The organism is Streptomyces finlayi, assembly GCF_014216315.1.
Lineage (GTDB): Bacteria > Actinomycetota > Actinomycetes > Streptomycetales > Streptomycetaceae > Streptomyces > Streptomyces finlayi_A.
Map to the genome: position 1 here is coordinate 2,402,056 of NZ_CP045702.1, position 115,343 is coordinate 2,517,398.

At 70.3% G+C, this 115,343-nt stretch carries 101 protein-coding genes, 2 tRNA genes and 1 pseudogene (1 of these 104 running past the window's edge); 43 read left to right on the forward strand and 61 right to left on the reverse strand.

Going from position 1 to position 115,343, the window contains the following annotated elements; translation table 11 throughout:
- Positions 1–71: 71 nt before the first annotated feature.
- Positions 72–485, forward strand: a pseudogene (locus tag F0344_RS10820) (helix-turn-helix domain-containing protein); the annotation flags it as partial.
- A gap of 72 nt (positions 486–557) precedes the next feature.
- Here F0344_RS10820 and F0344_RS10825 read toward each other — a convergent pair.
- From F0344_RS10825 to F0344_RS10865, 9 genes are all read right to left on the reverse strand, one after another.
- Positions 558–1,295, reverse strand: coding sequence for a D-Ala-D-Ala carboxypeptidase family metallohydrolase (locus tag F0344_RS10825; protein ID WP_185298577.1), 738 nt, complete (start codon positions 1,293–1,295; stop codon positions 558–560).
- 170 nt (positions 1,296–1,465) lie between these two features.
- Positions 1,466–2,104, reverse strand: coding sequence for a peptide deformylase (def, locus tag F0344_RS10830; RefSeq protein WP_185298578.1), 639 nt, complete (start codon positions 2,102–2,104; stop codon positions 1,466–1,468).
- Positions 2,105–2,196: 92 nt separating this feature from the next.
- On the reverse strand, positions 2,197–3,189 hold the full coding sequence (locus F0344_RS10835) for a tetratricopeptide repeat protein (protein WP_185298579.1): 993 nt from the start codon (positions 3,187–3,189) through the stop codon (positions 2,197–2,199).
- A 92-nt stretch (positions 3,190–3,281) separates the two neighbouring features.
- Positions 3,282–4,547, reverse strand: a complete 1,266-nt coding sequence (locus F0344_RS10840) for an HD-GYP domain-containing protein (protein WP_185298580.1) — start codon at positions 4,545–4,547, stop codon at positions 3,282–3,284.
- Positions 4,544–6,088 (reverse strand): HD-GYP domain-containing protein, encoded by a 1,545-nt coding sequence (locus F0344_RS10845; protein ID WP_185298581.1) that lies wholly within the window; start codon positions 6,086–6,088, stop codon positions 4,544–4,546. The genes F0344_RS10840 and F0344_RS10845 overlap by 4 nt, the downstream gene beginning before the upstream one ends.
- 176 nt (positions 6,089–6,264) lie before the next feature.
- Positions 6,265–6,585, reverse strand: coding sequence for a mycothiol system anti-sigma-R factor (gene rsrA / locus F0344_RS10850; protein WP_185298582.1), 321 nt, complete (start codon positions 6,583–6,585; stop codon positions 6,265–6,267).
- The gene (locus F0344_RS10855) at positions 6,582–7,238 is read right to left on the reverse strand and encodes a sigma-70 family RNA polymerase sigma factor (RefSeq protein ID WP_195826154.1); all 657 of its coding nucleotides are present in this window, start codon (positions 7,236–7,238) and stop codon (positions 6,582–6,584) included. The genes rsrA and F0344_RS10855 overlap by 4 nt, the downstream gene beginning before the upstream one ends.
- Before the next feature lie 273 nt (positions 7,239–7,511).
- Positions 7,512–8,153 carry an alpha/beta hydrolase family protein gene (locus tag F0344_RS10860; protein WP_185298583.1) on the reverse strand — a complete coding sequence of 214 codons (642 nt, stop codon included), beginning with the start codon at positions 8,151–8,153 and terminating at the stop codon, positions 7,512–7,514.
- A 25-nt stretch (positions 8,154–8,178) separates the two neighbouring features.
- On the reverse strand, positions 8,179–8,994 hold the full coding sequence (locus F0344_RS10865) for an SOS response-associated peptidase (RefSeq protein WP_185298584.1): 816 nt from the start codon (positions 8,992–8,994) through the stop codon (positions 8,179–8,181).
- A 53-nt stretch (positions 8,995–9,047) separates the two neighbouring features.
- Here F0344_RS10865 and F0344_RS10870 point away from each other — a divergent pair, with 53 nt between their 5' ends.
- From F0344_RS10870 to hisN, 5 genes are all read left to right on the forward strand, one after another.
- A complete protein-coding gene (locus F0344_RS10870) occupies positions 9,048–9,761 on the forward strand; it encodes a M50 family metallopeptidase (protein WP_185298585.1) in 714 nt (237 codons plus the stop codon).
- 103 nt (positions 9,762–9,864) lie between these two features.
- Positions 9,865–11,199: a 3-phosphoshikimate 1-carboxyvinyltransferase gene (aroA, locus tag F0344_RS10875; protein ID WP_185298586.1), complete on the forward strand. Its 1,335-nt coding sequence runs from the start codon at positions 9,865–9,867 to the stop codon at positions 11,197–11,199.
- Between the two features lie 4 nt (positions 11,200–11,203).
- Positions 11,204–12,220 carry a ribosome small subunit-dependent GTPase A gene (rsgA, locus tag F0344_RS10880; protein WP_185298587.1) on the forward strand — a complete coding sequence of 339 codons (1,017 nt, stop codon included), beginning with the start codon at positions 11,204–11,206 and terminating at the stop codon, positions 12,218–12,220.
- Between the two features lie 103 nt (positions 12,221–12,323).
- The gene (locus F0344_RS10885) at positions 12,324–12,647 is read left to right on the forward strand and encodes a DMT family transporter (RefSeq protein WP_185298588.1); all 324 of its coding nucleotides are present in this window, start codon (positions 12,324–12,326) and stop codon (positions 12,645–12,647) included.
- 100 nt (positions 12,648–12,747) lie between these two features.
- Entirely contained in the window at positions 12,748–13,548 is an 801-nt protein-coding gene (gene hisN, locus F0344_RS10890) for a histidinol-phosphatase (protein WP_185298589.1), read from the forward strand.
- A gap of 37 nt (positions 13,549–13,585) precedes the next feature.
- Here the strand turns inward: hisN and F0344_RS10895 are convergent, their stop codons facing one another.
- From F0344_RS10895 to F0344_RS10915, 5 genes are read right to left on the reverse strand one after another with little or no spacing between them, the layout of a single operon-like run.
- The gene (locus tag F0344_RS10895; RefSeq protein ID WP_185298590.1) at positions 13,586–14,821 is read right to left on the reverse strand and encodes a tyrosine-type recombinase/integrase; all 1,236 of its coding nucleotides are present in this window, start codon (positions 14,819–14,821) and stop codon (positions 13,586–13,588) included.
- A complete protein-coding gene (locus F0344_RS10900; RefSeq protein ID WP_185298591.1) occupies positions 14,821–15,018 on the reverse strand; it encodes a helix-turn-helix transcriptional regulator in 198 nt (65 codons plus the stop codon). The genes F0344_RS10895 and F0344_RS10900 overlap by 1 nt, the downstream gene beginning before the upstream one ends.
- Positions 15,015–16,454 (reverse strand): replication initiator protein RepSA, encoded by a 1,440-nt coding sequence (repSA, locus tag F0344_RS10905; protein ID WP_374940080.1) that lies wholly within the window; start codon positions 16,452–16,454, stop codon positions 15,015–15,017. The genes F0344_RS10900 and repSA overlap by 4 nt, the downstream gene beginning before the upstream one ends.
- On the reverse strand, positions 16,451–16,678 hold the full coding sequence (locus F0344_RS10910) for a hypothetical protein (protein ID WP_185298592.1): 228 nt from the start codon (positions 16,676–16,678) through the stop codon (positions 16,451–16,453). Before F0344_RS10910 ends, repSA begins: the two co-directional genes overlap by 4 nt.
- Positions 16,675–17,007 (reverse strand): hypothetical protein, encoded by a 333-nt coding sequence (locus F0344_RS10915; protein ID WP_258049845.1) that lies wholly within the window; start codon positions 17,005–17,007, stop codon positions 16,675–16,677. Before F0344_RS10915 ends, F0344_RS10910 begins: the two co-directional genes overlap by 4 nt.
- A gap of 224 nt (positions 17,008–17,231) precedes the next feature.
- Here F0344_RS10915 and F0344_RS10920 point away from each other — a divergent pair, with 224 nt between their 5' ends.
- The 8 genes from F0344_RS10920 (at position 17,232) to F0344_RS10960 (ending at position 31,554) form a co-directional block, all read left to right on the forward strand.
- A complete protein-coding gene (locus F0344_RS10920; protein WP_185302621.1) occupies positions 17,232–17,990 on the forward strand; it encodes a GntR family transcriptional regulator in 759 nt (252 codons plus the stop codon).
- On the forward strand, positions 17,990–18,538 hold the full coding sequence (locus F0344_RS10925; RefSeq protein ID WP_185298593.1) for an AAA family ATPase: 549 nt from the start codon (positions 17,990–17,992) through the stop codon (positions 18,536–18,538). The genes F0344_RS10920 and F0344_RS10925 overlap by 1 nt, the downstream gene beginning before the upstream one ends.
- A 902-nt stretch (positions 18,539–19,440) precedes the next feature.
- The gene (locus tag F0344_RS10930; protein WP_185298594.1) at positions 19,441–19,938 is read left to right on the forward strand and encodes a hypothetical protein; all 498 of its coding nucleotides are present in this window, start codon (positions 19,441–19,443) and stop codon (positions 19,936–19,938) included.
- A gap of 893 nt (positions 19,939–20,831) precedes the next feature.
- The gene (locus F0344_RS10935; protein WP_185298595.1) at positions 20,832–24,053 is read left to right on the forward strand and encodes a Tn3 family transposase; all 3,222 of its coding nucleotides are present in this window, start codon (positions 20,832–20,834) and stop codon (positions 24,051–24,053) included.
- Positions 24,054–24,321: 268 nt separating this feature from the next.
- Complete coding sequence (locus F0344_RS10940) at positions 24,322–28,446, forward strand: AAA family ATPase (protein ID WP_185298596.1); 4,125 nt, start codon at positions 24,322–24,324, stop codon at positions 28,444–28,446.
- A gap of 44 nt (positions 28,447–28,490) precedes the next feature.
- Positions 28,491–29,339: a serine peptidase gene (locus tag F0344_RS10945; RefSeq protein WP_185298597.1), complete on the forward strand. Its 849-nt coding sequence runs from the start codon at positions 28,491–28,493 to the stop codon at positions 29,337–29,339.
- A gap of 199 nt (positions 29,340–29,538) precedes the next feature.
- Complete coding sequence (locus F0344_RS35660; protein WP_258049846.1) at positions 29,539–30,606, forward strand: tyrosine-type recombinase/integrase; 1,068 nt, start codon at positions 29,539–29,541, stop codon at positions 30,604–30,606.
- A gap of 546 nt (positions 30,607–31,152) precedes the next feature.
- Positions 31,153–31,554, forward strand: coding sequence for a CBS domain-containing protein (locus tag F0344_RS10960; protein WP_185302623.1), 402 nt, complete (start codon positions 31,153–31,155; stop codon positions 31,552–31,554).
- A gap of 132 nt (positions 31,555–31,686) precedes the next feature.
- On the opposite strand, the gene F0344_RS10965 is transcribed toward F0344_RS10960, so the two are convergent.
- The gene (locus F0344_RS10965; RefSeq protein ID WP_185298598.1) at positions 31,687–33,177 is read right to left on the reverse strand and encodes a catalase; all 1,491 of its coding nucleotides are present in this window, start codon (positions 33,175–33,177) and stop codon (positions 31,687–31,689) included.
- A 129-nt stretch (positions 33,178–33,306) separates the two neighbouring features.
- Between F0344_RS10965 and F0344_RS10970 the strand changes: the two genes are divergently transcribed.
- Positions 33,307–33,723 carry a Fur family transcriptional regulator gene (locus tag F0344_RS10970; RefSeq protein WP_185298599.1) on the forward strand — a complete coding sequence of 139 codons (417 nt, stop codon included), beginning with the start codon at positions 33,307–33,309 and terminating at the stop codon, positions 33,721–33,723.
- A gap of 141 nt (positions 33,724–33,864) precedes the next feature.
- On the opposite strand, the gene F0344_RS10975 is transcribed toward F0344_RS10970, so the two are convergent.
- The 4 genes from F0344_RS10975 to F0344_RS10990 form a co-directional block, all read right to left on the reverse strand.
- Positions 33,865–33,938: transfer RNA gene (locus tag F0344_RS10975), tRNA-Met, on the reverse strand.
- A 113-nt stretch (positions 33,939–34,051) separates the two neighbouring features.
- Positions 34,052–36,097 carry a tetratricopeptide repeat protein gene (locus F0344_RS10980; RefSeq protein WP_185298600.1) on the reverse strand — a complete coding sequence of 682 codons (2,046 nt, stop codon included), beginning with the start codon at positions 36,095–36,097 and terminating at the stop codon, positions 34,052–34,054.
- Positions 36,098–36,306: 209 nt separating this feature from the next.
- Positions 36,307–36,380: transfer RNA gene (locus F0344_RS10985), tRNA-Met, on the reverse strand.
- A 42-nt stretch (positions 36,381–36,422) separates the two neighbouring features.
- A complete protein-coding gene (locus F0344_RS10990; RefSeq protein WP_185302624.1) occupies positions 36,423–39,401 on the reverse strand; it encodes a UPF0182 family membrane protein in 2,979 nt (992 codons plus the stop codon).
- Between the two features lie 135 nt (positions 39,402–39,536).
- On the opposite strand from F0344_RS10990, the gene F0344_RS10995 reads away from it, so the two are divergent.
- Entirely contained in the window at positions 39,537–40,097 is a 561-nt protein-coding gene (locus tag F0344_RS10995; RefSeq protein WP_258049849.1) for a PPA1309 family protein, read from the forward strand.
- Positions 40,098–40,194: 97 nt separating this feature from the next.
- On the opposite strand, the gene F0344_RS11000 is transcribed toward F0344_RS10995, so the two are convergent.
- From F0344_RS11000 to F0344_RS11010, 3 genes are all read right to left on the reverse strand, one after another.
- Complete coding sequence (locus F0344_RS11000; RefSeq protein ID WP_185298601.1) at positions 40,195–41,283, reverse strand: YlbL family protein; 1,089 nt, start codon at positions 41,281–41,283, stop codon at positions 40,195–40,197.
- A gap of 410 nt (positions 41,284–41,693) precedes the next feature.
- Positions 41,694–42,155, reverse strand: coding sequence for a molybdenum cofactor biosynthesis protein MoaE (locus F0344_RS11005; RefSeq protein WP_185298602.1), 462 nt, complete (start codon positions 42,153–42,155; stop codon positions 41,694–41,696).
- Positions 42,156–42,284: 129 nt separating this feature from the next.
- The gene (locus F0344_RS11010; protein ID WP_185298603.1) at positions 42,285–43,427 is read right to left on the reverse strand and encodes an SDR family oxidoreductase; all 1,143 of its coding nucleotides are present in this window, start codon (positions 43,425–43,427) and stop codon (positions 42,285–42,287) included.
- A 190-nt stretch (positions 43,428–43,617) separates the two neighbouring features.
- Here F0344_RS11010 and F0344_RS11015 point away from each other — a divergent pair, with 190 nt between their 5' ends.
- Positions 43,618–45,093 carry a zinc-dependent metalloprotease gene (locus tag F0344_RS11015; protein ID WP_185298604.1) on the forward strand — a complete coding sequence of 492 codons (1,476 nt, stop codon included), beginning with the start codon at positions 43,618–43,620 and terminating at the stop codon, positions 45,091–45,093.
- Positions 45,090–45,638 (forward strand): NUDIX hydrolase, encoded by a 549-nt coding sequence (locus tag F0344_RS11020; RefSeq protein WP_185298605.1) that lies wholly within the window; start codon positions 45,090–45,092, stop codon positions 45,636–45,638. The genes F0344_RS11015 and F0344_RS11020 overlap by 4 nt, the downstream gene beginning before the upstream one ends.
- A gap of 93 nt (positions 45,639–45,731) precedes the next feature.
- Here the strand turns inward: F0344_RS11020 and F0344_RS11025 are convergent, their stop codons facing one another.
- From F0344_RS11025 to F0344_RS11040, 4 genes are all read right to left on the reverse strand, one after another.
- Entirely contained in the window at positions 45,732–46,487 is a 756-nt protein-coding gene (locus F0344_RS11025; protein ID WP_185298606.1) for an AIM24 family protein, read from the reverse strand.
- A gap of 19 nt (positions 46,488–46,506) precedes the next feature.
- On the reverse strand, positions 46,507–47,187 hold the full coding sequence (locus tag F0344_RS11030) for an AIM24 family protein (RefSeq protein WP_185298607.1): 681 nt from the start codon (positions 47,185–47,187) through the stop codon (positions 46,507–46,509).
- An 11-nt stretch (positions 47,188–47,198) separates the two neighbouring features.
- Positions 47,199–48,785, reverse strand: a complete 1,587-nt coding sequence (locus F0344_RS11035; protein ID WP_185298608.1) for a TerD family protein — start codon at positions 48,783–48,785, stop codon at positions 47,199–47,201.
- A gap of 107 nt (positions 48,786–48,892) precedes the next feature.
- Entirely contained in the window at positions 48,893–49,516 is a 624-nt protein-coding gene (locus F0344_RS11040) for a M48 metallopeptidase family protein (RefSeq protein ID WP_185298609.1), read from the reverse strand.
- A 180-nt stretch (positions 49,517–49,696) separates the two neighbouring features.
- On the opposite strand from F0344_RS11040, the gene F0344_RS11045 reads away from it, so the two are divergent.
- From F0344_RS11045 to F0344_RS11060, 4 genes are all read left to right on the forward strand, one after another.
- Entirely contained in the window at positions 49,697–50,842 is a 1,146-nt protein-coding gene (locus F0344_RS11045) for a TOMM precursor leader peptide-binding protein (RefSeq protein WP_185298610.1), read from the forward strand.
- A gap of 59 nt (positions 50,843–50,901) precedes the next feature.
- Positions 50,902–52,305, forward strand: coding sequence for an ABC1 kinase family protein (locus F0344_RS11050; protein WP_185302626.1), 1,404 nt, complete (start codon positions 50,902–50,904; stop codon positions 52,303–52,305).
- A 394-nt stretch (positions 52,306–52,699) separates the two neighbouring features.
- Entirely contained in the window at positions 52,700–53,287 is a 588-nt protein-coding gene (locus F0344_RS11055) for a TetR/AcrR family transcriptional regulator (protein ID WP_185298611.1), read from the forward strand.
- Positions 53,284–53,664 carry a hypothetical protein gene (locus F0344_RS11060; RefSeq protein ID WP_185298612.1) on the forward strand — a complete coding sequence of 127 codons (381 nt, stop codon included), beginning with the start codon at positions 53,284–53,286 and terminating at the stop codon, positions 53,662–53,664. Before F0344_RS11055 ends, F0344_RS11060 begins: the two co-directional genes overlap by 4 nt.
- 209 nt (positions 53,665–53,873) lie before the next feature.
- On the opposite strand, the gene F0344_RS35665 is transcribed toward F0344_RS11060, so the two are convergent.
- The 5 genes from F0344_RS35665 to F0344_RS11080 all read right to left on the reverse strand — a co-directional run bounded on the left by F0344_RS35665 (position 53,874) and on the right by F0344_RS11080 (position 57,888).
- Positions 53,874–54,074, reverse strand: a complete 201-nt coding sequence (locus F0344_RS35665; protein WP_258049851.1) for a hypothetical protein — start codon at positions 54,072–54,074, stop codon at positions 53,874–53,876.
- 173 nt (positions 54,075–54,247) lie between these two features.
- On the reverse strand, positions 54,248–54,607 hold the full coding sequence (locus tag F0344_RS11065) for a hypothetical protein (protein ID WP_258049852.1): 360 nt from the start codon (positions 54,605–54,607) through the stop codon (positions 54,248–54,250).
- Positions 54,604–54,972 (reverse strand): WhiB family transcriptional regulator, encoded by a 369-nt coding sequence (locus F0344_RS11070; protein WP_185298613.1) that lies wholly within the window; start codon positions 54,970–54,972, stop codon positions 54,604–54,606. The genes F0344_RS11065 and F0344_RS11070 overlap by 4 nt, the downstream gene beginning before the upstream one ends.
- Before the next feature lie 175 nt (positions 54,973–55,147).
- Positions 55,148–55,492, reverse strand: coding sequence for a hypothetical protein (locus F0344_RS11075; protein WP_185298614.1), 345 nt, complete (start codon positions 55,490–55,492; stop codon positions 55,148–55,150).
- A 167-nt stretch (positions 55,493–55,659) separates the two neighbouring features.
- Entirely contained in the window at positions 55,660–57,888 is a 2,229-nt protein-coding gene (locus tag F0344_RS11080; protein WP_185298615.1) for an ATP-dependent DNA helicase UvrD2, read from the reverse strand.
- 257 nt (positions 57,889–58,145) lie between these two features.
- Between F0344_RS11080 and F0344_RS11085 the strand changes: the two genes are divergently transcribed.
- The gene (locus F0344_RS11085; RefSeq protein ID WP_185298616.1) at positions 58,146–58,403 is read left to right on the forward strand and encodes a mycoredoxin; all 258 of its coding nucleotides are present in this window, start codon (positions 58,146–58,148) and stop codon (positions 58,401–58,403) included.
- A 171-nt stretch (positions 58,404–58,574) separates the two neighbouring features.
- Here F0344_RS11085 and F0344_RS11090 read toward each other — a convergent pair whose 3' ends face one another.
- The 6 genes from F0344_RS11090 to F0344_RS11115 all read right to left on the reverse strand — a co-directional run bounded on the left by F0344_RS11090 (position 58,575) and on the right by F0344_RS11115 (position 69,206).
- Positions 58,575–58,910 (reverse strand): hypothetical protein, encoded by a 336-nt coding sequence (locus tag F0344_RS11090; RefSeq protein ID WP_185298617.1) that lies wholly within the window; start codon positions 58,908–58,910, stop codon positions 58,575–58,577.
- 283 nt (positions 58,911–59,193) lie between these two features.
- Positions 59,194–60,141 carry an NAD(+) diphosphatase gene (nudC, locus tag F0344_RS11095; RefSeq protein ID WP_185298618.1) on the reverse strand — a complete coding sequence of 316 codons (948 nt, stop codon included), beginning with the start codon at positions 60,139–60,141 and terminating at the stop codon, positions 59,194–59,196.
- A 44-nt stretch (positions 60,142–60,185) separates the two neighbouring features.
- Positions 60,186–61,580 (reverse strand): dipeptidase, encoded by a 1,395-nt coding sequence (locus tag F0344_RS11100; RefSeq protein WP_185298619.1) that lies wholly within the window; start codon positions 61,578–61,580, stop codon positions 60,186–60,188.
- A 10-nt stretch (positions 61,581–61,590) separates the two neighbouring features.
- Positions 61,591–65,043, reverse strand: coding sequence for an ATP-dependent DNA helicase (locus tag F0344_RS11105; protein WP_185298620.1), 3,453 nt, complete (start codon positions 65,041–65,043; stop codon positions 61,591–61,593).
- A 56-nt stretch (positions 65,044–65,099) separates the two neighbouring features.
- Positions 65,100–68,519, reverse strand: a complete 3,420-nt coding sequence (locus F0344_RS11110) for an ATP-dependent helicase (protein ID WP_185298621.1) — start codon at positions 68,517–68,519, stop codon at positions 65,100–65,102.
- 267 nt (positions 68,520–68,786) lie between these two features.
- Positions 68,787–69,206 (reverse strand): MGMT family protein, encoded by a 420-nt coding sequence (locus F0344_RS11115; RefSeq protein ID WP_185298622.1) that lies wholly within the window; start codon positions 69,204–69,206, stop codon positions 68,787–68,789.
- A 221-nt stretch (positions 69,207–69,427) separates the two neighbouring features.
- Here F0344_RS11115 and F0344_RS11120 point away from each other — a divergent pair, with 221 nt between their 5' ends.
- The 3 genes from F0344_RS11120 to F0344_RS11130 all read left to right on the forward strand — a co-directional run bounded on the left by F0344_RS11120 (position 69,428) and on the right by F0344_RS11130 (position 75,603).
- Positions 69,428–72,205 (forward strand): lysylphosphatidylglycerol synthase transmembrane domain-containing protein, encoded by a 2,778-nt coding sequence (locus tag F0344_RS11120; protein WP_185298623.1) that lies wholly within the window; start codon positions 69,428–69,430, stop codon positions 72,203–72,205.
- Positions 72,206–72,334: 129 nt separating this feature from the next.
- Positions 72,335–73,930, forward strand: a complete 1,596-nt coding sequence (locus F0344_RS11125) for an alpha/beta hydrolase (protein ID WP_185298624.1) — start codon at positions 72,335–72,337, stop codon at positions 73,928–73,930.
- A gap of 101 nt (positions 73,931–74,031) precedes the next feature.
- Complete coding sequence (locus tag F0344_RS11130) at positions 74,032–75,603, forward strand: alpha/beta hydrolase (protein WP_185298625.1); 1,572 nt, start codon at positions 74,032–74,034, stop codon at positions 75,601–75,603.
- 87 nt (positions 75,604–75,690) lie between these two features.
- On the opposite strand, the gene moeZ is transcribed toward F0344_RS11130, so the two are convergent.
- From moeZ to F0344_RS11165, 7 genes are all read right to left on the reverse strand, one after another.
- Positions 75,691–76,869 (reverse strand): adenylyltransferase/sulfurtransferase MoeZ, encoded by a 1,179-nt coding sequence (gene moeZ / locus F0344_RS11135; protein WP_185298626.1) that lies wholly within the window; start codon positions 76,867–76,869, stop codon positions 75,691–75,693.
- An 85-nt stretch (positions 76,870–76,954) separates the two neighbouring features.
- Entirely contained in the window at positions 76,955–77,851 is an 897-nt protein-coding gene (locus tag F0344_RS11140; protein WP_185298627.1) for a spherulation-specific family 4 protein, read from the reverse strand.
- Complete coding sequence (locus F0344_RS11145) at positions 77,839–78,804, reverse strand: NAD-dependent epimerase/dehydratase family protein (protein WP_185298628.1); 966 nt, start codon at positions 78,802–78,804, stop codon at positions 77,839–77,841. Before F0344_RS11145 ends, F0344_RS11140 begins: the two co-directional genes overlap by 13 nt.
- 147 nt (positions 78,805–78,951) lie before the next feature.
- On the reverse strand, positions 78,952–80,271 hold the full coding sequence (locus F0344_RS11150; protein WP_258050257.1) for a hypothetical protein: 1,320 nt from the start codon (positions 80,269–80,271) through the stop codon (positions 78,952–78,954).
- Positions 80,272–80,605: 334 nt separating this feature from the next.
- Positions 80,606–82,378 (reverse strand): DUF3492 domain-containing protein, encoded by a 1,773-nt coding sequence (locus F0344_RS11155; protein ID WP_185302629.1) that lies wholly within the window; start codon positions 82,376–82,378, stop codon positions 80,606–80,608.
- 487 nt (positions 82,379–82,865) lie between these two features.
- A complete protein-coding gene (locus F0344_RS11160; protein WP_185298629.1) occupies positions 82,866–84,347 on the reverse strand; it encodes a DUF3152 domain-containing protein in 1,482 nt (493 codons plus the stop codon).
- 8 nt (positions 84,348–84,355) lie between these two features.
- The gene (locus F0344_RS11165; RefSeq protein ID WP_185298630.1) at positions 84,356–85,321 is read right to left on the reverse strand and encodes an alpha/beta fold hydrolase; all 966 of its coding nucleotides are present in this window, start codon (positions 85,319–85,321) and stop codon (positions 84,356–84,358) included.
- Between the two features lie 110 nt (positions 85,322–85,431).
- On the opposite strand from F0344_RS11165, the gene F0344_RS11170 reads away from it, so the two are divergent.
- The 4 genes from F0344_RS11170 (at position 85,432) to F0344_RS11185 (ending at position 87,405) form a co-directional block, all read left to right on the forward strand.
- The gene (locus tag F0344_RS11170) at positions 85,432–85,647 is read left to right on the forward strand and encodes a hypothetical protein (protein ID WP_185298631.1); all 216 of its coding nucleotides are present in this window, start codon (positions 85,432–85,434) and stop codon (positions 85,645–85,647) included.
- A gap of 168 nt (positions 85,648–85,815) precedes the next feature.
- Positions 85,816–86,457, forward strand: coding sequence for a TetR/AcrR family transcriptional regulator (locus F0344_RS11175; RefSeq protein WP_173315720.1), 642 nt, complete (start codon positions 85,816–85,818; stop codon positions 86,455–86,457).
- Between the two features lie 152 nt (positions 86,458–86,609).
- Positions 86,610–86,837, forward strand: coding sequence for a DUF3107 domain-containing protein (locus F0344_RS11180; RefSeq protein WP_185298632.1), 228 nt, complete (start codon positions 86,610–86,612; stop codon positions 86,835–86,837).
- Positions 86,838–87,132: 295 nt separating this feature from the next.
- Positions 87,133–87,405, forward strand: a complete 273-nt coding sequence (locus F0344_RS11185; RefSeq protein WP_185298633.1) for a hypothetical protein — start codon at positions 87,133–87,135, stop codon at positions 87,403–87,405.
- 22 nt (positions 87,406–87,427) lie between these two features.
- Here F0344_RS11185 and F0344_RS11190 read toward each other — a convergent pair whose 3' ends face one another.
- Positions 87,428–88,162 carry a ferritin-like fold-containing protein gene (locus F0344_RS11190; RefSeq protein WP_185298634.1) on the reverse strand — a complete coding sequence of 245 codons (735 nt, stop codon included), beginning with the start codon at positions 88,160–88,162 and terminating at the stop codon, positions 87,428–87,430.
- 447 nt (positions 88,163–88,609) lie between these two features.
- Here F0344_RS11190 and F0344_RS11195 point away from each other — a divergent pair, with 447 nt between their 5' ends.
- Both F0344_RS11195 and F0344_RS11200 read left to right on the forward strand, forming a co-directional pair.
- Positions 88,610–90,640 carry a DEAD/DEAH box helicase gene (locus F0344_RS11195; protein WP_185298635.1) on the forward strand — a complete coding sequence of 677 codons (2,031 nt, stop codon included), beginning with the start codon at positions 88,610–88,612 and terminating at the stop codon, positions 90,638–90,640.
- A gap of 174 nt (positions 90,641–90,814) precedes the next feature.
- Positions 90,815–91,663: an alpha/beta fold hydrolase gene (locus F0344_RS11200; RefSeq protein WP_185298636.1), complete on the forward strand. Its 849-nt coding sequence runs from the start codon at positions 90,815–90,817 to the stop codon at positions 91,661–91,663.
- A 71-nt stretch (positions 91,664–91,734) separates the two neighbouring features.
- Here F0344_RS11200 and F0344_RS11205 read toward each other — a convergent pair whose 3' ends face one another.
- Positions 91,735–92,646 carry an NYN domain-containing protein gene (locus tag F0344_RS11205; RefSeq protein WP_185298637.1) on the reverse strand — a complete coding sequence of 304 codons (912 nt, stop codon included), beginning with the start codon at positions 92,644–92,646 and terminating at the stop codon, positions 91,735–91,737.
- A gap of 208 nt (positions 92,647–92,854) precedes the next feature.
- Here F0344_RS11205 and F0344_RS11210 point away from each other — a divergent pair, with 208 nt between their 5' ends.
- A complete protein-coding gene (locus F0344_RS11210; RefSeq protein ID WP_185298638.1) occupies positions 92,855–93,007 on the forward strand; it encodes a hypothetical protein in 153 nt (50 codons plus the stop codon).
- 98 nt (positions 93,008–93,105) lie between these two features.
- Here F0344_RS11210 and F0344_RS11215 read toward each other — a convergent pair whose 3' ends face one another.
- From F0344_RS11215 to F0344_RS11230, 4 genes are all read right to left on the reverse strand, one after another.
- Positions 93,106–93,711: a MarC family protein gene (locus F0344_RS11215; RefSeq protein ID WP_185298639.1), complete on the reverse strand. Its 606-nt coding sequence runs from the start codon at positions 93,709–93,711 to the stop codon at positions 93,106–93,108.
- A gap of 161 nt (positions 93,712–93,872) precedes the next feature.
- Positions 93,873–94,739 carry a PHP domain-containing protein gene (locus F0344_RS11220; protein ID WP_185298640.1) on the reverse strand — a complete coding sequence of 289 codons (867 nt, stop codon included), beginning with the start codon at positions 94,737–94,739 and terminating at the stop codon, positions 93,873–93,875.
- Between the two features lie 98 nt (positions 94,740–94,837).
- Positions 94,838–95,482 carry a DUF6758 family protein gene (locus tag F0344_RS11225; protein ID WP_185298641.1) on the reverse strand — a complete coding sequence of 215 codons (645 nt, stop codon included), beginning with the start codon at positions 95,480–95,482 and terminating at the stop codon, positions 94,838–94,840.
- Positions 95,483–95,626: 144 nt separating this feature from the next.
- Positions 95,627–96,211 (reverse strand): suppressor of fused domain protein, encoded by a 585-nt coding sequence (locus tag F0344_RS11230; protein WP_185298642.1) that lies wholly within the window; start codon positions 96,209–96,211, stop codon positions 95,627–95,629.
- Positions 96,212–96,622: 411 nt separating this feature from the next.
- On the opposite strand from F0344_RS11230, the gene F0344_RS11235 reads away from it, so the two are divergent.
- Positions 96,623–97,738, forward strand: coding sequence for a magnesium and cobalt transport protein CorA (locus tag F0344_RS11235; RefSeq protein WP_185298643.1), 1,116 nt, complete (start codon positions 96,623–96,625; stop codon positions 97,736–97,738).
- 13 nt (positions 97,739–97,751) lie between these two features.
- Positions 97,752–98,270, forward strand: coding sequence for a hypothetical protein (locus tag F0344_RS11240; protein WP_185298644.1), 519 nt, complete (start codon positions 97,752–97,754; stop codon positions 98,268–98,270).
- 43 nt (positions 98,271–98,313) lie between these two features.
- On the opposite strand, the gene F0344_RS11245 is transcribed toward F0344_RS11240, so the two are convergent.
- A complete protein-coding gene (locus F0344_RS11245; RefSeq protein ID WP_185298645.1) occupies positions 98,314–99,078 on the reverse strand; it encodes a hypothetical protein in 765 nt (254 codons plus the stop codon).
- Positions 99,079–99,255: 177 nt separating this feature from the next.
- Here F0344_RS11245 and F0344_RS11250 point away from each other — a divergent pair, with 177 nt between their 5' ends.
- Genes F0344_RS11250 through F0344_RS11260 form a run of 3 tightly spaced genes read left to right on the forward strand, consistent with a single transcriptional unit; the run spans position 99,256 to position 102,257 of the window.
- Positions 99,256–100,530: a magnesium transporter MgtE N-terminal domain-containing protein gene (locus F0344_RS11250; RefSeq protein WP_185298646.1), complete on the forward strand. Its 1,275-nt coding sequence runs from the start codon at positions 99,256–99,258 to the stop codon at positions 100,528–100,530.
- A complete protein-coding gene (locus tag F0344_RS11255; RefSeq protein WP_185298647.1) occupies positions 100,520–101,080 on the forward strand; it encodes a DUF1003 domain-containing protein in 561 nt (186 codons plus the stop codon). Before F0344_RS11250 ends, F0344_RS11255 begins: the two co-directional genes overlap by 11 nt.
- A gap of 43 nt (positions 101,081–101,123) precedes the next feature.
- Positions 101,124–102,257, forward strand: a complete 1,134-nt coding sequence (locus tag F0344_RS11260) for an Mrp/NBP35 family ATP-binding protein (RefSeq protein ID WP_185298648.1) — start codon at positions 101,124–101,126, stop codon at positions 102,255–102,257.
- Positions 102,258–102,336: 79 nt separating this feature from the next.
- Here the strand turns inward: F0344_RS11260 and F0344_RS11265 are convergent, their stop codons facing one another.
- The 5 genes from F0344_RS11265 to sigE form a co-directional block, all read right to left on the reverse strand.
- On the reverse strand, positions 102,337–102,996 hold the full coding sequence (locus F0344_RS11265; RefSeq protein ID WP_185298649.1) for a hypothetical protein: 660 nt from the start codon (positions 102,994–102,996) through the stop codon (positions 102,337–102,339).
- A gap of 211 nt (positions 102,997–103,207) precedes the next feature.
- Positions 103,208–103,684: a sec-independent translocase gene (locus tag F0344_RS11270; protein WP_185298650.1), complete on the reverse strand. Its 477-nt coding sequence runs from the start codon at positions 103,682–103,684 to the stop codon at positions 103,208–103,210.
- 110 nt (positions 103,685–103,794) lie between these two features.
- Complete coding sequence (locus tag F0344_RS11275; RefSeq protein ID WP_185298651.1) at positions 103,795–105,543, reverse strand: S1C family serine protease; 1,749 nt, start codon at positions 105,541–105,543, stop codon at positions 103,795–103,797.
- Positions 105,544–105,633: 90 nt separating this feature from the next.
- Positions 105,634–106,644 carry an anti-sigma factor family protein gene (locus tag F0344_RS11280; RefSeq protein ID WP_258049857.1) on the reverse strand — a complete coding sequence of 337 codons (1,011 nt, stop codon included), beginning with the start codon at positions 106,642–106,644 and terminating at the stop codon, positions 105,634–105,636.
- Positions 106,641–107,402, reverse strand: a complete 762-nt coding sequence (sigE, locus tag F0344_RS11285; protein ID WP_185298652.1) for an RNA polymerase sigma factor SigE — start codon at positions 107,400–107,402, stop codon at positions 106,641–106,643. The genes F0344_RS11280 and sigE overlap by 4 nt, the downstream gene beginning before the upstream one ends.
- Before the next feature lie 178 nt (positions 107,403–107,580).
- On the opposite strand from sigE, the gene F0344_RS11290 reads away from it, so the two are divergent.
- Entirely contained in the window at positions 107,581–108,246 is a 666-nt protein-coding gene (locus F0344_RS11290) for an O-methyltransferase (RefSeq protein ID WP_185298653.1), read from the forward strand.
- 139 nt (positions 108,247–108,385) lie between these two features.
- Here F0344_RS11290 and F0344_RS11295 read toward each other — a convergent pair whose 3' ends face one another.
- Entirely contained in the window at positions 108,386–108,553 is a 168-nt protein-coding gene (locus tag F0344_RS11295) for a DUF3117 domain-containing protein (RefSeq protein WP_003966491.1), read from the reverse strand.
- Positions 108,554–108,866: 313 nt separating this feature from the next.
- Here F0344_RS11295 and chcB point away from each other — a divergent pair, with 313 nt between their 5' ends.
- Complete coding sequence (gene chcB / locus F0344_RS11300) at positions 108,867–109,676, forward strand: 2-cyclohexenylcarbonyl CoA isomerase (protein WP_185298654.1); 810 nt, start codon at positions 108,867–108,869, stop codon at positions 109,674–109,676.
- A gap of 180 nt (positions 109,677–109,856) precedes the next feature.
- On the opposite strand, the gene F0344_RS11305 is transcribed toward chcB, so the two are convergent.
- Complete coding sequence (locus tag F0344_RS11305) at positions 109,857–110,444, reverse strand: DNA-3-methyladenine glycosylase I (RefSeq protein WP_185298655.1); 588 nt, start codon at positions 110,442–110,444, stop codon at positions 109,857–109,859.
- Entirely contained in the window at positions 110,441–110,845 is a 405-nt protein-coding gene (locus tag F0344_RS11310; protein WP_185302630.1) for a DivIVA domain-containing protein, read from the reverse strand. Before F0344_RS11310 ends, F0344_RS11305 begins: the two co-directional genes overlap by 4 nt.
- A 158-nt stretch (positions 110,846–111,003) precedes the next feature.
- Here F0344_RS11310 and folP point away from each other — a divergent pair, with 158 nt between their 5' ends.
- Entirely contained in the window at positions 111,004–111,876 is an 873-nt protein-coding gene (folP, locus tag F0344_RS11315) for a dihydropteroate synthase (RefSeq protein WP_185298656.1), read from the forward strand.
- Between the two features lie 102 nt (positions 111,877–111,978).
- Here the strand turns inward: folP and F0344_RS11320 are convergent, their stop codons facing one another.
- Positions 111,979–112,764: an LOG family protein gene (locus F0344_RS11320; protein WP_185298657.1), complete on the reverse strand. Its 786-nt coding sequence runs from the start codon at positions 112,762–112,764 to the stop codon at positions 111,979–111,981.
- An 85-nt stretch (positions 112,765–112,849) separates the two neighbouring features.
- Complete coding sequence (gene dapE, locus F0344_RS11325; RefSeq protein ID WP_185298658.1) at positions 112,850–113,929, reverse strand: succinyl-diaminopimelate desuccinylase; 1,080 nt, start codon at positions 113,927–113,929, stop codon at positions 112,850–112,852.
- A gap of 60 nt (positions 113,930–113,989) precedes the next feature.
- On the opposite strand from dapE, the gene F0344_RS11330 reads away from it, so the two are divergent.
- Entirely contained in the window at positions 113,990–114,925 is a 936-nt protein-coding gene (locus F0344_RS11330; RefSeq protein WP_185298659.1) for a hypothetical protein, read from the forward strand.
- Positions 114,926–115,200: 275 nt separating this feature from the next.
- Positions 115,201–115,343, forward strand: partial view of an ATP-binding protein gene (locus tag F0344_RS11335; protein WP_185298660.1) — the start only. 307 nt of this gene lie beyond the right edge of the window; 143 of the gene's 450 nt are visible here — the first part of the coding sequence; its start codon is at positions 115,201–115,203; its stop codon lies beyond the right edge, outside the window.

Genomic DNA, 115,343 nt, shown 5'->3' on the forward strand with positions numbered 1-115,343 from the left:
TGAACCCTGGCCCACGATCCGTTGGAGGGGCGCCGGGCGGCCGTGACCGGCCGTGTGGCGCCGGGCCGTCGTTGGTCGTGCCGCCGCACCGCGACGGCGGGCAGGCGCAGTACATCGAGCGCCCGCTGCCCCGGGCCGCGTGCGACACCGTCGGTGACACGCTCGCCTGGATGGAGCGCCACATCGGCCAGGAGATGACCGTCGAACAGCTCGCCGGTCTGGCCCACATGTCACCGCGCACCTTCGCGCGCCGCTTCCAGCAGGAGACGGGGACCACTCCGTACCGCTGGCTGCTGCGCCAACGGGTGCTGCTGGCGCAGCACTTGCTGGAAGGCTCCGACGAGACCATGGAGGCCATCGCGGACCGGACCGGCTTCGGCACCGCGGCGGCGCTCCGCCACCAGTTCGTACGCTCGCTGGACATCACTCCGCACGCCTACCGCCGGACCTTCCGCGGCCCGTCGGCGACGACCGGGGTGGCCTGAGCCCAGGACGCGCGCCGCCCCGCCCGGACTTCCCGGACGGGGCGGCGGTGCTGGACAGGTGGTGTACGCGGCTCAGATGCCGCAGCTCGACGCCGACCAGAAGCGGTTGGGCCCCTGGTTGACGTGGACGTGGTCACCGTGGCCGGCGTATCCCGGGCCGAGGATCCCGTTGAAGCCGTGGTAGCGGGCCTGCTTGGCGATGGTGCACAGCGAGTGCGGTCCCGAGCCCAGGTCGACGGCGTCACCGTACAGATGGCGGCTGTTCGAGGCGCCGCCGACCGCCGAGTTGCAGGAGTAGGACCGGAAGCCGCTGGTCACGCGGATGGACGCGTCACCGAGCGCGTGGCGGAGCGCCTCCAGCTTCCACATCGAGCTCAGGGCGTTGGCCTTGGCCGTGCCTGCGGCGACCGCACCGCCCGCCCAGGTGCTGTTGCAGTTGTTGAGCTCGGGGTACGTGAAGTGGACCGGGGTGCAGTCGTCGTCCTGGAGCGCGTACAGCTTGGACTGGGTGGCCGGGCCGGCGACTCCGTCCGCGGTGAGCCCGTAGGCGGCCTGGAAGCGCTTGACCGCCGCGGTGGTGGACGGCCCGTACGAGCCGTCGATGGCGAGCACGGCGTTGTATCCGGGGTATCCGGCCACCCGGATCTGGAGCTGGGTGACATCGTTGCCGGTGGCGCCGGGCGAGAGCGTCCTGGTCCAGGTGTAACAGCCGTCGGCCTGTGCGGGACCGGCGGTCAGTACGACTCCGCCGATCGCGAAAGCCATGGCCATGACAAGGCCGAGCAAGGCATGTGCGGTGCGTCTGAGCATGGGGTACTCCCTACCACGGTGAGGTGTTGGGGCTGAGACTGTCGGACGAGTCGACGCGCGTCAACCAGGCAGGGAAGAACAGCGGTTGACCGCAACCGGAACGGGAACGGGAACGGGGTCCCGCCGCCGGCTGTACCGGCGACCGGACCCCGTCCACGGAGCGCGAGCGGTCAGTCGTTGGGAACGACCTCGTAGCGGGGCGTGCCCTCGTCCATCTGCCGCAGCGCGTCCTTGCGGTCCCGCTTCGAGAGCCGGTCGATGTACAGGTAGCCGTACAGGTGGTCCGTCTCGTGCTGGAGGCAGCGCGCGAAGTAGCCGTTGCCCCGCACCCTCACCGGGTTGCCCTTGGCGTCCTGGCCGCGCACCACCGCGTAGTCGGGGCGGGCCAGCCCGGCGTACGCCGTCGGCACGGAGAGGCAGCCCTCGTTGGCGTCGTCGAGGACGCGCTCCGCCGGCGGCAGCTCCTCCAGCACCGGATTGCAGATCGCACCGACGTGCCGCACACCGTCGTCGTCCATACAGTCGTAGACGAAGACCTTGAGGTCCACGCCGATCTGGTTGGCGGCCAGACCCACACCCTCCGCCGTCCGCTGGCTGGCGAACATGTCGTCGATCAGCCGGGCCAGCTCGCCGTCGAACGCGGTGACGTCCGCGCACTCCTTGTGGAGTACCGGGTTGCCCACGACCGTGATCGGCCGCGAGGTACCGCGCTCGCGGTACGCCGCCTCACGCGCCTCGCAGTCCTCGGTGTCGACGAGGAATCCCTCGTCGTCGACGCTGATCTGCTCGTCCGTCTCCTGCTGCGCCATGTCCGCCGTACGCCTTCCTGCAAACCTGATACCCGTGAACTTCGGGACAACCGGCACCGGGTTTCGGTGCCCGTACAGCCTACGGGCACCGCTCAGCAGACTTCTTCGAGATCCCGCCACTCACGGCTGTCCGGACTGTCCGCGACCCAGCCGTCCAGCAGCCCGCGCACCAGCCCCGGGGGCGCCGCGAGGCCGCATTCACGCTCCGGCACCCAGAGGCCACCAGCCGTGCGGTGGCCCAGCGGACCCGGGTGGCCCGGTTCACTGTGGTCGTGCGGGTCGAGATGCTCGCCGTCGCCCTCGTCGCTCTCCATCCTGCTCTCCGAGCAGGTACGGCAGAGCAGCCGTACGGATGACGACCAGTCCTCGGCGGCGAACCCTGCGTCGGACGCCAGCTGCTCCAGCGCGTCCCGGTCCGCCTCGGTCGCGGCTTCGAGGAGCACCACCCAGGTGGGCACCGGAGAGGGCGCCCACAGCTCGATCTCGTCGAAGACGGGATACGAGGGCCCGGCGGCAGTGACCCGCTCACCGTTGGGCACCCCGTCGTGGAGGACGACCTCGCCCCAGCGCCGCCCGGACGAGGGCAGCGGGATCGACAGCACTTCCATCCGTGCCGGGTCCAGCCTGCGCCCCCAGACGACCTCGGACTCGCCCTCGGGCGACAGCCGTACCGCCGCGCTGCCCAGCTCCATGCCGAGCGGCTCGCTGGTGGCCGCCGCGCCGTACTGCCCGTTGCCCGGGACCTTCAGCCCGTACGCCTGCCAGGCCCGGCGTGCCAGCGGCCAGTCCTGGAGCGCGGTGGCCGCGATCCCGACGTTCCACCAGTCCGGCGCCCCGGACTCCCGGTCCAGGAGCGCGACGGCCCGCAGACCGGCGGCTCTCGCCTGCTCCCAGTCGTGCCTGAACTTGTGCAGCAGCGCCAGATTGAACCAGGACTCGGAGAGCCAGGGTTCCAGGTCCACCGCGCGTGTCAGCAGCGCCCCCGCGTCCTCGTACCGGCCGTCGCCGATCAGCGTGAACGCGCGGTCCGTGGCCTGCCGCCAAGAGGCGGAGGGCCGATGCCGTACCTTCCCGAAGATCCTCACGATTCCCGCCTGTCCCGACTGGACACCCTCGTTTTCCGCTCTACTTTCGCATCCAACCATGCCCGGCCGGACGCCCGCTCATTACCCATGGGTTACTCAGGCCGGACCTGGGTCGGACCGCCTCGTGCCAGGACCCCGGCAAGCGCTTCCACGACCTGGGGCTGGTAGTCGTGACCCGTGGCCAGTCTGAGCTGTTCCAGGGCGCCGAGCGGCCCGATGGCACTTTCCCCGCACAGGTCGTCGTATGCGTTGACCGCCCGGACGATCCTGGCGGCCATGGGCTGCTCCCGGTATGGATCGGCCTGCTGCTCCACCACCACGGCGACCGCGGTGTCCACCCCGGTCTGACGGACCACCGCCCCGCCCAGGAGCGCGATCCGGCGCTGATCGGCGGCGGGCAGGGTGGCGGTGGCCCCCTCGGCCACCGGGTCCACGAGCGAGAGCTGACCGATGTCGTGCATCAGCGCCGCGTACTCCAGGACGGTCAGCTCCCGCCCGGACAGGCCCAGCTCGCGGCCCACGGCCGTGGAGAGCTCGGCGACGCGGCGGGCGTGCCCGTGCGGGGTGTAGCCGGCGATCTCCGTGGACCGGGCCAGGGAGGCGATGGTCTGCCGGTAGGTCGTGCGGACCGCCGCGTACCTCCGGTACGACACCTGGGCCAGCAGCAGGGGTAGGCACAGGACGGGCAGCGCCCAGAGCCCCGCGACGGCGACTCCGATGGCCATGACCGAGCCGGTCGCGCAGACCGCCGAGCCGATGCCGACGAGGGTCCGCAGCTCGTCCCTCAGGAGCGGACCGTAGGGATAGCGGGTGCGGGAGTGCAGCAGAAGGGCGGCGAGCACGGCGTCGCACAGCGCGGTCAGGGCCAGCAGCAGGAGCAGGAAGAGGACGAAGTACGGACCCTCGCCGAACCAGCGGCCCGACTGACCGGAGTTGTACAGCGGCTGGAAGCACACGGCTGCGAAGCCGACGGTCAGGACACGGCGGGCAGCCAGATCGGGGGCGGGTCCACTGCCGCGTGCCACGTGGGGCACAGCGGCGAGGAGCTGCGCGGCGACGACGACGGCGACCACCTGGAGCGCCCCGTGCGTGGTGGGTTCCCCGCCGCTGCGTCCCAGGAGGGCGTACGCGAGGGCCCCGGCGGCCCCGAGAGGCGCGGGCTCCCGCTCACCGGGCAGGGCGCCCCAGCGCGCCAGCTCGCCGGTCACGACGAGGGCGGCGAAGGTGAGGGCGTGCCAGGGCTCGGCGATCCCGTACCAGAGCGTGTGGGCGAAGGCCGCGACGGTGAGCACGAGGGCGGCCCCCCGGACGGCCACCACGGCAGAACGCGCACCGTCCCGCCCGTGACCCCGGCTCACCCGGCCCGCTCCCCGGACCGGGGCCCCCGGCCGCCGCCGCCTCCCCCACCGCCACCACCCGCGCCTTCACCACCCCGCACCTCACCACCAGCCCCCTCCACACCCCCGCCCCGCTCCTCACCACCAACCCCGGCAGAACCGAGCCCGTCCGGCGATCGAGGACAACGCGGCCCCTGGACGCCACCAGCCCTCCCGTCCCCGCCCTCCACCCGAGCACCCGGCACCGGCACCACCGCCTCGTCCGCCGTCACCGCCGTGGCCGCCCCCGACCACCCGTGCCGCGCGAGCCCCCGGGCCAGCGCCCCCACCATCCGTGGATCGAACTGGCTGCCCGCGCACCGTTCCAGCTCCGCGACCGCCGCCGGCACGGGCCGCCCCCGCCGGTAGGACCGGGTGGACGTCATCGCGTCGAAGGCGTCGGCGACGGCGACGACCCGCGCGAACTCGGGAATCTGCAGCCCGCTGAGCCCGTACGGATAGCCGCTGCCGTCGAGCCGCTCGTGGTGGTGCAGGATCGCCGCCCGCGCCTCGTCCAGGAAGCCGATGCCCCGGACGATCTCGTGTCCGTACTCCGGATGCAGTTCGATGACCCGCCGCTCCTCCGGCGTGAGGGGCCCGTCCTTGCGCAGGACCCGGGTGGGAACGCCCAGCTTGCCCACGTCGTGCAGGATCCCGGCGAACCGGAGCGCTTCCAGCCGGCTCTCCTCCATGCCCAGCTCGCGGGCGATCAGCACAGACGCCTTGCCCACCCGCTCGCTGTGCCCGCGCGTGTACTTGTCCTTGATGTCGACGGCCTGCACCAGCGCCCTGATCGTCGCCCGGTGCGCGGCGTGCTCACGGTGGTACTGGGCGAAGACCCAGCAGGAGATGTACATCGGCAGCAGCACGAAGAGCGCCGACAAGGGACCGTACGAGCTGCGCCACAGGACGGCCGTCATCAGCCCGGCGAGCGCGTGCACGAGGTGCGGGCCAACCGAGTGCGGCAGCAGTCCACGCCAGGCGTGCCGGGCGGGCTGCCGCTCGGCCGTGACGAGGATGCAGCCGTCCAGCGCGGTCAGTACGAGGCTGAAGACGAGGGCCGCGGCGCAGGCGGGCAGCAGGGCGTACGGGAAGTCCGGGACGCCCAGGGCTCCGCTCCCGCCGAGCGCCCCGGGCCCGCCGAGCACGGCGTGCGCGGACGCGGCGGCCCACACGGTCACCGACAGCTGTGCGGCCCGCCAGATCCGGCGGGCCGCGAACGGCGGCTGCTCCACCCGGCCGGCGAGCGCACCGGGAACCGCCACCAGCGCGGCGGCGGCCGGCGGCAGCAGGAACGCGGCGGCGAGCAGCAGCGGGAAGAACGAGCCCGCGCTGATCGGCACGGAGCTGCCGAAGAAGGGGCAGCGCCCGGGAAGTTCGCAGACCAGGTACAACCCGGTGAGGAGGGCGAGCGTGCCCCACGGCGTACCGGCGCCCGGTTCCCGTACCGGCCAGGCACACAGCGCGGCACACATCACCGCGCCCAGAATGCACACGCGCGCCGCTCCCGGTGTGCCCCTCACCCGTACCGCCCGTCCCCCGCGTGCTCAATGGAGGCGCCAGGCTAGCGAGTTGGGTGGGCGACGGAGCCCCGACGAGTCCGATTAGCACATTCGGGTGACGGCCGCGGAGACCGGGTGATACGCCCGAGGGCCCGCCGCGTAACGGCGTGCCCTCCGGATACGGCGGTGGTGCGCGGCTACTCCGCGGCGCGTGTCGGCATACCGGCGGTGTCCATCGACACGTCCTGCTCCGGGACCACCTGGCCCGAGCGGATCAGGTCGATCCGGCCCATCACCTTCGAGCGCAGGTCCGTCGGGACGTCGTCCTGACCGCAGCAGCGCTTCACCAGCTTCTTCACGGCCTGCTCCAGGCCGTACTTCTCCAGGCACGGGTTGCACTCCTCGAAGTGCACCTCGAACTTCGTGCAGTCGCCCTCGGGCATCTCATGGTCAAGGAACTCGTAGAGATGGTCGAGAACCTCTGAGCAATCCGTCTCGTGCGGCTCTCCGCAGCTCATGAGGCCGAGCCTTTCCGATCGTCCGACTCACCGGCACCGGCGGGGACGAGCCCGCGCTCACGGGCGTAGTCCTCCAGCATGCCGCGCAGCTGCCGGCGTCCGCGGTGCAGCCGGGACATCACCGTACCGATGGGAGTCCCCATGATGTCCGCGATCTCCTTGTAGGCAAAGCCCTCTACGTCCGCGAGATAGACGGCGATGCGGAACTCCTCGGGGATCGCCTGGAGCGCGGCCTTCACGTCCGAGTCCGGCAGATGATCGAGGGCCTGGGACTCGGCGGAGCGCAGACCTGTCGACATGTGCGACTCGGCGCGCGCCAGCTGCCAGTCCTCGATCTCCTCGGCCGCACTGCGCTGGGGCTCGCGCTGCTTCTTGCGGTACGAGTTGATGAACGTGTTGGTAAGGATGCGGTACATCCACGCCTTGAGGTTCGTGCCCTCGCGGAACTGGTGGAAGGAGCCGTACGCCTTGGCGTACGTCTCCTGGACCAGGTCCTCGGCATCGGCCGGATTGCGCGTCATACGCAGCGCGGCCGAGTACATCTGGTCGAGAAACCCGAGAGCGTCCCGCTCGAAACGCGCGTTGCGCTCGGCGGTGGTCTCCTCCGCGCGGCCGTCGTCGGTCCCTGTGTCGGTCCCAGTGACCGGACCCACCTCCTCCAACGATGTGGCGGAGCCGAAACCGGACCCGCTCGAATCGGAGAATAGTCGACCTTGCTTCGAGGCGGGCTGTCGATCCGATCCGCTCAGTGCCCGCTCGGGAGTGGTCTTGGCCGCATGCAGCACCGTCCACTCCAGGTCAGCAGTGTTCGAGCGGCGCGGGCAGATGGTCGAACCCATGCGACGGACTCCCTCTCCACAAACGACGTTGTTGTACCGACGTCCCGGATAACAGCGGCCCCTCACGCATCATTCCCAGGAGGCGGGTCACACCAGAGAGGCCGTCCACCGGGTTACGGCGCCGGTGATGACCGACATCACCTGATCCTCGCTCAGCCCCGACCGCTTCGGTACGGCGAAGCCGTGGTCCCCGTACTCCACCTCGGCGAGCTCGTACTCCCCCGGCGGGAATTCGGCGGGCCGCCCGAACGGGTCGTTGCCGCCCTGCACGACGAGCACGGGTACGCCCGCGCCGAGAAGCTCGTCCGCCCGGGACTTCTCCGGCCTGCCCGGCGGGTGCAGCGGGAAACTGAGCGCGAGGACGGCACGGGCACCGAGCCCGGACGCCGTGCGGCAGGCGACCCGGGCACCGGCGCTGCGCCCGCCGGCGACGACCGGCAGCCCCGGGGCGGTCAGCGCGGGCCACAGCCCCCGCCATCCGGTGTCCAGCGTCTTCGGAGCGGGAGCGAGCTTCCTGCCCGCCACCCGCCACGGCTGCTCCACCAGGGCGACACCCACCCCCTCGCCCGGCAGTACGGCGGCCAGGGCCTTCAGGTCGCGGGCCTCGATGCCGCCGCCCGCGCCGTGGCCGAGGGCGAGCACGAGGCGGGCTCCGGTCGGGAGCGACCAGGTGATCCGGGCGGGCCCGGCGTCCGTGTCGACCGTTTGCACTTTCTCTGCACGAGTCACAGGGCCATCCAATCAATTCCGGGCCTCAGAACAGCGTCGCCACCTCCGGCGCCGCCAGCTCCTCCAGCAGCTCCGGCCCGTTGTTGCGGACGTTGCTCACCTCCGTGGTCACCGGATAGGCCCGCATCAGCCCGCCGGGGGGCGGGGTGAGCAGCCCCTTCAGCTCCTCGACGTCGGTGCGCGCGGGATCGAGCCAGGCGTCCCAGCGGTCCGGCGTCAGCATGAGGGGCATCCGGGGGTGGATGTCGGCGAGCGCTGAGGGCCCTTCGGCGGGGGCGACCGCGAGCGGGGTCGTCTCCGCCTCGGTCGTGATCACCGAACAGGTCACCCACCATGCCTGGGGGTGGTCGTCGGGAAGGGACCGGTCGCGCCAGAACTCGTAGAGCCCGGCCATCGCGAAGACCGATCCGTCGGCGGGCGTCACGAAGTACGGCTGCTTGCGGGGCCGCTTCTTCCTGCCCTTCTCCTCCAGTTGGCGTTCCTCCACGCCGGTGACCCACTCGTAGTAGCCGTCGGCGGGCAGGATGCAGCGCCGCGAGGCGAAGGGGCGGCGGAAGGACGGCTTCTCGTGCACCGTCTCGGCGCGGGCGTTGATCATGCGGGCGGCGCCCTCCCGCGACTTCGCCCAGGAGGGCACGAGCCCCCACCTCAATGTCCGGAGCTGGCGAACCGGACGCTGGTCATCCGCGTCTTTCACAGGACGTTCCAGTACGGCGTAGACCTCTTTGGTCGGCGCCACGTTCCAGTCGGGCTCCAGGGCCTCGGCCGGCTCCCACTTGTCCACCCCGAAGAGCCCGGTCAGATCCTCGGGCCGCCGACTCGCTGCATACCGTCCGCACATAAGTGCCAGACTGCCACGACCCCCCGTCACGAACGCAAGGAGCCGCCCGGCCTATGGACAGCACTGATCTGGGCCATCTGTGGGATCGCGTCTTCGGTACCCAGCCGCTGCCCGAGCAGTGGCTCGTGGTCGTGACCGCCACGGTCGCGCTCGCCGCCGTCGTACCGAACCTCATATGGCGGCTCTCGCGGAACGCGATCACCATCGCGCACGAGGGCGGCCACGGGCTGATCGCCCTCGTCACCGGGCGGCAGCTCTCCGGCATCCGGCTGCACTCGGACACCAGCGGGCTGACCGTGAGCCGGGGCAAGCCCACCGGCATCGGCATGATCCTCACGGCCGCCTCGGGCTACACGGCGCCGCCGCTCCTCGGACTCGGCGGGGCGTGGCTGCTGGTCAACGGCCGGATCACGCTGCTGCTGTGGCTGGCCACGGCGCTGCTCGCGGTCATGCTGGTGATGATCCGCAATGTGTACGGGGCGCTGACGGTGATCTTCACCGGAGCGACGTTCCTGCTGGTGTCCTGGCTGGCATCCGCCGCCTGGCAGTCATTCTTCGCGTACACCGCTGTCTGGTTCCTGCTGCTGGGCGGCGTCCGTCCCGCGTTCGAGCTGCAGTCCAAACGGCGGCACGGCGGTGCGCCGGATTCCGACGCGGACCAGCTGGCCCGGCTGACGGACGCGCCGGCCGCTCTCTGGCTGTTCCTCTTCCACGCGGTGTCCCTCTGTTCACTGATCGGCGGCGGCCGCTGGATGCTCGGCCTCTGACGGCCGACGGCGCCGTACAGCCCCTACCACCCTCACGTTTCACCCCGGTTTCCTCCTGTTTGATCAAGATCTGGGTTTGCGCGGAGCCATTAAAGTGAGGGCCATGACCGAAAGTGCCGTGCACCCCGCCCTCTGGCCCGCCCCTCACGCGAGCGGAGCCGTCGACGCGACCGTCACCGTGCCCGGATCGAAGTCGGTCACCAACCGGGCACTCGTCCTGGCCGCCCTCTCCTGCGAGCCCGGCTGGCTGCGGCGCCCGCTGCGCTCCCGCGACACGCTGCTGATGGCCCAGGCGCTGCGCACGATGGGCGTCGGCATCGAGGAGGGCATCGGCCCCGACGGCTCCGGCGAGGCATGGCGGGTCATCCCGGCCGGCCTGCACGGCCCGGCCACGGTCGACGTCGGCAACGCCGGGACGGTCATGCGCTTCCTCCCGCCCGTCGCCACCCTCGCCGACGGCCCCATCCGCTTCGACGGCGACGCCCGCTCCTACGAGCGCCCCCTGGACGGCGTGATCGACGCACTGCGCACCCTGGGTGCCAGGATCGACGACGACGCCCGGGGCGCACTGCCGCTGACCGTCCACGGCGCCGGTGCGCTGGACGGCGGCCCGGTGGAGATCGACGCCTCCTCGTCCTCCCAGTTCGTCTCGGCGCTCCTGCTGTCGGCCCCCCGCTTCAATCAGGGCGTCGAGGTACGGCACACGGGCTCGGTGCTCCCTTCCATGCCGCACATCCGGATGACCGTGGACATGCTGCGGTCCGTCGGCGCGCAGGTGGACGAGCCGGAGACCGGGGGCGAGCCCAATGTGTGGCGGGTCGCCCACTCCGCGCTGCTCGGGCGCGATCTGACCGTCGAGCCGGACCTCTCCAACGCCCAGCCGTTCCTCGCGGCCGCGCTGGTCACCGGCGGCCGGGTCACCGTCCCGGACTGGCCGCTGCGCACCACCCAGCCGGGTGACGCGCTGCGCGAGATCTTCACCGAGATGGGCGGCAGCTGCGAGCTGACCGAGCGCGGACTCACCTTCACGGGAACGGGCCGCATCCACGGCATCGACGTGGACCTCGGCGAGGTCGGCGAACTGACGCCCGGCATCGCGGCCGTCGCCGCTCTCGCCGACTCCCCGTCCACCCTGCGGGGGGTGGCCCATCTGCGGCTGCACGAGACGGACCGGCTGGCTGCGCTCACCAAGGAGATCAACGAGCTCGGCGGCGATGTCACCGAGACCGCCGACGGCCTGCACATCCGGCCGCGCCCGCTGCACGGCGGCACCTTCCACACGTACGAGGACCACCGGATGGCGACGGCCGGTTCGGTCATCGGCCTCGCCGTACCGGGTGTGGAGATCGAGAACGTGGGCACGACCGCGAAGACGCTGCCGGACTTCCCCCAGATGTGGACCGCGATGCTCGCCTCCACCGGAACGGCCGGGGCCTGAGGACATGCGGCGCTACGGCAAGAACCCCGACGAGGACGACATCCGCGTCCGCCCGAACCCCAAGGGCAACCGGCCGCGTACGCACACCCGGCCGAAGCACGAGGAAGCCCAGGAGGGCATGGTCCTCACCGTCGACCGGGGCAGGCTCACCTGTCTCGTGGACGGTCGCACGGTGGTGGCGATGAAGGCACGCGAGCTGGGCCGCAAGGCCGCCGTGGTGGGCGACAACGTCTCCATCGTCGGTGACCTCTCCGGCGAGAAGGACACCCTGGCCCGCATCGTCCGCATCGGCGCCCGCCGCTCGGTCCTGCGGCGCACGGCCGACGACGACGATCCGTACGAGCGTGTGGTCGTCGCCAACGCGGACCAGCTGGCGATCGTCACCGCCCTCGCCGACCCGGAACCGCGTCCGCGCATGATCGACCGCTGTCTCGTCGCGGCGTACGACGGCGGACTCACTCCGCTCCTCGTCCTCACGAAGTCGGACCTGGCCTCGCCGGACGCGCTGCTGGCCGCGTACACGCCGCTGGGCGTCCCGTACATCGTCACCAGCCGCGAGGAGCTGGAGAACGGTGGTGCGGCCGAGATCGTGCGCGAGCAGCTGAACGACAAGATCACCGCCTTCGTCGGGCACTCCGGAGTCGGTAAGACGACCCTGGTCAACGCCCTCGTACCGAAGGACATGCGGCGTACGACCGGTGTCGTCAACGCGGTCACGGGCCGCGGCCGGCACACCACCACGTCGGCAATGGCGCTCCCCCTTCCGGACGGGCGCGGCTGGGTGGTCGACACCCCGGGTGTGCGTTCCTTCGGACTGCACCACGTCGATCCGTCCCGGGTCATCCTGGCCTTCCCCGACCTGGAGCCCGGAACCGAGAAGTGCCCGCGCGGCTGCAACCACGACGAGTCGCAGGCGGAATGCGCGCTCGACGCCTGGGTGGCGGAGGGCCATGCCGACCCGGCACGGCTCGACTCACTGCGGCGGCTGCTCGCCACCCGGGAGCGGCGCGAGGGCGACTGACGGATTCGTGCGACTCGCGCACGTTTGCCGACTCCCAAGACTGGTAAGTGCATAATCGCACCCAGCGAGACCAAGCGGTCACTACGTGGGAGGGGAACCGGCGATGGCATGGCTGCTGGTCGTGGTCGCGGGGATCCTGGAGACCGGCTTCGCGGTGTGCCTGAAGCTCTCGCACGGATTCACCCGGCTCTGGCCGACGATCGCTTTCTGCGTGTTCGCGCTCGGCAGCTTCGGACTGCTGACGCTCGCGCTGAAGAAGCTGGACGTGGGCCCGGCGTACGCCGTGTGGACCGGAATCGGCGCTGCCGGTACCGCGATCTACGGGATGGTCTTCCTCGACGACGTGGTGTCCACGCTCAAGCTGGTCTCGATCTCCCTGGTGATCATCGGCGTCATCGGTCTCCAGCTCTCCGGCTCCTCGCACTGACCGGCCCACGGGACGACGGCGTTCGAGCGAAGGCCTGCACGCCGGTCCGGGTCACCAGGGCCCTGTAGCCCTGGTCGGTGGCTGTGGATACTGTGACGACATGCCCGATTACCACGATGATCTGCGTCTCGCCCATGTCCTGGCCGACGCCGCCGACGCGGCGACGATGGCCCGGTTCAAGGCCCTCGACCTGAAGGTCGAGACCAAGCCGGACATGACGCCGGTGAGCGAGGCCGACAAACACGCCGAGGAGCTGATCCGGGGCCATCTGCACCGGGCCCGCCCGCGCGACGCGATCCTCGGCGAGGAGTACGGGATCGAGGGCACGGGCCCCCGGCGCTGGGTCATCGACCCGATCGACGGCACCAAGAACTACGTACGCGGCGTGCCCGTGTGGGCGACGCTGATCTCCCTGATGGAGGCCGGGGAGAACGGCTTCCAGCCCGTCGTCGGCGTGGTGTCGGCGCCGGCGCTGAGCCGCCGCTGGTGGGCGGCGAAGGGCGCCGGCGCGTTCTCCGGCCGCAGCCTGACCTCCGCCACCCGTCTCCACGTGTCGAAGGTGGAGCGTGTCGCGGACTCCTCGTTCGCGTACTCCTCGTTGAGCGGCTGGGAGGAACAGGGGCGGCTCGACGGCTTCATGGACCTCACCCGGGCCTGCTGGCGGACACGGGGATACGGGGACTTCTGGCCGTACATGATGGTCGCCGAGGGTTCGGTGGACATCTGCGCGGAGCCCGAGCTCTCGCTGTGGGACATGGCCGCGAACGCGATCATCGTCCAGGAGGCAGGCGGGCAGTTCACCAGCCTGGACGGCGTCTCGGGCCCCGGCGGCGGTAACGCGGCGGCCTCCAACGGGCTGCTCCACCACGAGCTGCTGGGCTATCTCAACCAGCGCTACTGACGGGACTTCCCACCTGACCTGCACTTTCCTCCCTTCCTCAGTCGGTCTGGGCCGTCGTGGGGCCGTGACCGGGCTTCGGGCCGTCCCCGAATGCCTGGTTCACCGCCTCACGCGTGCGCTTCTCGCTGCCAGGCATGAGGTGGGTGTACGTCCGCAGGGTGAACCCCGGGTCGTGGTGCCCGAGGTACTCGGACAGCGCCTTGATACTTTCCCCCGCGTCCAGCAAGACGGACGCGTAGAAGTGCCGTAGGGCGTGCATCCCGTTCTCTCGACCGCGCGGTACGTCGGAAGCGTCCAGGGCGGGCTGCCATGCCTTGGTGTTGAAGGTGGTGCGGATCACGGCGCGACCTTCAGCGTTGCGGAAGTACAGGTTGGCTGTGGTTGGCGGGCCGTCGACTGACCGCCACGGCAACGTCACGGGCTTGGGCGCGAACTCCGCGAGGTGCGCCTCAAGAGCACGAGCGACAACTTCGGGCAACGGGACCGTGCGCGTCTTGCCTCCCTTGGGGAGCGCGAACACCTGCCGTCCGTTGATGAGCTTGACCTGCCGAACGATGTGAACCACGCCTTCGAGTACGTCCACGTCATCCACGGAGAGGCCGAGCACTTCGCCCTGTCTCATGCCGCACCCGCCGGCCAAGTCCACTACGGCCCGATACCTGGCGGGCAGCTCTGAGCGCACCGCCAATACGCGCTGCCGGGACCACGGCGTGATCCGGCGCGGTTCGGGCTTGGGAGTCTTGACCGAGGACGAGCGGCACGGGTTCTCAGGGATCAGGCGGTCGTCCACGGCCGCCCCCAGCATCGCGTTGAGGTTGGCGAAGATGACCCGCTGGTAAGACAGGGCAACCCCCGCGTCTTCGAGCTTCCTCAGCCACTCCCGGATGTGGATGGGCCGAAGCGAATCGAGCGACCGGCTCCCCAGGTAGGGCAGCACATGCAGGCGGATGCGCTGCTTCGTGCCCACGAACGTACCCGGGTCCTGAGTCAGAGACCCCAACCAACGGTCGGCATGCTGCTGAACCGTAAGACGACCAGCACGCGGGTCGATGTACTGACCTCGGGACATGTCGGCTTCGATGTTGGACAGCCAGGTCTCCGCCTTGCGCTTCTGCCTATCCGGGAAACTCTTGGACTTCTCGGTGCCGTCTGGGCCGACGTAGCGGGCGCGGTAGCGCAGGCCGATGCCGTGACGGTCGGTTTTGACGCGTACTGCCTTGCCGTGTGGTCCGGGCTCGGTCTTGTACCAGCGGTCTTGGATGTGTCCGGCCATCAGGCGGCTTCCTTGTCCATGAGGGAGGCGACCCAGGCGCGGACGTCTTCGGGGTCGTAGCGGAGGTGGCGGCCGACGCGGAAGCCGCGGGGACCGGTGTCCTTGCGGCGCCACTGGTAGACCGTCTCGACGGGGACGCCCAGGAGGTCTGCCAGGTCGAGCGGGGTCAGATAGCGGTCGGGCAGCGCTCGCCTCATGCCCACACCTCCACCGCGTCGAGGTGGTCTAGGTCTTCGAGTTCGGCGCGGGCTTCGCGGGCGGTGGTGCGGCTGGTCTGGATGTCGCGGGCGATGGTCGCGGCGAGCCAGGATTCGCCGGGGCTGTGGCCGTGCCCGGCATACGTCCAGTGGGCGAGGGTCAGTGTGGAGCCCTCCGGGGCATCGTCCGGGTCGGGCAGGCCGCGTTCGCGGCGTTCCTGGCGGGCCCGGTAGTCGGCGCGGACCTGGCGCAGTGCGAGGGTGGTGGAGTAGGCGCGGGACTTGGTGGAGAAGTGACCCCGGAAGCCGAGCATGTGGGCCCAGCGCCACAGCATCCGGTCCGGGAAGGCGTCGTCCAGGACGAAGCAGGCTTCAATGAGACGCCGGGCGTGGTCGGGCAGGCCGGGGAGCTTGTCCAGTTCCCCGAGTTCTCCGATGCGGCGGTCTACGGTGCCGGTGGTCTCGGCGGCTTTGGTGGCGTACTTCGCCACGTAAGCCGCCACTGCTTCCTCCGACAGGTCCTCATTCGCATTTCCGGCACCGATGGGCCGTACGTCCACCTGCGGGCCCCACGCCAGCGTTCGGGCCGGGTGGTCGCCGGAGGCCGGGAGGGGGACAGTGGCGCGGGCGGCTGCCGCCTGGATCGCGTCGGTGAGCAGGGCGACGCTGGCCCAGCCCGGGGGCGGGGTGTCGGGTCCTTCGGGGCCGTCGAGGCGGACGATGGCGTGGAAGTGCACCGCGCCGCGCTTCTGGAACTCCGCGACCTTCCCGAAGGAGACCCGGCACTCCTCGGAGGCGGCTTTCTGGGAAAGGCCGGCGCGGGCGGCGACCTCACGGCGGAGGTAGATGGTGAACCGTCGCCAGAGGTCCCCGGCGTGGTTGTTCCACAGCACCGCCCCCGCGTAGTCGTACGTGCCCGGGTTCAGCGCGGTGCCGAGGAGCGGGGAGTCTTCGGGGTGGTCGGTGCCGCAGCGGCAGACACCTTTGGTGGGCCGGTTGTGGACCGGACCGAAGGAGGGGGCGGTGAGGGTGGCGAAGACCTTGGGGTGCGTGCGCACCGTGACCAGGGTCCCCTTGGCCACGTCGCCGGTGAGTCCGGCGCGGATGAGGTGGAAGGTGTCTCCGGCATAGGTCCAGGCGCAGGAGGGGCACCGGGAGGCCCGCCGGTTCCCGCACGCGACACGGAGGCGTCCGCCGGGTTCGCCCTGGGTGCTGTAGGAGTAGAGCACCTGCCCCGTCTTGGCGTGGCGGGTGGTGGTCATGCCTTCCAGGTGGATCGGGTCCGAACAGCCACCGGTACGGCGTACCTGCTCCTGCCACCGGTCGAAGCCGGGGGCGTTGGCGACGCGTAAGAGGTCAGCCAGGGTCAGCGGGTCGGTGCCCACGATGGCGGCAGTACCGGCCACGGCCGAGGGGTCGACGGGGAAGGAGGTCACTGGTCGTCCTCCTTCGGGTAGCCGTGCCCGATGGGCGGGTAGAGGCCGCGCACCTTGGCGTCTTCCTCGGCGTAGTGCGCGTCATCGACCACGGTGAAGAACCGGGTGTAGGGGCGGACGTCGTGGGCGTCGAGGAACATGCCGATGCGCTCGGCCCGCACTTCGTCGGCCAGCTCGGCCGCGTCGGGGCGTTCACCGAACAGGGCGTCGTCGAAGATGCTCACGCGGCCACCGCCACGGAGTTGGAAACCTCGGCGGTCAGGCGCTCCATGTGGGCGAGGAGGCGGGCGCGGGGCCGGGGGGTGATGGTGGCGTGCACGATGGAGCGGGCGGTGTGCTCCTCCAGCCCGGAACCGTTGCAGACCCAGCAGAACACCGACAGGCAGTCGTCCTCACCGGCCCAGCCGGACCCGGCGCACTCCGAGCAGTCCGCCCAGGGGCGAGAAGTCAGGAAGTACAGGCACTCAGCCGGATCGGCGCACCGCGTCTCCTCGCACGCCGGGCAGGCCCGACCCAGCACCGAACGACGCACAACCACAGCAGAAGCAGGCATGATGGAATCTCCCTGATTGGGACAGGGGGCGGCGCGCTTGCTTGGCGGTAGGAGCGCCGCTCCCTGGCTGTTCCTGGCATGACCAGGACTTTTCGCGGTTCTATGCGCGCTGGATTCGACAGTCTGCGATCGACCGACTCACCGGCGAACACATCCCTAGGGCACCCTAGGGAGTCAAGGGGTACGCTAGGGATGTCGCCAACCGAGACGAAGGAGCTGACGAAATATCCGATCAGGCAGGCAATCGAGCGCCGTATGCGCGGATTGCCGCCCACTACACGGAGCTGATCGCGTCCGGCAAGCTGGAGCCGGGGTCGCTTCTTCCCAGCATCAAAAACCTGGCGCAGGAGTGGAAGGTCAGCACCGCGACCGCCGAAAAAGCCTTGCGCAAGCTTCGTACTGAGGGGCTCGTGAGAGGGATTCACGGGATCGGGACAGAAGTTCTGGACCACCCAGCCCCGATGTCCTCGGGAGCACAGCGGCAGGACCGAGGACGCCACAGCGGGTCGAGTTGGGGATCCGGCGAACGTTCCGACTCTCACCAGGCCACCATGGTGTCGGCTCCCGCAGATGTGGCGCGAGTATTGGACATTGAACCCGGCTCGGATGTGATCAGACGACGCCGCGTGTATCGCGACAGGCACGGGATCGTCGCGCACTCCACATCGTGGATCCCTGCCCGGTACGCGGAGCTGATCCCGGAGTTGGTGGAGAGCGAACGCCTGACCGGGGGAACGTCGCTACAGCTCATCGCTAAGGCCACCGGCCGACCGATCACCCACCGGATCGACACTGCGTCAGCACGTCAACTGACTCCCGGGGATGCGGAACTCTTGGAGCTGGACTCCACCAATCCGCCGGCGGAACCGGTGGTCGTAATGACTGCGAAATTCGTCGACAGCGAGAGCAACGTTGTGGAATACGGTGTTGACCTCGGAGGGCCTGGCCGTACGTGGCGCACGGAGTCGGAAGTCACCCAGTGATGACCGATGTCAGCGCGCCCCGACCGTTCTGCGTCCTCATGGCAGGACTGCCAGGCTCAGGCAAGACCACGCTCTCACGTGCACTTAAAGCCCGCGGCTTCGTCAGGCTTTGCCCGGATGAAGAGATGTTCCGGCGACATGGCGTCTACGGGGTGGACTTCCCCCGAGGGGTCTTTCCTGTCCTCGAACGCCCGATCCTAGAAGAGATCTCCAAGGAGCTGCGAGAGCAACTCAGTTCTGGGCGGGACGTGGTCGTGGACCACGGCTTCTGGACTCCCGAAGACCGTGATCGTTGGCATTCGATCGCTACCAACGCTGGCGCGATCACAGTACTGGTCTACCTCGAAGCGGACCACGAAGAACTCTGGTCCCGCGTGAACAAGCGGAATGCCCAGCATGAGGCCGACCCCAATTCGATCTACTTCGCCGAGAGCGACTTGCTCCGCTACCGAGCCCGCTTCATACCTCCGCAGCCGAACGAGCCGTACATTGTCTATAACGGCGACCTCGGGCCGATCCTCAAGGCACTGGAAGCAGAGCGCGAGTAGCCCATCGGTAGCACCTGGCGTTTGACCAACCCAGTTACAGGTTTCTCTACCTCATCAAGGCACCCGGCTGCGCTCCGCTCCGCCGGGCGCGCTTCCCGGCTCTGGCTGCGCCCGCGCTCCTGCCTCCGGCCCGCTCGGCGCTGCCGCCGCCGACGCGCGCCCGCAGCGGATAGGCCCGTAGGGCATGAGACGAGAACCAAGCCCGCGGCTTCAAGATGATGCCTCCGGCGGGGGCGCTACGGCACCGGGATGGCGATGGCGCCGTTCGCGAGTGCCGGCCGGAGCGGGGCGAGCGTCGTGGGGCTCCCATCCCGACCACCTTCGACCCAGGCAGAGCCGAGCAGTCGCGACCCAGGGCGTCAAGGTCGTTCGTACAGTGGCGCGCTCCACCTTGACGCCCTGAACCACGCCCGCTCCACGGTGTGTGGGTCGAAGGCGGACGGGATGGGAGCCGGGGTGAGTGGTGGGTTTGGGCTAGTGTCCTGCGCCTGAAGTTCCTAGGCAGTTCCGGCTGAGCTGTGAACGGTCACCGTGCCTGGCTGGCGTCCGGAACCCGGTCATCGAGGGCGCGTCGAAGACACCACCGGTCGCTGTTCTGGGCGGCAACCTGAGCCACCTGTCGGGCGACGGCAGCACGATCCGCATCACCGCACTCGCGCAAGCCATCCTCGCCCTCCACCTCAATGCCTCAAGCTGAGGTTGGCAAAGGCTCATTTTCGCCGTTCACCCTTCTGGCTCACCTACGGGTGCCCCGAATCCGATCTCTTCTTATCGTGAGGACAGAGCTGAGGAGGTCTGACGTGGATCGTCGGGGCAGGACGAAGGCAGCAAAAGAAAGGCGCTCAGCGCCATTCATTCCACCGACGTGGTCCAAGCCAACCCCATTGGGATATGGCTCAGCAATGAATTCTGCAACCTACGTTGCCGCGCCGCTGCTCGCCGGCTTCAGCGTAGCCTCTATCGGCTTGATCCTCACATCTCAAGAGAGCTTCCGTTGGCCAGGTGTAACGCTCCTCCTTCTGACCCTATCCGCGATCCTTCTGGTCACCAGCGTTCAGTTCGGGATCACCTATCAGAAGTACTACTACTCGCTGGCCGACGTGCAATCTTGGTGGACGGATGAGGAGATCGAGTCCAACGAGAAAGTGATTGCCAGAGAGCAGGCAGACGACTTCGCCGAGTGGCGGAAGGCGGCATGGGGTGCAATGGCTTGCTACAACATGGGTATCACCTTGCTCGCGGCATCCTTGGCAACCTCCCTCGCACCCCTCCCAGGCGATGACTCCGCACTCGAAAGCCTCAAATGGACCTGCGTGGCAATCTTGGGGCAGGCATCCCTGATTGCGGTAATTTTTGGGGTGAGTACGGCCTACAAAATCCATAGGGTCATCAGGGAGTGAAATCGCAGCGAGTCGCACGTCAAGAAGCGCTAAACCGAAAGGTTCACCATGGGCCCCTGCGTATGCTGCCGCATGATGAGGTACCACCTTGAAAGGTGTCCACTCGAAGAAATGACTATGGGGCAAGCGCGACGCGTAAATCCGCCTCCAAAGCCATGCCGCGACCGCAAGTCAGCCAAGCGGACGCGCCGCCGAGGCGCGAGCGAAGGGTAGGCACGCAGCCCCCTATCGACCTAGTGTCCTGCGCAGTAATCCGTTGGTAGATCCGCGTACCCTCGATGACCGGGTTCCGGACGCCAGCCAGGCACGGTGACCGTTCACAGCTCAGCCGGAACTACCTAGGAACTTCCGGCGCAGGACACTAGTGGGAGTCCCTGTCGAATCGAAGCGCCTTAAGCACGCTGGGGACGTCATCCTGATGACACTTGGACAGGGCCCTCATTCCCAGGATCAGACGGCTCAGTTCACGTCCGAAGGGAGTACACCGACGCGCGAACACGCCGACTGCAAAGATCAGAGCAATCAAGAGCGCCAGGGACACAGTGAGCCTCCGAGCAACCCAATAGGGCTACTTCAATGAGATCACCGGTCAACAGAGGATGCTCTTGTACAGCCGCAGTGGCGTACTCCCGAAGCTGGGCGCACCGGATGAAGGAGCCTTCACAGTAAGGCCATCTGAAACCTGGCCGCAAGCACATACAGCAGCGGAGCCCAGCAAACCCGGCGCCCGTGAAGGGCTATCCCCATTCGTTCGCACCCTGGGGTGTGACCGAGATACGCGCCAAAGGGGCAACGGGATGATCTTGAAGTCCTGAGCACTCTCTGCCCGTCACCCATTCGGCTCAGTGTCGTTGGTGGTGATGTTGAGCGTCGTCTGGGGCCTGGGGTGGGTTGTGACATCGATTGAACGGACCGCGTATCCGCGGTTCAAGCGGCTCATCACCGCGCATGAGCTGCATCTGTTCTTCTCTCCGAGCCGCGATGAGCTGGAGTGGGCGGCCGATGCCACGGACTGCGATGAGCATCTGCTGGCCCTGCTGCTGATGCTGAAGTCGTACCGGCGTATGGGGTGTTTCCCGGCGCTGGAGGACGTCCCGGTGATGGTGGTGGACTTTGTGCGGCGGGCGGTGGAGCTGCCGGAGGGCACGCTGCCGGTGTACCGGGCGGAGCGGACGGCCAAGCATCACCGGGGCCTGGTCCGCAAGCAGGCCGGCGTGACGTATGACCAGACCAAGGCCCGGGGAATCGTCGAGCAGTCGATCCGCAGGGAGGCCGCGGCGAAGAACCGCCCGGCGGATCTGATCAACATCGCGCTGGAGAAGGTGGTGGAGGCCGGGCTGGAGCTGCCGGGGTTCTCGACCTTCGACAAGCTGGCGTCGAAGATCCGCACCGAGGTGAACGCTTCGATCTGCGTGGGTATCCACGACCGCATGAGCGCTGCTCAGCGGGCGGGGCTCATGCGGTTGCTGGAGGAGCGCGACAGCGACGGGACGACGCTGTTCAACCGGCTGAAGAAGCCCGCCAAGGGCCCGACCTGGTCGCACTTCAAGAACCTGACCAAGCGTCTGGAATGGCTGGACGAGCTCGGCGACACCGACGTGTGGATGAACGGAGTCGCCGCAGGGAAGGTCACCGATTTTGCCGGGGAGGCGGACGCGGCGGATGCCTCGGAGCTGCGGGACTTCGTCCCCGTCAAGCGCATCGCGCTGGTCGCGGCCCTGACGCACAAGGCGCGGATGCGGGTGCGGGACGACCTGGCGACGATGTTCTGCAAGCGCGTGGCGACGAAGATCAAGAAGGCCAAGGCGGAGCTGGAGGAGATCCGGCTCGCCGAGCGGGAGATCGTCGAGTCGCTGATCGGGAACTACCGCACGGTGCTCAAGCACATCGACGCGGGCGGCCCGGCCCAGGAGGCGCTCACGAAGGCCGCGGCCATGACCGCCGAGGCCCGCCAGGCCCTGGAGGGCCTGGATGAGGAGGCGTCGGTGGATGAGGTCGCGACGCGGCTGGAGGGCAGGGTCTCCCCGGCGGTCCTCGCCCTGGTGAAGGCCCAGGTGGTGCAGGCCGGCGGATTCGGCGCGGTCACCCGCGCGGTGGAGGGCTTCGGCGGGTTCGCGAAGCAGTACGAGCAGATCGAGAAGGTCTCCGCCCATCACGGCAACTTCTGGGAAGTGCTGCTGTACGGGCAGATCGGCCGGGACCGGGCGGTGATGTTCGACCTGGCCGACAACGACAAGCTGAAGTTCACCGCGACCAGCGAGGACAGCCGGGTACTGGACGCCCTCGCGCACGCCCAGCGGCACCAGGCGGCCCGCGGCGACTACATCACCGCCTTCAACGAGGAGGGCAAGGAGGTCGACATCTCCTTCGCCACCCAGAACTGGCGCAAGGCCGTGGTCGACAAGACCCGGACCGGTCAGTTCGTCCGCAAGCACTTCGAGGCGATGGTCTTCACCGCGCTCGCCGAGGAACTGCGCACCGGCGACGTCGCGGTGGTCGGCTCGGAGGAGTACGCCGACTGGTCCGAGCAGCTGCTGGCCTGGGAGGCCGTCCAGGAGACGCTGGGGTCCTACCTGGTGGAGGTCGGACTCGCCGAGGCGGGCGAGAGTGCCGGGTTTGACGCGACGTTCTTCCGCAGGCAGCTGGAGGACAAGCTGCGAGGCGCCGCCGCTGCGGCGGATGCCGGGTACCCGGAGAACGACGGCCTGGTCATCGATCCGGAGACGGGCATTCCGTCGTTGAAGGCGTTCCGGGCGGACGGTCAGCGGCCCTCGGCGAAGCGGCTGGAGCAGGAGATCAAGGCGAGGATGCCGGAGCGTTCCCTGATGGGGATCGTGGCCCGGACCGCGTACTGGGTGGAGTGGTGGCGCCGTTTCGGCCCGCCGTCCGGCAACGAGCCCAAGCTCACCGACCCCTTGGGCCGCTACGTGATCGTCACGTTCGTCAAGGGCACCAACATGGGCCCGTACGAGGCCGCCCGGCACATCCCCGGCGTGAGCGGGCACGAGCTGTCCTACGTCGCCAACAAGCACTTCTCGATCGTGCTGCTGAACGAGGCGATCGCCGACCTGGTGAACGCGCACGCCCGCCTCGACATCTCCCAGGCGTGGGGCGACGGGACCGCCGTCGCGGCGGACGGCACCCACATGGACACGTACCTCGACAACCTGCTCTCCGAGACGAGCGTCCGGTACGGCAAGCCCGGCGGGATCGCCTACCACCACGTCTCGGACACCTACATCGCGTTGTTCACGCACTTCATCCCGTGCGGTGTGTGGGAGGCCGTCTACATCATCGAGGGCCTGCTGAAGAACACCTCCGAGGTGCAGCCGACCACCGTGCACGCGGATACCCAAGGCCAGAGCTTCCCTGTCTTTGCGCTCGCCCACCTGCTGGGCTTCGACCTGATGCCCAGGATCAGGAACTGGAAGGAACTGACCTTCTACCGGCCCTCCAAGACCACGGAGTACGTGCACATCGACGCCCTGTTCGGTGAGCCGGGCAAGCACGTCATCGACTGGGGCCTGATCGAGTCCCAGTTCCGCCACCTGATGCGCGTGGCCGTCTCCGTACGTGAGGGCACTATCTCCTCCTCCACACTGCTCAAGCGCCTGCGGTCGGGGTCGCGGAAGAACGCCACCTACGCCGCCTTCCGCGAGGTCGGCCGCGTGATCCGCACCGTCCAGCTCCTGCGCTACCTCTCGGACGCGCCGCTGCGCCGGCGGGTGACCGCGGCGACCAACAAGGTCGAGTCGTTCAACCGGTTCTCCCAGTGGATCGGCTTCGGCAACCGCGGTGTCATCGCCGACAACGACCCCATCGAGCAGGAGAAGGCGATGAAGTTCAACGCGCTGCTCACGAACGCGGTGATCTTCCATAACGCCCTGGATATCGCGGAGATCGTGCGGCAGCTGCTGGAAGAGGGATGGGAGATCGACCCGGAGGACCTGGCGCACATCTCGCCGTACCTGACCGAGCACGTCAACCGGTTCGGCGAGTACTCCACTCACGAGCTCGGCATTCAGCCCGCCGCGTACGACCCGAAACTCGACGTCGACTTCACCCCGCTGCGCGAGCAGGATCTGCCCGCTGCTGGCCTTGGTCAGGCCGCCTGAACGTCTGTCCCAGGAGCTCCTCCTCGTGTGCGCCGGCCCTACGGCCGAAGCGGCGCCCGAAGTCATTCCATGGCTTCGGGAACTGATCCAGCGCGCTGTACAGACCCGGGTTCGGCTCTCGTTCGGGGTGTGGCCGGTCGATTCCTGGCAGACTGAACGCTTGGTTCGGGAGGGGGCTTGGGTGACCGTGGGGCGTGCAGTGTTGGTTGGCATCGGGCGTTTCGATGTGGATCCGTCGGAGGGTGAAACTCGGGTCGGGGAGCCGAGTTTGCCGGATCTGCCGTTCGTGGACGAGGTCGTGCCGCCGGTCGCGGCGGCGCTGAGCCGGTTGGGGTATACGACCGATGTGCACCGGGACGTCGGCGCGGACGCGTTGAGGGCTGCCGTGTTCGACGCGATCGGATCTGTTCGGGTCATCTATGTGGCTTCCCACGGGGAGCCGGACTCCTCGAACCCGCATCGTGTGGACGTGGTGCCCGCGGACGCGCGGTTAGGGTCCGGCACGAACGCCGCCCAGTGGGTGGACGACGCGCAGAAGTCGGGAGTGCCGACGCTGTTCCTGCTGGATCTATGCCGGTCCGGCCGTGCGACGGAGCTTCCGCACCTGGTGCACCGGTCCGACGCGCCGGTGAACGCGTGGGTGCTCGCCGCGTCCAGCGGGGGCGAGGACGCCTACGACGGACGGTTCAGCATCGCGTTGGCCCAGGTGCTGGAGGAGGTCGCCGACAACGGGCTGGACACCGACCCGGTGCGGTCGCACGTGCAGTTTCAAAAGGTGGCACGGCAAGTTGCGCAGCGTGTCGCGCAGATGCCGGGGATGGCGCAGAGCGTGCAGAGCACGGCGATGGTGCTGGCCGCGGACGAGCCGGCCCTCCCGTTCTTCCCGAATGGTGCCTTCGACCCGGCCGAGGCAAGGCTGGCCGAGGTGGATCCGGCGCTGCGGGTCTTCCTCGGCCAGCAGGACAAGCGACACTTCGCCGACAAGGCCAGGAATCAGTTCGTCGGCCGACGTTCCCAATTACGTGCACTCGCGCCGTGGCTGGACGACGTCGAGGCGGGCGGTCTTCGGGTGGTCACGGGCAATCCCGGGGTGGGTAAGTCCGCGTTGCTGGGCGCGCTCGCCTGTGCGGCACATCCGGAACTGGAACGGGTGGCGCCGCATGTGCGGGAGCGGTTGTTGTCACGCGATTCGGGGGGGTGCCCCTCGGTCCACGACCGGCTGGCCGCGGTCCACGCCCGCGGCCGCTCCGCGGATGAGGTGCTCACCACCATCGCCCGCCAACTGCGTCTCGGCCCCGCGGCGGAAGCCGGCAATGCCACCGCACTCGTGAACCTGCTTCCCGACACCGGCGAGGTGCCGGCGGTGATCGTGGACGCCCTGGACGAAGCATCCGAACCAGACAGGACCTGCACGGAACTGGTCCGCCTGGCGCGCGCCGTGCGCAGCGACGGCCGGCCGGTGGTGCGCCTGACGGTGGGTACACGCCCGTGGCCGCAGTTCTCCGCGCTGCTCGACCTCGCACGCGCCGGTGACGGCCTGATCGATCTGGACGACGCCGACCCCGACGAGGTCCGTGGCGACCTGGCAGCCCACCTCACCGGCCGCCTCATGATGATGGAGTCCTACGAACCGGCCCGCATGCGCGCGATCCGCGACCGTCTCGCCCACGCCGTCGCGGACCGCCTCGCCCCGCACCCGGGTGAACCCGCGCCGTGGGGCGCGTTCCTGGTGGCCGGAATCTTCGCCCGCTACCTGGAGCGCGATCCCGCCCCGGACAGTGTCGAAGCGGCCGCAGCACTGGGCCACTCGGCGCCCACGACGCTGCCCCAGGTCCTCGACCTGGACCTGGACACCCACCCCCACGGACAGCAGCTGCGCGCCATCCTTGCGGCGATCGCCCAGGCCCAGGGCCAGGGCATGCCCCTGGAAATCGCCCTGCCGCTCGCGGGCCTGTTCACCGACCTCGACCTCCAACACGCCCGCCGGAACCTGCTGCCCGAGATCCTGTTCTACCTGCGCACCACCCCCGACCACGACGGCACCCTGCTCTACCGCCTCTTCCACCAAGCCCTCGTCGATCACCTCAACCCACCCACACCCGACCCCACCACGACCACACCCGGCGACGTCCTCACCCACCTTCTGGCCACCCACACCACCCACGACGGCACCCACCGCACCTGGGACACCGCACCCCCCTACCTCCTGCGCCACGCCCCGGCACATGCCCAGGCCGCCGGCCGCCTGGACGAACTCCTCACCGACACCGAGTTCCTGGTCCACGGCACCCCGGACGCACTCCTCACCGCATTCCCCCGCGCCCACACCGACCAGGCACTGCTCTCCCGCGCCGTCTACCGCACCTCCATCAGTGAACACCGCAACACCGACCACGCCACCCGCCGCCGACTCCTCGCGCTGGACGCGGCACGCTACGGCGCCAAGACCCTCACCTCCGCCCTGATGGACAGAGCCGAGGCGGGCACATGGACGCCCGCCTCAGCAACAGGAGGAAGCCTCAACCCCGCCTCCCGCGACACCCTCACCGGCCACACCGACAGTGTGGAGGCGGTGGCGTGCGCGGTGGTGGACGGGCGTCCCGTCGCCGTCACTGGATCCGAGGACGAGACGGTGCGGGTGTGGGATCTGGCCACCGGGCAGCAGGTCGGCGCACCCCTCACCGGCCACACCGACGAGGTGGACGCGGTGGCGTGCACGGTGGTGGACGGACGCCCCGTGGCCGTCAGCGGATCCTTCGACGAGACGGTGCGGGTGTGGGATCTGGCCACCGGGCAGCAGGTCGGCGCACCCCTCACCGGCCACACCGACAAGGTGGACGCGGTGGCGTGCACGGTGGTGGACGGACGCCCCGTGGCCGTCAGCGGATCCTACGACGAGACCGTGCGGGTGTGGGATCTGGCCACCGGCCAACAGGTCGGCGCACCCCTCACCGGCCACACCGACAGGGTGACTGCGGTGGCGTGCGCGGTGGTGAACGGACGCCCCGCCGCCGTCACCGGATCCGACGACGAGACAGTGCGGGTGTGGGATCTGGCCACCGGCCAGCAGGTCGGCGAACCCCTCACCGGCCACACCGAACCGGTGCACTCGGTGGCGTGCGCGGTGGTGAACGGGCGCCCCGTCGCCGTCACCGGATCCGCCGACGCGACGGTGCGGATGTGGGACCTGACCACCCGTAGAAAGGTCGGCAAGCTCACCGACCACACCCAACCGGTGGGCAGGGTGGCGTGCACGGTCCTGGAAGGGCGCCCCGTCGCCGTCACCACAGCCACCGACGCCATGCGGGTATGGGACCTGACCACCCGCAGACAGGTCGGCGAACCTCTCACCGGCCACACAGGGTGGCCAGTGGCGTGCACGGTGCTGGACGGGAATCCCATCGTCGTCACCGGACTCGGCAGCCAAGTGAAGGTATGGGACTTGGCTGGCCTGACCACCCGCAGGCAGGTCGGCGAACCCTTCACCGGTCACACCGACAGGGTGACTGCGGTGGCGTGCACGGTGGTGGACGGGCGCCCCGCCGCCGTCAGCGCAGACTTCTACGGAACCGTGCGGGTATGGGACATGGCCACCGGCCGCCCGATCGGTAAACCCCTGACCGGCCACCCCAGCAACGTGTGGGCGGTGGCGTGCACGGTGGTGGACGGCCGCCCCGTCGCCGTCACCGGATCCATGGATGAGACCGTGCGGGTGAGTAACCTGACCACCCGTAGAAAGGTCCGCAAGCTCACCGGCCATACCGGCGCCGTGCGGGCGGTGGCGTGCACGGTGATGAACGGCCGCCCCGTCGCCGTCACCACATCCGACGACGGCACCGTGCGGGTGTGGGACCTGACCACCCGTAGACAGGTCGGCACGCTCGCCGGCCAAACCAACCGGGTGAACGCGGTGGCGTGCACGGTGATGAACGGCCGCACCGTCGCCGTCACCACATCCGACGACGCGACGGTGCGGGTGTGGGACCTGACCACCGGCCGCCCGATCGGCAAACCCCTCACCAGCCACCCCAGCAACGTGCGGGCGGTGGCGTGCACGGTGATGAACGGCCGCCCCGTCGCCGTCACTGGATCTTACGACGAGACCGTGCGGGTGTGGGACCTGAACACCAGCCGCCAGTTCGGCAAGCCCCTCACCGGCCACACCGAACCGGTGAACGCGGTGGCGTGCACGGTGATGAACGGCCGCCCCGTGGCCGTCACCGGGTCCGACGACCGCACCGTGCGGGTGTGGGACCTGGATACGAGGCGATATATCGACCGGATTCCCCTTCCCGCACCGTGCGAAGAACTCGCGGTGGGAGCTGGTGATCGATTGGTCATCGGAATCGGTTCGGATGTCGTCTTCCTGACACGCGTTCCGCCCCGATCCTAGGCGCGCCGCACGCGCGGACCCGACGGCACCACCCCGGAGGACTCGTGACACACGCCATCGTGGGCGTCCACGGCATCGGCAACTTCCGCCGCGGCCAACAACCGTGCGAGGCCGCCCGAACCCTCGGAGCGGAATGGCACACCCGTCTCGCCAGCGCGCTCCGCAGCGCCGGTGCCGGTGCACCGGCACCCGAGATATCTATGGCGTACTACGCCGACCTGCTGCGCCCGACCGGCCGGCAGGGCGGCGGCGACGACCTCGACGACCTGAACCCGCACGAGATCGAGTTCGCCCGCCAATGGCTGGACGCTTTCGATTTGCCTGCGGGCACCGCCGCAGGGCGGTCGACCGTCCCCGTGCGCCAGGCCGTCGAGACCCTCGCCCAGATGCGGCTTCTCGGCCCGCCCGCCACGAGGTGGTTCGTCGCGCTTTTCTGCCGGGAGGTCCACGCCTATCTGAAGGACCCCAACAGTCCGGCCCGTGCCGCTATCCGGGCCCGGGTCACCGACGCCCTTGAAACGACGGGCGCGCGCGTGGTGATCGCACACTCCCTCGGTTCGGTCGTCGCCTATGAAGCGCTGTGGGACCGTCCCGACCTGGAGGTTGACCTCCTGGTTACCCTCGGCTCACCGCTGGCCCTGCCGCACGCGGTCCTGCCGCGCCTGTGGCCGGCACCGGTCAATGGCCGCGGCGCCCGGCCGCCGGGTGTCGCCCGCTGGGTCAACCTTGCCGACCCCGGTGACATCGTCGCCGTGCCCGCAGGTGGCGTAGGCCGCACTTTTGAAGGCGTCGGCACCGACGAGCACACGACCATCGGCGCCTTCGACTTCCACCTCGCCAAAAACTACCTCGCCCACCGACGCCTCGGCGAAATCCTGCGCGCCACATTCTGACACCACCCGCGAACCGTTCAGACCGGCACGGCCGCGCCTTTTTGTTGCCTGATGGCTCGCCAGGGCTCTGTCGCAGTAAATGCCGGATTTACTGCGGCAGAGCCCCTACCGTGATCACCGCGACCTGCGGCGGGGCATTCCGGCCGTCGGGGTGAGGTGTACGCATTTACTGCGGCAGCACCGAGAGGGCGGAGCGGGCATGACGATCGAACCGGTGACCGAACTCGGGAGCGGGGGCGCATTGCGGTTGCCGCGCGCCCGCGTCGTGCCCATGTCCGCCCCTCCCGCGTCGTACACCGCGGCGGTCGAGCGCTACCTCACCGGCGCGGGCATCGCGAAGTCCTCCGCGCGGATCTACCGGATCTCGCTGACGACCTGGGGGTGGATGCTCACCGGTGAACCGGCGCCGACCGGACCCGCCCGCCGGCGCGCGAAGCCGCCCGTCTTCCCCGTCACCGCGATCGACGACCCGGTGCTGCCGGAGGTCCTGGCCGAGCTGGCGGCGGCGCGGGCGGACGAGATGGACGCCGACACCGTCAACCGCGAACTGTCCATCGCGCGCAAGGCGATCGGCTGGTGGCAGCGCCAAGGCTGGATCGACTGCGACCCGACGATCGGCATCGAGCGGCGGCCGGCACCACCGGACCGCACAAAGGCCCTGGCCGAAAACCAGATCGCCGCCCTGTGGCGCCTGGACGTCGGACTCCGGGAGAAGACGCAGTGGAAGATGCTCTACGAGTCGGCGGCCAGGGCCGACGAGGTGCTGTGCCTGAACGTGGAAGACCTGTACCCGCAGGACAAGCGCGGGAAGATCACCGCCAAGGGCGGGGCGACGGAGTGGATTCACTGGCAGTCCGGCACCGCCCAGCTCCTGCCCCGCCTCATCGCACGCCGCACCCGCGGCCCGCTGTTCCTCACCGACCGCAAGGCCCCCGCTGGAACACCGACGCTCGACGTGTGCCCGGAGACCGGCCGAGCCCGGCTCTCCTACCGCCGCGCTGAGGAGATCTTCGAGGAGAACACCCGGCTGCTGGCCAACCCCCTCGCCTCACCCGACGACATCGAGGACCTGGACGGCTGGACGCTCCACCGACTACGGCACAGTGCCCTCACGCACGACGCGGAAGACGGCACCTCCACCCCGATGCTGCTGGCTCGCTCCCGCCACGCATCCGTCCGCTCCCTGGAGCGATACGCACGGCCCGGCGTCGACTCGGTCGCCCGGCACGTCGCCGAACGCGACCCCGCCGCACGCCGCCGCACGTAGATCCGAGCGGATCAAGGCTTCAAGATCATCCCGTTGCCCCTTTGGCGCGTATCTCGGTCACACCCCACCCTCGTCGCGAGAGAGTGGGAGCCCTCGATGACCTCTGTGCCCGTAGTCCCCATCGAGTGGGAGCGACAGAACGGCAGAGCGCCCCTCCAGGGCCGTCTCGGGGCCGTGAAAGGGCGCTCAATGATGACTAAGACTGACAACCGCTAACAGCTCAGCAGCAGGTCAGGGCGCTGATCGGCTACGTGGCCGCAGGTCAAGAACTCTGCGAGTCACTTCCAGCGCTACTAGGGACTGCCCGGCGGCGGATCATGGCCGCGCCTCGCTCGCTCCGGCCCACCCTGCCGCCGCGCCTCGCTCGCTCCGGCCCACCCTGCCGCCGGGGCGCGCGAGATCGGCACGCGCGCTCTCGCACGCCCCTCGGCTCCTCACTCCCACCCCTTGTTCACTCCGCCCAAGGGTGCAACTCTGAGAGTCCCCCCACTTGTGAACTTGTGAATCGGCTCACAGAGTCGGCCCACGAAGGAGGTGGCTCTCTTCATGCTCGTCCGTGACGCCATGACCACAATGGTCCTGACCATCGGTCCGACCCACACCCTCCGCCAGGCAGCCCGTCTGATGTCGGCACGCCGCGTCGGAGCAGCCGTCGTCCACGACCCGGACACCTGCCAGCTCGGCATCATCACCGAGCGCGACATCCTCGACGCGATCGGCTCGGGCCAGAACCCCGACGTCGAGACCGCGTCGGCCCACACCACCACCGACGTGGTCTTCGCCGCCCCCGCCTGGACCCTGGAGGAGGCCGCGGAAGCGATGACGCACGGTGGCTTCCGGCATCTGATCGTCCTGGACAACGACGGTCCGGTAGGGATCGTCTCGGTGCGCGACATCATCCGCTGCTGGGCACCGGCGAGGCGCCACCCGGCGGAGCTGGTGATCTGAGCCCTCCTGTCCGCCCCTCACACCCGTACGAACGACGGGCGGGCCGGACCCCCGCAGGGATCCGGCCCGCCCGTCGGCGGTGCGCCCTGGGTCCTGTCTGGACTTCTCCCGCGCTGGAACTCCAGACAGAACCTAGCTGTTCTGTCCACGCAGGCCCTGGACCGCGACCTCCAGCCGCTTGCCGAAGTCGCCGTCCGCCCGGCGGAAGTTGTTGATCGCGCGTTCGACGATGTCGTCGCGCGAGACCTTGGCGATGAACCCGGCGAGGTTGTCGATCAGGCGGGCCTTCTCGTCCTCGGAGTACAGCCGGTAGAGGTTTCCGGCCTGCACGAAGTCGTTGTCCTCCGCGTGCACCGGAGCCTCGTGGTTCCCGGTGCCGCCGGTGACCGGCACGGACTGCCACAGGGGCCTGTCCGTCTGGAAGGGGCCTCCGAAGCTGTTCGGCTCGTAGTTCTTGGCGCCCTTGTGGCGGCCGTCGTACAGATACCCGTCACGGCTGTTGGTGCGCGCCTCGGTGGCGCGCGGACGGTTCACCGGCAGGTGGTCGGCGTTGATGCCGACGCGGTAGCGGTGGGCGTCGCCGTACGCGAACAGACGGCCCTGGAGCATCTTGTCCGGGGAGGGACCGATGCCCGGCACGAAGTGCGCGGGGCTGAAGACGGACTGCTCGGTCTCCGCGAAGACGTTCTCGGGGTTGCGGTTGAGCTCCAGCTTCCCGATCTCGACCGGCGGGTAGTCCGCGTGCGGCCACACCTTCGTCAGGTCGAAGGGGTTGAAGCGGTACGTGGCAGCGTCGGCCGCGGGCATGATCTGGACCTGCACCGTCCAGGACGGGAAGTCACCGCGCTCGATCGACTCGCGCAGGTCGCGCTGGTGGGAGTCGGGGTCCTCACCGGCGAGCGTGTTGGCCTCGGCCTGCGTCAGGTTCTTGATGCCCTGGTCGGTCTTGAAGTGGTACTTGACCCAGAAGACCTCACCGGCCTCGTTGTTCCACTGGTACGTGTGCGAGCCGTACCCGTTCATGTGGCGCAGCGTGGCCGGAATGCCCCGATCACCGAAGAGCCAGGTCACCTGGTGCGTCGACTCGGGCGAGAGACCCCAGAAGTCCCAGACGTTGTCCGCCTCCTGCGAGCCGGTGTACGGGTCGCGCTTCTGGGTGTGGATGAAGTCGGGGAACTTGATGGCGTCCTTGATGAAGAACACCGGGGTGTTGTTGCCGACGAGGTCGTAGTTGCCCTCTTCGGTGTAGAACTTCAGCGCGAACCCACGGGGGTCGCGCACCGCGTCGGCCGAGCCGAGGTTGCCCGCGACGGTGGAGAACCGCAGGAACGTCTCGGTCCGCTTGCCGACCTCGGACAGGAACTTCGCACGCGTCCACTGCGATACGTCGCGGGTCAGCGTGAAGGTGCCGTACGCACCGGCGCCACGGGCGTGAACGATGCGCTCCGGGATGCGCTCGCGGTTGAAGTGCGCGAGCTTCTCCAGCAGCGCCTGGTCCTGAACGAGGACCGGCCCGCCGACACCGGCGGTCTCGCTGTTCTGGTTGTCGGCCACCGGCGCGCCGGCCTCCGTGGTGAGCGGTCCCTGCGTCACGTGCGCCTCCTGCGTTGTCCTGTACGGCATCAATTCCTGAACAGCCTGCCCCTTGGCGTATGCCGGTCTCGATCCTACAATGGACATTGTCTAAGTCAAGTGAGCTTCCAAAGTCACACCCGTTCGGGATGCGACTCCCTCCACTGTTAGGCTGATCCCATGAGTGACCTGCTGGAACGACTCCGCGGACGTGGCTGGCGCATGACGGCGCAGCGGCGTGTCGTGGCCGAGGTCCTCGACGGCGACCATGTGCACCTGACGGCCGACGAGGTCCACGCGAGGGCTGTCGCCAGGCTGCCGGAGATCTCCCGGGCGACCGTGTACAACACGCTGGGCGAGATGGTGTCCCTCGGTGAGGTCATCGAGGTGTCCACCGACCGCCGGGCCAAGCGGTACGACCCCAACGCCCACCGCCCGCACCACCACCTGGTCTGCGCGCGCTGCGGCGCCATCCGCGACGTACACCCGTCGGGCGATCCGCTCGCGGACCTGCCGGACGCCGAGCGCTTCGGCTTCACGGTCTCGGACGTCGAGGTCACCTACCGCGGAGTCTGCCCGAACTGCGCCACGGCCTGAGGGCTCCGGAAACGCTGGAACACGTGAAGGGCCGCCGTGCTTGTCGCACGGCGGCCCTTCACGTGTGCATGCTCATGCGTTTGCGCACATGCAAACGACCGAGGCCCGGATTCTTTTCGGAATCCGAGCCTCGGTCTTCAGTAGCGGGGACAGGATTTGAACCTGCGACCTCTGGGTTATGAGCCCAGCGAGCTACCGAGCTGCTCCACCCCGCGTCGATGAACGCAACACTACGTGACCCCGCCGACCAGCGCAAATTCATTCGGACGGCCGAGCGGAGCAGGCGCCCGATCCCGGATCCGACCCCGGACGGGCCTGCCTCGCTCGCCTACGCGGTGAGTTCCTGGTGCAGCGCCTCCAGCAGCCGCGCCGCACGCTCGGCCACCTCGGCCGGGCCCAGCTCGACCGCCCGCGCGCACCAGCGCTGCCCCTCGGTGAGTTCGCCACGGCGGGCCGCGAGCAGGGCGAGGCGCAGGGCCGCCCTGCCGTGCCCCTCGTTCGCGGCGCGGCTCCACCAGAGGGCGGCCTCGCGCTCACTGCCCTCGCGGGCGAGCAGCAGCCCCAGGTTGAACGCCCCGTTGCGGCTGCCCGACTCGGCGGCCTCGCGGTACCAGTGTGCGGCGCTCTCCATGTCACCGCGCGCCGCCGCGAGCATTCCGACGCGTACCTGCGCACGGCGGTGCCCCTGCTGGGCGGCACGCTCGTACCACTCCTCGCACTCGGTCTTCTCCGGCATCGGCTCCCCGAGCGCGGGCGGGCCGGGCGGCGGCTGCCGCGCGTCCAGCACTCCGGCCAGCCGGAAGGCGGCCTCGGCGCTGCCACCGCCGGCGGCACACCGCAGATGACGCTCGGCCTCGTGGCCCTTGCCGTCGCGCAGGAGCGCCATGCCCACCTGGAGGGACGCGTCGGTGTGCCCCGCCGCGGCGGCCCGCTCGTACCAGGCAAGCGCCGTACGGTCCTCGTCACGCCCCGCGTGCAGGATGCCGAGGTTGAAGGCCGCGTCCACGCTGCCGGCCTCGGCCGCCTTGGAGAACCAGGGCTCCGCGCCCGTGTGGTCCCCGGACTGGAGCAGGAGCACGGCCAGCGCGTTGGCCGCCTCGCGGTGCCCCGCGTAGGCGGCGCGGCGGTACCACTGCTCGGCCTGCGGCGTACGGTCCTGGGCGGCGCAGAGCAGCCCGAGGTTGTACGCGCCGTTGACGTCACCCGCGTCCATGGCGGCGCGGTACCAGCGCTCGGCGGTCTGCTGCTCGCCGCGGGCCGCGTGGAGGGCTCCCAGGGCGTTGGCGGCGTTACCGTCGCCGTCCTGTGCGGCACGCAGCCACCACACGGCCGCACTCTCCTCGTCACCCGCGTCGCGCAGCAGGAAGCCGAGCGCGCAGGCGGCACGCGCCTCGCCCTCCTTGGCGGCGCTGAGGTACCACCGGCCCGCCTCCTTCAGCTCTCCGCGCTGCTCCAGGATGGCGCCCAGGTGCAGGGCCGCACGCCGGTGACCGCGCGCGGCGGCCTGGCGGTACCACTGCTCGGCCTCGCCCATGCGCCCCGTGGGGGGACCCGCCACGGGACCGTCGCCGCTCCGCCTGCGCTCGCCCCCGGCCTTGCCGTCGCCGGTCCTCCCCTGCTTGACGATGCCCGCACGGGGGCCGCTCACGGTGCCAGGCGGCCCGAGGACCCGGCCGGTGTCGTGGGAGCCCGTGGCGCGCCCGAGACCGAAGGCGTTGTGCGGGTCGTCGAGAGCCTTGCGCTCCAGGGTGCGCGCAAGTCGGTACGCGGCCTCGCGGTGCCCCTGCTCGGCGGCGGCCCGCAGCCAGCGCTCGGCGCCCACGTCGCTGCGGTGCTCCAGCAGGTCGGCCAAGGCGTAGGCGCCGAGCGCGTGCCCCTGCTCGGCGGACTGGCGCAGCCAGTATTCGGCGCCCGGCTCGTCGCCGCGCTCCCGGAAGTACCGGCCGAGGGCGTGGGCGGCTGCCGCGGAACCCGCGACGGCCGCGATCCGCCACCATCCGGCCGCCTCGTCCGCGTACCCACGCTGATGGAGCAGAACTCCCAGGTTGTTGGCCGCGGCCCGGTCGCCTTCGGCGGTGGCCGCACGCAGATACCGCTCGGCGGGGTCCAGGTCCCCTCGGCGCAGCAGCAGCGCGCCGAGGACACTCATCGACGCGGTGTCACCCGCATCGGCGGCACGGCGGTGCCGTGCTTCGGTCTCGACGCCGTCCGAGGTCTCGGCGGCATAGGCGGTATCGACTGTGCAGGCGGCGTCGGCGGTCTCGGTGGCGGCTGCGACAAATGCCGCATCCGACCTGCTTTCCGCCTTCTGGACGCGCCGCTGCACAAACCGCCCTGTCTCCAACAGAGTTGCCCTGTCCCCCATAAATACCATCGTCGCACCACCTGTTACCCGCGTACACCTGGTATATCGCGGCCAGTGAGGTCACTTCAGCGTTTTGTCGACATGCCCACAGAGAGACAAGTCAAACACGCCTGGGTCCAACTCATGCCCCGCGAAACGCACTTCACGCGGATGGCGCCTAAAGACCGACAACACGACAAAGGCCCGAATCCTGTTGGATTCGGGCCTTGTCTTTTCAGTAGCGGGGACAGGATTTGAACCTGCGACCTCTGGGTTATGAGCCCAGCGAGCTACCGAGCTGCTCCACCCCGCGTCGTTGTGTTCAAACAGTACCACGACGCGGGGGTGGATTTTCTCAGCTGCCCTGGTCAGTGCCCTGGTCAGTGCCCTGGTCAGTGCCCTGATCGTCGGCCTTGTCGTCGGCCTTGTCGTCGGCCTTGTCCGACGCCTCGGCGCCGTCCGCGGCACCGCTCGGCTTGGGCTGAGCCGCGGCCGCCCTCCTCAGAGCGTCCTCCAGATCCGCCTGGGCCCTGCCGTAAGCGGTCCAGTCCTGCTTCTGCAGGGCCGCCTCGCCCGCCGTGTAGGCCTTCTGCGCGTCCGCGATGGCCTCCTTCAGAGCGGCCTCACCGGTTGCCGGAGGCTCCGTGGTGTCGTCCGGCGGCTCCGTGGGATCCGTTGGCTCCGGCGGGGCGGTGTCCTCGACCCCGAAGACCGCGTTGAGCGCCTCACCGAGACTGTTCTCAAAGACGATCTTCGACCCGTACGAGGCGGCTACCTTGCGCAGCAGCGGATAGTTCTGCGTGCCACCGCGCGTGTACACCGGTTCGATGTACAGGAACCCGCCGGCGAGCGGCACGGTCAGCAGATTGCCGTACTCGATGTCGGAGTCGGTGCCCTTGAGGTTCCTCACGAACTCGGCGACGTCGTCGTTGCCGTTGAGCTCACTCTGTACCTGACCCGGGCCCTTCACGGTGGTGGTGACTCTCAGCAGCCTCATGGTGCCGTAGTCCTTGCTGGCCGCGTCCGCGTCCACCGCCATGAACGCCCCGAGGTCGGGCCGCCCCCTCGGGGTGAACGTCGTGGTCAGTGAGAACTTCTGGTCGTCCTGACCCGGCATCTTCATGCTCAGGTAGTACGGCGGAACGGCCCCGGGCTCCTTGTTGGTGGGGTCGTCCGGCACCTGCCAGGCGTCACTCCCGCTGTAGAACTGGGCGGGGTCCTCGACGTGATAGCGCGTGAGCAGCTCCCGCTGGACCTTGAACAGGTCCTGCGGGTAGCGCAGATGCTCCATCAGCTCGGTGGGGATGTCCCCGCGGGACTTCACGGTCCCGGGGAACGCCTTGCGCCAGGTCTTGAGGACCGGGTCCTTGGTGTCCCACTCGTACAGCTTGACCTTGCCGTCGTAGGCGTCGACGGTGGCCTTCACCGAGTTGCGGATGTAGTTGACCTGGTTCTGCTGGGCGACGACCGCGCGCTGGTTGGTGGTCAGCGAATCGGCCGTGGTGTCACCCAGCGTCGTACGCGATGCGTACGGGTAGCCGTTGGTCGTGGTGTAGGCGTCGACGACCCACTGGATACGGCCGTTGACGACCGCCGGGTAGGCGTCCCCGTCGATGGTCAGCCACGGGGCCACCGCTTCGACGCGCTCCTTGGGGGTGCGGTTGTACAGAATCCGCGAACCCTCGCCGATGGCTCCCGAGTACAGGATCTGCGGCTCGCTGAGCGACACGGCGTAGGCGGCGCGGTTGAAGGCGTTGGCGAGACTGACACCGCTGTCACCCTTGTAGCTGGTGGTCTTCTCGCCGTCCTCCTCGTAGTCGAGCTCCTTCTGGGGCCCGCCGACGATGGAGTACTGCGTGGTCTTCTCGCCGTAGTAGACCCGCTGCTCGTACGTGCCCAGCTGGCCACTGGCCGGCAGCCCCGACTCGGTGAAGTCCGGGGAGCCGGGCGGGTTCTTGCCCGTCGTGGTCCCCCGGGCCGCGATGGCGCCGTAGCCGTGGGTGTACGTGAAGTGGTCGTTGATCCAGTTCCGCTTGGGCAGGCCTTCGAGGTTGAGCTCCCGAAGACCGATGACGGTGTCCTGCTCCTTGCCGTCCGGACCCTTGTAGCGGTCGACGTCCAGCGTCTTGGGGAACTGGTAGTAGTTCCTCTTCTGCTGGAGCTGCTGGAAGGCCGGGGAGACGACGTTGGGGTCCATCACGCGGTAACTGGCGGCGGCGTCCGCGCCGGTGCGCAGCTTGGCGTCGTCGGTCTCCGTGCTCTTGCCCGTGTAGTTGTCGACCTGCGCGTCATCGATGTCGTACGCGTCGCGTGTGGCATCGATGTTCTTCGCGATGAACGGCGCCTCCTTGGCCTGCTCGTTCGGCTGGACCTGGAACTTCTGCACGATCGCCGGGTAGAGCCCGCCGATCAGGATCGCCGAGAGCACCATCAGCCCGAAGCCGATCACCGGCAGCTGCCACGTGCGGCGCCAGAGCGTCGCGAAGAACAGCACGGCACAGATCGCCGCGATGCAGAAGAGGATCGTCTTCGCCGGCAGGTAGGCGTTCGCGTCGACGTAGCGCAGGCCCGTCCAGTTGTCCGTGGCCTTGAAGTCGCTCGACTTCACCGCCAGGCCGTACCGGTCGAGCCAGTAGGCCACGGCCTTCAGCGAGACGAAGATGCCGAGCAGCACCGACAGGTGACCGGTGGCAGCGGCGGTCGCCCGCGCGCCGGGGCTGGTGACCCGCAGTCCGCCGTACAGGTAGTGCGTCAGCGCGGCGGCGATCAGCGACAGCACGGCCGCCGCGAAACCGAAGCCGAGCATGAAGCGGTACCACGGAAGGTCGAAGGCGTAGAAGGACACGTCCAGTTTGAACTGGGGGTCCTTCTGCCCGAAGGGCACACCGTTGACGTACATCAGCCACGTACGCCACTGGCCCGAGGCGGACGCTCCGGCGATCAGACCGACGAGCGCGGTGATCGCGAGCAGCACCCACTTCTTGTACGGGGCGACGCTCATCCGGTAGCGGTCCAGGCTCTGCTGTTCCAGCGACATCGCGCTCAGCGGCGGCCGGAGCCGGTGCGCGAGCCAGATGTTCACACCGATGGCGATCGCCATCAGCAGTCCGAAGACGAGGAACAGTCCGATCTTGGTCCACAGAGTGGTGGTGAAGACGGACGAATACTCGACCGACCTGTACCAGAGCCAGTCCGTCCAGAACCCCGCGAACATGACGAAGGCCATGGCGAGAACCGCCAGGACACCCAAAGTCATGAGCAGGGTACGGACGCGCCGGGACGGGCGGCCGACTCTGATCCGTGGCCCTGTCGGGCCTCCGCCGCGGTCCGGCATCTGGAAAGCCAACGTGCGCACCTCGAAGTTCGCGGTCGTGTGGAGCAGGCCCAGCGATCGTAGAGCCCACCTATGCAACTTACTGAGGCTTTACCTAGTTCCCGTTACCGGGGCGGAAGGAGGCAGGATATTGCCATGCCCAACGTTTCCCCCTCCGGCCCTCCGATGGCCGCGAGCCCCCTGACTGTCGCCGTACTCGAAATCGACGCCTATGCCGCCAACCTCGGCTGGGACCAGCCGGCCCGGCTCTTCGCCCTGGTCGACACCGCCAAGCTGCGTGTCCAGGAGCCGGGCCTCGCCGCCCAGCTCGGTCTGGACGACACCGGCTCCACGACCGCGGCTTTCACTCCGATCGAGCAGGACGAACTTCCCGCCGGCACGGCGCTGGACGAGTTCCTCGCCACCATCGCCTGGCCCGACGCGGTGGTCGGGTGTGCGATGACCGTCGAGCGGCTGATGCTGCCCCCCTCCGCCGAGGCCTCCGTACCCGAGGGGATGAGCGATGCCCAGCTCACCAAGTGGGTCGCCAAGCACCCGGACCGTCAGGAGGTCCGCATGACGGTGGCCGTCCTGCGCGACGGATCACGGGACTCCGCCGTACGGCTGCGGGAGAAGGACTCCCCGACCGAGGTGCTGACCGGCGCGGGGCTCGTCCCCGGGCTGGCGGAAGCGCTCGCGGCGACCTTCGAGTCGTGACCATCGGGTCCTGAGACCTTCGCGTCCGGCCCTGGCGTCGGGTCTTCGCATCCCGGCCCCGTCGGTCCCGGTGTTTACGGACCGGCGGGGCCGGCCGTCAGTTCGCCGAGCAGCTCGGCAGGCCGGCGGTGTCCCCCGCCCGGATCTTCCCCACCGACTTCTCGGCGTCGTCGAGGGTCTTCACCCGTACCAGCGTCAGGCCGCCGGGGATGTCGGACGCGGCGGCCGCGCAGTTGTCGTCCGGAGTGAGGAAGTACCGGGCTCCCGCGTCGCGCGCGCCGACCAGCTTCATGTTGATGCCGCCGATCGGGCCGACCTTGCCGTCGTCGTCGATCGTGCCGGTGCCCGCGATGAACTCGCCGCCCGTCAGGTTCCCGGGCGTCAGCTTGTCGATGATGCCCAGGGAGAACATCAGACCCGCGCTGGGGCCACCCACGTCGGCGAGCTTGATGTCGATCTCGAACGGGAACGTGTGGTCCGTCCCGGCCTGGATACCGACGATCGCCCGGTTCTCCTTCGGGGCCTTCTTCGTCGTGACGACGATCTTCTCGGTGGAGCGGGGCTGCCTGCCCGCCTTCTCGGCGGCAGCCGCCTCCTTGGCAGGGACGATCGTGAAGGTGACGTCCTCGCCCGGCTTGTGTTTGGTGACGAGTTCGGCGACGTCCTCGGGCTGCTCGACGGTCGCACCGTCGACGGCCTTGATCACATCACCCGCGTGCAGCCGCCCCTGAGCGGGACTGTCCTTGATGACCGTGGACACGACGGTGCGGGTCGAGACGGGGATGTCGAGCTCCTCCAGGGCGGCGACCTTGGCGCTCTCCTGGGACTGGCTGAACTCCTCGGCGTTCTCCTGCGTCGACTCCTCTTCCGTCTTGCCGTCCGGATAGAGGGTGTCGTGCGGAACGACGACACTGTCGTGGGCCAGCCAGCCGTAGACCGCTTGGACGAGGTTCATCTCGTAGTCCGCGCCGGTGACGCGGACCGTCGTCATGTTCAGATGCCCCGAGGTGGGGTACGTCTTGCGCCCCTCGATCTGCAGGACCGGTTCTCCCCGGGCTTCACCCAGCGTGTTCACGGTGGGGCCCGGTGACATCTCGGAATACCGCACGGGAATCAGCACGCCTGCGCAGAGCAGCGCGATGAGGATCAGGGTGGAAGCGAGCATCGTCGCGGTGCGGCGTGGCATGGAACGACAGTACGGGAATGGCCTGTCAGTGCACCGTCGGGCCCGGTCCGTACGAGGACGTCGGCGGGGCCGCGTCACGCGGCAGGATACGTCCCGCGGCGAGCTGCGGGGTCATGCGGCATCGGAACCGGAGTGCGGCTTCTCCATCGCGTCACGGAACCTTGCGTAGCCGGCGAGTTCGGAGACATCGCCGGTCGTGCGGTTACGCGCGGCCCAGCTTCCCCATATCGCAGCGCCGACAGCAGCGAAAAGTGGAATCAGCAACCAAGCAAGTGCCGCCATTACGACCTCCCTACCCCACGAGTGACCGCAAGTGACCGATCAGCAGATTAACGATCCGGAAAACCAACGCTCATGGCAGGGGGGCGGTTACGCAAATCGGGGCTGATCCTCCCCGGGAGGGTTTGCGCTCAGCAGGCACCCACCCATTCCTCGGTGCCGTCCGAGAAACGCTGGTGCTTCCAGATCGGAACCTCGTGTTTCAGGTCGTCGATCAGCTTCCGGCAGGCATCGAACGCCTCTCCCCGGTGGGCACAGGAGACGGCGACGACCACCGCCAGATCGCCTACCGCCAGTTCACCCACACGGTGGACGGCGGCCAGCGCGCGGACGGGGAACTCGGCGACGACCTTCTCGGCCACCTTCCGCATCTCGTCCTGCGCCGAGGGGTGGCAGGAGTAGCCGAGCGCTCCGACGTCCTGCCCGTCGTCGTGATTGCGCACGGTGCCGACGAAGAGCGCGATGCCGCCCGCCGCGTCGTCCCCCACGGCTCGGAAGATCTCGTCGACGGAGAGCGGCGTGTCGCGGATCTCCAGCAGCCGGATGGGGTCGTGAGCGGCCTGCTCACCGGGGTGGTCATGGGTGCGTGCCATGGGGTCCATCGTGCCGCACGGCACCGACATCGCGGAACAGCGTTTCCCACCGGCTGCCCGCCAACCGCCTTGGAGCCTCCTACAGACGCCTGACGGGCGAGGGCCGCTCCCATCCGGTGCGGGGAAGCCCTAGATACGCCGACGCGCCTTACGGGCGCGCCGGACCAGGGCCGCGGTGCCGAGCAGCGCGACGGTCGCGCCGGCGGCACCGGCAGCGGTGGCGTCCTTGCGGCCGAGCCGCCGTCCGGCCAGGGTGTGGCGGCCCTCCACCTCTTCGAGGAGTGCTCCGAGGACCTCCTCGTTCGTCCACTTGGGCCGCCACCCGATGTCGTGCAGCCGGCTCACGCTGACCACCCAGGGGTGCATCGTGTACGCGAGGTCGCCCGCCGGGGAGGGGGTGAGACCGATCCGGTGCAGCCGCGCCGCCGCGCCGAGCGCGACGGCCGAGGGGAGTTCCATGCGCCGTACGCCGCTGATCTCCTCGACCTCCTGCTGCTCCAGCCACCCGTCGCAGCCGACGGCGAACTCTCCGTCGATCTTCTCCAGGGCGGCGTACTCCAGAGCCGTCACCAGGTCCTCCACGTGGCAGAACTGCCAGGTGGGGCGTGATCCCGCGACGACCAGGAGCCTCGGCGACTCGAAGTAGCGGGTCAGCGCCGTGTCCGTGCCGCCGACCAGGACGGTGGGCCGCACGACGGTGACGTTGAGTCCGGGGTGGGCGCGCGGCGCACGGCGGCCCAGCCGTTCGATCTCCAGCAGGTCCCCGACTCCGGTCGCCTCCGCCGTGGCGCGCAGCTCGGCGTCCTCGGAAAGCGGTACGTCGTTGTCGGGAAGGGCGCCGTAGACCATCGCCGATGTGCACAGCACGACCCGGTGGACGCCTACCGCGGCGGCGGCGGTCAGCACCGTCTGGGTACCGCGCACGTTGTACGCCGTACGGGCGGCGGGATCGGTCTCCAGGTCGAGATCGAGCGCCAGGTGCACCACGACGTCCGCACCGCGGAGCTTCTCCGCGATGGCGGGGTCGCGTACGTCCAGGATGTGCCAGGTCGCGTCAGAGACGTCACCCCGGCGTTCGTCGATGGCGATGACCTTCTTGATCTCGTCGGATGCGACGAGATGGGCGGTGAGAAGTTCACCGATGCCGCTCGCGGCACCGGTGACCGCGACGACGGGGCCCCTGCTCTTGGAGCGCTTCTTCTCGGGCTTGCTCTCGGACGAGGGGTCGGCCAGGTTTCGCGCTGCGCGAACCTGCGGATCTGGGGAACTCACCGGGCGTCTCCAGCGGTTGTCTTCAGTACGTACCCGAACGACGCGTACGTACCAGGTGGCGTCCATCCTGCCGCAGGCCGGGAGCCGGCGGAGCACTGAGGCCCTCAGCGGGCTCGGTGTCTACGCTGGATGGTGATGTCGGGCAGTCGCCGTCGGTTCGAGCCGGCGGCCCTACGAGCCGAGGAAACCCGTGAGTGACACCCCATTCGGATTCGGCCTTCCGCCGGAGGAGCCGGAGAACGGCGACGAGGGCAAGAAGAAGGACCCCACCGGAGGTGGCCAGGGTCCGGGCGGTCCGGGCAATCCGTTCGGCTTCGGTCCCGGGGCGGGCGGTGACAATCCGTTCGCAGCCATGTTCGGTTCGATGAACCCGAACGACCTGGGGGCCGCCTTCCAGCAGCTCGGCCAGATGCTCAGCTACGAGGGCGGTCCCGTGAACTGGGACATGGCCAAGCAGATCGCCCGCCAGACGGTCTCCCAGGGCACACCGGACGGCACCAAGGACGCGAGCGTGGGTCCGGCGGAGCGGACGGCTGTCGATGAGGCGCTGCGGCTGGCGGACCTGTGGCTGGACGGCGTGACGTCGCTCCCCTCAGGCTCGGTGTCGACCGTGGCCTGGAGTCGCGCGGAGTGGGTCGAGGCGTCCCTCCCCGCCTGGCAGCAGCTCGTCGACCCGGTGGCCGAGCGTGTCGGCCTGGCGATGGGCGATGTCCTGCCCGAGGAGATGCAGGCCATGGCCGGCCCGCTGATCGGCATGATGCGGTCGATGGGCGGCGCCATGTTCGGCCAGCAGATCGGGCAGGCCGTCGGTGTCCTCGCCGGCGAGGTGGTCGGTTCCACGGACATCGGGCTGCCACTGGGCCCGGCCGGCAAGGCCGCGCTCCTTCCGTTGAACGTCGAGCAGTTCGGCAAGGACCTGGGCGTGTCCCAGGACGAGGTGCGGCTCTACCTGGCGCTGCGTGAGGCCGCCCACCAGCGGCTCTTCGCCCATGTGCCGTGGCTGCGCTCGCACCTCTTCGGTGCGGTCGAGGCGTACGCGCGCGGCATCAAGGTCGACACGAGCAAGCTGGAGGACGTGGTCGGCCAGTTCGACCCGACACAGCCCGAGCAGCTGCAGGACGCCCTCCAGCAGGGAATGTTCCAGCCGGAGGACACCCCGGAGCAGAAGGCGTCGCTGGCCCGCCTGGAGACGGCGCTCGCACTGGTCGAGGGCTGGGTCGACGCCGTGGTCCACGAGGCCGCCAAGTCACGGCTGACCTCGGCGGACGCACTGCGCGAGACCCTGCGCAGGCGCCGGGCGTCCGGGGGTCCAGCGGAGCAGACGTTCGCCACACTGATCGGGCTCCAGCTCCGTCCGCGCCGGCTGCGCGATGCCTCCCGGCTGTGGGCCTCGCTCACGGACGCGCGGGGTGTCGACGGCCGTGACGCTCTGTGGGAGCACCCGGACATGCTGCCTACGGCCCGTGACCTGGACGATCCGGACGGCTTCGTCCACCACGAGCAGCTGGACTTCTCCGAGCTGGACAAGATGCTCGGCGAGGCCGCCAACGGGCCTCGGAAGCCCGCCTCCGAGGCGGACGGCACCGAAGCTCCGGGCACCGAAGCTCCGGGCCCCGACGGCCAAGGCGAGGGTGACAAGGGCAGCAAGGACGACTCCGACCAGTGAGCCTGCACGATGACGCGGTCCTCGTACTGAAGGGCTACACCCCGGCGGACGACCTGGCGCAGGACGACCTGCGCCAGGTCTACCTGGACCATCTGGCACAGCACCCGGACGGCCTGTGGAAGGTATGCGGGGCCGGGCACCTCACCGCCAGCGCCCTGGTGATCGACGCCGAGCGCGGCAGGGTGCTGCTGACCCTGCACAGGAAGCTGCGGATGTGGCTCCAGATGGGCGGGCACTGTGAGCCGCAGGACGCCGCCCTGGCCGCCGCCGCCCTCCGTGAGGCGACGGAGGAATCCGGGATCGAGGGCCTGACGCTACTGCCCGGCGGACCGGTCCGGCTGGACCGGCACCCGATTCCGGCGCCCTGCCACTGGCACCTCGACGTGCAGTACGCGGCGCTCGCGCCGGACGGGTCCACCGAGCGGATCAGCGACGAATCGCTGGACCTGAGGTGGTATGCGTACGACGAGGTCCCTGCCGTGGCCGACGCCTCGGTCGTACGGCTGCTGGAAGGCACTCTCGCCGCGCTGGAACAGCGCGCGTAGCGGACAGATCGCCGGCCGACTTGTGCTGGCCGGTACGGCGTAAGGGGCGGCCTCTTGTGAGGCCGCCCCTTACGCCGTACCGCTGTGCCGCGTTCAGTTCCAGGCGTTGTTCTGGTTCTGCGCGTGCGCACCCTGCTGACCGACGCCGAACTGGGCGCGGGCGCCCTGCCCGACCTCGGCGTGCTGCGGGGGCATGACCTCACTCGGCTGGACGAGGGCGAAACCCTGTCCGAGGAAGCTGAGCTCCCAGCCTTCGCCGGTGTTGCCGCGCCGCCGCCTGACCCCGGAGGAGTGCGTCTGGGCCTGCATCTGCACGCGCAGCGAGCTGGACCAGGCCACGATCGCGTCGGCGTCGACGTTCACGTACTTGTCCGGCGTCACCTGCATCATCAGCGGCAGGCCGGAGGTCATCAGCGCGACCTTGCCGGTGCCGGTGATGTTGAGCTGGTACTTCCCGGTGCCCGAGATGCCGTACTGGCTGTCCACCGCGATGACCTCGGTGTGCAGCGCGGAGTCGAGGGCGAGGACATAGGAACTGTCCACCGTCATGCCCTCCTGACCGACGTCCACGACGTGGATGTACTGGGCGAGGTTGGCCAGATAGACGGTGCCCTGCCCGGTGCAGCGCATCAGGTCGAGACCTTCACCCGTGTTGGCACGGGCGCGGCGCTGGCCCTGGGAGCGATACTCGCCGTCGAACTCCATCAGCCCCTGGTACGCGACCATGGCCCCCTTGCGGGCGAGGATGTCGTCGTGGCCGGTCAGCGAGACCCGCAGGAGCTGCGGGTTCTGGATGGCGTACCGGTCCTGGGACTGCTGCTCGGTATGAGCGAAAAGCGGACTCTGCATGGTGTGTCTCTCCTCCCCCTCAGTTCCGGATCCGCAGGCGGTCGGTACTGTCCTCGCTCGGCTGGACGACGACGATGCCCTCACCGGAGAAGGCCATCTGGTAGGCCTCTCCGCTGCCGCGCCCGATGAGCGAGGAGGCCTTGAAGCTGCGCTTGCCCTTCACCTTGAGGTTCGGGGACCACGCGACCAGGGCGTCCGGGTCGACGTACGTCTCGTCCTCGCCCCGGCCGCAGTCGACGACGATCGGGGTACCGCGGGAGGTGATGGCCACCCACCCGGTGCCCTGGATGCCGACGTTCCACAAGCCCTGGCCGGCGAACTTGGCGAGCCCCTTGACCTTCTCGACGCCCCATGCGAGATGGGCGTCGAAGGCCAGGAGATTGGTGCCGTTGACCGAGAGGGAGTCGTTGTTGAGGTTGATCACGATCACATCGGCACCGTAGTCGGCGAGGTAGAGCAGCCCGTCACCCGAGCACTTCATGACAGGTGCGCCCTCGCCGGTGATCCACTGGGAGGCGGCCTGCCGGGCGGCGGGCGGGTTGGGTTCGTACTGGATGAAGCCCTCGTACGCCACCATCGAACCGGTGCGGGCGTACAGGTCCTGGCCCGTGGCCATGGCGACCTTGAGCATCGTGCTGCCGTGATTCTCCATCCGGGCGGTTACGGGGGTCGGGGCGAAGCCCGCGAGTTGCTGGTTCATGACGGGCTCCCTCACACCTCGTAGGGCTGGACGACGATGAAGTTCCCGGGCGCTCCCCGGAACTGGAGGTTCACGGTCTCTCCGCTGTGTCCCGGATACGCGTTGCGGCGCAGCCTGACCTGGCTGGAAAGGATCACCTGGGAGGCCGCCGACCATGCCACGACGGCGTTGCAGTCGGCGAACGTGGTCGGGGTGACCGGCAGGACGACAGGGACACCGTGGGTCTTCACGACCACGGTGCCGGTTCCCTGGAACAGCATGGTGAACAGGGCGCCGCCGGGGATGCCGTGGCCCTCGATCCTGCGGACTTCGTACTGGAGCGACTCATCGAAGGCGAGAACGCTCTCGGCGGAGACGCAGATGCCGTCGCCCTGGAGCTCGATCGGATGCAGATGCGCGCCCTCTTCGGCGAGGAAGACCTGCCCTCGGCCCGTACAGCGCATCAGCTGCATTTCCTGACCGGTGGCGTTACCGACCACACGGCCCGCGAAACCCGCGCTCTTGTAACCGAAGTCGACCTTGCCCTGGTACATGACCATGCTGCCCTGGCGGGCCAGCACCGGGTTGCCGCCCATGGTGAGATCGACCCTCATGAGCTGCTGGTTCTGCGAAGTCCAGCGCTGGCCTGTCGGCGCCTCCTTGTAGAGCTGGAGAGCCGCGTGCAGACCGGCACCGCCCTGCGGGACACCCTGGGGAATGCCCTGCGGCATACCGGGAGGCTGCTGGCCGAAGGCCGGAGGCGCCTGCTGGCCGAACGGGGCGGGAGGCTGCTGCCCGTAGGGGGCGGCGGGCGGTGCGCCCTGCCCGGGAACCTGGCCGAACTGCGGCTGCTGCGGCGCCTGTGGCTGCCCGTACGGGGACGGGGCATGCGGTGCCACCGGGGCTGCCATGGTCGGCGCCGAATGCATCGGCTGCTGCGGCGGCGCGGGTGCCGCGGCAGGGGCTCCGAAGGCCGGGGCCGGCTGAGGTGCCTGCGGAACCGGAGCTCCGAAGGCCGGGGGTTCGGTCGCCTGCGCGGGCTGGGCGAACGACGGCGCGGCGGCCTGCGGCTGCGGGGCGGCCGGAGCTTCCTCCGCGACCTCGCCGCCGAAGTTCTTCAGGAGCGCGTCCAGGCCACCGTCGAAACCCTGCCCGACGGCGGCGAAACGCCAGACGTCCTTGAGGTAGAAGTCGCCCAGCATCACGGCGCGCTCGGTGGTGAACTCCGACCCGGTGAAGGCGTACTTCACCACCTCTTCGCCGCCCGCCACGATCCGGATGTATCCGGGCCCGACCTGCGACATCTGTCCCGCACCGTCGAGAGTCGCCGTGAACGACAGCTTGTGGATGCTCGCCGGAACGCGGTCGAGCGTGACGCGGAACGACTCGGTGTCGCCGGACTGGGCACCCAGCAGCTGAATGGACTCCTCGGGCGACTTCGGCTGGTTGAAGAAGATGAAATACCGGTCGTCGGAGAGCTGCTCATTGGCGTCGAGGCCGAAGCAGCTGATGTCGAAGGTCAGTCCGGGTCCGGTGATCTGCACGCCTACGTACAGATCCGTCCCTGGAGTGAGGTCACTGATCTTGGCCTTGTGGCCGCGTTGGAATTCCCTGGCCATGCGTAACGACCGTCCCCCATCCCGAATGTAAATGCGTCGCGTCAGGCTAACCGCAAACGGCGCTGCCGGGCCGAGTCGGTACACACCCGGTACAGAATCACCGAACGTCACTCTTCGCGTGCGGCGGGCAGGTGCGGAAGGCGGTCCGCCGCCACGACACCTTCGAGATAGCCCCTGGCCCGTTCGGTGCGGGGGTACGCCTCCAGCAGCCGCCAGAAACGCGGACCGTGACCGGGGACCAGGAGATGGGCCAGCTCGTGGACGAGCACGTAGTCGACGACGTACTCCGGCATGCCCTGCAGCCGGTGCGACAGGCGGATGGAGCCCTCGGCCGGGGTGCAGGAGCCCCATCGGGTGTTCTGGTTGGTCACCCACCGGACGGAGGCGGGCCTCGCCCGGCCCTGGAAGTACTGGGTGGACAACCGCTCGGCGCGCTCGGCCAGCTCACTGTCGCCGATGACACGCTTGCTCTCCTGCGCGGCGAGCTTGTCGAGCATCACACCCACCCAGCGTTGTTCCTCCGCCTCCGACATCCGGGCGGGGATCAGCACGATGGTGCGGTCGCCCTCCCGGTAGGCGGACACCGTTCTGTTACGCCGGGCACTCCTGCGGACCTCGACCGCGCTCGTCGCCGAAGCGCGGGGCTGACGGGCGGCCACGCTGCCCTGATCACTTCCGGCGCTGCGCACGGGGATGCCCCCGGCGAAGCCGGGAGAGGGTTCGGCAGGCACGCTCCGACGTTACCCGCTGTCAGTGGCGGAAGTCCCGACTCCGGAACGGTCCGGCGTAGATCCGGTCCGTCGCGTGCACCATTTGAACGACTAACACCCCCTGCCTGTGGACAACTTTTCGCGGACTTCGCTCCGCCGCCGCATTCTGGCAAAGGATCTTCACGCGACCGGGGAGAAGTCATGCATCCGATGCTCAAGCCCGCACTGCGCCGCGCATGGCGCGGACGCAACACCGTCCAATTCGGAGTCACACCGGCCCATGCGGTGACGCTCGGACCCATGGATATCGCCACAGGGAGCTTTCTGGAACTGCTCGACGGCACGCGTGGCCTGCCGCTCCTTCGCGAGGAAGGCCGGTCACTCGATCTGTCGGACCGTCATGTGGACGTGCTGGTCGAGCGCCTGACGGAGGCCGGACTGCTGGACGATCCCCGGGGAGGCGGTCCGGAAGCCGACGCGTTACGCGACCGGGCCGATGCCCTGGAGCGCCAGCGACCTGACCTCGCGTCACTCTCCGTCGTGCACCGGGAGCCCGGCAGCGGGCTGAGACGGCTCGCCGCCCGCCGGGCCATGCGCGTACAGGTGAGGGGCGCGGGCCGGGTGGGCGCCGTGATCGCCGGGGTGCTGTCCGGGGCCGGAGTGGGCAGGGTCGAGGTGCTGGACGGCGGCCGGACCGAACCAGGGGACGTCGCTCCCGGCGGACTTCCGGCTTCGGCGGTCGGGGAGCGGAGGGACGCGGCGGCCCGCCAACTCGTCCGCCGGTCCTCCGTGGGCGGGATTCCCCGGGCCACGGGGCCCGCCGGCGCGTCGGCCGGGGCCGAACCGGGACTGTCCCTCATCGTGGCCGCCCCCCGGGACGGACTTTCGGTGTACGCCCCCGATCCCGCCACGGCCGCACCCTGGATCAGTTCGGGTACTCCGCATCTCTACGCGGGTGTGATCGAAGCCACTGGCGTGGTCGGGCCGCTGGTACTGCCGGGCGGCACAGGATGCGCGGGCTGCCTGGCCCTTCACCGCGCCGACCGTGATCCGCAGTGGCCCCGCATGCTGGCGCAGTGGCGCTCAGGGCGCCGGAACGCCGTTCCCGCCTGCGATGTCGGCCTGGCGACAGCGGTGGCGGGGCTTGCGGCAGCCCACGCGCTGTCGTTCCTCGACGGGGAATTGCCTGCCAGTACGGGCGCCCGGTGGGAAGCCGCGTTGCCTCTGCTGGACTGGCGGTCGGAGCAGCTCGGGCCGCATCCCGACTGTTCCTGCGGTGCGGCCGGGCACACTGAGGGGGAGCTCACCTCCGCAGCGGGTACCGCACAGGACACAATGGCCGGGTGACCGCCGTCGACGGCAACGCCGAAGACCTACGCGGCACGGTCTGGGAACTGGAGGGGCACATGTCTGATCTTCCCCGGAAGGCGGTCACCCGCACCGCCAAGCTGGCCGCGCTACCGCTCGGCTTCGCGGGCCGTGCCACATGGGGGCTGGGTAAGCGGATCGGCGGGAAGTCCGCGGAGCTGGTGGCCCGCGAGGTGCAGCAGCGAACCGCCGATCAGCTCTTCCGTGTCCTCGGAGAGTTGAAGGGCGGTGCCATGAAGCTCGGGCAGGCGTTGTCCGTCTTCGAGTCGGCGCTGCCCGAGGAAGTCGCGGGGCCCTACCGGGCCGCGCTCACCAAGCTGCAGGAAGCGGCGCCGCCCATGCCCGCGCGCACGGTGCACTCGGTACTGGAGGAGCGGCTCGGCGAGGACTGGCGGGATCTTTTCCTCTCCTTCGAGGACAAGCCGTCGGCCGCCGCGTCCATCGGGCAGGTGCACCGGGCGGTGTGGCACGACGGGCGTGACGTCGCGGTGAAGGTGCAGTACCCGGGCGCGGGTGAGGCACTGCTCTCGGATCTGACCCAGTTGAGCCGGTTCGCCCGGCTGTTCGGCCCGCTGGTCCCGGGCATGGATGTGAAGCCGCTCATCAAGGAGATGCGCGAGCGGGTCGAGGAAGAGCTGGATTACGCGCTTGAGGCGGAGTCCCAGCGACAGCACGCGGCGGAGTTCGAGGATGATCCCGACGTGGTCGTCCCGGGAGTGGTCCACCAGTCCGAGCAGGTCCTGGTGTCGGAGTGGATCGACGGCATCCCGCTCGCCGACGTGATCGCCGAGGGCACGGTGGAACAGCGGGACCGGGCCGGTCAGCTGCTGGCGCGCTTCCTCTTCTCGGGTCCGGCGCGAACGGGTCTGCTGCACGCCGATCCGCATCCGGGCAACTTCCGGCTCCTCCCGGCCGCCGGGAGCGATGACGGGGACGGATCGGTGGAGGGCGGGCTGGAAGGCGACCCCGGGCAGTGGCGGCTCGGGGTGCTGGACTTCGGCACGGTGGACCGGCTGCCGGGGGGACTGCCGCAGACCATCGGCGACTCGCTGCGGATGACGCTGGAGGGCGATGCCGAGGCGGTCTACGAGCTGCTGCGCGAAGCCGGCTTCGTCAAGGACTCGATCGAGCTCACGCCTGACGCGGTCCTCGACTACCTGTTGCCGATCATCGAGCCGGCGGAGGTGGACGAGTTCACCTTCACCCGGGGCTGGTTGCGCATCCAGGCGGCCCGCATAGCGGATCCGCGCTCCCCCGCCCATCAGCTGGGCAAGCAGCTGAACCTGCCGCCGTCCTATCTGCTGATACACCGTGTGACCCTGAGCACGATCGGGGTGCTGTGCCAGCTGGGTGCGACCGTGCGCCTCAGGGACGAACTCGAGGCGTGGCTCCCGGGATTCCTGGCCGAGGACGAGCAGGAGGGTGTCGCCGCCGAGGCGTAGCAGCGGCGGCCGGCGGGGGTGATGAGGCTCCCTGATTCTCCCCCGCCCGCCGCTTCAGGTGGTGGCCACAGTTGCTCACTTTGATTCCCACCCACCGTGACTTTCGACATTTCCCGAGTAGCTCTCGAGAAGCGTCACGAGATCCCGTTCAGCCGGAGGCTGGGCGGGTTCTCGGCGTTTGCGGGGTGTGTTCGGAGTCTTGTCCGAACGTGGCGGATTCCGGCGGCGATTGTCGTGTTCCCGCGTGTCTGCCCACATCCTGGTCGCGGGCCGCCAGGAGTTCTTCGGCCCGCTTCTCAGCTAGCCGGCGGCCTGAAGAGGCGCCGCCGGCTCCGGTTTGAAGTGCAGGCCGGCCTCTTGTTTACCTTTCGGGTCGACCCGTAAGGTAACTGTCATGAGCTCCTTTCCGCCCTCCAGAGGGCGTCCCAGGGATCCCCGATCGCACAAGGCGATCATCGACGCGGCGGCAGAGCTGGTGGTCGAGGTCGGCTATGCCGCAACATCGATCGGGGCGGTGGCCGCGCGGGCCGGTGTCGGCAAGGACACGATCTACCGGCGGTGGCCCGGCAAGCCGGAGTTGGTCTTCGAGGCAGTCTTCACGACCACCGATGATGCTCCGGCCCCGGACACCGGAACTCTGGCCGGGGATCTGACCGTACTGCTGCAGGGCCTGGTCAACGAGTTCCACGCGCCTGCCGCCGCGGCGGCACTCCCGGGGCTGCTCGCTGACTTCGCCGCCGATCCGGAACTGAAGGCGCGCATCCGCGGCGACTTCCTGGCCCCGTCGAAGGAACGGCTGCTGATCGTCTTCGAACGCGCTCTGGTGCGGGGGGAGATGGCGGCCGAAACTCCCGTGGACCTGGTCCTGGACACGCTGGCGGGAGCCGTGTTCTTCCACGTAGGACTGGTCGGGGAGCACCCTGCCCCGCAACTGGCCGCACTGCTGGCCACTGTCGTGGCCAAAGGAATCGAGGTCCGATGAACGGCTGGCTCCTCGCGGCAGGAATCACCGCGCTCGGCGTGGCCGCAGTGCACATCGTCGGCGGGCACCGCGATGTCGTGCGTCCGCTGCTGTCCTGCGGGCTCGCGGACGAACCCAAGCGTGTCCTGCACGCCGTGTGGCACATGGTGAGCATCGACCTGGTGCTCTCCGGACTCGCTCTGCTCTACCATTCCCTGACGGACGGTACGCCGGAGACCGGCCTGGTGGCATGGTTCGTGGCCGCACACTTCATCGCGTACGCGGCAGCCTTCCTGGTCGTCACCCTGTCCGTCGGCTGGCCCCGACCACTGCTCCGCCTGCCGCAGTGGATTCTGCTCCTGCCTGTCGCGGCGCTTGCAGCGGCGGGCGCCGCGTAGCCGCACCCTCGGAGAGCGTCCCGCGACCGCGGTTGTCCACCGCGGCCTCGGACTCGCAGTCATCAGTCGCCCAGGCTGGCGCACCGCCATCACCGCTGCCTCCCGCCTGCCTCCGTAGACCCTGCCGTGTCCGTTGACACAGCAACTGAGTGAGGAGCGGAGAGCGAAACCGAGGAAATGTCGAGATCCGCATCAGGAGTCGGCCGCCGTCACCACCAGGCGGAGTCGAGACGGCTTTCGATCGCTCTGATGTGAATGCGAGCGCAGTCTTCGCAGAGGTAGTGGCGTCCGCCGTTCTCCACGGAGCAGCTCCAGGTCGGCGGTGCGGTCCCGCCATGGGCAGCGGTTCCGCAATGGGCGCACACCACACCTTCGGGGCCCGGCTGTCCGGGCTGGTTCTCCTCGTCCACCTGGTGACGATAACGCCGCGGTGGCTGTGCGGCGCGGCTCAACGCACCGCGGGGCCGGCCTGTTCGGACCGGCCCCGCGAAGGGGTGGCTGGTCACCGGGCAGAGCGGTTGCCCGGGCAGCCTGCTTCGGGGCTCGGCCCCAGGGGGCTCCTGCGGAGTCCCCTGGGGCATGCCTAGTGCATGACCGCCATGGCCAGCGCACGGCGGGCACGCATCGAGGCGCGCTCCGCACGGCGGTGCATCCGCCGGGCGGCGACGAGGCGCACGGACTGTCGGTCCGCCTCGGCCTCCCTCAGGCGGTCGCGCATATGCGCACGAGCCATGGCTTCTGGGATGAGTTGCATCTCGCGGGTCCTGTTCTGACGCGAGTCGTTCGCGCCGGTGATGGTGACGTTCGGGGTTGCGGAGCCGATGGGCTCATTCGTGGGGGAGGTCATTGGTGCCTGATTCCGGGGGTCATGGGTGTGGGGACGGTCGATGGTTCCGATGCGCTTCAGCCGTGCGGGGGCGGGGACCCCCAGGCCGGCGTTCACGCCGCGACCGGGTTCTTGCGCGGGCGGCCACGCGGCCGCTTGCGGGCGACGACGACGCCCTGGACGAAGAGCTCGCCGCCCCAGACGCCCCACGGCTCGCGCCGCTCCTTGGCGCCGGCGAGGCATGCCTCGACGAGCGGGCAGGTGCGGCAGAGGGACTTGGCGTACTCGACATCAGCGGGCGACTCGGCGAAGAAGACCTCGGGGTCGTACGAACGGCAGGGGACGGGCACACCGAGGTTCTCGATGGCGTCGTCGAGCGCGGTGAGCGCGGTGAGGGGGATCAAGGGGGAGTCCTCCGTGAGGCCGGGCGGGGAGATCGTGTCGGAAGGCGGTACGGACGGGGCGTGCGTTTCGGTTTGCACGGTGGGTGGTGTCCTCGTCTTGTCGTGCCGGCCTGTTGGCCGGTTGGCGGCTGGGTACCAGGTGCTGCTTGTCCCGAGGCTCCTTCGTCACGTCTCATCCCGTTCGGACAAAACAAAAGGGCCGCGGATCCCGAGTGGGGTTCCGCGGCCCTGAAGGCGCCGGCCTGATGGTGGATCAGGCTGGATCGCTCCAGGGTTCAGGCCCACGGAAGGCCCACATCGTGTGGTGCTGAGTCGTCTGGTGCTGCGTGGTCTGCTTCTTGGCTCCGGCACCGACGGCCGCAAAGGCATAGGCCGGGGCCTGTCCCTTCGCTACTGCTGCTGCCGGTGCCTCGATCGGTCGCTCATTGCGCTCCCGCATCACGGGCAGCAGAGCGGCCGGAGACAGCGGACGGGCGGCGGAGATGCCGGACAGACCGGTGCCACGAAGCAGGGATTCCGAAGAGCAGGCGAGGCCGAGCGAGTAGGCGGAGACGACCGAGAGATCGGTCACTTTGCTGGTGCTGATGATGCTGATCACAGGAATCGCCTCCTCTCGGCGTCTAGGGGGGACCGGCCGGGGCCGGTCCTGCGTATTCGGATAAGTACAGCACGGAATCAGGGCTTCAGAGAAGTCGCTGTTCCCGTGGTTAAGAACCTATGGTGACGACTGGGGCAGGCGCAAACTATTTTTTCGACGAGTTTTTCTCACGCCTCGCCCTCGCCCTCCCCGGCCTCTTCACCCATGGCCTCACCTGCGCAGATGGCCAGCACATCGGCGCCGAAACTGGTCAGCTTCCGGTTGCCGACGCCGGCGATGGTGACGAGTTCGCCCTCGGTGGCCGGCACGGCCTCGGCGATCGCCATCAGCGTCTTGTCCGTGAACACGCAGAACGCGGGCTGCCCGATCACCTTCGCCTGTCCGGCCCGCCAGTCGCGCAGCCGCTCGTACAGCGCCTCGTCCATGTCGGAGGGGCAGTCCTCGCAACGCATCAGCTTCATCTCACCGGCCTCGGTGAGCGTCCTGCCGCAGACTCGGCACCGCACGGGGCCGCCGCGCTTGCGCCTGACCGCCGCGTCCGGACCGCTGCCACCCGCTCCCGCGCCCGTACCGGAACCGCGGTCGATGCCTCCGCCGCCTCCAGTGCCGCCGCGGGTGCCGAGCGCCACCGAGCCGGGCCGCAGCCCGTTCAGGAAGCGTGTGGCCCGCCGGCCGCCCCGGCCGCCGGGCGAACGGGAGAGCGCCCACGACAGCGTGAGGTGGAGACGTGCCCGGGTGACGCCGACGTAGAGCAGACGCCGCTCCTCCTCGACCTGTTCGTCGGTCTTGGCGTACGTGATCGGCATCATGCCCTCGGTCAGCCCGACCAGGAACACGGCGTCCCATTCCAGGCCCTTCGCCGAGTGCAGAGAAGCCAGCGTGACTCCCTGGACGGTGGGCGCGTGCTGGGCGGCAGCCCGCTCGTCGAGCTCGGCCACGAGGTCGGAGAGGGTCGCCCCGGGCTTGGCCCGTTCGAAGTCCTCGGCGAGCCGCACCAGGGCGGCCAGCGACTCCCAGCGATCCCGCACCGCACCGGAGCCGGCCGGCGGCCTGCTCGTCCAGCCCTTGGTGGAGAGCACCGCCCGCACCTCGGAGGGCAGCCCCTCGGCCTGGTCGAGCAGGGAGTCGTTGCCCCCGGCGCGGGCGGCGCCGCGCAAGGCCATGCCCGCTTCCCGGACCTCCGCGCGCTCGAAGAAGCGCTCCGCTCCCCGCAGCTGGTAGGGAACGCCCGCGTCGGCAAGGGCCTGTTCGTAGACCTCGGACTGGGAGTTGACGCGGTAGAGCACGGCGATCTCGCCGGCCGGGACACCTGCGGCGATCAGCTCGCGGATACGGCGTGCGGTGCCCTCCGCCTCCGCCGGTTCGTCCGTGTACTCCGTATAGGCGGGGGCGGGGCCCTTGTCGCGCTGCGAGACCAGTTCGAGCCGGTGCTCGGCGGCCTTGCCGCGGGCCTGGCTCAGCAGGCCGTTGGCCAGGTGGACGACCTGGGGCGTGGAGCGGTAGTCCCGGACCAGCTTGACCATGGTGGCGTTCGGATGGCGGGTGCGGAAGTTCAGCAGATGGTCGGGGGTCGCTCCCGTGAAGGAGTAGATCGTCTGGCTTGCGTCGCCGACGACGCACAGGGTGTCCCGGTCGCCGAGCCAGAGGTCCAGCAGGCGCTGCTGGAGGGGACTGACGTCCTGGTACTCGTCGACCACGAAGTGCTGGTACTGGCTGCGGACGTGGTCCGCGATGTCGTGCCGGTCCTGGAGGATGCCGACGGTGAGGAGCAGCACGTCCTCGAAGTCGATCACGGAGCGGTCACGCTTCAGCTGCTCGTACATCGCGTAGATCTGGGAGAGCTCGGCCGGATCGCGCGGGGCGTCCCGCTGGGTCTTGGCGACCGCGGCGGGATAGTCGCCGGGCACGGTCTGGGTGACCTTGGCCCACTCGATCTCGCTCGTGGCGTCCCGCAGCTCGTTGCGGTCGAGCTTGATCCCGCAGCGGGCCGCGGCCTCGGCGACCAGCTGGACCTTGCGCTCGACCAGTCGCGGGAGCTCGCCACCGACTGCTTTCGGCCAGAAGTACTGGAGCTGGCGCAGGGCCGCGGAGTGGAAGGTCCGCGCCTGCACACCGGTGGCTCCGAGCTGACGGAGGCGACCGCGCATCTCGCCGGCCGCGCGGTTGGTGAAGGTGACAGCCAGCACGGTCGTCGGCTGGAGTATCCCCGCGCGCACCCCGTACGCGATGCGATGGGTGATCGCGCGCGTCTTGCCCGTACCGGCTCCGGCCAGCACACACACGGGTCCGCTCAGAGCGGTCGCGACCTCGCGCTGCTCGGGGTCGAGCCCTTCGAGCACGGCGTCCGGGGACTCGGGGACCTGTGGGAAGAGGGTGGAATGCGTTGCTGCTGTCACCCCGCCATGCTGCCAGGTCGCAGGGGGCGGGCGCGGAAGTTGTCCACAGGGGTGAACGATCCGTCGTACTAATCCCGGCCCGCGCTCCGCCGATCCGCACGACTCCACCGTCGGCGGGCAGCCCCGATCCCGCTGAGGGCCTCGGATTCCCGCGGTACGGCGGGAATGGGTGACGGGGTCCCGTACGTTCCTTAGCGTGCGGGAACGCACAATCTCCAGCTTCACAGCGAGACGCATAAGACAGAGGAGCGCGAGACATGCCGGGCACTGTGACGATGTACAGCACCACATGGTGCGGCTACTGCCGTCGGCTCAAGGGTCAGATGGACCGCGAGGGCATCGCCTACAACGAGATCAACATCGAGCACGACCCGGATTCCGCGGCGTTCGTCGAGAAGGCGAATGGCGGAAACCAGACGGTCCCCACGGTTCTGGTGGTTCCCGCCAACGGTGGCGGTCACCACGTCATGACGAACCCGAGCCTCGCACAGGTGAAGCAGGCTCTCGCGGTCTGATGCTCGTCCAGCGCTGCGCCCCCTCTGGTCAAGGTCACCGGAGGGGGCGGCGCTATGTACAGGGGACGGAATGCGGCCCGTACGCCCTGTCGGCTTCCCCCCTGGTCGGCAGGGGCCGGCATCGTTACGCCTGTCAGACGGTGTCCCGTGATAGCTGACAGCGGCAGGGAATCACTTCCTGCGAACGGTCATGACTATCGCCAGTGCCATGGACGCGAACAGCACAGCCACCACGAGCGAGGCGAAGAACAGAGCCACAACCCACCCAGCGTTCGTGCCGGTCATCGTCCCGTCTATGGACGCGCACGCCACCTCCGGCGGGAAGCTCTGCCTGCGGAGGTCGTAGCACGCGTTGGGTAGGTCATCGTTGATCACGTATGCCTTGACCGAGCACAGGGCCAACGTGATGAGGAAGACGCTCAGCGAGGCGAGGGAGACGAGGGAGACGCCCCACAGCAGGTTCGGGCGATCCGGCAGCGACTCGGTATGCGTCGTGGGTGGCGTCATGAGCCGCGAGCGTACGTGGGTCGGGGTTCTTCGCCGAGTCGTCGGGTCTCCGAGTCATCCGTAACGGTTGGGACTGCTGCACGAATCGGTGAGATTTGATCCGGCTTGCCCGTGGGGCAGCCTGGTCGGCGTCTGACGCGCTGTCGCGTCCGCAGCGAAGAGCCCCGCCGGTGCGGGGCTTTTCGCTGCGCCGGTCAGCCGTACAGAGGGGCCCGTGAGCCGTACGACTCGTTCCGCGGGACTGCGGCGGGGGCCGGTGACGGCGTGCAGCGGGACTGCGGCGTCAGACCGTGCTGCGCGGCCTCGGGAGCGGCTTCCCGTACCAGAGCTCGATGAGCCGGGCCGCGATCGAGATGCCGAACGGCGGCATGACCTCACCCGACTCGAAGGCCGCCGTCAGATCCTCGCGGGAGAACCAGCGGGCCTCCTCGATCTCCTCGCCGTCCACGTTGATGTCGAACGTCGTCGCGCGCGCCATGAAGCCGAGCATGAGACTGGACGGGAAGGGCCAGGGCTGGCTGGCGAGGTACTCGACCTCGCCGACCGTGATGCCCGCCTCCTCGAAGACCTCGCGCGCCACGGACTGCTCGATCGACTCCCCCGGCTCGACGAATCCCGCGAGCGTCGAGAAGCGGCCTTCCGGCCAGTGGACCTGGCGGCCCAGCAGGGCCCGGTCCTGGTCGTCGGTGACCAGCATGATCACGGCGGGGTCGGTACGCGGGTAGTGCTCGGCACCGCACGCCTGGCACCGGCGGATGTGACCGGCGGCCGCGATGACGGTGCGCTCGCCGCAGCGCGAACAGAAGCGGTGCAGCCGCTGCCAGTTCTCCAGAGCCACGGCGTGGGCCATCAGTCCGGCGTCGCGGGGGCCGAGCAGGAGACCCGCCTCGCGCAGACCCGCCGGGCGGGCCGACTGGTCCATGCGGCCGGGCAGGGAGTCCTTCTGGAGCGCGAAGTAGCTGACGCCCTTCTCGTCCCTACCGAGGAAGTAGCGGTGGGTCTCGGTGACCGGTGCCTCGAAGGCCGGGGTCATCACGATCGCGGTGCCGCCGTCGGCGGTGTCGTCGATCAGCACCTGGCCGCCGGAGACGACGAAGACCCTGGTCGTGGGATGGCTCCAGGCCGCCGCCAGCCATGCCTCGTCGAGACGGTGGTGGGCGGCGCGGTCGATGCCGCTCGGTGCGGTGAGACCGATGGGTCGGTCCGTGGTCTCGTTGTCAAAGGTGCTCACAGGTGCTTCCTACTCCCCCGGGGTGGATCGGGTGCCATGAGATCTCAGCGCAGGGCCGCGGCCAGCTCGCCCCACAGATGGGCCGCGGTCTCCACGCCCTTGAGGAGGAGGTCGAGCTCCACCTTCTCGTCGGGGGCGTGCCAGCCGTCGGACGGTACGGAAATGCCCAGGAAGAGGACGGGGGCGCCGAGCACGTCCTGCAGGTCGGCGGCAGGTCCCGACCCCCCTTCGCGGGTGAAGAGGATCTTCTTTCCGAAGGCCCGGCCCATGGCACGGGTCACCGCTTGCAGAGCGGGGTGGTCCAGCGGCGTCAGACAGGGCCGGGTGGCGGGCGAGAACGTGATGCGGTGACGGATGCCGGGCGGGATCTGTGCCTCGGCCCACGTCCGTACGCACTGCTCGATGTGATCCGGGTGCTGGCCCGCGACCAGCCGGAAGCTGAGCTTCACCAGGGCGGAGGACGGAATGATCGTCTTGCTGCCCGCACCCTGGTAGCCGCCGCCGATGCCGTTGACCTCGGCGGTGGGACGGGCCCAGATCCGCTCCAGGGTCGAGTAGCCCGCCTCGCCCGACGCCGCCCCGGACCTGGCGGTACGCAGCCAGGTGGTTTCGTCGAAGGGCAGCTCGGCGAAGAGCGCCCGCTCGGTGTCGGTGAGTTCGGCCACGCCGTCGTAGAAGCCGGGGACCGTGACGCGTCCGTCCGCGTCGTGCAGCGCCGCCACGAGGCGGGCGACAGCGGTCGCGGGGTTGGGGACCGCGCCCCCGAACGATCCGGAGTGGATGTCCTGCCCGGGGCCGTACAGCTGGAGCTCGCACTCGGCGAGGCCGCGCATTCCGGTGCAGACGGTCGGGGTCGTCTCGTCCCACATACCGGTGTCGGAGACGATCACCGCGTCGGCCGCGAGGCGTGCGGCGTGCTGCTCGGCCAGAGCGCGGAAGTTCGGGGAGCCGGACTCCTCCTCGCCCTCGATGAGGAGTTTGAGGTGGACGGCGGGTGTGGAGCGGCCGGTGGCGGCGAGGTGGGCCCGGACGCCGAGGGTGTGGAAGAACACCTGGCCCTTGTCGTCGGCCGCACCGCGTCCGTACATCCGGCCGTCGCGGATCACCGGGTCGAACGGGTCGGTGTGCCAGCCGTCCTCGAGGGCCGCGGGCTGCACGTCGTGGTGCCCGTAGACGAGGACGGTCGGGGCGTCCGGGTCGTCGCTCGGCCACTCCGCGAAGACGGCGGGGGCACCGGGCGTCTCCCAGACCTCGGCGACGGGGAAGCCGGTCTCCTTGAGCTTGGCGGACAGCCACTCGGCACTGGCCCGTACGTCCCCGTCGTGCTCCGGCTGTGCGGAGACGGAGGGGATGCGCAGCCAGGCGGCAAGGTCTTCGAGAAAGGCCGCGCGGTGCGTGTCTATGTACATACGGACGGCGCTGTCCGGGGTGTCGCTCATGGCCTTGAGCCTATCGGCCCTGCGGGGGTGGCTCATCCAGGAGGATGCGCTCCAGGTCCGCGCGGCACGGCAGGTTCGTGGGGCGGACGGTCTCTCCGCTGCGTACGTAGAGGAAGGTGGCCGTGACCGAGTCGAGCGGCAGCTCGTGCAGCTCCGCCCAGGCAAGACGGTAGACGGCGAGCTGGAGCGGGTCGGCGGTCCTGTTGCGGCTGGTCTTCCAGTCGACGATCTCGTACATGTCGCCTGTGCGGTAGACGGCGTCGATCCGGCCCCGGATCACACGGCCCGCGAGGCTTATCTGGAACGGCGTCTCGACGCGGTACGGGGTGCGGCGGGCGTACTCCGTGCGCTCGAACGCCTCCTTGAGCTCGGCGAGATCCTGCTCGTCGGCGATCTCCGCGTCGCTGCCTTCGCCGCCGGGGAGTTCGTCGGGGCCGAGCATGGGCAGCGGGAGCTCCTCGTAGCGGGACTCCACCCAGGCGTGGAAGCGCGTGCCCCTGCGGGCGGCGGGCTGGGGCGGACGCGGCATGGGACGGGCCAGTTCCTGGGCGAAGCCGTCCGGGTCCTCGGCGAGGCGCAGCAGTTGGGTGGCCGAGAGCGAGGCGGGGACGACCACGTCGCGCACGGTGGCGCGGGCACGGCGCAGCTCCCCGGCGAGGGCTTCGAGGTCACGGTCCCAGGAGGCGAGGGTGCGGGTCTCCTCCGGAGTGGGGGTGCGCACGGGGTCCACGGGCGCGCGGGCCGTCGGGACGTGCGGGGCTCCCGGTGCGGAGAGGGGCGCCGATGCGAGGGCTGTGGGCGGTTCGGTGGTGAGGGTGTCCCAGTCCGCGGCCTCGTCCGGGAAAGGATCGCCATCCGGGAACGGGTCGTCGTACAGGGCGTCGTAGGGAGCGTCGTACGGAGTGTCCGCAGGGCCTGACGCGTCGAGCACGTCCGGTACGGGTCCCGCGGCGGCCAGTGCTTCCAGGTGGGCCAGCACCGTGTCCCGGGCAGCGCGACGGCGGGCCGTCGACGCCTCGTCCAGCGGCAGCGGCCACGCCTGGTCGGCGTCCCTCTCCCGGAGTGCGGGGTTCTCCTCGTCCTCGGCCGGTTCGTCGGCCCAGACCTCGATCTCGCCGTACCCGGCGGCGCAGTGCTCGTACAGCGCGTCCAGGAAGTCGGACGGACCGCGCGTCTTCTTCTGGGAAGGGCCCCACCAGTGGCCTGAGCCGAGCAGCAGCGAGCGCGGCCGGGTGAAGGTGACGTATCCGAGGCGGAGCTCCTCGGTGCGCTGGTGCTCCGTCATCTCCTCCTTGAACGCCTTGAGCCCCTTGGCGTCCCAGGCGTGCACCACGGGGAGCGTGGCCGTGTCACCGCGCAGCGCGTGCGGCAGGACATGGGACTGGGAGGTCCACGAGTCCCGCGACCGGCCGCTCGGGAACTGGCCGGTGACCAGCCCGGGCACCGCGACGACGTCCCATTCGAGGCCCTTGGACTTGTGTGCCGTGAGGACCTTGACGGTGTTCTCACCGCCCGGCAGGGCGTTGTCGAGCCCTTTCTCGTACTGCGCGGCGGTGCGCAGATATCCGAGGAACGCCAGGAGGGTGGCCTCGCCGTCGACCGAGGCGAAACCCGCCGCTATGTCCAGGAAATTGCTCAGGGTCTCCCGGCGGCGGGCGGCCAGGGCCTGCGGCGACGCGGAGAGTTCGACCTCGAGGCCGGTGGTGGACAGGACGCGGTGCAGGACGTCCATGAGGGGGTCGGCCAGGGAGCGGCGCAGTTCGCGCAGTTCGGCCGCGAGCCGGGCGAAGCGGACGCGGGCCTCGGCGGAGAACGGCAGGCGGTCGTCCTCGGCGCCCCCCGATTCGAGGAAGGTGTCGAGGGCGTCGGCGAGGGAGATCACCTCGGCGGGGTCGGTGCCTTCGACGGCCTCGGCGAGCCGGCGGTCGGGGTCGGCGTCCCCGTCGTCGTGAGACGCACGGTGCACGAGGAGGCGGGCCCGTCGGCCGAGGAGTGCCAGGTCACGGGGGCCGATCCGCCAGCGCGGTCCGGTGAGCAGCCGGACCAGGGAGGCGTTGGCCCCCGGGTCCTGGAGGACTTCGCAGACGGCGACGAGGTCGGCGACCTCGGGAAGGTGCAGCAGTCCGGAAAGGCCGACGACCTCGACGGGGACGTCTCGGTCGACCAGCGCGGCCTGGATCTCGGCGAAGTCGCCGGCGGTGCGGCACAGGACGGCGATCTCACCGGGTTCCCTGTCCGTCGCCACGAGGTGGGCGATCGAGTCGGCGAGCCAGCCGATCTCCTCCGCGTGGGTGCGGAGCAGGGCGCAGCGGACGGTGCCGTCGTGTTCGGCGCCTGGGGCGGGGCGCAGGGCTTCGACGCCCTCGTGCATGGCGCGCAGCGGGTCGGCGAGACCGTTGGCCAGGTGGAGGAGGCGGCCACCGCTGCGCCGGTTCTCGCTGAGCGAGTAACGGGTGGCGGGGGTGCCGTCGGCGTGCGGGAAGTGCTCCGGGAAGTCGTCGAGGTTGGCGACGGACGCTCCGCGCCAGCCGTAGATCGCCTGGCAGGGGTCGCCGACGGCGGTGACGGCGTGCCCCGCAGCACCCTTCTCGTGCCCGCCGAACAGGGCCGAGAGGAGGAGCCGCTGAGCGACGGATGTGTCCTGGTACTCGTCGAGCAGGACGACGCGGAACTCCTCGCGCAGGATGGCACCGACCTCGGGCCGGGTGAGGGCCAGCTCGGCGGAGAGCGCGATCTGGTCACCGAAGTCGAGGAGGTCGCGGCTGCGCTTGGCCGCCCGGTAGCGCGTGGTCAGGCCGAGCAGCTCCCGGCGGGCCTCGGCGGTCTCGGGGAGCTTGCGCAGCTCGGCGTTGCTGAGCTTTGCCGTTTCGAGGGTCCGGAGCAGCTCGGTGTCGTACTCCGCGAGCTGCTCGGGGCGTACGAGGTGTTCGGCGAGCTCGGAGTCGAGGGCCAGCAGATCGCTGACCAAGGTGGGGAACGACCTGGTCAGCGCCGGATATGGGCCCGGGGCCTCGCGCAGCACGCGGGCGGCGAGCTGGTAGCGGGTGGCGTCGGCGAGGAGGCGCGTGGTGGGTTCGAGGCCGATGCGCAGTCCGTGCTCGGTCAGCAGCCGGCCGGCGAAGGCGTGGTACGTCGAGATGCTCGGTTCGCCCGGGGGGTTGTCCGGGTCGATGACGTCCGGGTCGGTGACTCCGGCGGCCACCAGTGCCTTGCGGACCCGCTCGGCGAGCTCGCCCGCTGCCTTGTTCGTGAAGGTGAGACCGAGCACCTGCTCGGGGGCGACCTGCCCGGTGCCCACCAGCCAGACGACGCGCGCCGCCATCACCGTGGTCTTCCCTGATCCGGCTCCGGCCACGATCACCTGCGGAGCCGGCGGCGCTGTGATGCAGGCCGTCTGCTCCGGGGTGAACGGAATCCCGAGCAGCTCCTTGAGCTCCTCGGGATCGCTGATATGTGAGGACACTCCAGAGAGGCTAACCGGACCCACTGACACCGTGCGGCGAGCGCGTCGGCCCGCGCTCAGTCCACGACCTGGCGGCCCTCCGGCTGCGCACTGCACGAGGCGCGGAACGTGCAGTGCGTGCAGTGCTGGCCGGTCGAGGGGGTGAAGCGCTCGTCCAGGACCCGTCCGGCGGCCGTCGCCAGCAGATCGGAGACCCACTCGCCGGCCAGGGGTTCCTGGGCCTGCACGCGGGGAAGGGCTTCGCCGCCCTCCTTCTTGGGGGCGGGCTGGCGCAGCTGTACGAGTTCGGCGCCGCCGGATTCCGGCCGGCGGCCGTCGAAGACCTCGTCGACGGCGCCTTCCCTGACGGCCAGCTGGTACACGGCGAGCTGGGGGTGGGCGGCCACCTCGTCCCTGGTCGGCGATGCCTTGCCGGTCTTGAAGTCGACGACGTACGCCCGGCCCTCGGTGTCCTGTTCGACGCGGTCCATCGAACCCCGGATGCGTACCGCGTACTCCCCCGCTCCGAGCGTCACGTCGAAGTCGTGCTCGCTGGCGACGGGGGTGCGGCCGGTGCGGTCCATGACGTGCCAGCGCAGGAAGCGTTCGAGTGCGGCGCGGGCGTGGTCCTTCTCCTGCCGGGACTTCCAGGGGGCGTCGAAGGCCAGCCCGTTCCAGACGGAGTCCAGGCGCTCCATCAGGACATCCAGGTCTGCGGGGGTACGGCCGGAGGCGACCTCGTCCGCCAGGACGTGGACGACGTTGCCGAAGCCCTGCGCGGCGGTCGCGGGGGCGTCGGCCTTCACCTCGCGGCCCAGGAACCACTGGAGCGCGCAGGTGTTGGCCAGTTGGTCGAGCGCGCTGCCCGACAGGGCCACGGGGTGGTCCCGGTCGCGCAGCGGGACGGCGGAGCGGGTCGGTTCGTCCAGGCCCCACCAGCGGTACGGGTGGGCCGAGGGGACGAGCGGCTGGCCCTCCTCGTCGGTCAGTGCGGCCAGACGGGCGAGCCGGTGGGCGGCGGCCTCGCGCAGGGTGTCGGAGGCGCCCGGGTCGACGGTGGTGGCCCGGAGTTCGGCGACCAGCGCGGCGACGGCCAGGGGTCGGCGGGGACGCCCGGTGACGTCCCGGGGATCGACACCCAGCTCGGTGAGGAAGCGGGACGGCTGGTCGCCGTCGTCGGCCGGGGCCTTGACCGCCGTCACGACGAGACGGTCCCGGGCACGGGTCGCGGCGACGTAGAAGAGGCGGCGCTCCTCGGCGAGGAGCGCACCCGGGGTGAGGGGTTCGGCGAGACCGTCACGGCCGATCCGGTCCGCTTCCAGGAGCGAACCCCGGCGCCGCAGGTCGGGCCAGAGGCCCTCCTGGACACCGGTGACGACGACGAGGCGCCACTCCAGGCCCTTGGACCGGTGCGCCGTCATCAGACGTACGGAGTCGGGGCGCACCACACGTTTGGAGAGGGTGTCGGCCGCGATGTCCTGGGCGTCGATCTCCTCCAGGAAGTTGAGCGCGCCGCGACCCCCGGTGCGCTCCTCGGCGCGGGCGGCGGTGTCGAACAGGGCGCAGACGGCGTCGAGGTCCCGGTCGGCGTTGCGGCCGGCGGCGCCGCCGCGCAGGGCGGACCGTTCGAGCCGGCCAGGCCACGGGGTGCCGTCCCAGAGCACCCAGAGGGCTTCCTCGGCGGTGCCGCCGCCTTCGAGGAGTTCCCGCGCCTTGCGCAGGAGGGCACCCAGGCGCTGGGCGCCACGGGCGTACTTGGGGTCGTGCGCGACCAGGCGTTCGGGCTCGGCCAGCGCCTGGGCCAGCAGTTCACCGGAGGGCGGCGGTACGCGGTTGCCCGCTGCCCTCTCCTCGTCCCGCAGGGCGCGGCCGAGCCGGCGGAGGTCGGCGGTGTCCATGGAGCCGAGGGGGGAGGTGAGGAGAGTGAGGGCGGTCTCGGTATCGAGCCAGGGCGGCGCGTCGGACGTGGCCGCGCTGTCCTCGTCGGCCGTGGTGTCCTCGGTGCCTGGGGGCTCCTGGCTGTCCGTGGGCTCCGCGGCGGCCGTGGGCTCCGCGGTGTCCGGTGCCGCGCGGTTCAGGGCGGCCGTGGCGATCGTGCGGAGCGCGGTCAGGAGCGGCGCGACCGCGGGTTCGTGGCGCAGGGCGAGGTCGTCGCCGTCCACCTCGACAGGCACGCCCGCAGAGGTGAGGGCCCGGCGTACGGAAGGGATGGAGCGGCCTCCGGCCCGTACCAGCACCGCCATCTCGTTCCACGGCACCCCGTCCTCCAGATGCGCCCGGCGCAGCAGGTCCGCGATGTTCGCCAGCTCCGCGGACGCGGTCGGATAGGTGTACGTCTCCACCTGGCCGCCCTCCCGGGGAGCGGTGAGCTCACGGTGGGCGCGCACCTTGTCCGAAGGCAGCCGGGTGAGCGGCATACGGCGGGTGAGCAGCCGGGTCGCTGCGAGCAGCCCTGCCCCGGAGCGGCGCGAGGTGGTGAGGACGGCGACGGGCGCGGGCGCTCCGTCGGCGCGCGGAAAAACGTCCGGGAAGTCGAGGATGCCGTTCACGTCGGCGCCGCGGAAGGTGTAGATCGACTGGTCCGGGTCGCCGAACGCGACCAGCGTCCGGCCGCCGCCGGCCCCCGGCAGACTCCCCCGGTTCCCGGTGAGCGCGCGCAGCAGCCGCACCTGGGACGGGTCCGTGTCCTGGTACTCGTCGACGAACACCGCGTCGTACCGCTCGGCGAGCAGGTCCGACACCTCGGGGCGTTCCGCGAGCAGGACCGCCCGGTGCACCAGCTCCGCGTAGTCCAGGACGCCCTGCGCGTCCAGGACGTCCAGATACTCGGCGAGGAACCCGGCGGCCGCGCTCCAGTCCGGGCGGCCCGTCCGCCGGGCGAAGGCACCGAGGGCGTCCGGACCGAGGCCCAGCTCGCGGCTGCGCGCCAGGACCGCCCGGACCTCGTCGGCGAAACCGCGCGTGGTCAGACAGGCCCTCAGTTCGTCGGGCCAGCGGACATGGGCGTGGCCCTGCCGCTCCAGGTCGACCTGCCCGGCGAGCAGCTCTCGGACGGTCACGTCCTGTTCCGGCCCCGAGAGCAGCCGCAGCGGGTCGGCGAACAGATCGGCGTCCTGGTGGGCACGGACCAGGGCGTAGCAGTAGGAGTGGAAGGTGGTGGCCTGCGGTCCCCGGGCGGCGCCGAGGCGTGCCGCCATCCGGTCGCGGAGTTCCACCGCGGCCTTGCGGCTGAAGGTGAGGACGAGGATGCGCGCCGGATCGGTCCCCCCGGACACCTTCGCGGCGACGGCTTCGACGAGGGTCGTCGTCTTGCCCGTACCGGGTCCGGCGAGCACCAGGAGCGGCCCGCCCCGGTGGTCAACCACGGCGCGCTGCCCTGCGTCCAGGAGAGGAGGACCCACCGAGCCCGGCGGGGTACGCACCAGTCGGTACGCGCCCGGGGTCCGCCGCCCGGTCTGGCGGTGCGGACTGTGCCGGGTGGAAGAGGAGGAGCTCACGTGGGTCGCCGGTCCTGATGGATGTGCTCGGTGTACGGGTGCTTCGTGTACGGGTGCTTCGTGTACGGGTGCTTCGTGTACGGACGATGAGAGCGGAGCGTGTCGCGCTTGAACGACGCTACGCCAGCTACGGCCCGGGACGCAGCGAGTCCGCTGCGTCCCTCGTCACGTGTCCGGCGGGACGGGACAGCACGGAACGCCGTGGAACCGACGCGCACCCGCTGCGGACCCGGGGCCGCCCTGGGGGCGGGCGGATGGCGGAAGCTGTCAGATGTGAGCTTCCTCGCCACCGTGAGCTTCCTCGCCACCGCCGCCGCCGACGGCCGCACCGCCGTCCCATCTCGCACGCTTCATGTCGAGGCGCGGAAGATGCCCCTCCGCTTGGCGCGACGCCTCGCGAAGCGCGGTGCCCTCCTCGCGGTAGTGGTCCAGGGCCCGCAGCTCGTGGCCCGGCAGCAGCGCCCCGTCGGCCCGTACGACCCGCCACCAGGGCACCGCGGAGCCGTACAGCGCCATGACCCGGCCGACCTGCCGCGGCCCACCGTCGCCGAGCCACTCCGCGACGTCCCCGTACGTCATGACGCGGCCCGGGGGAATCAGGTCGGCGACATCGAGCACCCGCTCCGCGTATTCCGGCAGGGCCGGGCCCACCGGCCCGTCGCCGCCGCTCGTCCGGTTCTCGCTCATCCGGCACATCCTGCCGTACGCCACCGACAGTGCGTCCACGGTCGTGTTCTCTCGGTCACAGCGCGTGCGCGTGCACGCAAAGGGGCGTATCTTGCGCTTCGCGCGCCCTTGCGATGCACCCTGATGCCGCCCTCCGTCCGCAGGCCGTGCCACCATCGTGCGGGCGGTGACCGGTGATACGAGAACACGAAGACCAATCAGAGGCGACGAAGGAGCAGGGCGTGCAGCCACCGAAGGCGGCAGGCGCCTCTGATTCCGAGTCCCGCCCGGATTCCTCGGACGCCCCGGGAACGGAATCGGATACCCAGGGAACGGAACCGGCCACCCCGGGCCCCTCACCGGACGCTCCGGAGGCCCGGAAGAGCGACCTCACCGGGTCGACGCTCTCCACCGCGAGCGACGAGCTGACCGACCGCGTCTCGGGCGACGAACCGCTGCTGCCCGCCCGGGTGCACCGTCCCGCCGACCTCATGCGACTGCTCGTCGGAGTGCTCGCGATCGTCGTGCTCTTCTCCATCGCCGCGTTCGCCCAGGGCACCACCACGGGGCTCGAGGACGACATCACCAAGGGCACCGACCAGGCCCCCGACCTTCTGATCAAGCTCGCCGGACTGGTCTCAAGCATCGCCGTGCTGCTCGTACCCGTCGCCTTCGCCATCGAGCGGCTCATCAAACGTGACGGGCTGCGCATCGCGGACGGTGTACTCGCCGCGGTGCTCGCCCACGGCGTCACCCTGGCCACCGACCTCTGGGTCGCCCGCTCCGCCCCGGGCACCATCCAGGACGCCCTGACCCAGCCCCAGCCCGGGCACGCGCTCAGCGATCCGGTACACGGCTATCTCGCCCCCGTCATCGCCTATATGACGGCTGTCGGGATGGCACGCAGACCACGCTGGCGGGTCGTGCTCTGGGTGGTGCTGCTCCTGGACGCGTTCGCGATGCTGGTGGGCGGCTACACCACCCCGTTCTCCATCATCCTCACCGTGCTGATCGGCTGGACCGTGGCGTACGGAACGGTGTACGCGGTCGGTTCGCCCAATGTGCGCCCGACCGGCCAGCACCTGATGGCAGGTCTGCGTCACGTCGGCTTCCGCCCGGTCGCCGCGATGCGCGCCGACGACACCCCCGACAATCCCGACCACAACGACCGGGGCCGCCGGTATCTGGTCACCCTGGAGGACGGGCCACCTCTCGATGTGACGGTCGTCGACCGGGAACAGCAGGCCCAGGGGTTCTTCTACCGGGCCTGGCGCAGACTCACCCTGCGGGGCATCACCCAGCGCCGCTCCATCCAGTCGCTGCGGCAGGCCCTGGAGCAGGAGGCCCTGCTCGCGTACGCGGCGATCGCCGCCGGGGCCAACGCCCCCAAGCTGATCGCCACCTCGGAGCTGGGCCCCGACGCGGTGATGCTCGTGTACCAGCACATCGGCGGGCGCTCGCTGGACGCGATGGCGGACGAGGAGATCACCGACGACCTCGTACGCGGTGCCTGCCGGCAGGTGAAGGCCCTCCAGTCGCGGCGGATCGCGCACCGCAGGCTCACGGGCGACGCGATTCTGGTGGATCGTTCCGGCACGGTGTTCGTCACGGATCTGCGGGGCGGTGAGATCGCGGCCGGCGACCTCGTTCTGCGGATGGACGTCGCCCAGCTGCTCACCACCACCGGGCTGCGGGTCGGTGCGGAGAGGGCCGTGGCCGGCGCGCTCGCCGTGCTCGGCCCGGACGCCGTCGCCGACTCGCTGCCGCTGCTCCAGCCGCTCGCGCTCAGCCGCTCCACCCGGGCGACGCTGCGCCGGATCGCCCGGGAGCGCTCGCAGCACGAGCGCGAGGCCGTGCTGGAGGCCTCGCACGCGAGCAGGCACTCCCACGAGCCCGCGGCCGAAACGGGGGGCACCGGCGACCGCAAGGCCGTGCGGAAGTCCCTGCGTACCGAGAAGCAGGCGGAGAAGCGGGCGCTCGACGACGCGCTCGACGAGGCCCGCGAGGAGGACCTGCTCGCGCAGATCCGCCGCGAGGTGCTGCTGATCCGGCCGCAGGCGCCGGTCGAACCGGTCCGGCTGGAACGCATCAAACCGCGCACCCTGTTCAGCTTCATCGCCGGTTCGATCGCCGCGTACTTCCTGATCTCGCAGGTCACCGAGGCCGACTTCGGCACGGTCGTCGAACAGGCCGAATGGGGCTGGGTCGCCGCCGCGCTGGGCTTCTCGGCGCTCAGCTACATCGCCGCCGCCATGAGCCTGCTGGGCTTCGTGCCGGAGCGGGTGCCCTTCGGCAAGACCGTGCTGGCACAGGTCGCGGGGTCGTTCGTGAAGATCGTCGCCCCGGCCGCTGTCGGCGGTGTCGCACTGAACACCCGCTTCCTGCAACGCGCCGGCGTCCGCCCGGGACTCGCGGTCGCGAGTGTCGGCGCCTCGCAGCTGTTCGGTCTCGGCTGCCACATCCTGCTGCTGGCCCTGTTCGGCTATCTGACGGGAACGGAGAGGACCCCGGACTCACTCACCCCGTCCCGGACGGTGATCGCCGGGCTGCTGACGGTCGCGGTGCTCGTGCTGGTGGTGACCGCGGTCCCGTTCCTCCGGAAGTTCGTAGTGACCCGGGTGCGTTCGCTGTTCGCCGGAGTCGTCCCGCGCATGCTCGACGTCGTGCAGCGCCCGCAGAAGCTGCTCACAGGCATCGGCGGCATGCTCCTGCTGACCAGCCTGTTCGTACTCTGTCTGGACGCCTCGATCCGGGCCTTCAGCGGCCCCGACGTGCCCCAGCTCAGCTACGCGAGCATCGCGGTCGTCTTCCTCGCCGGCAACGCGCTGGGCTCGGCGGCGCCGACGCCCGGCGGGATGGGAGCGGTCGAGGGCGCGCTGACCCTCGGACTGATCGCGGTGGGGCTGCCGTCGGAGGTCGCGGCGCCCGCCGTGCTGCTGTACCGCGTGATGACGCTGTGGCTGCCGGTGCTTCCCGGCTGGATCTGTTTCAACCAGCTCACCCGCAAGGGCGAGCTCTGAGCCCAGGGCGCAGGGCGCAGGGCGCCCTGAGACGAAGAAGTGGTGGGGGTAGTGGGCGGCAGCGGCCTCCCGCCACCCGCTTGGACCGCGCCCCGCGCGGTCCCCGGCGTGCCGCAGCACGATGGGCTCATGAGGACTCCCCCCGCCCTTCGTGCCGCCGCCCTCGCCGCCACCGCCACCGTGCTGCTGCCCCTGGCCGCCTGTTCGGACGGTGGGGACGCCGAGGGCGGCGCCACGAAGCCCTCACCGGCCTCGACGGCCTCCCCCGCGTCGACGGCGGACGAGCTGTCCTCCCAGAAGCTCGACTGGAAGCCCTGTCCGGCCCCCAGCGAGGCCCAGGGCGGCGGCGACTCGCCCTCCCCGCTGCCCGGCGGGTCGGTCTGGGAGTGCACGTTCATGGACGTCCCGCTCGACTACGCGAAGCCGGACGGCGAGACGATCGAACTGGCGCTCGTACGGGGCAGGGCCCGGAACCAGGCGAAACGGATCGGCTCCCTCGTCTTCAACTTCGGTGGCCCCGGAGCCTCCGGGATCGCCACCCTGCCGTCCTTCGGCACGGACTACGACAAGCTCCGGAGCCGCTACGACCTGGTGAGCTTCGACCCGCGCGGCGTCGGCCGCAGCGACGGTGTCGAATGCTCGGACGACGCCCGTCTCGACGAGCTCTACGCGAAGGACGCCACCCCGGACGACGAGGCCGAGGAGAAGACGTACATCGACAGCCAGAAGTCGTACGTCGCCGACTGCCAGGAGAACTCCGGCTCCGCACTGCCCTATGTCGGTACGACGAACGCCGCCCGCGACATGGATCTGATGCGGGAGGTCCTCGGCGACGACAAGCTGTACTACTTCGGCATCTCGTACGGCACCGAACTGGGCGGTGTCTACGCCCACCTGTTCCCCAAGAAGGTCGGCAGGGCGGTCCTGGACGCGGTCGTCGATCCGACCGAGAGCGCTCTGCAGTCCTCGCTCGGCCAGGCCGAGGGCTTCCAGCGCGCCCTGGACAGCTTCACCGCGGACTGCGCGGAGCGCGACGACTGCACGCTCCCCGGTTCCACGGGGAAGGAGGTCGAGAAGTGGATCGCCGGTCTTCTGGCCCAGCTGGACAAGGAGCCGGCCGAAGGGCTCGGCGGGCGGAAACTGACACAGACCCAGGCCACCACCGGGATCGCGTCCTCCCTGTACTCCCAGGAGACCTGGCCCCTGCTCGAACAGGGCCTCGACGAGGCGGAGGGCGGCAACGGCGGACTGCTCCTGGCGCTGGCCGACTCCCTCAACGGCCGTTCCGAGGACGGCCGTTACGACAACTCCAACGCGGCCAACGCCGCCATCAACTGCGCCGACTCCAAGGCGCGCTTCACGCTCGCGCGGACCAAGGCGGCGCTCCCCGACTTCCGTAAGGCGTCGCCCGTCTTCGGTGACTACCTGGGCTGGGGGCTGATGAGCTGCAACGGCTGGCCGGTCGCGGGCGCCTGGGCCACTCCGGACGTCAGCGCCCCGGGAGCCGCACCGATTCTCGTCATCGGCAACACCGGTGACCCGGCCACCCCGTACGAGGGCGCGAAGGCCATGGCCGAGGAACTGGGCAAGGGCGTGGGGATCGAAATCACCTACAAGGGCGAGGGGCACGGCGCGTACAACAGCGGCGACGCCTGCGTGCAGAAGGCCGTGGACGGCTACCTGCTGAACGGCAAGGTCCCCGCGGCGGGCACCGTCTGCGGCTGAGCGGCCGGGCGGGCTGTCAGTGGCGGCGATTAGCATGGCCGCACATCTGTACCGCCCGGCGCGCGTTCCCACGCCCTCGGGCATCGGGGAGGGAACGCGCCATGCGTCTACACGGACGGATCCTACGGGCCGTCGCCCTGGCAGGGGCGGCCCTGCTGGCGACGGGAGTGCTCGTCGGATGCGATATCAGTACGGAGCCGGTGCCTTCGGACCGGGCGACCGGCAGCCGTGCGCCGTCGGCCACCGGTGCGGGTGAGGGTTCGCCCGGTCTGCCCGCCGCCCTCACCTCCCAGCGCCCGGACTGGAAGCGCTGCAAGGCTCCCGAGGGCGGCACCGACCCGGGCTCCGCATGGCGGTGCGCCTCGGTCGACGTGCCGCTGGACTACGCGAAGCCGGCCGGGAAGACGATAGGCATCGCACTGATCCGCAAGGAGGCCCGCGACCAGGGCCGGCGGCTCGGTTCGATGCTTTTCAACTTCGGCGGGCCGGGCGGTTCGGGAGTCGGCATACTGCCGCGCGCCGCCTCCTCGTACGAGAAACTCAACTCCCGTTACGACCTGGTGGGCTTCGATCCCCGGGGGGTCGTCGCGAGCTCAGGCGTCAGGTGCCGCACCGACGAGGAGCAGGACGCCTCGCACCGTACGGTCGACATGACGCCGGACACCCCGGCGGAGGAGGCCGCCTTCGTCAAGGACGGAGCGGCCTTCGGAGCAAGCTGCGAGCGCCGTTCCGGCGCGCTCCTCCCGCATGTCGGCACGTCGAACGCGGCCCGTGACCTGGATCTGATCCGCCAGGTCCTCGGTGACACGAAGCTCTCCTACTTCGGCATCTCCTACGGTACGGAGCTGGGCGCCACGTATGCCCACCTCTTCCCGGCGAACGTGGGGCGGACCGTCCTGGACGCGGTCGTGGACCCGACGGCGGACGGCGTGGGTCATGCCCGGAATCAGGCGACGGGCTTCCAGCGGGCACTGGAGAACTACCTGAAGGGCCGCGGCCAGGACCCGGTGGAGGGCGCGGAGCGGATAGCGCGGCTGCTCCAGCGGATCGACGGCAGCCCGCTGCCGACCGACTCGGGGCGCAGGCTCAACGAGTCCCTGGCGATCACCGGCATCGTGACACCGCTCTACTCGGAGAGCAGCTGGCCCTCGCTGACGGCCGCGCTGGAAGAGGCGGAGAAGAGCGGCACGGGCAATGGGCTCCTCCAGCTCGCCGACGCGTACAACGGCCGGGACGCGGAAGGGCGTTACGACACCCAGAGCCACTCGCAGCGCGCCATCTCCTGCGCCGACACGAAGGCCCGGCCGACGGTCGACGAGGCCAGGGCGCTGCTGCCCGAATTCCGGAAGCTGTCCCCCGTGTTCGGACCGTTCCTGGCCTGGGACACGGCCGGCTGGTGTGCGCAATGGCCGGTCGACGGCGAGCACGACACACCGGAGGCGAGCGCTCCGGGCGCGGGCCCGATCCTCGTGATAGGCACGACCGGTGACCCGGCCACGCCGTACGAGGGCGCACAGAAGATGGCGGACGAGCTGGGCGAGGGCGTCGGCATCATGGTCACCAACAAGGGTGAGGGGCACGGCGCTTACGGGGAGAGCGTCTGCGTGACCTCGACGGTCGACGAGTACTTCCTGGACGGCAAGGTCCCGGCGGACGGCAAGACCTGCTCGTAGCGGCGCTGCGCACACGAAGCCGGCGCCCAGGCGCCAGGCGCACACGAGAAGGGCCGGTCCGCGGACCGGCCCTTCTCGTACCGCTCGCTAGTAGACCGGCTTCTCGGGCTCGATCTGGTGAACCCAGCCGATCACACCGCCGCCCACGTGCACCGCGTCGGCGAAGCCCGCCGACTTGAGGACCGCGAGGACCTCGGCGCTGCGGACACCGGTCTTGCAGTGCAGGACGATGCGCTTGTCCTGCGGGAGGTCCTGGAGGGCGGTGCCCATCAGGAACTCGTTCTTCGGGATCAGCCTGGCGCCGGGGATGGAGACGATCTCGTACTCGTTCGGCTCGCGAACGTCGATGATCTCGATCTTCTCGTCTCCGTCGATCCACTCCTTGAGCTGCTTGGGAGTGATCGTGGAGCCGAGCGCCGCCTCCTGCGCCTCCTCGGACACGACACCGCAGAAGGCCTCGTAGTCGATGAGTTCGGTGACGGTCGGGTTCTCGCCGCAGACCGCGCAGTCGGGGTCCTTGCGGACCTTCACCTGGCGGTACTGCATCTCCAGCGCGTCGTAGATCATCAGTCGGCCGACGAGCGGCTCACCGATACCGGCGAGCAGCTTGATGGCCTCGTTGACCTGGATGGAGCCGATGGACGCGCAGAGCACACCCAGGACACCGCCCTCGGCGCAGGAGGGAACCATCCCGGGGGGCGGCGGCTCCGGGTAGAGGCAGCGGTAGCAGGGGCCGTGCTCGGACCAGAAGACGGACGCCTGTCCGTCGAACCGGTAGATCGAGCCCCATACGTACGGCTTGTTCAGCAGAACGGCCGCGTCGTTGACGAGATAGCGGGTGGCGAAGTTGTCCGTGCCGTCCACGATCAGGTCGTACTGGGCGAAGATGTCCATCACGTTGTCGGCTTCGAGCCGCTCCTCGTGGAGGACGACCTTCACGTACGGGTTGATGCCCACCACCGAGTCCTTGGCGGACTGGGCCTTGGACCGGCCGATGTCGGCCTGGCTGTGAATGATCTGGCGCTGCAGGTTCGACTCGTCGACCTCGTCGAACTCCACGATGCCGAGCGTGCCGACACCGGCTGCGGCCAGGTACATCAGGGCCGGTGAGCCGAGGCCGCCGGCGCCGACACAGAGCACCTTCGCGTTCTTCAGCCGCTTCTGTCCGTCCATCCCGACATCCGGGATGATCAGGTGGCGGGAGTACCTGCGGACCTCGTCGACGGTGAGCTCAGCAGCTGGCTCGACCAGGGGTGGCAGCGACACAGGAACCTCAACAATGCAGGTGGTCGGGGTATACGTACTTCGGCTACGTACGGTTGTTCTTGCGGTAACACTGCCACGCCCCCTCTCATTCCGAGATACCAGGTCCGATCCGCGAGACGATTTCGTCCCAGTAGCTGGGCAGCGCCGTGAATGGATCGGTTTGTCCGCCTTCATGGAGTTGGGTGGTCCGGTCCGTGAAGAAGATCGTTCCCGCCCCCTGCCAGCGAGCGACGCGCATGGCTTCGTCGAGGTGGGTGCGCGGAACGCCATGCACGAAGTGCGCGAAGCGGCCGGGCGGGTAGGCGGCGGTCCACTCCGCCACCTGAGACCAGCGGTAGTCGGTCCACGGCCCCCGGAAGGTGACGAGCTGGTCGGCCGCCTCGGCGTACCCGGGATACGGGTGGGTGTCGTGCCCCAGGACGATCCTGCCCGCCCGGCCGCCGGCCCCGCCGCTGCCCGCTCCGCCACCGTCGGCCCCGTCACCACCGACCCCGCAGCCGTCCGCGCTGTCACTGCCCGCCAGGAGGGCGGACAGTGTGCCGATGAGCGTCCTGACGGCCGGGAGGCCGGCGCGTCCGGCGGGACACCGGCCGAGGTAGAAGCCTCCGACCCGGTACCAGCTGACGAAGGACCGGGCGTCGGCGACGATCTCGTCGAACGGGCGCTCCCCGTGAGCGAGATCGAGGTGGCCGAGCAGCCTGCCCCCGGCGGCCCGGACGGTGTCGTCCGGGGCGTCGCCGCGCAGGGCCCGCTCCCTGGCGTTACGGAGCCGGCCCGCGGCCTCCAGGCAGTGCGGGTCGGGCCGGACGCCCGGCCCGTTGTCGATGTTGAGGACCGCCCAGTGCAGCGGAGTGCCGGGCCGGGTCAGTTCGGCCCATTCGGTGGGTGCGAGCAGGGGGTGCGCATAGCCGGGAACGCCGAACCCGAGCCGGTCGCCCCCGCTGGTCCGCCGGGCCGTACCTGTGGCGGTCAGATACGGCATGCCGCCTCCATCCAGATGTCCGCGAGGGACTCCTCCAGGTTGATCCGGGGTCGCCAGCCGAGCCGGTCACGGGCGGTGCGGACATCGGCCTGCTGCCAGGCACCGCAGCCGTCCGGATACGGGGACGGGGTCGCCGAGAGGTGTTCGACGACGGTCTCCACCGAGGCGCGGGGGGCACCGATCGGGAGCCGCGACGGCGGGGTGTCCAGCTCATGGAGGGCACCCGCGTAGCCGGCGACCCTGGCGAGGACGGCGGCGGCGTCGCGGAGCCGTACGGCCCTGCCCGTGCCGATGTTGACGACACCCTGGGCGGCGGAGAGCGAGGCGGCGTGGACGGCGCGTGCCACGTCCCGCACATCGACGAAGTCGCGCTGGACACCGAGCCCGCTGAGCTTGAGTTCGCCGTCACCGGACTGCATGGCCCTGCGCATCGCCTCGGCGAGGCGGCCGAGGGGCGAACCGGCGGGGGTGCCCGGCCCGACGGGTGAGAAGACCCGGAGCACGACCGCGTCGAGGTCGGAGCCGAGCACGAGTTCGGTGGCGGCGAGCTTGCTGACCCCGTACGGGCCACCGGGCCGGGGCACGGCGTCCTCGGCCGTCGACGAGCCGGGCTGCGAGGGCCCGTACTCGGCGGAGCAGCCGACCTGGACGAGCCGGGCGCCGCAGCCGCTCCGGCGCAGGGCCTCGCAGACGGTGGCGACGGCGACGGTGTTGTGGCGCGTCAGGTCGCGGGCGCCGCCGCGCGTGGCGCCCGCGCAGTTGACGACGACTCCGGGATGGACTGCGTCCAGGAAGCGGGTGAGCGCCCCCGGGCTGCCGCCCGCGAGGTCGAACCGCACGTCGGCGTCGTCACCCCGGCCGAGCGCCGTGAGGTGGACGGCCGGGTCGGCGAGCAGGCGGTCGGCGACGAAACGGCCGAGGAATCCGTTGGCTCCTAGCAGCAGCACCCTCATCGTGCGCCCCCTGAGTGCCGACGGCGGGCTGCCGGTGCGGGGAATTGGGGGGTCATGTCCGGTTTCTCCTTGAGGCTGTGGTTGATATGTACGGTGTGTGAGCGACCCGCGGCGTCGGCTCCGCGGGCGTGAGGCGGTCGATCGGTGTCACTTCGTGTCCACTCGGGCCGCGGCATGAGCGGACGCCCTTGAGAGGGCGACCGCGGCGTGGATCAGCAGCCCGAGGGCCGCCGCACCACAGGCGAGGGTCGGTACGGCTCCGGTGCCGGCCGCCGCGATCAAGGCGTCGACGGGCCGGGCCAGGGAGTCGAGACCGGGCAGCCGCCCGGCCAGGATCAGCGCGGGCGCCGCCGCTTCGACGGCACAGGCGGCGGCGAGTCCGGTGGTGGCCGGTTCGGGGAAGCCGTGCACGGCGAGCAGGCGGGACAGGAAGAGCAGGACCCCGAGCGCGGTCGCGGCGACGGGCACGCCGCCGCCGTACGCCAGACCGGCCAGGGAGAGCAGGACAAGGAGCGCACCCAGGAAGAGGGCGACGGTTCCGAGGAGCACGGGGCGCACGGCCGCGCCGAACTCCTCCAGTGCGCGACTGCCGGCGAGTTTGCGGTGGGCGTGTACGGAGAAGAGGTGGGCGCACCAGGCGGCGGGGGCGACGGCGAGCGCGAGGCCGAGCAGCGGGGCGAGGTCACCGGCCCAGCCGCCGTCCGGGCCGCCGCTCATGACCTGGGCGAGCAGGCCCTCGCCGTACATGGCGTAGCCGAGCAGCCAGCAGCCGTAGACCGTGGCCGCCCCGATGGGACGGCTCTCGGCGCGCAGAGGCCCACGGCGCAGCGAGGCCCTCAGCCCGAGGAGGACCAGGAGCGCTCCCGCGACCGTCACCGCGGACCGGGCCCCCCCGCCGAGCACTCCTTCGGTGACCCGGAGCAGGCCCACGGTCGCGAGGCAGGCGGCGCCCGGCAGCAGCGCGAGCAGCGTCCAGCCCGCCCTGGCCTCCGTGTCGCGACCGGGGCGCGGGGGCGGCGGCGCGTCGGGCGCACGCACGATGCCGGGGACCCTGGCGTACAGCTCCTCGGCAAGTGAGAAGACGTCACGGTGCCGGTAGCGGGAGGCGGTCCGGTCGGTGAGCCCGTGCGCTTCGAGTCCTGCGGCGATCTCGAGCGGGTCGACGGCCCGCTCGCAGAGCTCGCGGTGCCGGTGCATGAGCGACTTCACCGGGTCGGCGGGCCCGCGCCGTGCGGCGGGTCGACGCGCGGCGACGCCGGGGGCGACCTCGGGCGCCCGGTGAAGCGGAAGCGGGATGGGAGCGGGGCCGGAGGCGGGATCCGGGGCCGGGACGGAGGCGGGGCCTGAGGCTGGATCCGGGGCCGGGACGGGGGCGGGCTGCTCGGCTTCCGGACCCCCCACGGGCACGTCGGCTCCGGCAAGTCCGGCCGCTTGTGCGAGCTCGGCGGCTTCAGGGGCTTGAGGCACTTCAAGGGCTTCAGGAGCTTGAGGAGCTTCGGAGACTTCGGCGGCTTCAGGAAGTCCAGGCAGCTCGGCGGCGTCGGAAAGCCCGGCGCTTTCACCGACTTCAGCACCTTCCGGCAGTCCGGCGGTTTCCGGGGTGCTTTCGTCCACCGCGCTCTCCAGCAGTCCCCACGGCGGCACGGACACCTCCGTCAGATCCGAGACCGGGCCCGCGTGGACCAGTGCCCCCGAGCGCGGGTCCCAGCCGTCGTCGGCGCGTGGGGCGGCAGGCGTGTCCAGGGCTTCGGTCGTCGGTCGCCCCATCCGGGGTCCTCCGTGGTCATGGCCGGTCATGTGGTCACCCATCGCCGTCCCCCGCTCCGGCGTTGGCGCACACGCCCTCGGGCTCGGCCCAGCTCGGCGGCCGGGAGCCCGAACCGGCCGGAACCGCCGTCGGCTTCCGCGTGACCGTCCAGTGGCCGAGCACATGGGCTTCGGGCGGGGTGGCGAAGGGGCGCGGTTCACCGTCGGCGTCCACCGCGTCGGCTTCCCGCCACGCCGGGGAGCGCGAGATCAGCTCCAGGTAAATGCCGCGAAATGCCGCAAGGTTCTGTTCGACGGTGAAGAGTTCGAGCGCCCTGGCGCGCGCCGCCGATCCGAGCCGTGCACGGCGCTCGGGGTCGCGTAGCAGCGCGATGCAGGCATCGGCGAGCGCCCGCGGATTGCGCGGGGGCACCACGAGCCCCGTGCCCCCGATGACCTCGACGACCGCGCCCACGTCCGTGGAGACCGTCGCCCGGCCGCAGAACATCGCCTCGACGAGGCTGATGGGGAAACCTTCGACGACGCTGGACAGCACGACGACGCCACCCGCCGCGTACGCCTCCGCGAGATCGGGGACGTCGGGGCCGCCGATCTCCTCGAACGAGACCGGGTTGTCGCCCATCGCGTGGGCGCCCGTCGCCTCGTCGGGGAAGACCTGGGCGGCCAGCGCCCGGCAGGTCGCGAGGTAGGCATCACCCTCGGCACCCGGCACCGGTGCGCCGAAGATCCGGAGCCGGGCATCCGGTTCGGCCCTGCGCACCTCGGCGAAGGCGTGCAGCAACGCGATCAGGTCCTTGGCGGGCTCGATCCTGCCGACCCACACCAGCGTGTCCGGCCCGCCGTCGTCCGCGCTCTCCCCCACGCCCCGGAAGCGGTCCGCCGCCATGCCCGGGTAGACCGTGCGCAGTGTGGCGCGGTCGGCGCCGCACCGCTCCTGCCAGCGGCGCACATGGGTGTTGCCGGGGGTGATGATCGCGGCCTGACGGTAGACCTCGGCGGCGAGCTGTCCGTGGAAGGCGGCGAGGAGCGCGCGCACCGGCGCGGTGAACGGCTCGCCGGGTGTGGCGAGGTAGTGCGCCCGAAGGTGCACACCGTGCTCCGTGACCAGCAGGGGCACTCCGAAGAAGCGTTTGGCCAGCAGTCCGGGCAGGGCGGCGGCGCCTCCCGAAGTCGCATGGCAGAGGTCCACGGCTCCGAGGCCCTCCTCGTCGTACCAGTCGAGGGAGAGGGGACGCAGCACCCGTTCCAGTTCCGCGGCGAAGGTGAGGAGGTCGGGGACGGTGGCGGTCTGGACAATCCGCCCGGTTCCCCGGGCCCGGCACGCCGATTCCAGGACGCGCATGGTGGTCTCGGAGCGGAGGGCGGTGTGCAGCCCGCCGCGCTCCCTGGCCAGTTCGGCCAGCCCGTACAGCGCCTCGGTGAAACGCACCCCTGCCACAGGACTGCCCGCACGGCCGTCCTCCGCGGCACAGACGGTGGCGGCGAGCTCCGTCAGGTGCTCCGTGAAGCGCCGGCGTTCGCGGCGCCCGAACGACTGTCCGGCACCGGTGAGGACCCTGGCCAGCAGGCCCTTCGGACTGCTGCCGCGCAGTGCGTCGTCGTCGGAGGTCCACAGCGGGGCCGTGCGCACCCGGCTGATCTGGGGCGGAAGCCTGACCCAGCCCTGTTCCTCCTGGTGGGCGGAGCGGCTGAGCGCGTAGAGGTCGAACTCGTGCTGGGGGAGACCGCGCACCAGCCGGTCGCACCAGAGCCTGGACTCACCGGTCGCATACGGATAGCCACCGTCGGTGAGCAGTCCGATCCGCACGAGCACACCCCCGATCTCCCTTGTGGGCGGCCGCCGTTGGAATGGCGACTCGCAGCGGGACGACCGTAAGCGGATACGCCGGTGGTACGACGGACGGTTGTCCGTCGCACCACCGAAAGGGGTGAACCGCCGTAACTTTCGCGCCCCGGTAGCGTTCTGTCGCGGTAAGCAGCCGCAGGGTTACGCTGGGTCAGGCTGAGGCCAGCTCCTCGCGCCCCTTCGGCCCGCCCCGGCATGTACCGGATCGAGGGCGGGGCGGCGGCAGAGGCCGGGCCCGAGGCCGCCGCTGTGCCGCGGGGCGCACCGCGGCGGACGCATGACGGCCGGAAGACGGCCACTCGCCGCGCTTGTGGCGGGAAAGGCGGCCGGAACGCCGCAAGCGCCGCGCCTACGGACAGCTCGCGGAGCAGGTCGGTTGTCCCGACAGGCGAACGAGGGGCCCGCCGCAACGCCTTGACGGCGCGTCACCGAGGGTGGGAACGGACACTCAATTGCCCGGATACACCCAGGCGTTGGGGCGGCACTTGACCCCGCCGATGTTCAGGGACTTGGTCTGCTGCTGCATCACCGGGGCGAGCGCACCGGGTGTCTCGCAGTTCACGTGCCCGTATCCCAGCCGGTGGCCGACCTCGTGATTGATGAGCATCTGCCGGTAGTCCATCAGCTTCTCCGGACCGAAAGTCGACGAACCCTGGGCCCAGCGATAGGCGTTGATCATGATGCGATCGGTCGCGGCCGAATCGCAGGAGACGTTGTCCTGAGTCGTATCCAGACCTGATTTCGCGCACCAGACTCCCGTGGTCCCCGGACTCGCCAAGGTGATCACGAAATCGGCTTCGCCCGACGAGATCCGCTCGAATGTCATGGCACCGTTGTGTGCCCAGCTCCGGTCGTCGTTGAGCGTCTTCTGTACGGCGTCGGCGAAGAGTCCGCTGTCGAGGGCGAGCCCCTTTTCGACATCGATGCGGTAGCGGAACTTCCTGGCCTTGCCGGGCGCTTGAGCCAGCCCCGGAACGGCTTCGAACGTCCCGGCGGCCGTGAGATCAGGAGCGAGCGGATAGGGCTTCGCCATCTTCTGCGCGTACGTCAGGGGCTTGACCCGGGCCACCTTCGGCTGCGGGGTCGGCCTGGCGTCGGAGCGGGAGGCGTCCTTGCCGCCCTCGCGGTCCACTCCTGCCCCCTGCGAGGCGACGTCCCGGTCGGCGTCCGGGTCCTGGGCGACCTGCCCTGCCACCACGACGGCGAGCACGGTCGTGACGGCGGCTGCGGCGATGCCGGTGAGCGTACGGCCCTTCCCGCCCTTGCCCGATGCCGCACGCTCGGCCGTGTCGTCCGTGTCGCTCTCGAACGGCTGCTCTTCACTCCACCGAGTGACTGATTCGTACGGATCGGCTGACGACTCCGCGGCGGGCCGGGCACCGTCGAACGCGTCGACGAACTCCTTGCGGGGCCCCGGAAGCGCCGGGCCCTCGGTCACCCCGGGCCGCAGCCCGGTGCGCCGGTCGGCAGCGCGCAGCGCCGCCTGCTGGGCCGACACCTGCCGGGCCGCCGCCTGCTGGGCGGATGCCTGCTGCGCGGGGGTCTGGCCCGTGTCGAACACCTGCGGAACCTGGGGAGCCTGGAGCGGCATCCGTCGCGGCGGCCCGCCACGGGCCGCGCCGGCGAAGCCCGCAGGCGAGGGACCGGTCGGCCGGTCGCCGTACCGCTGCTGCGGCCCGGTCCCCCAGCCGCCGCCGGCCTCCCGCTGTTCAGGGTGGCCTCCGCGCACCTGCGGCACACCATGGAACGGGGTGTGCCCGTCACCATCCCCGGACGGCGTGGCGCCGCTGCGCCTGCGCCGACCGTTGCCGGCCCCGGCCGGGGCCGCCCCCGCCGGAGCGGCCCTTGACGGGCCCGTCCCGGGATCGCCTTCGGCGTTCGCGCTGCCCTGGCTCTTCGCCTCGGGGCCTTTTCGGCTATGTCGTCCCACGCCCCGGATCAGCTCCCGCCGCGTTCGTCGAGCAGGTCCCGGAACGCCTGGGCGACCGTCTCCGGGTACTCCATCATCGCCACGTGCCCGGCCTCGGGCAGTGTGACCAGCCGGGCGTCGCGGAAGGCCGCGGACGCCCTGCGTGCCATCCGGTACGAGACCAGCTGGTCCCGGCCGCCGTACACCAGCAGGGTCGGCGCGAGCACTCGCCCGGCCTGACGCCACAGTCCGTGCTGTCCGCCCAGTGTGTAGGCATCGACGATGCCACGGGCCGAGCGCGTCATGGCGTCCCAGAAGTACGGCAGCCCCAGCCGACGCTCCATTTCCGCCACCGCGTGACGGAATGCTTCTTCGGAGACCTGTGCCGGATCGCCGTAACAGAGTGCCATGACACCGCGCGTCCGTTGTTCGGCGGTCCAGTCCTTCGTGACCCGCGAGAAGAGGGACGCTACGCCCGGGACGGCCAGCAGCCCGGTCGGCAGGGCTGACCGCTGCACCCGGATCTCCGGCAGGGCGGGCGAGACCAGCGTGAGGGTGCGCACCAGGTCGGGGCGGACGGCGGCGACCCGGGTGGCGACCGTGCCACCCAGGGAATTGCCGAAGAGGTGGACGGGCCCCCGCCCCCCGGAGTCGAGCAGCCGGATAACGGCGCGCGCGTGCCCGGTCACCGAGTAATTCCCGTCGTCCGGCGGCGGCGAGTCCCCGAACCCGGGGAGGTCGAGCGCCTCGCTGTCGACCACGTCCCCCAACAGTGGCATCAGCGCCGACCAGTTCTGCGAGGAGCCGCCGAGCCCGTGGACGTAGAGGGCGGGGGCGAGCCCCTTACGCAGTGGCGGCCGGGACCGGACGGTCAGGGTGAGGCCCGCCAGCGCGACGGAACTCAGCCTCTCCCCCTCCGCGACCCTGACGGCACTGACCGTGGGCGCGACCGCGGCGGCGGCAGCGCGGGTACCCGGCAGCTCGGTCGAAGACATGCGGCAATGTTACGAGACGATCACGCCCTGGTTCATGTGTTCGCCGTCACAGGCCACATAGCGGCTCCGCACAGTTGCTCCTAGGCTTCAAGGGAGGGAAGGGAGCCACCATGACGGTCGACCCCAGCGACCCGGACACGTTCGAAGACGTCCCGCCCGACGGGCCCGGCCAGGAGACACCCGACGCCGACGCCGCCGAGCAGCAGGCGGATCTCCAGCCGCAGGGCGACGAGCCGCTGGCGGACATCGACCCGGAGAGTGCGAACGAGGCGGATGTAGCGGAGCAGACCCGCGTTGTCCCGCAGGATGAAGACGATTACCGGTAATGCGCCCCGCTTTGCTCTCCTACCGCGTTGATCTGTGGCTATCGCAGTCGTCCGGTCCATGAAATTCTGCGTCCGCGCCGCGCATACCCGGGTTACCCAAAAGTACGATGGCCGCACGGCGCAGCGTGGACGGATGAGCTGTGCTTGAACACAATTTTGGGAGGCGGCGTGACAGCCATCGAGCAGACAGAGGCAGCGCGCCCGCGGGGCACTCGCCTGCCCCGCCGTGCCCGACGCAATCAGTTGCTGGGCGCCGCGCAGGAGGTCTTCGTCGCGCAGGGTTACCACTCCGCCGCGATGGACGACATCGCCGAGCGGGCGGGCGTCAGCAAGCCGGTGCTGTACCAGCACTTCCCGGGCAAGCTGGAGCTCTATCTGGCCCTGCTCGACCAGCACTGCGAGTCGCTGCTCCAGGCGGTGCGTACGGCGCTGGCCTCGACGACGGACAACAAGCTGCGCGTCGAGGCGACGATGGACGCCTACTTCGCGTACGTGGAGGACGAGGGCGGGGCCTTCCGGCTCGTCTTCGAGTCCGACCTGACCAACGAGCCCGCGGTACGCGAACGGGTCGACCGCGTCTCGCTCCAGTGCGCCGAGGCCATCTCCGACGTCATCGCCGGTGACACGGGACTGTCCAAGGACGAGTCCATGCTGCTCGCGGTCGGCCTGGGCGGTGTCTCCCAGGTGGTGGCCCGCTACTGGCTCTCCAGCGGCTCCAGCATCCCCCGCGACACGGCGGTGCAGCTGCTGACCTCGCTCGCCTGGCGGGGCATCGCGGGCTTCCCGCTGCACGGCATCGAACAGCACTGACCCGCGCCGAGCCGGGCCGCGGCCCCCTCCCACCTCCGGTGTTCGCTGCGGGCGTTGCCGGTCGGGCCGTGGCCGCTCCCCTCACCGGGCTAATGTGTGCTGGGTACGGCGCGGTACACCGCGCAGAGACTGACCGTCGGAGGGACATAGCCGTGGAGGTCAAGATCGGGGTGCAGCACGCGCCCCGGGAGATCGTTCTGGAGAGCGGGCTTTCCGCCGAAAAGGTCGAGAGCGCGGTCGCCGAGGCGCTCGCCGGCAAGGCGCAGCTGCTCAGCCTCACGGACGTCAAGGGCCGCAAGGTTCTGGTGCCGGCCGACCGGATCGCGTACGTGGAGATCGGTGAGCCCAGCACCCGGCGGGTGGGGTTCGGCGCGCTCTAGGCGCGACGCACGACGCAACGGACAGGAGGAGCGGCCCGGCGGATCATCCGCCGGGCCGCTTCTTCGTCTCCTGTCACAAGCCCGGCGCGTCTGTCAGGCGTGCCCGGTGCGTCTGACGCGCATGCCCGGGTGCGTCTGCCACGGGTACCCGGCACACCTGCCACGCGCGCCCGCTACGCCGTCGGCCGTCCCCCGGAGGTGTTTCCGCCGACTGCGGGAGGGTTGCGTTCCGCGGGCCCCGGGTAAGAGCGCCTACGACCGATTTGCCCTCTCCGCAACCCCGAGGTGATCCTCTGTGATCTGGGAATCCTTCGGCTCCGTCGTGCTCGGACTCGCCCTTTCCTGGGCGGCGCTCCGCTCGCTGCCGGACCGGCTCCCGTCCGTCCGTGCGGTCTTTCTCACCGGCGCACTGGGTGCCCTGTTCGGCGCGTATCTGACGCACTCGGCGCTGGGGACGGGCCATCCGGTGGCGACCCTGGCCGGCGCGGTGTTCGTCGGGACGGTGACGCTGTCCCTGCTGATCCGCCCGCGAAGCCGCCGTCTGGCCCGTTCGGCGGCGGCCCAGTAGGGCCACCCGGCCGCGTGGGTGGCTACGCGGCGAGGCCGAGGGCCGCCATCCGCTTGGTGTGCGCCTCGGTGATCCTGGAGAACATACGGCCCACCTCGGCCAGATCGAATCCGTCGGCCACTCCGCCGACGAGCATCGTCGACAGCGCGTCACGGTCGGCGACGACCCGCTGGGCCTGCGAGAGCGCCTCGCCCATCAGCCGGCGGGCCCACAGCGCGAGCCGTCCGCCGACCCTGGGCTCGGCCTCGATGGCTGCCCGCACCTTCTCGACCGCGAAGTTCCCGTGTCCTGTGTCGTCGAGCACAGCCAGCACGAGGGACCGGGTGTCCGTGTCGAGCCGGGCCGCGACCTCGCGGTAGAAGTCACTGGCGATCGAGTCGCCCACGTATGCCTTGACCAGGCCCTCCAGCCAGTCCGACGGTGCGGTCTGGCGGTGGAAGTCGTCGAGCGCCTTGGCGAACGGCTCCATGGCCGCCGTGGGCTCTTCGTCGATCGCGGTGAGCCGCTCGGTCAGCCGCTCGAAATGATGGAATTCGGCAGAGGCCATCTTTGCCAGCTCCGCCTTGTCACCCAGGGTCGGAGCGAGTTTGGCGTCCTCGGCCAGTCGCTCGAAGGCCGCCAGTTCCCCATAGGCCAGTGCGCCGAGAAGATCGACGACGGCGGCGCGGTACTGCGGCGCGGCGGACGCGGTGGCCCAGTCCTGGGCGGCGATCCCGGTCGGTGCGGGGGCTTCATTGGCGTTGTCAGGCGTCTCCATGCAGCGCACAATAGCCGCCCCCAGCAGAGGGGTAAGGACCCGGCCGACCATGGACCTCACACCGTTCCGATGAATTCGCCCGACACACATGCGCGAATCCGGGGTACAGTGGTATTGCGCTTACTGAGCATTGACTGTGCTCGGAGCGCTTTTGAATGAGGATGCCCGGTCGGTGGCCCGATCGGCTCCGACCCGACAGCCCTCCACGCGGGGCGTACGACACGTACGACCGCAGATGAGGGGCCCCCTCAGCGGCACGAGCGCTCGAGCGACGGCAGTGGTCCCGCGCCACCCGGCCCATCCACGGCCGGATGACCAACCCCGGCACGGTACGACCCCCAGCGTTCGCCTCGGACCGCGTCTCACAGAAGAGGCAGCACACTGACTACGTTCCGCGACCTCGGAATCCTTCCCGAGACGGCCGAAGCCCTTGAGGCAGTCGGCATCATGTCCCCCTTCCCGATCCAGGAGATGACGCTCCCCGTAGCGCTCTCCGGCTCCGACGTCATCGGCCAGGCCAAGACCGGCACCGGCAAGACGCTCGGCTTCGGCCTCCCGCTCCTGGAGCGCGTCACCGTCCCCGCCGATGTCGAGGCGGGGCGCGCCGCGCCCGACAAGCTGACCGACGCGCCGCAGGCCCTGATCGTCGTCCCGACCCGTGAGCTGTGCCAGCAGGTCACCAACGACCTGCTCACCGCCGGCAAGGTCCGCAACGTCCGCGTCCTGGCGATCTACGGCGGCCGTGCGTACGAGCCGCAGGTCGAGGCGCTCAAGAAGGGCGTCGACGTGATCGTCGGTACCCCGGGCCGTCTCCTGGACCTGGCGGGCCAGCGCAAGCTCGACCTGTCGCACATCCGCGTGCTCGTCCTCGACGAGGCCGACGAGATGCTCGACCTGGGCTTCCTGCCCGACGTCGAGCGCATCATCACGATGCTGCCGCCGAAGCGCCAGACGATGCTGTTCTCGGCCACCATGCCGGGCGCGGTCATCAGCCTGGCGCGGCGTTACATGTCGCAGCCGACACACATCAACGCGACCTCGCCCGATGACGAGGGCACGACCGTCAAGAACACCGCGCAGCACGTCTACCGCGCGCACAACATGGACAAGCCGGAGATGCTGTCGCGCATCCTCCAGGCCGAGGGCCGCGGGCTCGCGATGGTCTTCTGCCGTACGAAGCGCACGGCTGCCGACATCGCCGAGCAGCTGGCGAAGCGTGGTTTCGCTTCCGGCGCGGTCCACGGCGACCTCGGCCAGGGCGCCCGTGAACAGGCGCTGCGCGCCTTCCGCAACGGCAAGGTGGACGTCCTCGTCTGCACCGACGTCGCCGCGCGCGGTATCGACGTCGAGGGTGTCACCCACGTCGTCAACTACCAGTCGCCCGAGGACGAGAAGACCTACCTCCACCGCATCGGCCGTACCGGCCGCGCAGGGGCCAAGGGCATCGCGATCACGCTGGTGGACTGGGACGACATCCCGCGCTGGCAGCTGATCAACAAGGCGCTCGACCTGAAGTTCCCGGACCCGGTCGAGACGTACTCCACGTCGCCGCACTTCTACGAGGAGCTCAACATCCCGGCCGGCACCAAGGGTGTCCTGCCGCGTGCCGAGCGGACTCGTGCGGGTCTGCGGGCGGAGGAGCTCGAGGACCTCGGCGAGACCGGCGGCCGCGGCCGCAAGTCCGCCGCCTCGGCCCCGGCGCCCGTCCGTGAGGAGCGCCCGGCGCGTACGCCGCGCCAGCGTCGTCGTACCCGCGGTGGCGGCACGCTGGAGGAGGGCACCGTCACGGTGCCCGCCCCGGCGACCGAGGCCGTCGTCGAGCCCGCGGCCGACGCCGACGCGTCGGAGCCGCGTACGCCGCGGCGTCGCCGCCGTGCCCGTGTCGGCGCCCCCGAGGGTGTCGCCCAGGAAGCAGTGGCCGAGGCAGCGGTCGCCGTGGCCGAGGCCGCACCGGTCGCCGTCGAGGACGTCGCGGTGCCCGTGGCCGAGGAGAAGCCGCGCCGCCGCCGCGCGCCCCGTACGACCGCCGCCGAGCCGGTGGCCGAGACGGTGACGGAAGCTCCCGCACCCAAGGTGAGGGCCACCCGCAGCAAGGCCGCCGCAGAGGTGGCGGCCGACTTCCAGACCGTCGCGGCCACCGAGCCGGTCACCAAGCCGCGCCGCCGCGCCCGTGTCGTCAAGCCCGCCGTCGACGAGGTCGACTTCCAGATCGCCCCGCCGTCCGAGCCGGTGACCGAGACGCGTCGCAGGACGCGTACCGCCACCAAGCCGAAGACGGAAGCGGTCACGGAGGCCCCGGCCGCCGAGGGTGAGACCAAGCCGCACCGCCGCCGTCCGCGTGCCGCGGTGAAGGCCGAGGCCGTCGAGGCGACCACGTCCGTGGTGACCGAGTGCGAGTCCGAGGCCCCCGCGAAGCCGCGCCGCCGCCGCGCCCCCCGCGCGACGGCCAAGGCCGAAGCGGTCACGACCGAGAGCTGATCCCGCCGCACGACACCGCACGACGACGCACAACAGCGTGCACGGCGTGTACGACATGAGGGGCCGGGTACTCCGCACCACGCGGAGTACCCGGCCCCTCATGCGTGCGCGGTCCCTCCTGCGTACGCCCCGGGCGCGCCCGCCCTTCGCCGCGTCCGGCGATAGCCTCGTTCCATGAGCAGGCCACCCACCTTCACCCCGCCTCCCTGCGCCCGCGCCCGCACGCTGCGGACCGCGCGCGGGGACTTCGCCGTACTGGACGCCGTACCGCGTACCGAGGCGCGCGCCACCGCGCTCCTGCTGCCCGGATACACCGGCAGCAAGGAGGACTTCATCGCTCTGCTCGAACCGCTCGCCGAGGCCGGCTACCGCGTCGTCTCCGTGGACGGCCGCGGGCAGTACGAGACGGAGGGTACGGACCGTCAGGAGGCTTACGCACAGGCGGAGTTGGCGCGCGACGTCCTCGCACAGGCCGAGGCGCTGGGCGCCGGGGAGAACCGTCTTCACCTGCTGGGCCACTCACTGGGCGGCCAGGTGGCCCGCGCAGCCGTGCTGCTGGACGGTTCCCCGTTCCGTTCGCTGACCCTCCTGTCCTCCGGGCCCGCGGAGGTCGTCCCCGACCAGCGGGACAGGATCAAGATGCTCGGCGACGCCCTGCGCACGATGACCATGGGCGACGTCTGGGAAGCCATGCGGACCTTCGACCCGCCGCAGGACGCCGATACCGGCGGCGGCGAGGATCTGCGCCGCCGCTGGCTGCGCCACAGTCCCGCCCAGCTCGTGGCGACCGGTGCCCAGCTGTCCGCTGAGCCGGACCGGGTGGCGGAGCTCGCCGCCCTTCCCCTGCCCTTCCACGTCGTGTCGGGCGAGCGTGACGACGTCTGGCCCGTCGAGCGGTTCGACGACATGGCCCGGCGGCTGGGAGCCCGGCGCACCACCGTGGTGGGCGCCGAGCACTCCCCCAACACGGCCCGTCCCCTGGAGACGGCGGCGGCGCTGGTCTCCTTCTGGGACAGCCACTGACCTCCCGTTCCCACATCGGGAAACGGCCGCTCCGCGCTCCCCATGAGCGGGAGCACGGAGCGGCCGCCGGCTCAGTACTGGGACTGCAGATGCTGCCAGAAGCCGTCGCGCAGCGCCCGCCGCAGATGGGCGTGGCCGCGCAGAGAGTGCTGGAGCAGCCGCTCGGCCTCCACCAGGAGGTCCTGATCGACGGAGCCCGGCAGATAGGGATGCCCGGGCAGCAGGTCGGCCAGGGACTCGCGGCCCCGGGCGGAGAGCCAGGTGGCCGCGATCTGGGCGCCGACGAAGCGGACGTTCTCCCGCGAGGGGGCCGGGGTGTCGTCCTCGTACGTGGTGACGGAACGCCGGGTGACGTAAGGGCGGCAGAAGTCGAGGTCGAAGGTGCGCGTGCTGTCGACCTCCCACAGCAGCGGTTCCGCCTGGTTGCGGCCCTCTCCCGCCTCGATGCCCCAGAGATGGACGCGCGCCCCGTACCCCTGCGCCGCCTCGACCGCCGACACCAGGTCCTCGTCCCCGCCGACGAGCGCCGCGTCACTGATGGCCCGGTGTCGGGCGAGCGATTCGAGGTCGGTGCGGATCAGCGAATCGACGCCCTTCTGCTGGTTGTTGGCGTTGAGGTTTCCCAGCCTGACCTTGACGTCGGGAAGTTCGGCGATCGCCTGCTGCTCGACGGTGTGGATACGGCGCCTGGCCCCGTCGTACCAGTAGACGCGCAGCAGCCTGCTGTCCGCGAAGATCGTCCGCGCCTTGTCGATGAGGGCCTCGATCATTCCTTCGCCGTCGAGGTCGAAGTTGCGGCGGTCCTCCGTACCCGTGACGAGCAGCCCTGCCGCGGCGTACACATAACCCGCGTCCACGAAGATCGCGTGCGTCGAAGGGGTCTTCGACACCTCCGAGAGCACCCGTGTGAGCAGCTCGTTGGTGCGGTCCAGGTACTCGCGGACATCGGCCTGGCCCTCCGACGGCTCGTCCACTTCGTTCATGCGGACCTCACCGGCTGCGCCTGCACAGCTACTGAATGGTAGTTAGGCATCCAAAAAATTTCCTTAGCGTAGGGAATGTTTGCGGTAGGCAAGCCGTTGTACACCTAGTGGAGCGCGGGCAGAGATGCTTTGCGCTCCTCAACTTGCGGACGGGTCGCCCCGTCCTCCAGCAGTTCTCCAGCAGGAGGATCAGACGAAGGGAAGCCATATGCGCTTCGAGATCATGCGACTCGACGATGTCGACGGTACCGCCGTGGACAGCACCGTCGTGGACGCCGCCTCCGTCAACCGGATGGTGCAGCGGGCCGCAGCCATAGGCCAGCGCATCTACATCCGGCCGGCCGACAGCTCGGCTTCGTAACGCCTGACAGAGCATTGCGCCGCTAAAGACGAAGCGCCCCCGTACGGCAGGACCGTACGGGGGCGCTATGGCGTCCGGGGCCGTGGACCGGACAGGTTTCAGGAGTTCTGGATGACCTGGGTGACGCCGTTGATGATCTGCTGGACGGCGATGGCCGACAGCATCATCCCGGCGAGTCTGGTCACGAGCACCACGCCGCCGTCCTTGATGACGCGGATGATGAGCAGCGAGTAGCGCATCGCGAGCCAGAGAACGACGTGCATGGCGACGATGGCGGCCCAGACCGAGATCTGGCCCGCCGCCCCGTCGGCGTCCTGCACCGCGAGGATCACCGAGACGATCGCACCGGGGCCCGCGAGCAGCGGCATTCCCAGCGGTACGAGCGCCACGTTGACGTCCTTGGTCTGCGTGGGCTCGTCGGTCTTGCCGGTGAGCAGGTCGAGCGCGATGAGCAGCAGGAGCAGTCCGCCCGCGATCATCAGCGCGGGGACCGAGACATGGAGATAGTCGAGGATCTGCTGGCCGAGCAGACCGAACACGGCGATCACACCGAAGGCGACCGCGACGGCCTGGAAGGCCATTCCGCGCTGGACCTTGGTGGGGCGCCCTGCGGTGAGGGCCAGGAAGATGGGGGTGATTCCGGGCGGATCCATAATCACAAAAAGCGTGAGAAAAAGGGATCCGAAGACAGCGACGTCGAACACAGTGAGCCTTGCGAGTGGGAAGCGGGTCGAACAGGAGGGGCGCGGCCCGGCGGCAGCGTGACAGCAGCCGTACGCGGCCATGGCGGCCGGCGTGCCGAGGGGTGACGGGAAGACGTGAAGTACGGCGCGGGCACCGTGTGCGGCCTCGGAGCGGCCGGGTCTTACGGGCGGCGGGGTCCACCGGCGCCCGGCACCGGGAAGGCTCCCGCCGCACGCCGGGTGATCTCGCCGTAGATCTCGGGGTCGGTCGTGTACTCACCGAGCCGCACGGTCTTGCGGCTGCCGTGGTAGTCGCTGGAGCCGGTGGTCAGCAGTCCCAGATCACCGGCGAGTCCGCGCAGCCGGGCCCTGGTGGGCGCGTCGTGGTCCATGTGGTCGACCTCGATGCCGTCGAGCCCGGCCGAGGCGAGCAGCCCGATCGACTCCTCGGGCACCACGTCGCCCCGCTTCACGGCGAGCGGATGGGCGAAGACGGTGACTCCGCCCGCGGCCTTGACCAGCCGGATCGCGTCGAAGGGGTCGAGTTCGTGCTTCTCGGCGTACGCGCGTCCGCCGTTGGCGAGCCACTCGGGCGTGAAGGCGTCGGACACGGTCTCGACGACGCCGAGGTCGACGAGTGCGGTGGCGATGTGCGGGCGGCCGACCGAGCCGTCCCCGGCGATGGCCGCGACCTGCTCCCAGGTGACCGGGACGCCCAGCTCCTGGAGCCTGAGCACCATGGTCTGCGCGCGCGGCACCCGGTCGTCCCGTACCAGCTCGCGCTCTCCGGCCAGTTCGGGCTCGTGCGGGTCGAAGAGGTACGCCAGCATGTGCAGGCTCACGCCGTCGATCCGGCAGGAGAGCTCGGCGCCGGTGACGAGGGTGAGGCCCTCCGGCAGGGCCGCGATCGCTTCGGCGTGCCCCGCGACCGTGTCGTGGTCGGTGAGCGCGACGACGTCGAGACCCGCGGCGGCTGCGTTGGCCACCAGCTCGGCGGGGGTGTCCGTGCCGTCCGACGCGGTGGAGTGGGTGTGCAGGTCGATGCGCACGACGCGTACTCCAGAGCTCGCGGACGGACAGGGGGACGCTCAAGGATAACCGGCGCACACACTGCCCCCGCCCGTCCGGCCGCCCACCAGGGGGCCCGTCAGGGGGGAGTGAGCAGCCGCGGAGTGAGCGCGCCGCACGGGATGAGCTCCACTTCGGCCCCGGCGTCCCGCAGATCCGTCAGCACCAGCTCGTCGTACATCAGCAGCCCGGACTGTTCGGGCCAGAGGATCGCCCAGAGCCACAGCCCGCGCGCCTCGCCCGCGAAGACGGCCCGGTCGTCCGGGGCCCCCTTGACGTGCCAGAGAGGTGTCGGGCGTCCGGCGGCGAGCACCTTGGCCTCGGGCGCCCCGTTGACGCACAGCTGCGGGCCGGGGTCGGGTCCGTCCAGGCCGGCGTACCGCGCCCCGAGTCCCACACCGAGCTCCTCCGCGACGAGCAGCAGCTCACCGAAACCGCCGAGCGGTCCGGGACCCGAGCAGGCTACGGCGGTGGCGCGCCCGCCGCTGCGGTCGTCCCCCGCGGACGCCACGCCAGTGAACACCCAGCCCACAGGCAGCGGCCAGGGCATCCACACCGGTACCTGCGCGCGGTGCACCACGACGCCGAGAGAGCCGACGCTGGGCGGGGTCACCGGCTGCATCGGGTACACCTCGCCGTGCACGGGGCACTGCCAGGAGTCGGCAAACAGACCGGGCGCCCTGACCCGGCCACCGCACTTCGGGCAACTGGGTTCGCCCCTCATAGGGTCCAACGGTCCTCCCCGGTGGTCGCCGCGTCAAGGACGATCACCCGTCCGCAGCGTGGCTTCGCCCCGGAAACCAGGTGCAGGTCACACCTGACGACCCCCGGCCCGCACCAACCGGCCGCGCCCGCTGTGCCGTTCGTCTCAGTCGAGTGCCACCGACGTACGCAGCGGATCGCGCAGATCCGTGCCGTGCGACAACCACCGTTCCTGAAGCTCCTGCGCCCCTCTGACCCTCTTCCAGGCGGCCTCGTTGTGCGTCATCGGCAGGAGCGGCAGGAAATGCACGGGGTCCATGGGCGAATCCAGCTCCAGGTCCTCGACGAGCCCGCCCGGTTCGGCGACCAGGACGGAGCTGAAGGGCGCGCCCGGCCACAGCGGCTGCCCCACGTCGAGGGAGGCACCGGGCGCCACGATCAGCCCCTCGACCTGCGGGGACGCGGCCAGTACGGCCAGCGGGCGCAGCACCTGGTCGGTGTCGGCGAGCCCTGCCCGTACGGACAGGATCAGCTCGGCTCGCGGTCCCTTCACCGGGTCGGCGAGGGGTGATGTGGGGTCCGCCATCGGCTGTCCGGACATCCCGAGCGTGGCGTAGCGCACCACGTCCCCGTCGATGAATCGGAGCACCTGGATGCGGTCCGTACCGAGGAAGGTCACGTCGGCGCGTGCGTCCGGTTCACCGAGGGCCGTACGGAGCCGTGCCTCGACCAGCGCAAGAATTTCTTCCATCCCGCGAGCATAGGTCGCGTCGGGAACGGGCAAAGAAAGGGATTGACCCTTGGTCGGCTGGTAGCCTGACCGCCAGCCGGGACAGCACGCAGAAGCGTTGCTCTCAGTCCTGGCAACACGTCGTCCCCCACGGGGGACCGGCCGGAGGAGGTGGGGACTGCCATGGATCCAAGTCGACCGTGCAGTACCGACCGCTCTTCCGCCCGACGCCTTCCCTCTGCCGCCTGAAGCCTTCACGATCAAGGCCCACGGCAGTTCGCGCGACGGAAGAGCCCCTCGTTTTTGCCTGTCTGTAGCGAACGCCGTCATCGCGCTGCCTGCGGTGCCGCCCGCTTTGCGGACGTAGTGACACGTCCCCATTCCGGGCTGTTCCACGTGCCCGCCGACGGCCCTCCGTGAAGGAGATCAGCCATGTCGATGATCCGTGACCTGCGCGCCGCCGTGCGCCCGTCCCTGCGCAAGAGCAACACCCCTTACAACAGCTACGACACGACCCGTGACCCGTCCGCCTCCAGCGCCGTCGTCGACTGCGCGGTCTACCGCGACGGACGGCGCCAGGAGACACCCGGCTGCCCGACCCCGCACGAGGCGATGCTCCGGGTACGGGAGCAGGGCGGCTTCGCCTGGATCGGTCTGCACGAGCCGACGGAGGAGGAATTCGCCGGTATCGCCCGGGAGTTCGGCCTCCATCCGCTGGCCGTCGAGGACGCGGTGCACGCGCACCAGCGACCGAAGCTGGAGCGGTACGACGACACGCTGTTCACCGTCTTCAAGACCATCCACTACGTCGAGCACGCCGAGCTGACCGCGACCAGTGAGGTCGTCGAGACCGGCGAGGTCATGTGCTTCACCGGCCGGGACTTCGTCATCACCGTCCGGCACGGCGGACAGGGTTCGCTGCGGGCTCTGCGCCACCGCCTCCAGGAGGACCCCGAGCTGCTGGCCAAGGGCCCCTCTGCCGTACTACACTCCATCGCCGACCATGTCGTCGACGGATACATCGCGGTGGCCGAGGCGGTGCAGGACGACATCGACGAGGTGGAGATCGGCGTCTTCTCCACCCCGGCGAAGGGCAGCCCGCGCGGTTCGGACGCGGGCCGGATCTACCAGCTGAAGCGTGAGGTCCTGGAGTTCAAGCGGGCCGTGTCGCCCCTCCTGCGTCCGATGCAGCTGCTGAGCGAACGGCCCATGCGGCTGATCGACCCGGACATCCAGAAGTACTTCCGCGACGTGGCCGACCACCTGGCCCGGGTGCATGAAGAGGTCATCGGCTTCGACGAGCTGCTGAACTCGATCCTCCAGGCCAACCTGGCGCAGGCGACCGTCACGCAGAACGAGGACATGCGCAAGATCACGTCCTGGGCGGCCATCATCGCCGTGCCGACGATGATCTGCGGGGTGTACGGCATGAACTTCGACCACATGCCGGAGTTGCAGTGGACGTACGGCTACCCGATGGTCATGGGCGTCATCGGCGTCGTCTGCTTCTCCATCCACCGCACCCTCAAGCGCAACGGCTGGCTCTAATAGAGTGCGCGGCATGACTGCTGCTGACGTGCTGCTGAGCCGGGCCCTTGTCGAGGAGGCCACCAAGAAGTCCGGGCTGATCTGGGTCCGGGGCACCGGCCATGCCCGGGCGCTGTGGCACATCTGGCACGAGGGCGCCGTCTATCTGATCGGGGACGGCCCCGGCGAGCAGCCGCTCCCGGACGGGCTCACCGACGGGGCGGCCGCCGAAGTCACCGTGCGCAGCAAGGACAAGGGCGGCCGGCTGATCGTCTGGACCACCGAGGTGACCGAGCCGGCGCCGCGCTCCGAGGAGTGGGCGGCGGCGGTCGCCGAGCTGAAGGGCAAGCGGCTGAACGCGCCGGACGCCGAGACGATGACGGAGCGCTGGGCACGCGAGTGCCGTCTGCTGCGGCTGGAGCCCGGCGAGAGCCGTACGGAACTGCCCGACTCCTCGGGGGCAGCGGTACCGCTGCCCACCGGGGCGACGACCCGCGAGCCCGTGCCCGCCGCACTCCCGCGGCTGCTGCTGAAGCGCCGCAGGAAGAGCTGACCGGGCGCCCGAGTCCACACCCGAGGCCGGCAGTCCGAGTCCGTCAGTCCGAGGATTTGGGGAGCTGGCCTCCGTAGTCGACCGTCTCGTCCTCGGTGGGCGCCTCCAGTGTGAAGGGCCTCCCCCAGTCGGCGAGCGAGACCGTGCCGCCGCCACCGCCACGTGCGACCCGCAGGGGATACGGGGTGCCCTGGAGCGAGACGTCAAGCGTGCCTCCCTCACCCTTTCCGCCCACGATCTGCACAGTGAGGACTCCGGCGACCTTGTCGCGGCCCCCCTTGTTGACCTTGCCGTGCAGGGCGAGCAGGCCGTCGAGCAGGATCTTCTTGTCGGTGAACCCGCGCAGCTGCTTGTACGTGGGGTCGCCCTCGGGGACCTTCACGTACTTGCCCTGGAGCTTGTCGGCGGCCTCCTGGTCGCCTTCCTCGCCCTTGCCGCTCGTCTCGTCGTGGCTCCAGAAACCGGCGTCGGCCTTGAGGAAGAGCTCGTCGCCGATGCGCAGCAGGGCGAAGGTGCTCTTCTTCGACGTGACGGAACCCGTGCCGCCCTGCGCGTTGAGCTGCATGTTGAGCCGGTACGTGCCGCCCTTGCTGACCAGGGTGCCCGCGAGCCGTACCGCGTCGGCGGAGTCCGCCGCCGCTCTGGTCTTCTTGTCGATCTCCACCGCGCCGAGTTTGCCGACGCCGTTCGTTCCCTTGTCCGGGTCCTCTCCGGCGCACGCCGTGAGGGCCGCGGTCAGCCCCGCACAGAGCACCACGGCGAGGACGGTACGGTGACGGGCCCGGACGGCCGGGGCGAAAGAGGTCACGGGCGCACTGCCTCTCATCTGCGTGTCGGGGGTGGCAGACGGCAGCGTACCTGTGCCGACTACGCCTCTTCGCAGGGAGCCGCACGGACGGCCCGCCGGGGCGCCGCGGAGAGGTACGGGCTAGCCTGATCCCGGCATAACGGTAGATTCACGTCACAGCCGGAGGAGGTGCGCGGGATGGTGGCAGGCGCCCCGAGGATCTTCGTCTCGCACCTGTCCGGTGTGCCCGTCTTCGACCCCAATGGTGACCAGGTCGGCCGGGTCCGCGATCTGGTGGCGATGCTGCGCCTCGGCGGACGCCCGCCGAGGCTGCTCGGCATGGTCGTCGAGTTGACGAACCGGCGGCGGATCTTCCTGCCGATGACCCGGGTGACCGGCGTCGAGTCCGGTCAGGTCATCACCACCGGTGTGGTCAACATGCGGCGCTTCGAACAGCGCCCGACCGAACGTCTGATCCTCGGCGAGTTCCTCGACCGCCGGGTCCGGCTGGTGGAGACCGGAGAGGAGGTGACCATCCTCGACGTATCGATCCAGCAGCTGCCGGCCCGCCGCGACTGGGAGATCGACAAGTATTTCGTACGCAAGGGCCGCGGCGGCGCTCTGCGGCGCAAGGGCGAGACCCTGACCGTCGAGTGGGCGGCGGTCAGCGGCTTCTCGCTGGAGGAGCACGGGCAGGGCGCCGAGAGCCTGGTCGCCACGTTCGAGCGGCTGCGGCCCACCGACGTGGCCAACGCCTTGCACCATCTGTCCCCGAAGCGCCGTGCGGAGGTCGCCGCCGCGCTCGACGACGACCGGCTCGCGGACGTCCTTGAGGAGTTGCCCGAGGACGACCAGGTGGAGATCCTCGGCAAGCTCAAGGACGAGCGGGCCGCGGACGTCCTGGAGGCGATGGACCCGGACGACGCGGCCGACCTGCTCTCCGAGCTGCCCGAGGAGGACAAGGAACGGCTGCTCGCCCTCATGCGTCCGGACGACGCGGCGGACGTGCGACGCCTCATGGCGTACGAGGAGCGGACCGCGGGCGGTCTGATGACGACCGAGCCGATCGTGCTGCGGCCGGACGCCACGGTCGCCGACGCGCTCGCCCGGGTCAGGCAGTCCGACCTGTCCCCCGCACTCGCCGCGCAGGTGTACGTCTGCCGTCCGCCCGACGAGACCCCGACGGGCAAGTACCTCGGCACGGTGCACTTCCAGCGGCTGCTGCGCGACCCGCCGTTCACCCTCGTCGGCTCGATCGTCGACAGCGACCTCGTACCGCTGCCTCCGGACACCCCGCTGTCCTCGGTGACCAGCTATCTGGCCGCGTACAACCTGGTCTCCGTGCCGGTCGTGGACGCGAGCGGGTCACTGCTGGGCGCGGTGACCGTCGACGACGTCCTCGACCACCTGCTGCCCGAGGACTGGCGCGAGACCGACCTCCACGGCGAGGAGGGGATCGTCCGTGGCCGGTGAGGAGCGCCCGAGGGCAGGATCGACGGGTGCATCCGGCCTCGTACGTCCGCCGCGGCCCCGGCTCGACCAGCCGAAGGCGCCGCGGCGCCTTCGGCTGCCCGACTACGACCCGGAGGCGTTCGGCAGGTTCTCCGAGCGGATCGCCCGCTTCCTGGGGACCGGGCGGTTCATCGTCTGGATGACGCTGATCATCATCCTGTGGGTGGTGTGGAACGTCTTCGCGCCGGAGCCGCTGCGGTTCGACGAGTACCCGTTCATCTTCCTGACCTTCATGCTCTCGCTCCAGGCCTCGTACGCGGCCCCGCTGATCCTGCTCGCGCAGAACCGGCAGGACGACCGCGACCGGGTCACGCACGAGCAGGACCGCACGCAGAACGAGCGCTCCATCGCCGACACCGAATACCTCACCCGGGAGATTGCCGCGCTCCGGATGGGCCTGGGAGAGGTCGCCACGCGGGACTGGATCAGGTCGGAGCTCCAGGACATGGTGAGGGACATGGAGGACCGCCAGGTGCTCTCCGCGGCGGAGAGTGACGAAGGCGACCGTTGACGGGTTACCCGGGCGTAGGGGCATGCGCCGTAACATCGTCGGTATGGCTACGGAAGACGCGGTGCGTGAAGCACTGGCGACAGTGAACGACCCGGAGATCCACCGTCCGATCACCGAACTCGGCATGGTGAAGTCCATCGAGATCGACGCCGACGGTGTGGTCGCTGTCACGGTGTATCTCACGGTTTCCGGCTGTCCGATGCGCGAGACCATCACCAACAACGTGACCGAAGCGGTGGCGCGCGTCGAAGGCGTGTCCCGCGTCGACGTCACCCTCGATGTCATGAGCGACGAACAGCGCAAGGAACTCGCGAGTTCGCTGCGCGGCGGCACGGCCGAGCGCGAGGTGCCGTTCGCCCAGCCCGGCTCCCTGACCCGCGTCTACGCGGTGGCGTCCGGCAAGGGCGGCGTCGGGAAGTCCTCGGTGACGGTGAACCTGGCGGCGGCGATGGCCGCAGACGGACTCAAGGTCGGCGTCGTGGACGCGGACATCTACGGGCACAGCGTGCCGCGGATGCTCGGCGTGGACGGCAAGCCCACCCAGGTCGAGAACATGATCATGCCGCCGTCGGCGCACGGGGTGAAGGTCATCTCCATCGGCATGTTCACGCCGGGCAACGCCCCGGTGGTGTGGCGCGGACCGATGCTCCACCGCGCGCTCCAGCAGTTCCTCGCCGATGTGTACTGGGGCGACCTGGACGTCCTCCTGCTCGACCTGCCGCCGGGCACCGGTGACATCGCGATCTCCGTGGCCCAGCTCGTACCGAACGCCGAGATCCTCGTCGTCACGACCCCGCAGCAGGCCGCGGCCGAGGTCGCCGAGCGGGCCGGTTCCATCGCCGTGCAGACCCACCAGAAGATCGTCGGCGTCGTCGAGAACATGTCGGGCATGCCGTGCCCGCACTGCGACGAGATCGTCGACGTGTTCGGCTCGGGCGGCGGCCAGCGGGTCGCCGAGGGGCTGACGAAGACCGTCGGCGCCACGGTGCCGGTGCTGGGCACCATCCCGATCGACGTACGGCTGCGCGAGGGCGGCGACGAGGGCAAGCCCGTCGTGCTGTCCGACCCGGACTCGGCCGCCGGAGCCGCGCTGCGCTCCATCGCGGAGAAGCTGGGGGGCCGTCAGCGCGGCCTGTCCGGCATGTCCCTGGGGATCACCCCGCGCAACAAGTTCTGAGTTCTCACGCGTACATCTGCGCGTGGAAGGGGGCGGCCTCCTCGGAGACCGCCCCCTTCCACGCGTCCCGCGGGGCAGGTCAGCTGTACGCCTCGATGTCGGCGATCACCGAGAAGCCCAGCCCGTAGGCGCTCATCCCGCGCCCGTACGCCCCGATGTGGACGCCGTTGTGCGCCGAACCGGCCAGCACCCAGCCGAACTCCGACTCGCGGTAGTGGAACTCCACCGGCACACCGTCCACCGGGAGCGACAGCGTCGACCAGGGCGCGTTGCCGAGGTCGTCGGCGAGCTCGAAGGCGGTCTCGGTCTGCTGGTCCAGCCAGTCGTCGCGCAGCATGTGGTCGAGCTGCGGCGGCCAGGTGTACGCGAGCAGGCCCGACCCGGCGAGCCAGGCAGCCGAGGACACCGTGGTGGCGTCCAGGACGCCCGTGCCGTCACCGCTGTGCCGCACCGGACTGGCGGCCACGGTCACGACGACCGCGAAACGCTCCTTCTCGGCACTCGCGTCCGAGCGGACCGAGGGCTCGTCGCCGTGCCCCGTGGAACCGTGCTGCACCGTGCCGTCCGCCGCGGTGCCCACCTGCATCAGCCAGCGCGGGCCCGCGAAGGCCTCGTCCAGCCCGTACCAGGGGAACGGCGCCTGCAGATAGCCGTCGACCGTACGCCGGGCCGTCGGCACCCCCTCTGCGGTGACTGTGCTGGGCGCACCATCCGCCCCTACCCGACTCGTCGTCTCCATCTGCCCGGCCGCCTCCTCGATCTGTCAAAGATCCGGAGCGGCCCGCCCCTTCACGGGGTGGACATCCACGCAACCGGACAGATGGAGAATAGCGATACGGTCCGGACGAGTCGGGATTGGCCGGTCTTCGAGCCTGTCGCCGGGTCACTGGACCGGCTCAGCGCCCGGTCCGGACGCACCCCGGCCCGGGCTGCCACCAGGCGGTCGATCCTCAGGTGGCGTCGGCGTCGAAGGGCGGACGCTCGTCCTTCGCGGGCTGCGCCGGCTTCTTCAGCAGGTCGGGGGTGGCCACCGGATCGGCCACGGCCTTCGTCGAGGCAGCCGCGGCACCGGCTGCGGCACCGGCCGACGCCACGCTCTCGCGGCCGTTCACCGCGTCGGTGACCTCGGCCATCTCCTTGCGCAGGTCGAAGCTCTCGCGGATCTCCTTCAGCCCCAGCTCGTCGTCGCCGTCCATGAGCTGCTTACGGACGAACGTCTTGGGGTTGAGGTCCTCGAACTCGAAGTCCTTGAACTGCGGGCCGAGCTCGGAGCGGATGTCTTCCTTCGCGCTGTCCGAGAACTCGCGGATCTTGCGGATGGTGCGCGTGACGTCCTGGATGACCTTCGGCAACTTCTCGGGGCCGAAGACCAGCACGGCGAGAACCACGAGCGTCAGCAGCTCGAGTGCGCCTATGTCATTGAACACCTTGTTGCTCCTCGTGTTCTCCGCGTGTTCTGCGCCAGCAGGCCGTACGCGGCCCGGATTCGCTCCACGGTACCCGTCGAAGCTGTCCGGGCGGTACCTTCCGGTGGCCGTTACGTGCCGCTTGCCGAACCGAGTGTCACGGTCAGGGAGAGGTCCTTGCCCCCACGGGTCAGCCCGATGCCGAGCCGGTCGCCGGGGCGGTGGGCGCGGATCTTGACGATCAGTTCCTCGCCGCTGTGCACCCGCGCGCCGTCCACCTCGGTGATGATGTCGCCCGGCTTGATGCCCGCCTCGGCCCCGGGGCCGCCCGAGGTGACGGCGGATCCGCCGTCGGCGCCCTTCGTGCCGACCTTGGCGCCGTCGCCCGCGTACTTCATGTCCAGCGTGACGCCGATCACCGGATGCGTGGCCTTACCGGTGTTGATCAGTTCCTCGGCGACCCGCTTGCCCTGGTTGATCGGTATGGCGAAGCCGAGGCCGATGGAGCCGGACTGGCCGCCGTCCAGCGCACTTCCGCTGTCCGCGGCCCGGATGGCGCTGTTGATGCCGATGACGTGCGCCTCGGAGTCGACGAGCGGGCCGCCCGAGTTCCCCGGGTTGATCGGGGCGTCGGTCTGGAGCGCGTCGACGTAACTGACGTCGGTGCCGTCGCCCTTCTCGCCGCCCGCGGTGATGGGCCGCTCCTTGGCGCTGATGATGCCGGAGGTCACCGTGTTGGACAGGTCGAACGGGGCTCCGATGGCCACCACCGGATCACCGACCTGCACGTTGTCCGAGTTTCCGAGCGCGAGGGGCTTGAGCCCGGACACCCCTTTGACCTTGACGACGGCCAGGTCGTAGCCGCTGTCCTTGCCCACGATCTCGGCGCTCGCGGTCTCCCCGCCGCTGAACGTGACCGTGATGTCGCCGCTGCCTCCGGCGGGGGCGACGACGTGGTTGTTGGTGAGGATGTGTCCGTCCTTGTCGAGGACGAAGCCGGTTCCGGTGCCCGACTCGCCGGCGCCGCTGACGTGGAGGGTGACCACGCTGGGCAGGGCGCTGGCGGCGATTCCGGCGACGCTGTCGGCCGGCCTGCCACCGCTGTCACGGCCGGCCTGCGGAAGCTCGACGGAGGTCAGGCCTCCGGTGCGCTCGACATAGGCACCGATCCCGCCGCCTACGCCGCCCGCGACCAGCGCGATCAGCATGATCCCGAGGAGGGCGGACCCGCCCCGGCGCTTCCGGCGCCCGATGTCCGTCCCGGTGGGCGGACCGGGCGCGGTCAAAGGCTGGCGGGGCACGCCCCACGGGTCGTACTGGAGCCACTGCGAGGACGTGGGGTGCTGGGCTTGCTGCTGGGCGTGCGGCTGCGGCTGGTGGGTGCCGGGCTGCTGTGGGTAGGGCGGCTGCTGCTGGGCGTGGGGCTGCCGCAGGTGCGGAGGCTCGAAGGTGTGCCCGGGATCGGCGGCGATCCCGTGGCCGTTCGTCCCCGTTCCCGCGTAGGGCGGCGGTACGGGCGTGCCGTGGGCCGGGGTGGGGACGGGGCGCTGGACGGGCGGCGCGGGGGCCCAGGGGCCGGGGCCGCCGTAGGGCGGGGTGCTGTACTCGTCCGGCGCGTGCAGCGGCTGCGCGCGGGGAGCAGGCGCCGGTGTCTCCACGGCGACCGGTTCGGACGGTACGACGGAGGTGGCCGGCTCGGACGGCACGGCGGGTATCCGTCCGGTCGTTTCCCCGTCCGCGGGCGGGGCACCGACGAGGCCGGTGGCTCCCGTCATGTCCTCGGCGGGAATCGGGTCCCCAGGCCCGCTGCGGCCGGCGCGCCCCGTCGTGGGGCGGCTCCACCACTTCGCCTTCGGCCCAGTGGGCTTCCCGTCGTCCATGTTCTCCCCACAACTGGCCTCTGCACGTCCCCACAGGGGTGTCCCTCCCGGAATTCAACCAGGTTTGCGAATCTCTGCGCAGGGTCCCCGTCAGCGCCGGGGGAAAAGGGGCAGTGCGTGATCGTTGGGAAGAACGAAGGCGGAGGCCTTCGCGGTGGGCCCGGACGCCTGCGGAGAGGCCGTGGCACGTGCCGACGGAGTGAGCAGCGGACTGATCTCCGTCGGTCGTATCAGCGGGGGCAGGGACACGTTCAGCACGGGGAGTGCGAACGCCTGCCCTGAGAAGTGCGACGCGTCGATCAGGGAAGGAGCCGTCGTGAACACCGGCGGCGTGGCCTGCGGTACGACCGGGGGCTCGCCGGGAGGCAGCGGGGCGGCCGACGGGTACGAGGAGGCCGCGCGGTCACCGTTGACGGCGAGCGCACCGCCTCCGCCTCCGCTGCGGCCGGCCGTCGCGTTGCCGCCCTCGGCCCGCGCTTCGGCGTCGAGCGGGGTGACAGCGCGGCCGGCGCCCTCCGCGCGGAAGGGGGTCTCGGTCGTGGAGTCGAGCGGAAGCGTGCCGCCCAGTGCGATGGCGGCGAGCGAGACGGCGCTGGCCGCGGCGAACGCGAACCTGCGTCCCCGCCACGCCGAACGTTCGGCCGCCCGGCTCACCTCATGTATCCGGAAGGGGGAACCGGGGACACCACCGGGAAGGACGGCCGCCGAGCCGTGCACGGTGGGGAGGCAACCGAAGCCGTCGAGCGGTCCGGGACCGGACGACAGGTCCTGTCGGCTGCCGGAGGGCTGTACCAGCGGGAAGAGTCCCTCACCGAAGCGTCCGCCGCCGCCGAACGGTCCACCGGGGCCCGCCTCGCCGCCAGGGCCGCCGGGAAGGCCCTGCAGACGGGCAAGGAAGCCTTCGGAGGGTGAAGGAGGGGCCGACTGTGCGAAGACACTCTTGAGACGTCGCTGGGCATCGGCCTCGGCCTTGCACTTGCAGCACGTGGCCAAGTGGGCCAGGACCCGATCACGGGCGTCGTGTTTCAGCTCACCGTCGACAAGCGCGGCGAGCCGGTCCCCCAGATGCTGCTCCGCGGGGGTCGGTCCTGTGCCACTCACGCCGGTCGGACCTCCCCTGTCAGGACCGCGTCCGTCAGGGAGCGCTGTTCGGCGCGTGCCTCGGGCGAACGGTGCTTGAGTGCCTTGCGCAGGTGCGAACGGCCGCGGTGGATACGGCTGCGCACGGTGCCGAGCTTCACGCCGAGTGTCGCGGCGATCTCCTCGTACGAAAGTCCCTCGATGTCGCAGAGCACGACCGCCGCACGGAATTCGGGCGCGAGGGTGTCCAGCGCCTGCTGGACGTCCGCGTCGAAGTGGGTGTCGTTGAAGACCTGCTGAGGGGACGGCTCACGGCTCGGCAGCCGCTCGGCGGCGTCGTCGCCGAGCGAGTCGAAGCGGATCCGCTGCTTGCGGCGCACCATGTCCAGGAAGAGATTGGTCGTGATGCGGTGCAGCCAGCCCTCGAAAGTGCCGGGTGTGTAGGTCGAGAGCGACCGGAAGACACGGACGAAGACCTCCTGGGTGAGGTCCTCCGCGTCGTGCTGGTTGCCCGTCAGCCGGTAGGCAAGGCGGTACACGCGACCGCTGTGCGTGCTGACGATCTCTTCCCATGAGGGCGGGGTCCACGCCTGGGGTTCCGCATCCGAGGCGAACGTCGCGGTGGGTGCGGAAGCGTTGGAAGAACGGTCAGCAAAGTTGGTCACGGATTTCGGCTCACCCGCCGACCCGAGCAAGCGCCTCAGCACTCCTCTGCGGTCCACAGGCGCAGCCGCACCTCCCCTGTCGGCTCTGGTGGTGTCCAGTGGAGCCCCTACCATAGCCACCTCGCCCGTTAGCTCCGGATAAGCCTTTTTCCTGCTGGGGACTGGGCCGGACCCGCCCGGCGGCGCACGATTCCGGGCCCGATACGCGGGCCCGGTCCAGGCACTTCCCCACGTCCTTGCATAACGCCCGGTCCCATCTGCGGGTTCCCGGGTTCAGCGGATACAGTCACCGTTGCGCCAACTACGGGGTCAGGAGAGGGTCATTACCGCCAACCGGCAGACGAGCTGGGCGTTCGCCGACGCCTTTGTCGCCGAGGACGAAGCTCTGCGCTGGGCCCGGGAACGGGCCCACGAGACAGGGCTCCGCTCGGTGTCCCCGGGCACCGGTGCCGCACTGCGCCTGCTCGCTGCCACCGCGGACGCCAAAGCGGTGGCCGAGATCGGCACCGGCACCGGCGTGTCCGGCATCTATCTGCTGCACGGGATGCGGCCGGACGGCGTACTGACCACGGTCGATCCGGAGCCTGAGCGCCAGCAGTTCGCCCGCCAGGCGTTCCGCGCGGCCGGCTTCGCCACGAACCGGGCCCGCTTCATCCCGGGGCGCGCCCTGGATGTCCTGCCGCGCCTCGCGGACGGGGGCTACGACCTCGTTTTCTGCGACGGCGACCGGCTGGAGAGCCTCGACTGCCTCGCTGAATCGTTGCGCCTGCTGCGACCGGGCGGCCTGGTCTGTTTCGAGGGCATGTTCGCGGACGGCCGTACGGTCGACTCCGCTGCCCAGCCCGCCGAGGTGCTGCGGCTGCGTGAGCTGCTGCGTGCCGTGCGGGAGAGCCAGGAACTGATGGCGACGCTGCTGCCGGTCGGCGACGGGCTGCTCTGCGCGGTCCGGCGCGGCTGAGCGGTTCCCTGCGGGGCCGGGCGTTCCTGCACCCCAGGGGCCACGCACCCTGGTTTCCCATGGTCCCCTCAACACGGCTGCCCCCGCACGGAGTCCGTGCCGGGGCAGTCGCGAAGTGAAGTGATCAGGCGTCTCTGCGTCAGCCGACGACCTTCTTGAGGGCATCGCCGAGTGCATCGGCTTCGTCCGGCGTCAGCTCGACGACAAGCCGACCGCCGCCTTCGAGCGGAACGCGCATGACGATGCCCCGCCCCTCCTTTGTCACCTCGAGCGGGCCGTCGCCCGTCCGCGGCTTCATGGCCGCCATGCTCGTTCCCCTTCCTGAAACCAGCTCATCGCAACCGGCGGCCCCATGACAGGCGCTGCCTCACCGGCATCGAACACATTGCTTCTTGGCCATTATCCCGCATCAAAGACCCCGATGACCAACATCGTCGGCATCGCTTGCGCAACGCGCTCTCTCAAAACCACCCAATACGGCAGCTCGGCTGCGATACTGCGGCGCCTTCCGACCCCAGGTGAGAGCCAATTGTTAGACGCAGGTCACATGCCCACGCCGACGGACGTCGGCCATGCTTGCCTGGACAGGCACAATCCTGGAGCCGTAAGGGGACATCAGAATGGCCGACACCATGGCGGACACGGTGCTCATGGACGTGAGCGACGGACTCGCGACGATCACCATCAACCGTCCCGACGCGATGAACGCCATGAACACGGAGGCCAAGGTCGCCCTGCGGGACGCCCTGCGGAAGGTGGCGGACGACAAAGCGGTGCGCGCGGTTCTCCTCACCGCCACCGGGCGCGCCTTCTGCGTCGGCCAGGACCTCAAGGAGCACGTCTCCAAACTCGCCGAGGTCTCCGAGGGCGGCGGGAACGCGCTGAGCACCGTCCAGGAGCACTACAACCCCATCGTCCGGGCGCTCACCGATATGGAGAAGCCCGTGGTCGCCGGGGTCAACGGGATCGCCGCGGGGGCGGGTCTCGGGTTCGCCCTGGCCGCCGACTACCGCGTGGTGGCGGACACCGCCGCGTTCAACACGTCCTTCGCCGGGGTCGCCCTCACGGCCGACTCGGGCGTCTCCTGGACGCTGCCCAGGCTCATCGGGCAGAGCCGCGCCGCCGATCTGCTCTTCTTCCCGCGCACGTTCTCCGCGCAGGAGGCGTACGACCTGGGCATCGCCAACAAGGTCGTGCCCGCAGCCGATCTGGCGAAGGAGGCCATCGCCGTGGCCCGCGCCCTGGCGGACGGTCCGACGGTGGCGTACGCCTCGCTCAAGGCGTCCATGGCCTACGGCGCGGCCCACACGCTCCCGGAGACGCTGGAGAAGGAGGACGAACTCCAGACCCGCGCGGGCGCGTCGCAGGACCACACCATCGCCGTACGGGCGTTCCTGGCCAAGGAGCGTCCCACGTACCTGGGGCGCTAGGGCGTGTTTCGAAAGTAGCGCCGTCCGCCCGGAGGGCGGGCTCGGCGGCGTCTGGTGCGTGCGATCGCAAGGCGGAGGGTCGCCCCGATACTGGATGTATCGGGGTGATCCCGACAACGCGGCGAGCGTGCGTGCCAGACGCCGCCGAGCAGGCGGGACTTTCGAAACACGCCCTAGAAGCTAGAGCGTGTCGCCCCGGGAGACGCAGTCGGCGAGGTGGTCGTCGACCAGGCCGCAGGCCTGCATCAGGGCGTAGGCCGTCGTGGGGCCGACGAAGCGGATCGAGCGCTTCTTGAGCTCCTTGGCCAGCGCGGTGGACTCCGGGGTGACCGCCGGCACGTCGCCGAGTACGCGGGGGACGGGGCGGGTCGTGGGGTCGGGGGCGTACGACCAGATCAGCGCGTCGAGTTCGCCCTCGTCCCAGCACGCGAGCACCTGGGCATTGGCGAGGGTGGCGTCGATCTTCGCCCGGTTGCGGATGATGCCGGCGTCGGCGAGGAGCCTTTCCTTGTCGGCGTCGGTGAACTCCGCCACCGCGGGGATCTTGAAGCCGGCGAAGGCGCTCCGGAAGCCCTCGCGGCGGCGCAGGATGGTCAGCCACGAGAGACCGGACTGGAAGGCTTCCAGGCAGAGCCGCTCGAACAGGGCGTCGTCGCCGTGGACGGGCCGGCCCCACTCGGTGTCGTGGTAGGCGAGGTAGTCCTCCGTGGACAGCCCCCAGGGGCAGCGCAGGCCGCCGTCCGCGGCCGCTACGGCTCCGGTGCTCATCGCTGGTCCTCCTCACCGGGACGCGACCCGGATTCGCCGTCGTACCGCCCTGGCTCCTGATCCGGCTGCTCGAACAGCCCGGGGCCGTTGACCGCGGTCGCCTGGGCTCCCGCGAGCGCGGATTCCAGTTCGGCGATGCGCGCGTCGCGCTCGGCGAGCTCGGCGCCGAGCCGGTCCAGCGCCTCGTCGACGTCCACCATGCGGTAACCCCGGGCGGCCATCGGCAGTCTCAGCGCGTCGACATCCGCCCGGCCGACCGGGCGCGTCGCGGGCAGCGGGTCGGTGAGCCGCTCCGGCGGCACGTCCTGGAGGACGGGGCTGCCTCCTCCGCCGACCACCGCGAGCGTGACCGCGGCCACCACCACGACCATCGTGAGCAGCAAGAACCAGAACACGCGCATCTCCCCGGGAGCGGAAACCTGTCCGGCTCCGATCGTGCCATGCGCCACCGACAGTTAGTGTCTTTCGTTTGGATCAAGCCGGAGCAGGACCAGCGTCCGGCATGATCCGAACGGAAGACCCTAAGGTCGCAGGCGACCTACTGAGGAGGAAACACGGGATGCGAAGCGGTGCGCTCAGGCTCGGTCGGCGCGAATTCGGCCCGCACGATCCGGTGATCATGGCGATCGTGAACCGGACCCCCGACTCCTTCTACGACCAGGGCGCGACCTTCAGCGACGAGCCGGCGCTCACCCGGGTCGAGCAGGCGGTGTCGGAAGGTGCCGCGATCATCGACATCGGCGGGGTGAAGGCCGGACCCGGTGAGGAAGTGACGGCCGCGGAGGAGGCCCGCCGCACGGTCGGCTTCGTCGCCGAGGTGCGGCGCCGTCACCCGGACGTGGTGATCAGCGTGGACACCTGGCGCCACGACGTGGGCGAGGCGGTCTGCGAGGCCGGTGCGGATGTGCTGAACGACGCGTGGGGCGGCGTCGACCCGAAGCTCGCCCAGGTCGCGGCGCGGTACGGAGCGGGGCTCGTGTGCACGCACGCGGGCGGCGCGGAGCCGCGGACCCGGCCGCACCGGATCGAGTACGAGGACGTGATGGCGGACATCCTCGGGGTGACCGTGGGGCTGGCCGAGCGGGCGGTGGAGCTCGGGGTGAGGCCCGACGCGATCATGATCGACCCCGGTCACGACTTCGGGAAGAACACCCGGCACTCGCTGGAGGCGACACGTCGCCTCGGTGAGATGGCGGAGACGGGGTGGCCCGTGCTCGTATCGCTGTCCAACAAGGACTTCGTCGGGGAGACCCTCGACCGGCCCGTCAAGGAGCGGCTCGTCGGCACGCTGGCGACGACGGCGGTGTCGGCGTGGCTGGGGGCGCGGGTGTACCGGGTGCACGAGGTGGCGGAGACGCGGCAGGTGCTGGACATGGTGGCGTCGGTCGCGGGACACCGGGCACCGGCGGTGGCGCGGCGGGGGCTGGCGTAGGGGTCAGGTTCCGGGGCTCCGCCACGGCCCCCGCTCCCCGGTCGCCGCCAGTGGCTCGATCGTGCGTGCCCGGCGACCGGGGAGCGGGGGCCGGCCGGGCTCCTACCGGCCGACCTCCTTGGTCACCAGCATGACCGCCTCCTCCACGTCGTCCGTGACGTGGAAGAGCAGCAGGTCCCGCTCGGATGCCTTGGCCTGGGCCACCACCGTGTCCCGGAGCCAGTCGACCAGGCCGCCCCAGTACTCCGTGCCGAACAGAACGATCGGGAAGCGGGTCACCTTGCCCGTCTGGACCAGGGTCAGCGCCTCGAAGAGTTCGTCCAGGGTGCCGAGGCCGCCCGGCAGGACGACGAAGCCTTGGGCGTACTTGACGAACATCATTTTTCTTACGAAGAAGTACCGGAAATTGAGCCCGATATCGACGTGCTCATTCAGTCCGGATTCGAAGGGCAGCTCGATGCCCAGGCCGACCGAGACGCCGTTCGCCTCCCGGGCGCCCTTGTTGGCGGCCTCCATGGCTCCGGGGCCGCCGCCCGTGATCACCGCGAAGCCCGCTTCGACCAGGGCCTTGCCGAGCTGTACGCCCGCCTCGTACTCCGGGCTGCCGGCCGGTGTACGGGCCGAGCCGAAGACGCTGATGGCACTCGGCAGTTCGGCGAGGGCACCGAACCCCTCCACGAACTCCGACTGGATGCGCATGACCCGCCACGGGTCGGTGTGCACCCATTCGGAGTCGCCCTCGGTGTCGAGCAGCCGCTGATCGGTCGTGCCCGGCATCACCTGGCCCCTGCGCCGCAGCACCGGACCGAGTCGTTGTTCCTCAAGCCTGACCGCTCCTTCGGGGACCTGCGCGCCCTCGGGAATCCGTGCGTCCTCCGGGTTGCCCATGATCTGCTCCCTCCGCCGACCTGCAATGTGCCTGTGTCGGCTCAGCGTAGATCGACGGAGGTTACGTACGAGGGAATGCCGGGGGTCAGCTGGTGAGCCAGGAGCGGAGGCGCTCCTCGCAGTGGGTGATCAGCTCGGTGTCCACCCGCTCGTCGCGCTTGTGGGCAAGGAGCGGGTTGCCTGGGCCGTAGTTGACCGCGGGGACCCCGAGCGCACCGAAGCGGGAGACGTCCGTCCAGCCGAACTTGGGCTGGGCCGAGCCGCCGACCGCCTTCATGAACGCCGCGGCGGCCGGATGCGACAGGCCGGGCATCGCCGCACCGGAGTGGTCGTCGACGACGAACTCGGTGACTCCGCAGTCCGCGAAGACCTCGTGGACGTGTGCCACGGCTTCCTCGGGGCTGCGGTCGGGGGCGTAGCGGAAGTTGACCACGACCGTGCAGGCGTCCGGGATGACGTTGGTGGCGACGCCGCCCTCGATCCCCACGGCGTTGAGGCCCTCGCGGTACTCCAGCCCGTCGATGACCGGCCGGCGCGGCTCGTACGCGGCGAGGCGGGCCAGGATCGGGGCCGCGCCGTGGATCGCGTTGGAGCCCATCCAGCTGCGCGCGGAGTGCGCCCGCTCCCCCGCCATACGCAGGAGGACCCGCAAGGTGCCCTGGCAGCCGCCCTCGACCTGGCCGTCGGAGGGCTCGAGCAGGATGGCGAAGTCGCCCTCCAGCCAGTCGGGGTGGGCCTGGGCCACGTGCCCGAGGCCGTTCAGGTCCGCGGCGACCTCCTCGTTGTCGTAGAAGATGAACGTCAGGTCCCGGTTGGGCTCCGGCACGGTCGCCGCGATCCGCAGCTGGACGGCGACGCCCGACTTCATGTCGGAGGTTCCGCATCCCCACAGGACGCCGTCCTCGTCCAGCCGCGAAGGAACGTTGTCCGCGATCGGCACGGTGTCGATGTGCCCCGCCAGTACGACGCGCTCGCCGCGGCCCAGGCCCGTCCTGGCCACGACGTTGTTCCCGTGCCGCTCCACGGTCAGGTGGGGGAGGTCGCGCAGCGCCTCCTCGATCGCGTCGGCCAGGGCTTCCTCGTTCCCGCTGACCGACGGGAAGTCGACCAGCCGAGCTGTGAGCGCGGGGCCGTCCAGGGTGAGGTCGAGCTTGCTTTCCGCCATGCACACGACCCTAAGGGACGTCAGCGTCACGCCGCCCGGCCCCTCCAGTACGGTGGCCCCGTGCCCCGGACCGCCACTTCCGCAAGCCCCCGCCCGGGCCGTAGCCGCTTCCTGCGCCTCACGGCCGCCTTCGCCGTGCTCACAGCCCTGGCCGGCTACCTGGCCGTGCAGTACGTATCGGGCAGCAAAGGGTCGCCGCGCTGCGTCGTCCGGTCCGCCGAAGGGACGAGGGGCGAGGGGCATACGTACGAGATGAGTCCGGAGCAGGCCTCCAACGCCGCCGTCATCTCCGCCGTCGGCACGACGCGCGGGATGCCGGAGCGCGCGGTGACGATCGCGCTCGCCACGGCGCTCCAGGAGTCCACGCTGCGCAACATCCGACACGGCGACCGGGACTCCCTCGGGCTCTTCCAGCAGCGCCCCTCGCAGGGCTGGGGGACCCCGGAGCAGATCATGGACCCGGTGTACGCGTCCGGGAAGTTCTATGACCACCTCGCCGAGGTGCCCGGCTATTCGCGGCTGCCGCTGACCGTCGCCGCACAGCGCGTACAGCGCAGTGGTTTCCCGCAGGCGTACGCGAAGCACGAGCCGGATGCGGCGCTGCTGGCGGCGGCGCTGACCGGCCGGGCTCCCACCACGCTGGACTGCTCGCCCGGCACGGCGACCACGACCGGTCCCGGCGACGCCGCGCAGGTGCGGGCCGAGCTGGTGCGGTCCTTCGGCAAGAACGTGCTGCCGAAGGCGCTCGCGGCTGGGGCCGAGGCAGCGGGGACGGTGACGGTGCCCGTGCGGCCCGCCGCGACGGCCGCCGCCGGCGCGGTGGCGAAGCGCGGCTGGGAGCTGGCGCACTGGGCGGTCGCCCGGGCCGGAGCCCTGCGGATCGACCGGGTCTCCTACGCGGACCAGGTCTGGATCGCCGGTGAGGGCTGGCGCACGGAACGCGCGGAGCAGGACGAACCGGGCACCACCGAGGTCCGGATCCGGCTCGCGCAGTAGTACGGGCCGTCACCCGTGCGGGCCTACCGGCCGCTCACCCGGCCACCCTTTCCCTGCCCTCCTCCGTGGTCTTGTCGCGCACTCCGCTTCCCTTGCGCCCACAGGGAAGTGACGGTTCGCCCGGCGACTGCGTAATGCAATGTTTGCCCGGGTTCTCCCCCTGCGGATTATCGGACGCATTACCCAGTCTTTACCTTGGTCCACCGAACCTTCCCAGCCCCCTGACCGGTTGTCAGTGCGTCCGATCACTGCTTGAACACCGTCGAAGGAGCATCATGTCCCTCCCCCTGACCCGTCGGATCGCCCGCGCCGCGCTGCTGATCGCCGCAGGTGCGGCCCCCGTGGTCGGTGCGGCCGGCGCAGCAGGTGCCGCGGGGCTCCCGCAGACCCCGGACCTGGGCGGCGTCACCGCCCTGGA

Excerpts from the sequence above, each read along its gene's own strand:
- F0344_RS11145 (WP_185298628.1), bottom strand. The coding sequence starts at position 78,804 with ATGAGGGTGCTGCTGCTAGGAGCCAACGGATTCCTCGGCCGTTTCGTC.
- F0344_RS10900 (WP_185298591.1), bottom strand. The coding sequence starts at position 15,018 with ATGAGGCGAGCGCTGCCCGACCGCTATCTGACCCCGCTCGACCTGGCA.
- dapE (WP_185298658.1), bottom strand. The coding sequence starts at position 113,929 with ATGGCGGAAAGCAAGCTCGACCTCACCCTGGACGGCCCCGCGCTCACA.
- rsrA (WP_185298582.1), bottom strand. The coding sequence starts at position 6,585 with ATGAGCTGCGGAGAGCCGCACGAGACGGATTGCTCAGAGGTTCTCGAC.
- F0344_RS11295 (WP_003966491.1), bottom strand. The coding sequence starts at position 108,553 with ATGGCGGCCATGAAGCCGCGGACGGGCGACGGCCCGCTCGAGGTGACA.
- F0344_RS11230 (WP_185298642.1), bottom strand. The coding sequence starts at position 96,211 with ATGGAAGAAATTCTTGCGCTGGTCGAGGCACGGCTCCGTACGGCCCTC.
- F0344_RS11190 (WP_185298634.1), bottom strand. The coding sequence starts at position 88,162 with ATGGAGACGCCTGACAACGCCAATGAAGCCCCCGCACCGACCGGGATC.
- F0344_RS11060 (WP_185298612.1), top strand. The coding sequence starts at position 53,284 with ATGAACGGCTGGCTCCTCGCGGCAGGAATCACCGCGCTCGGCGTGGCC.
- F0344_RS11260 (WP_185298648.1), top strand. The coding sequence starts at position 101,124 with ATGGCTACGGAAGACGCGGTGCGTGAAGCACTGGCGACAGTGAACGAC.
- F0344_RS11275 (WP_185298651.1), bottom strand. The coding sequence starts at position 105,543 with ATGGACGACGGGAAGCCCACTGGGCCGAAGGCGAAGTGGTGGAGCCGC.
- F0344_RS11235 (WP_185298643.1), top strand. The coding sequence starts at position 96,623 with ATGTCGATGATCCGTGACCTGCGCGCCGCCGTGCGCCCGTCCCTGCGC.
- F0344_RS11170 (WP_185298631.1), top strand. The coding sequence starts at position 85,432 with ATGACGGTCGACCCCAGCGACCCGGACACGTTCGAAGACGTCCCGCCC.
- F0344_RS35660 (WP_258049846.1), top strand. The coding sequence starts at position 29,539 with ATGACGATCGAACCGGTGACCGAACTCGGGAGCGGGGGCGCATTGCGG.
- F0344_RS11205 (WP_185298637.1), bottom strand. The coding sequence starts at position 92,646 with ATGAACGAAGTGGACGAGCCGTCGGAGGGCCAGGCCGATGTCCGCGAG.
- F0344_RS10980 (WP_185298600.1), bottom strand. The coding sequence starts at position 36,097 with ATGGTATTTATGGGGGACAGGGCAACTCTGTTGGAGACAGGGCGGTTT.
- F0344_RS11140 (WP_185298627.1), bottom strand. The coding sequence starts at position 77,851 with ATGCCGTATCTGACCGCCACAGGTACGGCCCGGCGGACCAGCGGGGGC.
- F0344_RS10825 (WP_185298577.1), bottom strand. The coding sequence starts at position 1,295 with ATGCTCAGACGCACCGCACATGCCTTGCTCGGCCTTGTCATGGCCATG.
- F0344_RS11000 (WP_185298601.1), bottom strand. The coding sequence starts at position 41,283 with ATGCCACGCCGCACCGCGACGATGCTCGCTTCCACCCTGATCCTCATC.
- F0344_RS10885 (WP_185298588.1), top strand. The coding sequence starts at position 12,324 with ATGGCATGGCTGCTGGTCGTGGTCGCGGGGATCCTGGAGACCGGCTTC.
- F0344_RS10970 (WP_185298599.1), top strand. The coding sequence starts at position 33,307 with ATGAGTGACCTGCTGGAACGACTCCGCGGACGTGGCTGGCGCATGACG.
- F0344_RS11115 (WP_185298622.1), bottom strand. The coding sequence starts at position 69,206 with ATGAGCGAGAACCGGACGAGCGGCGGCGACGGGCCGGTGGGCCCGGCC.
- F0344_RS11050 (WP_185302626.1), top strand. The coding sequence starts at position 50,902 with ATGTCTGATCTTCCCCGGAAGGCGGTCACCCGCACCGCCAAGCTGGCC.
- F0344_RS10960 (WP_185302623.1), top strand. The coding sequence starts at position 31,153 with ATGCTCGTCCGTGACGCCATGACCACAATGGTCCTGACCATCGGTCCG.
- F0344_RS11320 (WP_185298657.1), bottom strand. The coding sequence starts at position 112,764 with ATGGGCAACCCGGAGGACGCACGGATTCCCGAGGGCGCGCAGGTCCCC.
- F0344_RS10930 (WP_185298594.1), top strand. The coding sequence starts at position 19,441 with ATGAATTCTGCAACCTACGTTGCCGCGCCGCTGCTCGCCGGCTTCAGC.
- F0344_RS10865 (WP_185298584.1), bottom strand. The coding sequence starts at position 8,994 with ATGTGCGGACGGTATGCAGCGAGTCGGCGGCCCGAGGATCTGACCGGG.
- F0344_RS11100 (WP_185298619.1), bottom strand. The coding sequence starts at position 61,580 with ATGAGCGACACCCCGGACAGCGCCGTCCGTATGTACATAGACACGCAC.
- rsgA (WP_185298587.1), top strand. The coding sequence starts at position 11,204 with ATGCGGCGCTACGGCAAGAACCCCGACGAGGACGACATCCGCGTCCGC.
- F0344_RS11090 (WP_185298617.1), bottom strand. The coding sequence starts at position 58,910 with ATGACGCCACCCACGACGCATACCGAGTCGCTGCCGGATCGCCCGAAC.
- F0344_RS11310 (WP_185302630.1), bottom strand. The coding sequence starts at position 110,845 with ATGCGCGTGTTCTGGTTCTTGCTGCTCACGATGGTCGTGGTGGTGGCC.
- aroA (WP_185298586.1), top strand. The coding sequence starts at position 9,865 with ATGACCGAAAGTGCCGTGCACCCCGCCCTCTGGCCCGCCCCTCACGCG.
- F0344_RS11210 (WP_185298638.1), top strand. The coding sequence starts at position 92,855 with ATGCGCTTCGAGATCATGCGACTCGACGATGTCGACGGTACCGCCGTG.
- F0344_RS11195 (WP_185298635.1), top strand. The coding sequence starts at position 88,610 with ATGTCCCCCTTCCCGATCCAGGAGATGACGCTCCCCGTAGCGCTCTCC.
- F0344_RS11125 (WP_185298624.1), top strand. The coding sequence starts at position 72,335 with ATGAGGACTCCCCCCGCCCTTCGTGCCGCCGCCCTCGCCGCCACCGCC.
- F0344_RS11250 (WP_185298646.1), top strand. The coding sequence starts at position 99,256 with ATGGTGGCAGGCGCCCCGAGGATCTTCGTCTCGCACCTGTCCGGTGTG.
- F0344_RS11265 (WP_185298649.1), bottom strand. The coding sequence starts at position 102,996 with ATGGAGACGACGAGTCGGGTAGGGGCGGATGGTGCGCCCAGCACAGTC.
- F0344_RS10925 (WP_185298593.1), top strand. The coding sequence starts at position 17,990 with ATGACCGATGTCAGCGCGCCCCGACCGTTCTGCGTCCTCATGGCAGGA.
- F0344_RS10915 (WP_258049845.1), bottom strand. The coding sequence starts at position 17,007 with ATGCCTGCTTCTGCTGTGGTTGTGCGTCGTTCGGTGCTGGGTCGGGCC.
- F0344_RS11225 (WP_185298641.1), bottom strand. The coding sequence starts at position 95,482 with ATGAGGGGCGAACCCAGTTGCCCGAAGTGCGGTGGCCGGGTCAGGGCG.
- folP (WP_185298656.1), top strand. The coding sequence starts at position 111,004 with ATGCGAAGCGGTGCGCTCAGGCTCGGTCGGCGCGAATTCGGCCCGCAC.
- F0344_RS11305 (WP_185298655.1), bottom strand. The coding sequence starts at position 110,444 with ATGAGCACCGGAGCCGTAGCGGCCGCGGACGGCGGCCTGCGCTGCCCC.
- F0344_RS11200 (WP_185298636.1), top strand. The coding sequence starts at position 90,815 with ATGAGCAGGCCACCCACCTTCACCCCGCCTCCCTGCGCCCGCGCCCGC.
- F0344_RS10870 (WP_185298585.1), top strand. The coding sequence starts at position 9,048 with ATGGACAGCACTGATCTGGGCCATCTGTGGGATCGCGTCTTCGGTACC.
- sigE (WP_185298652.1), bottom strand. The coding sequence starts at position 107,402 with ATGGTAGGGGCTCCACTGGACACCACCAGAGCCGACAGGGGAGGTGCG.
- F0344_RS11025 (WP_185298606.1), bottom strand. The coding sequence starts at position 46,487 with ATGCAGAGTCCGCTTTTCGCTCATACCGAGCAGCAGTCCCAGGACCGG.
- hisN (WP_185298589.1), top strand. The coding sequence starts at position 12,748 with ATGCCCGATTACCACGATGATCTGCGTCTCGCCCATGTCCTGGCCGAC.
- F0344_RS11005 (WP_185298602.1), bottom strand. The coding sequence starts at position 42,155 with ATGGCACGCACCCATGACCACCCCGGTGAGCAGGCCGCTCACGACCCC.
- chcB (WP_185298654.1), top strand. The coding sequence starts at position 108,867 with ATGGCCGACACCATGGCGGACACGGTGCTCATGGACGTGAGCGACGGA.
- F0344_RS11035 (WP_185298608.1), bottom strand. The coding sequence starts at position 48,785 with ATGGCCAGGGAATTCCAACGCGGCCACAAGGCCAAGATCAGTGACCTC.
- F0344_RS11085 (WP_185298616.1), top strand. The coding sequence starts at position 58,146 with ATGCCGGGCACTGTGACGATGTACAGCACCACATGGTGCGGCTACTGC.
- F0344_RS11165 (WP_185298630.1), bottom strand. The coding sequence starts at position 85,321 with ATGTCTTCGACCGAGCTGCCGGGTACCCGCGCTGCCGCCGCCGCGGTC.
- F0344_RS11240 (WP_185298644.1), top strand. The coding sequence starts at position 97,752 with ATGACTGCTGCTGACGTGCTGCTGAGCCGGGCCCTTGTCGAGGAGGCC.
- F0344_RS11055 (WP_185298611.1), top strand. The coding sequence starts at position 52,700 with ATGAGCTCCTTTCCGCCCTCCAGAGGGCGTCCCAGGGATCCCCGATCG.
- def (WP_185298578.1), bottom strand. The coding sequence starts at position 2,104 with ATGGCGCAGCAGGAGACGGACGAGCAGATCAGCGTCGACGACGAGGGA.
- F0344_RS10995 (WP_258049849.1), top strand. The coding sequence starts at position 39,537 with ATGCCCAACGTTTCCCCCTCCGGCCCTCCGATGGCCGCGAGCCCCCTG.
- F0344_RS10965 (WP_185298598.1), bottom strand. The coding sequence starts at position 33,177 with ATGCCGTACAGGACAACGCAGGAGGCGCACGTGACGCAGGGACCGCTC.
- F0344_RS11030 (WP_185298607.1), bottom strand. The coding sequence starts at position 47,187 with ATGAACCAGCAACTCGCGGGCTTCGCCCCGACCCCCGTAACCGCCCGG.
- F0344_RS11130 (WP_185298625.1), top strand. The coding sequence starts at position 74,032 with ATGCGTCTACACGGACGGATCCTACGGGCCGTCGCCCTGGCAGGGGCG.
- F0344_RS10895 (WP_185298590.1), bottom strand. The coding sequence starts at position 14,821 with ATGGCCGGACACATCCAAGACCGCTGGTACAAGACCGAGCCCGGACCA.
- F0344_RS11045 (WP_185298610.1), top strand. The coding sequence starts at position 49,697 with ATGCATCCGATGCTCAAGCCCGCACTGCGCCGCGCATGGCGCGGACGC.
- F0344_RS10990 (WP_185302624.1), bottom strand. The coding sequence starts at position 39,401 with ATGCCGGACCGCGGCGGAGGCCCGACAGGGCCACGGATCAGAGTCGGC.